Genomic DNA, 98444 nt, shown 5'->3' on the forward strand with positions numbered 1-98444 from the left:
TGGCGAATCGTGGCTCTGACACGCAAGCCAAGCTTGATATAAAGCTCAACTGCACGAATCCTGTCTGCGTATGAGTACATGAACTACCTCCTGGTAGTCCAAGTTTTTGTCCGCATCCCCGGTGCCATATTGGATGGCGTCGCCATGGCTACTCAAGGCAAGGACGGCGCGGTATCCTCACTCAGAGGGGTGTCTGAGCGCTTTGGCATCCTGTTGAAAGAACATGATTTGTCAGCACCAGCGGCTGCAGAGGCACTGTCAGATCTCGGATTTTCTCTAGCAGATTTCGCTTCGCACGAAGCCCTCCTGCTCAAGCTAACGTCACCAACGATCCGAGATGTGGCAGCCCGCTTTCACATCAGCTATGACTGGCTAGCAGGCAAAACCGATGAGGTCTTTAGATCCGAACCAGGCACTTGGTACAAAGCCATGACTGAGGCTGCCAACCAGCTTGTATCGGCCAAACAGAGCTCAATGCGTACCGAACTCTCGATCTGTATCCCTGAAAATGCGGATCTCAGTGTCACAGATGACAACCAGGCTGAGGACAAGCTTCCGTATTTCATCCCTGTGCTTATCCGGACACAGCAGTTGCCTGGTCAGGAAGTCCTGGAGACTTATGAGGTCTGGGAAGAAGGCCGATGGTCTTATTCACGCTGCAGAGAGCACATCAAACTCGTGATCTATTTTGCGCAGCGTCTTGGCACCTATGTCGCAGGCAGAACGCTCACTCAGAACGAGTACAGCCTGCTATCCAGAGGGCAAGTACTACCTGCCACGATCTTGCGACGCAATAGCCGTGTGACTTGGCATCCTGATGACTACGTGACACCCAACTCTCCGGTTTCTAAAGAAGTTGGAGAGTGGTCTGACATTACGTCCAATGAGAACTACAAAGCGGCTTTTTCCCACTTCAATCAACTACTCACCCAAGGTGCTTCAACATGAAAATTTTTCTAGAAGCGGACTTCGCGAAAGGATGCGGTGCTGTCCGTTGGGAGGGAGTCACGGTCAAGCGTGTGAAGCGATTGATCGGTGTTGCGGTGCTAGTTGTGGGCAGCATCATGCTTACAATGCATCGCTTTTAATACCAAAGAAATTTCATCTTCTTTGGCACAAGCGCTGATTTTTTCAACATCTTTGTCACAAGCAACCGTGAGAGCTGCCACCGATGATGAAAAAACCTTTACGAAACAAGAATGTGCGTTCTCAACTTCTCTGACAACTCACAGATGAGCACATCAGCGGAGAAAAAGCAGCCATCAGCTGAGAAAATCAGGGCTGCCAGTTTCAACCGCTTCACAAAAAGGCCAGCAATTGCTGGCCTTTTTTACGTGACTCAGAGAGGAAAATATCTGTCTGGTCGGGGGCTCGGCGCGAGATGGCTAGGCGGCTTACGCATTTTTCGCGGCGTGAAGTCCCGCATTGCGCCTGAGCACGATGGGCTTGCCGCCCATGGTTTTCTTGGTCATCCAGGCGGCGAGTGCCGAGTCCAGATAGTCCGCATGACCTGGGAACCAGGAGAACAATTGCCTTCCCAGATCTTGAACCAGCTGGGCGCCGGCGCGGCCCTGGGCCAGCATCTCGCTGACCTCGTGCACCGACTTCAGCACGGCCGCATGCTCGTCAATATGGCAATCGCGCGGCGGAAAGCCGGTGGAGAGCATCCATTCGTCTTCCTGATCAAAATGGCTTTGCGCATGCTCGGCAAAGGCTTGCAGAGCTGCCGCCGCTGTGTCATCGCTGCAGCCTATGAGGCCCAGGGCCACGTCGTAAAACTCCTCGTGAACCCGGTCCATGGGTTGGTAGCCCAGCAGCCTGGCATCAGACCAGAGAACGCTGGTGTCTGCTTTGGGCGTGGGGGCAGCGGGATCTCTTTGAATCGCTTGCTTGGAGTCGCTCATGACCTTGTCTCGATTGAATGGATTTGCAGCCATTTTCGATGCAGATGGTGCTTTTGGACTCGGCTGTTTGGAGGGTGTGAGAGGCCAATTTCTGGTGTTTTCGCACCTTGGTGCCGGTTTGCTCACCAGGTGGAGTTCGAAAAACAGTCAAAATGACCGCTGTGCCTTGCGAATAAAGCACAAGGCGCTATGAAAATTGCATGGTTGCTAAACGACTTATCGAATGCCTTGGCCCAGCAGCTTGCCGTTGACCATGGTGCCGTACAAGGAGTTCTCGGTGTCGTGGAACTGCTTGCGCGTGCTGGCCACATCGCCGGTAAAGCGCGGGTCCTGCGGGCGTTCTTGGCTGTCGATGAACTGGGCCACGTCCCAGGCTTGCTGATCGCTGAGCGTGTTGCCACGACTCAGCGGCATATTGGCTTTCACAAAGCCTGCGGCGTTGTGCAGATCAGCCATGCCTGCGCCCCAGTTGTATGACTGGGCTCCCCACAGCGGCGGAAAGACCTGGACATCGCCGCTGCGCTGGCCTTCGCCATTGGCGCCGTGGCATAGCGCGCACTGGGCCTCATAGACGGCCTTGCCACGGGCGTAATCTGCTGCTTTTTCGGGCTTGGGTAATTTGGCGTAGCCCGAACCCGGCAGCTTCTCGCCCACGGTCGTGCCCTGGGCCATCCAGTAGGAATAGGTTTCCAGGGCGACCAGTACCTCATGCCCGTCGGGTGGTGCCTTGCCGTTCATGCTGTACATAAAGCAGCCGCGCAGGCGCTCGGAAAAGGTGGATACGCTCTTGGTTTTGCTGCGGTAGGCGGGGTAGCTGAGATAGGCCCCCCAAAGCGGCGCAGAGTTGGCCAGGCGACCGGCATCCAGATGGCAATTCACGCAGTTGAGCGTGTTACCCACAAAGCCTTTGGCATTGGCCCCGGTGTGCAGAAAGATCTGCTCGCCCTGGCGGATGACGTCGCCCATGGGGCCTTCGGGAATCTGGTCTGCCGCCGGTGGTGCGAAGGCGGTTTTTTTGACCGGGCCTGGGCTGGATGCCGCTTGAGCGCCCGGCTGTGGCGCTGCACCGCTGCTGCCTGCCGAGGCACTGGCGGTTGTGGCGGCTCCGGCAGCGGGTGCGGCTGCATCTGCTGCATTGGTGGCCATGCGTGCCGGGTGCAGAGGCGGGGCGTCGTTTTGCACGTCTTCGCCGATTTGACGCCCTATTACGAGAGCGGATATCACCACGATCAGGGTGACGACCACGGCAAACCATTGGAGAGCGGCGAACTCCCTGCGTTCTTCACGCTCGGTTTGTTCGGCGCTGCTGGGGTGCTGGTTCATGGCGGCCTCCCTTATTTGCTGGTAGCGGGCGCTGCAGTCGCTTGCTTGGCGTAGTACTGCGCGATGGCTTCCACATCCTGGTTGCTGAGCTTTTTGGCAATGTGCAGCATCAGCTCCAGCGGGCCGGGCCCACGGCTGCCTTGCTTCCAGGCATCGATCTGCGACTGCATATAGGCCGCGTTGAGCTTGCCAATGGCGGGAAAGTTGCTGCCCACGCCTTCGCCATGGGGGCCGTGGCAGCTGGCACAGGCGGGTACGCCGTCATTCATGCGCCCACGCAATGCCAACCAGGCGCCAACATCCTTGGGGTCGGGCACCGGCACGCTTTTGGGGGAGGCTATGCCGGAAGGCAGGCTGGCAAAGTAAGCTGCCACATTGGCCTGGTCCTGTGCTTTCAGTCCTTTGGCCACCGGTTCCATGACCGCATTTTTCCGCGTGCCTGAGGCAAAAGCCGCCAGCTGTGCCTGTAGATAGGCTGCTCCCTGGCCGGCCAGGGGAGGAAAGGCCGCCAGACCTTCGCCCTTGGCTCCATGGCAGCTGGAGCATGCGGCAACCGCTGGCGGCACACCTTTGCTGGCAATGGATTCGCCCGCCTTTGCATCGCCAGAAGCCTGTGCATGTACGCTGCCCGCTACAAAAAACAAGAGCGTAGTGAGCTTGTACAGCGGGCGATACGGGCCAAAACACAAAAAATCAGAGGCAGCTTTCATCATGGACGGCCTTGTTTCGGTTTTGCTTAAATCTTAGGCAGTCCAAGTGTGGTTGGGTGTCGGCCACCACCTCATGCGCTGCGGATTAGTTACGGTCCAGGCAAGGCCTGCTTCCGTCGCAGCAAGATTAGTACAGAAAACAAAAAACGGCCACCAGGGCCGTTTTGTTGCAAGTGCAGGTGGTTTACAGACCCAGCATGATTTGCAGGTTTTGCACGGCCGCGCCGCTGGCGCCCTTGCCCAGATTGTCCAGACGGGCGATCAGCACGGCTTGGCGGTATTGCTCGTTGGCAAAGACGCGCAGTTCCAGCTTGTTGGTATCGGCCAGCGTATCGGCGGCCAGCTTGTTGTCGTCCGTGGGCGCCAGCACGCTGACCCAGTTGGCCGGCGTGTTGGTGGCTGCGTAGTGGCTGGCCAGTGCATCGTGCAGATCGGCGGCCTTGGGTGCGCCGGGCAGCAGATCCAGATGCAGAGGCAGCTGCACCAGCATGCCTTGGCGGAAGTTGCCCACGGCGGGAATGAAAACGGGGCGGCGTGTCATGCCGGTATAGTGCAGGATTTCGGGGACGTGCTTGTGACCCAGACCGAGGGCGTAGGCCTCGTAAGGTGCGGCAGTGCCGGCCTCGTAGGCTTCGATCATGGGGCGGCCGCCGCCGGAATAGCCGGACACGGAAGGCAGGCTCAGCGGAAAGTCGGCAGGAATCAGGCCTGCTGCCACCAGCGGGGCCAGCAAGGCGATGGCGCCCGTGGCATAGCAGCCAGGGTTGGAGACGCGGGTGGCGGCCTTGACGGCCTCGAGCTGGCCGGCGCGCAGTTCGGGGAAGCCGTAGACCCAGTCGGGTGCCGTGCGGTGAGCAGTGGAGGCATCGATGATCTTGATGGCGCGGCCGGTCTCAAGAGTGATGGAGTCCACCATGGCCGTGGTTTCGCGCGCGGCATCATCGTGCAGGCACAGAATGACCAAGTCCACGCCTGCAATCAGGGCGCGTTTGGCGGCAGGGTCTTTGCGCAGCTCGGGCGCAATGCTCACCAGCTCTACGCCAGCAAAGTTGACCAGACGTTCGCGGATCTGCAGACCTGTGGTTCCTGCTTCCCCGTCGATAAAGACTTTAGCCATCGCTTTTCTCTCCTGCACGGCGCGCGCATTTGTGGGTCTATGCCGCTGCCTGCGGCACCATTGCCGCTTTTAGGCCGTTATTGTCGTTTAAACCCTGGGCTGGCGTGCAAGGGCGTGATTCTTTGCCATCGCGCGTGAATTTGTATGCAGGAGCCGACACTGTTTTTGCCACGGCCCGCCAAGTGCCACTCATTTGACAGTTCTTGTAGCGTGCTCGCCTGATTCGGCGCTGCTGGCCGGCCATCTCAGGGCCTTATATATAAGACATAAGATAGTTGCGGAGCCCGGAAATATCGTGTAACGGGATTTATCCAACGATATCAATGCATTGCAGCCAGGTTGCTCAGACGGCAAAGATGTGGAAAATTGTGGATTCTGCGCATATTCAGGTGTCGTTTTGCGCAGTGCAGCATGGTACATTGCTGCTCGCCATGTCATACGAACCCGTCTCGCCTGACCAATCGAGTCCGTGGCAAGCGGGTATTTCCCCTCAGTTCAGAGAGACAAACTCATGAAGATTCATGAATACCAAGGCAAGGAAATCTTGCGTCAATTTGGTGTGCCCGTCCCCCGTGGCATTCCTGCGTTCACAGTTCAAGAGGCTGTAGAAGCTGCGCAAAAGCTGGGTGGACCTGTGTGGGTGGTGAAGGCCCAGATCCACGCTGGCGGCCGCGGCAAGGGCGGCGGCGTCAAGGTTGCCAAGAGCATCGACGATGTGAAGGCCCTGGCCGAGCAAATCCTCGGCATGCAGCTGGTCACGCACCAGACCGGCCCCGAAGGCCAGAAGGTTCGTCGCCTGTACATCGAAGACGGCGCCGACATCAAGAACGAACTGTATGTGTCGCTGGTGACCGACCGCGCCACACAGAAGGTTGCCCTGATCGCTTCCAGCGAAGGCGGCATGGACATCGAGGAAGTGGCGCATTCCACTCCCGAGAAGATCATCACCGAGATGATCGACCCACTGGCTGGCATCACCGAAGCGCAATCGCGCAAGGTCGCCGCTGCCATTGGCCTGACCGGCGCTTCCATTGATCAAGCCGTAGACATCTTCGCCAAGATCTACAAGTGCTACATGGACACCGATGCATCGCTGGTGGAAATCAACCCGCTGAACTGCGACTCCAAGGGCAATCTGATGGCCCTGGATGCAAAGTTCAACTTTGATCCCAATGCCCTGTTCCGTCACCCAGAAATCGTGGCATTCCGCGATCTGGACGAAGAAGATCCAGCCGAAGTGGAAGCTTCCAAGTTCGATCTGGCCTACATCTCCCTGGACGGCAACATCGGCTGTCTGGTGAACGGCGCCGGTCTGGCCATGGCCACCATGGACACCATCAAGCTGTACGGCGGCGAGCCAGCCAACTTCCTGGACGTGGGCGGCGGCGCAACGGCCGAGAAGGTGACCGAAGCCTTCAAGATCATGCTCAAGAACCCTGAAGTCAAGGGCATCATGGTCAACATCTTCGGCGGCATCATGAAGTGCGACACCATCGCCAATGGCGTGGTTACCGCTTGCAAGGCCGTGAACCTGCAAGTGCCTCTGGTTGTGCGCATGAAGGGCACCAACGAACAGCTGGGCAAGCAAATTCTGGCTGACTCCGGTCTGCCCATCATTGCTGCCGACAGCATGGCTGAAGCGGCTGAAAAAATCGTCGCTGCCGTTAAGTAAAAGCCCTCGGAGATACACATATGTCGATCTTTATCAACAAAGACACCAAGGTCATCACCCAGGGCATTACTGGCAAGACCGGTCAATTCCACACTGAAAAGTGCCAGGAATACGCGAACGGCAAGAACTGCTTCGTCGCTGGCGTGAACCCCAAGAAGGCTGGCGAAAAGATTTTCGACATCCCAATCTACGGTTCGGTCAAGGATGCTGCCAAGGAAACCGGCGCTACCGTGTCCGTGATCTACGTGCCTCCCGCAGGTGCTGCTGCCGCCATCTGGGAAGCTGTGGAAGCCGATCTGGACCTGGCCATCTGCATTACCGAAGGCATTCCCGTCCGTGACATGCTGGAAGTGCGCAACAAAATGCGTGCCAAGGAAGCTGCCGGCGGCAAGAAGACCCTGCTGCTGGGCCCTAACTGCCCCGGCCTGATCACGCCTGACGAGATCAAGATCGGCATCATGCCCGGTCACATCCACAAGAAGGGCCGTATCGGCGTGGTGTCCCGTTCGGGCACGCTGACATACGAAGCCGTGGCTCAGCTGTCCGAACTGGGCATCGGCCAGTCGTCCGCTGTCGGCATTGGTGGCGACCCCATCAACGGCCTGAAGCACATCGACGTAATGCGCGCCTTCAATGAAGATCCTGACACCGACGCCGTCATCATGATTGGCGAAATCGGCGGTCCGGACGAAGCTGAAGCCGCCATGTGGTGCAAGGCCAATATGAAGAAGCCTATCGTGGGCTTCATCGCTGGCGTGACTGCTCCTCCCGGCAAGCGCATGGGCCACGCAGGTGCCCTGATCTCCGGTGGCGCCGACACGGCCGATGCCAAGCTGGCCATCATGGAAGAGTGTGGTTTCACCATCACACGCAACCCATCCGAGATGGGCCGCCTGCTGCAAGGCTTGCTGAAGTAAGCTCTGAGAGTTTGTAATACAGCGGGTATTACGCAGTATTACGAACTGGCAAAGAGGTTTGAGACCTCTACACTGCCTCCACTCATAAAAGAAAGCGCCGCGCAATGCGGCGCTTTCATATTCAAAACAGTGGAGTAACAATGGAATTTCTCAACACTGCCGATTTCTGGATCGGCTTGGTGAAGATCATCTGGATCAACATCATTCTCTCTGGCGACAATGCGGTGGTTATCGCGCTCGCTGCCCGTTCCCTGCCTCCTGAACAGCAAAAGAAAGCCATCATGTTTGGCTCCGGCGCCGCCGTGGTGCTGCGTATCGTGCTGACGGTGGTGGCAGCCAAGCTGCTGGAGCTGTCCTTCCTGCAGGTGATTGGCGGCTGTCTGCTGCTGTGGATCGGCTACCAGTTGCTGACCGGTGGCGAAGAGGGCGAGGGCGAGTCCAAGGGCCATGGTTCCATGGTGACTGCCATTCGCACCATTTTGATTGCCGACCTGGTGATGAGCCTGGACAACGTGATTGCCGTGGCTGCAACAGCCCAGGGCAATATGGTTTTGCTGATTCTGGGTCTGGCCATTTCCATTCCCCTGGTGATTTTCGGCTCCACGCTGATGATCAAGCTGATGGATCGCTTCCCCGTCATCATCACCCTGGGTGCCGCTCTGATCGGCTGGGTGGGTGGCGAAACCATCGTCAATGACAATCTGCTGCATGGCTACACCATGGCTCACCCCTGGTTGCACTATGCCGCAGCCGCAGCCGGCGCCGTGCTGGTGGTCGGCCTAGGCAAGCTCATGCAAGCCCGTTCGGGCGGCAAGCAAGTCGCGGCCTGATCCGCTGAGCGAGACTCTCCAGAAACGCACTGCCCGCGCAGTGCGTTTTTCATTGCGGCTGCCATACGCTGTTGTTTGGAGGTTTGCAGGGCACGCACGGATTCTCATGGCCGCAGCAGCAATAGACCCGTAACGGCTTTTGGCGTTGCAGGTCTACACTTTCCCCAAGAATCCACGGAACGCCCGATGTTTTGGTCGGGCGTTGCTGCGTCTGCTCAGGTCAGATGAGTCCCGTGGAAACCACGAGAAAGTGATTTGCCATGGACGCCATGCTTGGAGCCGATTTCTGGATCGGTCTGCTCAAAATCGTCTGGATCAACATCATCTTGTCCGGTGACAACGCCGTAGTCATCGCCTTGGCCGCGCGCGGCCTGCCTGCCCATCAGCAAAGAAAAGCCATTCTGTTGGGCTCTGGCGCGGCCGTGGTGCTGCGCATTGCCTTGACTCTGGTGGCTGCCAAGTTGATGCAGCTTCCGATGGTAGAAATCATGGGAGGCGTGTTGCTGCTGTGGATCGGTGTCGGTCTGCTCAAGGGCGAGGATGAAAGCGAGCAAAGCGGAGATGCCGTCAAGGTCGGCATGATGGCCGCAGTTCGCACCATCTTGCTGGCGGATCTGGTGATGAGCCTGGACAATGTGATTGCCGTGGCCGCCGCAGCCCAGGGCAATCTGGTCTTGCTGGCGCTGGGCTTGGTCATCAGCATTCCGCTGGTGATTTTTGGCTCCACGCTGATGATCAAACTCATGGCGCGCTTTCCCACCATAGTTACCCTGGGGGCTGCGCTGATCGGCTGGGTGGCCGGAGAGACGCTTGCCAGCGATCATGTGCTGGAGGGCCTGATTCAGGCTCATCCCTGGCTTAGCCATGCGGCAAGTGGTTGCAGTGGGAAAAATGTGGCAGGCACGCAATGCAACCCCATCTTCTGGGGCATAAGCCCGCCGCCACAAATCGGGTGTGCCTGTGCCAGCCTCGAAATTGAACGATTAAAAAGTGAGCTAATAGCGCCTATTCAATGGGGTTTTAAAATATAAAGAACCCTGTAAATTAATCAATCAAAGCGCAATCTGCTCCTGATATTGAAGTAATCACCCATGCCCCTGCCGGGGAGCGACGGCTTCATCTGTCTTTTGCACTAGGGCTGGCTGGACTTTGGCAATTACGTTACGCTGAAGACCTGCTCTGACCACGCCCATGTTCCGCACTCTGTTTGCCATGCCTGCTGCACAGCCCCCCAGACCGCCTGCCGCATGGCCTGCTGTGCGCATGATCGCGCGCGTGCACACGGGGTTGGTGCGTACCAATAACGAGGATGCCGTTAGCATCCACCCTGAGGCCAGCCCCTGGCCTGTGGCCGTGCTGGCCGATGGCATGGGCGGTTACAACGCCGGGGAAGTCGCCAGCGCGATGGCCGTCAGCGTGATACCCGCAGCCCTGCAGCACACGCACGAGGAACTGGTCGGTGTCGATGTGGAGCTGGAGGCCGCATCCAAGGACTTGCAAGAGGCCTTGTGCCTGGCCAATGCCGCAATCCGTGAAGCCGCCAGGGAAACACCTGGCTGCCAGGGCATGGGCACTACGGTGGTCGCTGCTGCCATCGTTGCAGGGCATGCGGTGATTGCTCACCTCGGTGACTCGCGGGCTTATGCATGGCGCACCGGCCAACTGACCCGCCTTACCCGGGACCACTCCCTGGTCCAGCAAGAGATGGATGCCGGTCATCTCAGCGCGCAAGATGCCCAGGCTTCGGGCCTGGGTCACCTCGTCACGCGGGCTTTGGGGGTGCAGATGTCTGTCGATCCCGAACTGAACCGCTGGCCGCTGCAGGCGCAAGATCGCCTCATGCTGTGCTCGGACGGCGTCACCGACATGCTCGATGACTCCCAGCTAGAAGCCTTGTTCGCTGCGGAGTCCTCACTGCCGGAACTGCTCACGGCTTTGCTGAGTGCCGCCAATGCTGCGGGCGGCAGAGACAACATCAGCGTGGTGCTGATGGAGGACGCTCAACGGGTCGCGCAAGGCCCGGGATCTCAAAGCACAAGCTTGTTTTGACCTTTACCCGATGTTCCGTTGAGAATGACTGTGTCAAAGAGCATACACAGTCAGTCGACTGTGCAGGCTTTTGCTGGTTTTGAAGCGGGGTCCGGTTCGCAACAGGGGCTGTTTTCATAGAATCACCCATAAGGTGGTCATTGTTTCAAACAGTAACCGCCAAACTATCCTCGGGTCTGTCCCGCTGCATTCAGGAGCTTTCGAGCATGCCGATCTTGGTCATTTCTATCGATGGCGCTGTGGTCAAAGAAGTACCGCTCACCAAAGAGCGCACTACGCTGGGCCGACGTCCGTATAACGACATCGTGATCGACAATCTTGCCGTCAGCGGTGAACATGCCGTGATCACCATAGCCGACGGCGCTGTGGCGATCGAAGACCTGCGCAGTACCAACGGCACCTATGTCAACGGAAAATCCGTGAAGCGTCATAGCCTGGTGCATGGCGATCTGCTGGATATCGGACGTTACAAAATCCGCTTTGTGAATGCCGGCGAAGAGCCCGCTCGCACCTCTGCTGCACTGGAAGCCATTGCCGCCGTCTCCTCCGCCATGGCGGAGAGCGCCGATGACGTGCACAGCAGACTCAGTACGCCTTCCGGTTTTGGCGAGCTCACCGGCTTTGCGCCTACACAGCATGGCATGTCGTCCATGCTGCCAGAGCGGCATGCCGTGGTGCGAATGCTCAGCGGCAGCATGACAGGCAAAGAAGTCTCACTCTATAAAGTGGTCACCACCCTGGGCCGCCCGGGCGTGACCATTGCCTCCATTACCCAAAAGCCCCATGGCTTTGTGCTGACGCATATGGAAGGCGAGAGCGCATCGCTCAAACTCAACGGCCAGGAAGTCGGCCCGCTGCCCGTACCCTTGCTCAATGGCGACACCATGGAGCTGGCCGGTACGCGTATGCAGTTTGTGGTGGGGTGATGGCGCCACTTGGAATGCGTAGGCTGATACTTACAAAATTGTCACCATCGTTGCCTGGATAAGTCAAAAGAGACACTTTTTGGCAACTGTCGCGCGGCGAAAAATGTCAACACCGAAGTGCCTCCGCCTGTGGTCGGTAGTTGGCACGACGATTGCTTAGAAGGAACGTACTTCTTCAACCAAGGAATTTTTCATGAAGCGTTCCATTCAAAAGGGTTTCACCCTGATCGAACTGATGATCGTTGTGGCGATTATCGGTATTTTGGCTGCAGTGGCTTTGCCGGCTTATCAGGATTACACCGTGCGTGCACGCGTCTCTGAAGGTCTTGTGATGGCTTCTGCCGCAAAGCTGAACGTTCAAGACGTTCTGGCTTCGGGTAACCCTCAAGCCGATACAAATGGTTACGCAACTGGTTATACCAACCCACAAGCTACACGTAACGTCGCCTCGATGGGCATCACTCCTGCCACAGGCGTTATCACAATTACCACGACGGCCGCTGCAGGGGCTGGTACGGTGACCTTGACCCCCAACGCACCTGCCGGTTCGGCCTTGCCCACCGGTACTGCAGCATTCACGCCTCCTGCACAAGCCGTCGCTTGGCGCTGCATGGCAGCTAATGCTTCTGCAGGTAGCTTTACCGGCACAACCGCTGGCACATTGGCCGCGCGTTTTGCACCTTCCGAGTGCAAGTAATATTTAGCTAATCTATTTAGCTAAAAAGAGCGCTTCGGCGCTCTTTTTTCATCATTAAAAACATTATGCAATGGAATCAAAGATTTAAGTTTTCCTCCAAATCTGCCCTCATTCATTTGATTTTCAGTATATTTATATTGTCAGCAATATGGATTATTATTTTTTTTATTTGGTACCCAGAACCCTATGACAAGTTGTCTGGAATATCAAACATATTTATTTATTTGCTGTTAATAGATGTTGTATGTGGTCCGCTACTAACACTTATTTTGTTCGACCAAAGAAAAACCAAAAAAGCTTGGTCTTTTGATATCGCAATTATTCTACTCATACAAGCATCAGCTCTTTCTTACGGAGTATTAATTACACACAATGCACGACCTGCCTTTCTTGCATATGAAGGTGATAGATTCAGACTGGTCAGCTCCTTAGATATTGATACAAACAATACATTGTTCAAAAATTCAGACTATGTAAATAAATTTTTAAGTGGCCCTGTGTTGATTGGTGTAAAACTAAGCAATCCAGGCGACGACGATTACTTGCGTAGCGTGCAGCTTTCACTGAAAGGAGTTTACCCTGCATTCAGGCCGGAGCGCTGGATATCTTATGAGTCGGTAAAAAAAGAGGTGTTAATTTCGTCAAAATCTCTTGCTCCATTTATGAGGCCCAGCAATCCCGCCAATCATTTAATCTTAAATTTTTTAAATAACAAAAATCTAAGATTAAGCGATGTTAGTTATCTACCGATAACATCTGATAAATCACAAATGGAAAACTGGATTGCAATCATCAGAAAAGACACTGGCTATCCCTTGGATTTTCTACCTATAAATGGATGGGAAGAATGATAGAAAATATAAAAAAAATAGCATTTATATTTATACTTCCTCTTCCTTGGTTGTGGCCTATTTCATTTGGTCCATGGGCAGAAGCCATTCCATGGCTTTTCTCCCTGGCTGTTGCCGCCATTATTATGGTGGTGTGGCCTGTTTCTGAAGATAATGTTACGACTGATATAGCAACAGCATTTGCAATAGGCGCTGTTATTAGCGTATTTCCAGAAATAATTCAATATTTTGGTTTGTCCAGCCTTGAAATATTTTGGCCGTGGATAAGAGATACAGCACCTGGGGTTTCTATCGGTAATATAGGGCAGCCCAATCAACAGGCTACGCTCTTAGCAATCGGTCTTATTTCCACTTATTGGATATATTGTCATCGAAGAATATCTCTTCCTGCCTTTTTAGCCGCAAGCACATTAATTTCAATTGGAATTGCGCTAAGCGCATCAAGAACTGGGGCTTTATATTTATTATGTGTCCCATTTATTTCGTGGTGGATATTTAAGAGCGATAAAAAAATATTTTTCTGCTATATATTCGCCTGTTTTTTTTTCTACGTACTCACAAGCCTAGCGGCCCCATATATTGCAAATAGCATAGGCATTGAAAATGCAAAAAGTGTTTTTATAAGAATAATTGGCATTGGAAGTTCTTGCGAAAGCAGAAGTATTCTCTGGGGAAATGTAATTGAGCTTATTTCACAAAAACCTTGGCAAGGCTGGGGCTGGAATAATCTTAGATACGCTCAATACATTACAGATTTTGAAAGTCCAAGACTATGCTCAGTACTGGGGAATGCACATAATATACCATTGCATTTCGCAGTCACACTTGGCATCCCAATTACTATATTTATTTGCTCGATAGCAATTTATTTTTTCATAAAATTAACACCATGGAAAGAAACGAATCCCAAAAAAAGATATTTATGGGCCGTGCTCATTCCAATCGGAATTCATAGCATGCTCGAATTTCCTCTATGGTATGGTCCATTTCAAATAATATCTGCAATTTGCATTTATTTAATAATAAAGCAAAAAACAAATCCTATTGGTTTTAAAAAAAATACAGCCATCAGGTACTGCGTCTCAGTCTCGGTGATGGCATTAAGTTTATGGGTATTTATTGATTACCAGAGAGTCACGCAAGTATATCTTCCGCCAGATTTAAGAGTGGAAGAGTTAAAAACTGACAGCTCTCTAGAAAAATCCATAATTTATTCTTCGAAAACTATATTTTTTTCTGATCAATCAAACTTTGCTACAGTTATTTTTATAAATCCAGATAAAAATAATTCATTAATAATTAATAAATTGGCGAATAATCTTCTTCACTTTTCACCAGAACCTCGTGTTATCAAAAGACTTCTTGAAAGTGCTTTAATTATCGGAGACACAGATCAGTACAATCTGCACAAGAAAAGATTTGAAATAACATACCCCAAAGAATATTTGAAATGGTTAGAAAGTGAGTCAGCTAATAACTGAATAATTATCAGACTTCCCCCCACGCTTTTCCATCACCTTGATTCCCCCCATCACCATTCCCTTATCCACCGCCTTGCACATATCGTAAATAGTCAGCAAGCCGACTTGCACGGCGGTCAGGGCTTCCATTTCCACGCCGGTCTGGCCCATGGTCTCCACAGTGGCGGTGCAGAGAATGGCTTGGGATTCGGGTTGCAGTTCAAACTCCACGGCCACGCGGGTCAGGGCCAGGGGGTGGCATAGGGGGATGAGGTCGCTGGTTTTCTTGGCGGCCATGATGGCGGCGATGCGGGCGATGCCCAGCACGTCGCCTTTTTTGGCCGTGCCGTTTTGCACAATCGCCAGCGTCTCGGGCTTCATGGTGATCTGGCCCTGGGCCACGGCCACGCGGTGGGTACGGGGTTTGGCGCCAACGTCCACCATATGGGCCTGGCCTTGGGCGTCGAAGTGGGTAAGAGAGGACATGAGGGTGTTTCTTTCGTGTCGGGGCTGGGCGCATGCGCGAGTCCAGCGGTGTTGCTGGCCCGGCTTTACTCTGGGATAAGCCGCCAGGCCGGGCAGCGCAAATCAATCAGGGCATCATAGTGGGGTGTTGAACTGCTGGCAGCTCAGACGGCTGAATGCTGGCAATGCTGTGGTCGCCATGCCAATTGTGATGAAAAAACTGCTTCAACCCCATACCTTCAAATCGCTAACAGCTTCTATATTGATAGCAATTCAGTGTGCAACCCTGGTCCTGACACCTGCGCAGGCCGCTGGTTTGCCCACGTTGGGCGACGGTGCCTCGTCCATCACCACGGGCGATGAGCGCCGGTTGGGCGACTCCATCGTCAAGGAGTTGTACCGCGATCCTGACTATCTGGATGATCCGGTACTGCAGGAGTATGTGGAAGGCATATGGCTGCATCTGCAGGATGCGGCGCGCAAGCGCGGTGAGCTGTCGCCTGAGCTGGAAGAGCGCTTTGCCTGGACTTTGCTGCTGGGCAAGGACAGGCAGGTCAACGCTTTTGCGCTGCCCGGTGGCTATATGGGCGTGTACCTGGGGCTGATCAGCGTGGTGGGCAGCGGGGATGAGCTGGCCTCGGTCATTGCGCACGAAACCAGTCACATCACCCAGCGCCATATTGCGCGCATGCTGGCCCAGCAAGGCAAGCAGGCGCCGCTGATGCTGGCTTCCATGTTGCTGGGGGCGCTGGCGGCCACGCGTAGCCCCGATGCGGCCATGGCCATCATGATGGGCGGGCCGGCGGCGATGATGCAAAACCAGCTCAATTTCTCGCGGGCTATGGAAAGCGAGGCCGACCGCGTGGGCTACAGCCTGATGGCGCCGGCGGGCTTTGCACCACAAGGTTTTGTGAGCATGTTCGGCAAGCTGGAGCAGGCCAGCCGCCTCAATGACAACGGTAGCTGGCCTTATTTGCGCAGCCACCCGCTGACCACGCAGCGGATTGCCGATATGGACTCGCGCATTCCGGCCGGCAAGCGCGCCAGTGCACCAGCGCCGACCTTGGCCCACGCCATGATGGCTGCGCGGGCGCGCATCCTCTCCAACCCTGGGGTGGATGTGCGCCGCCAGTGGATGGACTTGCCCCGTTCCGGCAGTTTTGGCAATGCCAGCCAGGTGGAGCAGGTGGGCCAGCTCTATGCTGCCAGCCTGAGCGCGATGGAGCTCAGGGAGTGGAAATCCGCCCGCGAGATGACGCAGCGCTTGCTGGCGGCGGTGGCCGGCAACCCCGAAGCTTTGGTACAGGCCCAGTGGCTGCAGGCGGAGTTGGAGTACAAGGCGGGCAATGCGCAGGCGGCACTCGATGCGCTACCCCAGCGGCAGGCGACCGCGGCCGTGCAGGCGCCCAAGCCCACGGCCAGTGGCAACCTGGCCGGGCCCAGCCTGGCCACAGTGAATGTGGTCGAGCATGTCGCGCCGCGCAGGCCCGAGATGCTGTTGCGTACCGATATCCTGCTCAAGCTCAATCAGTCCAGCGGCATGGCTGGTCCGCTGCAGACCTGGGTGGCGGATCATCCGCGCGATGCCGGAGCCTGGCAGACGCTGGCGCGCGTATGGCGCGCCCAGGGACAGGAGCTGCGGGCTTTGCGGGCCGAGGCCGAGGCGCAGGTGGCGCATTACGATTACGCGGCGGCGGTGGACCGCTTCAAGGCGGCGCAGGACATGGCCCGCAAGGCGGGCGGCCAGGCCGATTACTTTGAGGCGTCCATCATCGACACGCGCTTGCGTGCCGTGCAGGAATTACTCCGGGAACAGGCGAGCGACAAGAGCATCAACAAATAAGCCCAGCGCCGAATAGATCAGTGCACCCAGCATGGCGGCCCAAAAGCCGCTGACATGAAAGCCGCCGAGGATGCCCGAGGCCATCCAGAACATCAGCCCGTTGACAACAAACAGGAACAGACCCACGGTGATGATGGTCACTGGCAGGGTCAGCACCACCAGAATGGGGCGAATCACGGTATTGAGCAGGCCGATGACCAGGGCCGCGATCATGGCCGAGCTGAAGCCCTGTACTTGAACGCCGCTGTACACATAGGTGACCAGCAGCAAAGAGGCTGCACAAAGCAGCCATTTGACGATGATTTTCATAGATTCAGCATAGCAGTGGCGGCTGCTTGAGGCAGGAAAAAGCCTTGTGCAGCTTTCACCGCACAAGGCTTGAAGATTTGTCCGCTATCAGTCTGCCAAAGGGCTTCAGATCGAGAGCGATTCCTCGACCACAAAGCCCAGCATGGCGCCGAGAGCGGCCATGGTGCCAGGCAGATTCCAGCGGCGACCTGAGGCGTTGGGTGCATCGGCGGTCTTGGCGGGCGCTGCCTGCATGGCTTCCTGCTTGGGGCGGCGGGCGTCGATGATCTGGGCTGCGCCGTGTTCCTGTTGCAGCTCGGCAATCAGCTCGGTCAGCGGGCCCTTGGCCAGCACGGGGGTGACCTTGGCGCCGGGCACGGACATGACGGGCAGCACGGCAGCAAACAGCTTGTCTGCCCATTTGCCACGCCAGTTTTCGCGGGCGCGGTGGCTGACCCATTTGCTCACACGGTGGGTCATGCGCGGGGCACAGGCAACCAGCAGCCAGTGGGAAGAAGCCGCCTGGCTAGATCCCGCGAGAGCCTGAAGCATGGGCAGGGCGTATGCGGCGTCATCCACGTAAACAATGATGGGGGTCAAGATGCGTCCTTGTTGGAGCGGTGTTGAGGGAAAGCAGCCTCCTGTAGGAGGCTTCCGACACTATTGTGAAGCGTGAAGGGCCGGCTTGTATAGCAGCCCTTCACCAGCCTCAGGTTTTAGCCAGGCTGGGCCTGTGCTTAGTGGCTGTGCGCGACAGCTGCGGGGCGGCGGCTGGCCACCCACTTGCCCAGGGCCAACACCAGCAGAGCGCCGCCAACGTGGGCAACCCAGTACAAGGTGGTGGAAATCTGGGCCAGACCTTGTTCGTTCAGCGTGCCCAGCTTGGGCATCCAGGTCCACTTGTCAGCGTTCACGAACAGCGGATCGGTCACCAGCATGCCGCCAGCAATCCAGCCCAGCAGCATGCCGCCGGCCACGATGATGATGGGGAAGCGCTCCATCAGCTTGATTACCAGCTGCGAGCCCCAAACGATGATGGGGATCGAGATCAGCAGGCCCAGGGTCACCAGCAGCATCTGGTGTTCGCCCGAGCTTTGGGCTGCACCGGCAATGGCGATCACGTTGTCCACGGACATCACCAGGTCGGCCACGATGATGGTCTTGATGGCGGCAAACAGCTTGTCGCTGCCCTGGATGTTGTCATGGCCGTCTTCATCGGGAGCAATCAGCTTGATACCGATCCACACCAGCAGCAAGGCGCCGATGAGCTTGAGTGCAGGCAGGGCCAACAGCGTCATGGCGAAGGCGATCAGAATCACGCGCAACACGATGGCACCGGCGGTGCCATAGATGATGCCCTTGCGGCGCTGCTCGGGCGGCAGCTTGCGGCAGGCCAGCGCGATCACGACCGCGTTGTCGCCACCCAGCAGGATGTCAATGATGATGATTTGCCCCAGCGCAATCCAGAACGGCGTGTGGGTGAGAAAGTCCAGATCCATGTGTTGTTTCCTCGTTGTCGAATGCCGCTGACAGCCAGTGATCGCAGAATAACCGCGCTTGCCATCAACATCAAATTACCGATGTGACGTAAGGCCAAGTGCTTGATCCGGGCGAGGAAAACCATGCTCGGGGGAGTGCGCCTTGATCGACCGTCATCAGGTCCATCAAAGGTCTTGCTCGATTGCAGCGTGACTGCAACCCGGAGGGCCGGAAGCCTGAGGCTTCGTATTGACGACCATCCGATACCGGCAAAAAGCCAGTGAGGAGCTACTCCCCTTCGAAGCTGCGGATTTCATCACAGCCCACTCTATATGGCAAGGCTTAAAACCCATGTTGTTGACAGGTTTTATATCGTAGAAAACGCTGAGGGTGAAGATATTGCCTGCGTTGATTGCTATAAATTAATGAGCAACCTTGCTGCAGCGAGCAAAGAGAGGGCGGCTTATGATTTCGGCCCGGAGTCTTTCTGAGCCCATGAACGCTGCCATTCACATCACCGATATCGAAGCCGCCATCAACTACTGGCGCGCGCGCGCTCCATCGCCGGATGGTGTCTTGCTCAGCCCCGAAGTGCGGGCGCTGGCCGAGGTGTATGGGCTGATGATTGTGAGCCGCGAGGTGGACGTGAATACGGTGGGCTTTCCGTCTCACGCCATGGCGGCCTGGCTGGTCTGGTACGACACCATGCCCGACACGCCCTGTATTGCGATCTGCTCGACCAGCCAGGGCGACGCAAAGTGCAAGGGCTGCGGCCGCAGCTTTGACGAGGTGCAGTTCTGGACGGCCATGGAGCCTGCCGAAAAGCGTGTGGTTTGGCGCCGGATCACGGCAGAAGGTGATTCCTGGCGCTTTAACCGCTATGCGGAGCGCGCGACCGAGAATCGCCTGCCGCGCGGATAACAGGGCTTAGAACGTGTTGACGATCTCCTCGGCGCCGCGCCAGTACCGTTGCGGGATGGGATGCTAGGCGCGGGTGCGCAGCAAGGCTGTTGCCTTGCAAGCGACCGCAACGCCGCAGACCGCCCGCAAAGGCACTGGCCCGCAGGGTTGAGGCGAAATCGGGCGATTTCTGCGCGCTGCGGCTGGCTTGCACCCCCGGTGCAAGCTGCTCCACATCGCTTCGAACTCATCCCGATTGCGTCTCAACGCGGCTGCGTAGAGATCGTCAACACGTTCTTACTTCCAGCGAACTGGCTCAACAAACACCGTACCCAGATTGCTGGACAGGGTCAGCTGGCCTTCCTGAATCGTGGCTTGCAGCTGCATGCTGCGCTCGGCCAGGCTGCCCAGTTGCTGGGCGACTTCGGCGTCGATGTAATGCACTTCCAGCTTGCTCTGGCGGGCCAGCTTGCCTTCCAGGCCTTTCCACCAGATGTGGGACGAATGGTGGAAGGGGTAGACCAGCATGTGGTCCGACTTGTTGCAGGCCTTGGTGATGGGCTTTTCGTCGGGCTGGCCGACTTCGATCCACAGACGTTTCTGGCCGGTGTAATCGGTGATGTGCACATCGGGATCGTCCGGGTCGGACAGGCCGATACCAAAGCCCAGCGTGCCGTCGCCGTTGCACAAGTCTTGCAGCTTCCAGGCATTCAGCGCCAGGGCCACCAGGCGCACCATCATGCGGTCGTCGGTCTCGCTGGGGTGGCGGGCCAGAGTCAGGTTGTGGTCGGCGTAGTAATTGTGGTCGATGTCGGCAATCGACAGATTGGCTTTGAAGATGGTGGACTTGATGGCCATGGCGGTAGGCAGTGCTGCCCGCAGGCAGTCCAAAAACAATGATGTAAAAACAAGAGCTGCCTGCGCCTGATTGTTCAGGGTTTGGCAGCTCTTTCTATCTGCAACTGCCTGTTTTCAGGCGGTTGAAGCTATGGATTACGTAGCGAAGCTTAGACGCGCTTGGCCAGCTCGGCAGCCTTGCCGATATAGGAAGCAGGCGTCATGGCCAGCAGGCGATCCTTGTCCGCCTGGGGGATTTCCAGGCTGTGGATCAGCTTGTGCAGGTCTTCGGCCAGCACGGTCTTGCCACGCGTCACTTCCTTGAGCTTTTCGTAAGCGCCTTGCACGCCATAGCGGCGCATCACGGTCTGGATGGGCTCGGCCAGCACTTCCCAGGCGTGGTTCAGATCGTCCTGCAGGCGCTCTTCGTTGAGTTCCAGCTTGTTCAGGCCGGTCATCAGCGAGGCATAGGCCAGCGTGGTGTAACCGAAGGCCACGCCGATGTTGCGCAACACGGTGGAGTCGGTCAGGTCACGCTGCCAGCGGCTGATAGGCAGCTTTTCGGCCAGGTGCTTGAGCATGGCGTTGGCCATGCCCAGATTGCCTTCGCAGTTCTCGAAGTCGATGGGGTTGACCTTGTGCGGCATGGTCGAAGAACCGATTTCGCCGGCCTTCAGGCGCTGCTTGAAGAAGCCCAGGGACACATAGCCCCAGATGTCGCGCGACAGATCAATCAGAATGGTGTTGGTGCGGGCCATGGCGTCAAACAGCTCGGCCATGTAGTCATGGGGCTCGATCTGGATGGAATAGGGCTGGAAGCTGATGCCCAGGCCCTTGGGTTCGGGCGATTCCACCACGCTCTGGCTGAAAGCTTCCCAGTCGAAGTCGGGCCAGGCCGACAGGTGGGCGTTGTAGTTGCCCACGGCGCCGTTCATCTTGCCCAGAATCTTCACGCCGGCAATATTGGCCGCGGCTTTTTGCAGGCGCACCACCACGTTGGCGAGTTCCTTGCCCACGGTGGTAGGAGAGGCAGTCTGGCCGTGGGTGCGGCTGAGCATGGGCACTTCAGCGTAGAGGTGGGCCATCTCGCGCAGCTTGGCGATTATGCCTTCGACGGCGGGCAGCAGCACGGTGTCGCGGCCGACGCGAATTTGCAGGGCGTGGCTGGTGTTGTTGATGTCTTCGCTGGTGCAGGCAAAGTGCACGAATTCCGAGGCCTTGTGCAGTTCGGCACGGGCATCGAACTTGGACTTGATCCAATATTCCACGGCCTTTACGTCGTGGTTGGTGGTCTTTTCGATGGCCTTGATGGCATCGGCATCGGCTTCGGAGAAATTGGTTACGAGGCTGTGCAGATAGTCGCGCGACTCGGCCGACAGCGGCTCGAATTCGGCAAAGCCGGCATCCGACAAGGCGATGAACCAGGTCACCTCCACCTGAACACGGCGGTGCATATAGCCGTATTCGCTCATGATGGGACGCAGTGCAGACAGCTTGGCGGCGTAGCGGCCGTCCAGCGGAGAAATGGCGGTGAGGGAGGACAGGTTCATGGTGGCGCAATTGTAGGTGCGCAGCATCAAGCGCACGCTGCGCTGGGTTGCTCATGTGCTTGGCAATCCGTCGCCATCCACGGGTGCTCCCTATACGCAGGACAGCGCTCATGGCCGCAGAAGTAGCGCATAGAATCCATCTACCGGTCTGTCGCCGGTGACCTGTGTCATGGGGTAGCTGCTATGAAACTGATAGGCTCAACCTCCAGTGCCTACGTGCGAAAAGTCCGCATCGTGCTCGCTGAAAAAAAGCTGGACTACCAATTCGTCGAGGAAAACCCCTGGGAGGCGGAGCGCACGCCCGGTACCGGCAATCCTCTGGGCAAAGTGCCGCGTCTGATCATGGAGGGCAGCGAAGCCATCTTTGACTCGCGGGTCATCGTTGAGTACCTGGACACCCTGTCACCCGTGGGCAAGCTCATTCCCGGCACCGGCCGTGAGCGGGCCGAGGTCAAGACCTGGGAAGCGCTGGCGGATGGCCTGCTGGATGCGGGTGCACTGGCGCGCCTGGAAGCCACCTGGCCCGGCCGCACCGAAGAGCAGCGCTCTCAGGCCTGGATGGATCGCCAGCTGGGCAAGATCAAGGCGGCGCTGAAAGTCATGTCACACGGACTGGGCGAGAAGCCGTTTTGCTGCGGCGGCACGCATCTGACGCTGGCCGATATCAGCGTGTGCTGCGCTTTGGCCTGGCTGGATTTTCGCTTTCCCGAGCTGGACTGGCGTGCCGATCACCCCAATCTGGACACGCTGCTAACCAAGATCGGCGCTCGCCCCAGCTTTGCCGCGACCGTGCCCCACTGAGCACAAGGCACGACACAAGAAAAGGCCGCTGTGCAGCGGCCTTTTCTTTGCTTGTTAAAAAAGTTGCGAAGCATCCCGAAACGAATTAAGAGAGGGAGGGAGGAGAAGCGCTCCGGGCCTTCATTGGGCTATACCCAAAGTCTTCGCAACATGAAACTAGGTTGTGCTTGTCCTGTCAATCCAACACATGCTTGATAGATGCGTCACTCTTGCAGAAGTTCAAGCCTCTGTGGCGCTCAAGTTGTAACAGTTTAGAGCTTGATGGCGGCCGCGCTGTAGGCCGCTTTTGACGAATCGTGAGAGTGCTCACTCTTTGATCTTCAGGGCCGCGGTTGGGGTTGTGATCCGTCCATCCGCAGCGTGGCCATGCCCCCAGCGGCGGATGGATCGGGAAAACGCTCAATCGCCTGCTTTGGCAAACACCGCGTTCCAGAGCGCCAGCACGGCATTGCGTGGCTGGCGGGCCTGTTCAGGCTCAAGCTGGCCCGGCTGCTCGTCCAGCCGTGCCACGTGCTGCAGGCGGCGCAGCTCGCGGTAGGCCTTGGCGGCCTCATAGCCAACGCCCTTGGGTAGCAAGCCGGCATCTTCGGCGCGTTGCAACAGGGCGATATTGCCCACGTTGGCAATCAGCTCGCGGTGGGCGGCAGATTGCGACAGCACCAGGTACTGCACGGCAAATTCCACATCCACCATGCCGCCGGCGCTGTGCTTGACGTCGAACAGCTGGCCGCGCACCGGATGTGCGCTGCGCACACGTTCGCGCATGGTCTCGATTTCGCTGCGCAGGGAATCCGGGTCGCGCGGGGCGGTAATGACGGCTTCACGCACGGCGTCAAAGCGCTCGTGCAGATGCATATCGGTCATGGGCTGGCCGGGCGGCGGCGGAAAGTCGCGGCTTCCCAGCACAAAGCGGGCGCGGGTCATGGCTTGGTGCTCCCAGGTCCAGGCGGTGTTGCTGCCGCGCTGCTGCTGGTAGTTGGCGTAGGACTCGAAGCTGGTCACCAGCAGACCGGAGTTGCCGTTGGGGCGCAGGGCGGTGTCGATCTCGAACAGATCGCCTTCACCGGTCTTGACGGTGAGCCAGTTGATGAGCTTGCGCACAAAGGCCGCATAGACCTCGGGGGCGCGGTCATCGTCGTCGTCGAACACAAAGACGATGTCCAGGTCGCTGCCGTAGCCCAGCTCCTTACCGCCCAGCTTGCCGTAGCCAATGATGCCGAAGCGGGGCGAATCGCGGTGGCGGTTCTTCAGGCGTGCCCAGCACCACTGGGCGGTGACGCGCAGTATGCAGTCGGCCAGGGCGCTCAGGTCATCGGCCACCTGCTCCACGGTAATGCGGCCCTCGATGTCGCGGGCCAGAGTGCGAAAAACCTCGGCATGGTGAGCGCGGCGCAGCAGATTGAGCAGGGTTTCGTCGTCGTCTTCGCCCGTCGATTGCAGGGCGGCCAGGCGCAGGGCCAGCTCGCGCTCGAAATCGGCGGCAATGAAGCGCTCCTTGAGGATGGCATCGCTGGCCAGCTCGTCAATCACGCCGGGGTGTTGTTGCAGATAGCGTGCAGGCCAACGTGCTGCACCCAAAAGGTGTAGCAGCCTTTCGTGAACTGCCGGGCGTTCCAGCAGCAAAGCCAGGTAGCTTTCGCGACGCAGCAGCGGCTCCAGCCACTGTAGAAAGCGTCGGGCCGCCTCTTCGGGCACCTGGGCGCTTTCCACCCATTGCGAGGTGCGCTCAACCAGGCGGAACAAGCGGGCGCGCGCTTCATCGCGCAGGCCGGTGATGCGGGCGTTGTTGCGCCAGTCTGCCACCTGCCCGGCCAGGACGGGCGGCAGCAGCTCGATCAGGTTCTCAATCTCCTGCGGCGTGGGCGTGTTGCTGGCTGCACTCTTGGCGCCGCCGCAGCGGCCGCTGTTGCACTGCTGGGCATCGCCGCCCAGCAAGGTATCGAACTCTTCGGCCACGCGCTCGCGGTGTTCGTCAAGCTGGTGCAGAAAGCCGCGGGTGTCGGCGAAGCCCATGGTGCGGGCAATCCACAGCAGATCGTCATCGCGGGTGGGCAGCACATGGGTTTGCTGGTCGTCCAGATACTGAATGCGGTGCTCGACCTGGCGCAGAAAGACATAGGCCTGGGTCAGCGCCTGGGCAATGTCCTGGCTCATCAGATCGGCCCGGGCCAGACGGTGCAGCGCTTCCAGCGTGGGGCGGCAGCGCAGCTCGGGGAACTGGCCGCCGCGAACCACCTGCAGTAGCTGCACGATGAATTCGATTTCGCGTATGCCTCCGCGCGAGAGCTTGACGTCGTTGGCGCGTTCGGGATGGCCTGCGCTGCGCTTGGCCGCATGCTCGCGGATCTGGCGATGCAGCACGCGCAGCGAATCGAACACTGAGTAATCGAGATAGCGGCGAAAAACAAAAGGCAGCACCACGTTGCGCAAGGCCTGGACATGGGGCGACTGCACGGCGGCATAGGGGGCGACCACGCGGCTCTTGAGCCAGGCAAAGCGCTCCCATTCGCGGCCGTGGATCTGCAGGTACTCCTCCAGCGAGGCCAGCGAGACGGCGGGCGCACCCGAGTTGCCATTGGGGCGCAATGCCAGATCCACGCGAAACACAAAGCCATGCTCGGTGGTGTCGCCGATCAGCCCATAAATACCTTTGACGGCGCGACCAAAGTATTCATGGTTGGAGATCACGCCTCGGCCGTCGCTCTGGCCAGCGGTATCGCCATCTGTTTCATAGACGTAGATCAGATCGATATCGCTGGAGACATTGAGCTCGCGCGCTCCGAACTTGCCCATGCCTATGACCCACAGCTGCACGGGCTGGCCGTCCGGGCCCTGCGGCGCACCGTGGCGGGCGTCCAGATCGGCTCTGACCTGGGTGCAGGCTCGGTCCAGTGCCAGCTCGGCCAGCTCGGTGACGGCCTTGGTCACTACGGAAAGCGTAGCGCTTTGCTCGCAATCCTGGGTGATGAGTCTGTCCATCACCAGCTGGCGCAGCACGCGCAGGCTGGCCGAAAGATCCAGACCGCGCTGGGCAAGCGTGGCCAGCGCCTGCTCCATCAAGGCCTTGTCGGGTGCCCCCGGCGGCAGAGCATCAAACCAGTTTTCGTAACGGCGGTGCAGCCGCTGCTGAAAGCGTGAATACTGGGCCAGGGAAGAAATATTCAAGGCGTTGTCTGCCATTGCGTACTCTGGGAACTGCATACGGACCGCGAAAAATTGGCCATGCAGGCGGATGACCCCCAGGGCAACGCTTGGTTACCGAATTGCCGATGAGGGGGCCGGTCATAATTCCCGCCATTGCTCAAGCCACAGATGATCGAACCGAAACCGCACCCAACTCGCCGAACCCATAGGCTGGCCAGCTTGGCACGGTGGTCACTTGGTGTGATTTTGAGCTTATGGCTTCTGGTGGCCGCCGTGTGGGGGGTGCTCCATGGCTGGATTGTGCCGCGAATCAGCGAGTGGCGCCCCGAGCTGCAATCCCTGGCCTCACGTACCCTGGGTGTACCGGTCACCATCGGTTCGCTGTCGGCCCGGCGCGATGGAATCATTCCCCGTTTCGAACTCGGCGATGTGGTGCTGCACGACCCCGCCAGCGGCAGCGAAGCCCTGCATTTGTCGCGCGTGGTGATAGGCGTTTCCGCTCATTCGCTGCTGACGCTGGGGGTGGAGCAGATCTATGTGGAAGCTCCGGACCTGACGATTCGCCGTGCAGCAGATGGTCATATTTTCATAGCTGGTATCGCAATGGATACCAGGGTCAGCGGCAATAACTCTGCTGCAGACTGGATTTTTTCCCAACCGGAAATTGCCTTGCGCCACGGTCGGCTGCAATGGGTGGACGAGCTGCGCCAGACCCCGCCGCTGTTGCTGACCGATGTGGATCTGGTGTTGCGCAACAAGGCCTGGAGCCACTCGCTGCGCCTCGATGCCACGCCGCCCGAGGCCTGGGGTCAGCGCTTTACCGTCATGGGCAACTACAAGGAGCCGCTGCTTTCCGTCCATGAAGGGCAGCTGGATCGCTGGAGCGGCCAGACCTATCTGGACTTTGCGCAGATAGACCTGTACCAGGCCGGCCCCTATATCGATACGGCCGACTGGCAGCTGCAGCAAGGCCGTGGTGCCCTGCGCGCCTGGGTGGAGGTCGGCCGCGGAAAGCCGGTAGGCCTGGTGGCCGATGTGTCCATCGAATCCCTGGCCTTGCAGTGGAAGGACAGGCCGCAGCCCCTGCAGCTGCAGGCGCTGCAAGGCCGCTTGCGGGTGCGCGAGCACAACGGCTATCAGGCTTCGGTAGAGAATTTCAGCTTTACCGCTGACGACGGTCTGCAATGGCCGCGCGGCAACCTTTCCCTGAACTATCTGCCCATGGGTACGGCCGAACAGGGCCCGCTGGGCGAACGTGGCGAAATCCAGGCCGATGAAATCAATCTGGCCATTGCGGCCCAGTTGCTGCAGCGTCTGCCCGTTCCCCAGGCGCTACAGGAGCAGTTGGCGGCCATCACCCCCAGCGGCCTGCTGCGCCAGTGGCAGCTGAGCTGGCGCGGGCCCCCGCAGGCTCCGCTGCAGTTCAAGTCGTCGGGTCGGGTGGAAAAGCTCACCCTGCATTCCCAGCCGTCGCCAGACCCTGCCAGCTATGGCGTGCCCGGCATGAGCGGGATCAGCGGCCGTTTTTCCTTCGATCAGGACAGCGGCGAGGCGCAGCTGAGCAAGGACGCGGGCGTGGCCAGGGCCAGCCTGAGCTTTCCCGGCGTGTTCGAGCTGCCGGAGATTCCTTTTCAGCAACTGGATGCCACGGTGCGTTGGCAGACCCCGACCCAAGGCCAGAGCCGGGCGATCAAGGTGCAAGTGCCTCAGCTGAGCTTTGCCAACGAGGACACGGCGGGCCAGGCCCAGGCCCAGTGGCAGACCGGGGCGGGCACGGCCGCACAGCCGCAGTTTCCCGGCGTGCTGGACTTGCAGGGGCAGCTGAGCCGCGCCGACGGCGCGCGCATTTACCGCTATCTACCGCTGGATCTGGGCGGCGATGCGCTGCGCTATGTGCGTGAGGCCGTGGCCTCCGGGCAGGCCGGCAATGTGAAGTTCAAGGTCAAGGGAGAGCTGGATCTGGTGCCGTTCGAAAAGCCCGGCCAGGGGGAGTTTCACATCAGCGCCCAGGTGCGCGATGTGAACTACCGTTATGTGCCGGCCCATTTGCTGGGCGCGGGCGAGAAGCCCTGGCCCGCGCTGACGCGCCTGTCTGGCGAGCTGGTGTTCGACAGAAACTCCATGTCCGTGCGCAATGCCAAAGGCTTTCTGGGCGATAGCGCCGTGGTGGTGGACGAGGCACAGGCCAGCATCGCAGACTGGAATACCACCGAAGTGAAGGTTGCCGCCAAGGCCCATGGCGCGCTGAGCGAGATGCTGGGCGTGGTGCAGGGTTCGGCCCTGGCAGCGCTGACCGGCCATGTGCTGGACGAAAGCCGCGCCACGGGTAGCGCCAGGCTCAATCTGGATTTGTTCCTGCCCACGCTGCACATGGAGCGCAGCAAGGTCAAGGGTGAGCTGCAGTTCGCCGGAAATACCGTCAATCTCATGCCCGGCGTGCCGCCGTTGACCCAGGTGCGGGGTGCGGTGCAGTTTTCCGATACCGGCTTTGCGCTGGCTGGCGTGCAGGCCACAGCGCTGGGCGGCGATGTCAGGCTGGAGGGCGGCATGAAGCCAGAGCCGGTCAAAGCGGGTGCGGGCAAGATGGGAGCTGTGAGCAGCCCGGTGCAGATCCGCATCGAGGGCACGGCCACGGCCCAAGGTCTGCAGGAGGCCAAGGAGCTGGGCCTGCTGCCACAACTGGCCCGCCATATGCGAGGCCAGGCTCGCTACGGATTGCAGCTCAGAATTGCGCACAGCGAGCCCGACATCAGCTTTCAAAGCGATTTGCAGGGCATGGCCGTCAATCTGCCTGCGCCCTTTGCCAAGGCTGGCGAAGCGGCTTTGCCGCTGCGTGTGAACCGCCTGACGGCTCCCACGCCCGAGCCTGGCACTGATCAGATCAGCGTGCGCTGGGGCGATGCGGCGGCAGCGGTACTGGAGCGCGACATCAGCGGTGCACAAGCCAAACTGCTGCGCGGCAGCGTGGAGCTGCTGGGCAGCGGCAAGGCCTTGGCCGCGCCAACCGTCAATCTGCCGGCCAGCGGCTTGCAGGCGCGGGTGGAACTGCCGGTGGTGGATGTGGATGCCTGGGAAAAACTGCTTTCCGCACCTGTGGCTGCAGAGCCTGCGGCTTCCGCCGCCTCGCCCACGGCTGCTGCCGACTGGCTCTCCTATCTGCCCCGCCAGCTCACGCTCAAGACCGGGGAACTCAAGATCCATGGACGCCAACTGCACGATGTCTCGGCGCAGCTCACGCATGCAGGCAGCGTGTGGCAAAGCCAGGTGGATGCGCGCGAACTGGCGGGCCAGATCGAATACCGTCAAGCCACGCTGGCGGAACCCGCGGGCCAGCTGATTGCACGTCTGTCGCGTCTGGTGATTCCGGATGCCGAAGCCGATACCCAGCTGGAAGTCTCCCGCGAGCAATCCTCGCCCAGAGAGCTGCCGGCGCTGCAGGTCTCGGTGGATAACTTTTTGCTGGGCAAGCGCTCGCTGGGGCGTCTGGACGTGCAGGCGCGCAACCAGCTGGTGGCGGGCAGCCCCGGCCTGAGGGAATGGCAGCTTTCGCGCTTTGACATCACCACGCCGGAGGCTGGCCTGACTGCCAAGGGGCGCTGGGCGCTGCGTGCCGGAGACAGCAAGCATCCGGGTCACACCCAGCTGCAGTTTCAGCTCAATCTGCGGGATGTGGGCAAGCTGCTGAATCGATTTGAAATGCCGGGTGTGGTGGCCAACGGTCAGGGCAAGATGCAGGGTGAGATCAGCTGGACCGGCTCGCCCATGACGCCTGATTTCAAGACCATGTCGGGCGGCGTGCATCTCGATGTGCAAAAAGGCCAGTTTCTCAAGGCCGAGCCGGGGCTGGCCAAGCTGCTGGGTGTGCTGAGCCTGCAGGCCTTGCCGCGGCGGCTGACGCTGGACTTCCGGGACGTGTTTCGCAACGGCTTCTCGTTTGATTTCATGCGCGGCGATGTCAATATCCAGAACGGTATTGCGCGCACCAACAATATGCAGATGAAGGGCGTGAATGCCGCCGTGCTGCTGGAAGGCAGCGCCGATATCGACAAGGAAACCCAGGATCTGCATGTAGTGGTCGTGCCCGAAATCAATGCGCTGACGGCATCGCTGGTGGCCACGGCCATCAATCCGGTGATCGGTCTGGGCAGTTTTCTGGCACAAATGGTTTTGCGTGGCCCGCTGATTGCGGCGGCCACCAAGGAATTCCAGATTCGCGGCAGCTGGGATGATCCGCAGGTGATCGAGTTGCCACGACGTGCAGCCAAGGGCGGTGGTGCTGCCGATGCCGCTACGCCCAAAACAGAGGAAGCCCCATGAAAGTTGCCGCTTTGCAAATGGTGTCCGGCATGGCCGTACCCGCCAATCTGGACACTGCCAGGCTGCTGATGCAGCAGGCCGCCAGCCTGGGCGCCGAGCTGGTGGTGCTGCCCGAGTATTTTTGCGGCATGGGCGCGCGCGACACTGACAAGCTGGCATACAAAGAGGGGTTCGGGCAGGGGCCCATACAGGATTTTCTGGCCCGCAGCGCCAGGGAGCTGGGCCTGTGGGTGGTGGGCGGCACGCTGCCGCTGCAGGCCGCCGATGAGCAGCATGTGCTCAATACCAGCCTGGTGTTTTCGCCCCGGGGCGAATGCGTGGCCCGCTACGACAAGATTCATCTGTTCCACTTCGACAACGGGCGCGAACGCTATATCGAGGCTGCCGTCGTGGAGGCGGGGACCAAGCCCGTGGTCTGCGATATTCAGGCCAGAAACGGCGAAAGCTGGCGTCTGGGCTTGAGTGTCTGCTACGACCTTCGTTTTCCCGAGCTGTATCGGGCCCTGAGCGCCCAGGGCACAGATCTGCTGCTGGTGCCCAGCGCCTTCACCTACACCACGGGCCAGGCACATTGGGAGTTGCTGCTGCGCGCACGCGCCGTGGAGAATCTGGCCTATGTGCTGGCGCCGGGCCAGGGCGGAGTCCATGAAAACGGGCGCCGTACCTGGGGCCACAGCCTGCTGATTGATCCCTGGGGAGAGGTCCAGGCTCTGCGGGCTGAAGGCGCTGCGGTGGTGATTGGCGAGCTGTCTCGGCAACGCCTGAGCCAAGTGCGGCAACAATTGCCCGCTTTATCCCATCGCGTGCTGTGAGTTCCGATTCCATTCTTTCTACCGATCTTTCCTCCGAACATCCGGCAGGCTGGCCCTGGCGTCGCTGGCGCATGGCGTGGCGGCGCTGGTCGCTGTGGACGCTGCTGGTGGCCCTGGTGGTCAGCATGCTGGTCACCATGGTCTGGTTGGCCGGGCGCTATGAAGCCAGCCAAGTGCAGGAAAAGCTGGAACGCGATACCGCCAATGCAGTGGGCGATATACGGGCGGCACTGAACCGCAATCTGCAGGATTTGCTGGCGCTCAACGCGCCCGACAACGAGATCGCCGGCTGGAAGGTGCGCGCCGCCGAGCTGCTGCAGGTGCGCCGCGAGCTGATGCGTATTCAGTGGCGCAATGCCGACTTTCATGTGCGCGCTCATGCCGAGACCCCGTACCGCGCCGTGCAGTGGGAAGACGAGGAGCATTCGCGCAACAGCCTGCTTGGCGACTCTCTGACCTGCACGCATGCGCGGCGGGTGAACGGCCCCACTTATTCGCCCAGCCGTTTTCAGCTGCAGGGCGAGGGGCTGGGCACCGAGACCATGGATGTCTGCCTGCCGCTGACGCAAAGCGGCCAGATCGTGGGCTATGTGGTGGGAACCTACAGCCTGCAAGGCATTCTGATGTCTCAGGTGGGCAAGTCCTTGCCACGCACCCAGGAAGTGTCGTTCACCGAGCCGGATGGCACGCGGCTGGCCCTGGTCGGTGCGGCCTGGCGCGGCTCGCGCATGTTCACGGCCCAGCAGCTGCTGGACTTGCCGGGCAACACCCTGGTGCTGCGCATGGACAGCTGGCATCACGCGCCCAGCGTCTTCCCGAATGTGATGACGGCGCTGGTCACGCTGATGTCGATTGCGCTGATCTCGGTGGTGGTGGTGCTGGTGCGCGACAACCGCCGCCGTCTGCGCGCCGAGCGTGACCTGGGCGATGCGCTGGCGTTTCGCAAGGCCATGGAGGACTCTCTGGTCACCGGCATGCGGGCGCGTAACCTTACCGGCCACATCACCTATGTGAACCCCGCGTTCTGCAATATGGTGGGCTTTACGGCGAACGAGTTGCTAGGGCTGAACGTGGCCCCCTATTGGCCGCCCGAGCTGGCCCAGGAATATATGCTGCGTCGCGACCACCGTCTCTCGGGCATCTCGCCGCCGCCGCGAGAAGGGGCCGAGAGCGTGTTCATGCGCAAGGATGGTTCGCGCTTTCCGGTCCTGATTTTTGAGGCGCCGCTGATCAATGCCCAGGGGTTGCACACGGGCTGGATGAGCGCCTTCATCGACATCAGCGAGCAGCGGCGCATGGAAGAGCTCTCACGCTCCTCGCACGAGCGCCTGCAAGCGACGGCCCGTCTGGCCACGGTGGGCGAGATGGCTTCGCTGCTCAGCCATGAGCTGACCCAGCCGCTGGCCGCCATCTCCAGCTATGCCACGGGCGCGCTCAATATGCTGGGGGTTGCGGGCAGCGATGCCGAGCCCGACCCGCGCGAGCTGCGCCAACAGCAGCAGGACATGCGCATGGCCATGGAGCGCATCAGCTACCAGGCCGACCGTGCCGGCCGCGTCATCAAAAGCGTGCGGGATTTTGTGCGCCGCCGCGATCGCTCGCGCGAAGTGGTGACGGCGGAGGAGCTGTTTGAGGCCGTTTTGCCTCTGGTGAATCTGCAGGCGCACAAGCTGCGGGTCAAGGTGCAGTTGCAGGTGCAGCCCGGCCTGCCGTCGGTGCTTTGCGACTCGACCATGGTGGAGCAGGTGCTGCTCAATCTGGCGCGCAACGGCATGCAGGCCATGGACGGCATCGAGCTGGCTATGCGCGTACTCACCCTGCGCGCAAGCAGCCAAGAGCAAGCGGATATGTCACGTTGGGTAGAATTTTCGGTAGTGGATTGCGGAACCGGTATTTCTGACGAGATCGCCGAGCAGCTTTTCACCCCCTTCTACACCACCCGTGTCGAGGGCATGGGGCTTGGTCTGAGCCTGTGCCGCACCGTGGTGGAGCAACACGGCGGACGGTTGAGCCACCGCCGGCATCTTCCCCAGGGCACGGAGTTTGTTTTCACGCTGCCGGTCCACAGGGAACTCTGAGAGAGCCAGGATTTCATGGAACCAGTAACTGACGCCACTGTCTACATTGTGGATGACGATGCCGATGTGCGCGAAGCCTTGGCATGGCTGCTGCGTTCGCGCCGTCTGCTCAGCGAATGCTATCCCAGTGCCGAAGCCTTCGAGCTCATGCTGCAGACCCAGTCCGCGGTGCGCCGCCCCTGCTGCCTGCTGCTGGACATGCGCATGACGGGCATGAGCGGCCTGTCGCTGTTCAACCTCATGCTCGAGCGCGGCCAGACCGATGCCATGCCGGTGATCTTCCTCACCGGCCATGCCGATGTGCCCACGGCCGTGGATACGGTCAAGCGCGGCGCGTTTGATTTCTGTGAAAAGCCGTTTTCCGACAACGCTTTGGTCGACCGGATCGAGCAGGCGTTGGCCAAATCCGGCGAATTCCTGCAGGCCAAGCAGGCCAGGGAGGCGGTGCGCTGCCGGCTCAAGGAGCTGACCGAGCGTGAACAGGACGTGATGCGTCTGGTGGTGGAAGGCGTGCCCAACAAGCTGATTGCCGATCAGCTCGATATCAGCGTGCGCACGGTGGAAGTGCACCGGGCCCGCGTGTTCGACAAGATGCAGGTCAAATCGGCGGTGGAACTGGCGAATCTTTTAAGAACCCCCTGAGCGGATGCCTCTGGCCTGGGGAGAGCCGGTTTTCGGTGCTGCCCATTGGTCCTGCGCATGAAAAAGCCCCGCTTTGGCGGGGCTTTCCTTTGGGCCTGGGCACTATGCTTAACGGGCGCGTTCACCCACAAAGATTTCCACGCGGCGGTTGCGTGCGCGGCCGTCAGCCGAGTCGTTGGAGGCCACGGGCTGGCGCGAGCCCATGCCTTGCACCTGAATGCGGGTGCCGCCCACGCCACGCATGGTCAGGTAGTTGCGGGTGGATTCGGCGCGACGCAGCGACAGCGGATCGTTGATGGCGTCGGAGCCCGTGCTGTCGGTGTGGCCGATGATGCGCACTTCCGCGTTGGGGTTGTTGCGCAGGCCGTCGGCAAAGCGATCCAGGATGGGCGCGAAGTTGCCCTTGATGTCGGAGCGGCCGGTGTCAAACGAGATATCGCTGGGAATGTCCAGCTTGAGCTGGTTGTCGGCCGTCTGGGTCACGCCCACGCCGGTGCCCTGGGTGGCGGCTTCCATCTCGGCTTTCTGCTTTTCCAGATTCTTGGACCAGATATAGGAGCCCAGGGCGCCCACACCGGCGCCGATCAGGGCTCCCTGGCCCGCATGGCCGCCAGCGATGGCGCCAATGGCTGCGCCGCCGAGTGCGCCCACGCCCGCACCGGTGGCCGTGCGGCGCGTGGTGTCAGACATGCCGCCGGTATTGGCACAGCCGGCGATCAACAGTGCAGAGGCCAGAGCAGCCGTAACGGCCAGATTTTTGCGCATAGAAAACTCCTTGTGTTGGCGGCCCTTGAAAGGGTCAGACAAACGGGCTTCAAGTCTGAAGCCATCAAAGCTCAAGCGTAGCAGTGCCACAGGACGAAAATTCGTAAGACTATGTCTCTCATCGGCCAGCAGATGGCCGGTGTGGTCGCTACAGGTCTGTTATACCCTTGCTGTCGGAAAAGAGCTTGTTTTAACGCTTGGGTGGCACATCTGATTGCTCTTTGCCGGCATCCGTCAGCGGTGAAGGTGCCGCAGTTTGGGAGGGCAACTCACCCTTGTTGCGGCCCGAGAACATGGTCCACCACACAATAGCGACCAATATCGCCAACGCCAGCAGTGCTTCAAGCAAAATCAGACCCATGAATTTCCATCTCCTGCGCCATGCCTTGATGGCGCTGATTGTAGGCACCCTGGTGGCCTGCACCACCACCCCGCAGCAGAACGATCCCTCGCCGGTTCCGGATTTGCAGCCCCATGGCGGCGCCGGCACGCCGCGCCCGCCGATTGCCACCAACACGCCGACCAAGAGCCGCTGGGTGCCGGTGGACTGGTCCGAACTGCCCGGCGTGCAACAGGATTCGTTCACCGAAGCCTGGAATGGCTGGATCAAGAATTGCGAGCGCCCCAATACCGTGTTTGCCGGCCTGTGCACCGAGGTGCGCCGCCTGAGCATCGCGGGCGAGGACGAACAGCGCAACTGGATGATGACCCAACTGCAGCCTTATCGCATCGAGGCCAGCACGGGCGGCCCGGACGGCTTGCTGACCTCGTACTACGAGCCTTTGTTCGAGGCACGCCGGGTGCAGGGCGATGGCTTCAACGTGCCGCTCTATCAGACGCCGGCCAGCCTGGGCAAGCGCAAGCCCTGGTACACGCGTCAGCAGATCGAGTCGCTGCCCGAAGCGCAGGCCGCGCTTTCGGGGCGTGCGATTGCCTGGCTGCGCGATCCTGTCGATGCCATGGTGTTGCACATACAGGGCTCGGGCCGCCTGAAGCTGACCGAACCCGATGGCCGTCAGCGCATGGTACGCATGGCTTATGCGGGCACCAACGACCAGCCTTATAAGAGCGTGGGCCGCTGGCTGCTGGACCGCAATCTGGTGCGCGATGCCACCTGGCCGGGTATCAGCGCCTGGATTGCCGCCAATCCTGCGCGCGTGAACGAGATGCTGTGGAGCAACCCGCGTTATGTGTTCTTCCGTGAGGAAGAACTCAACCCCCTGGATGCGCAGTTCGGCCCCAAGGGCGCGCAAGGCGTGGCGCTGACGCCCGGCCGCTCGATTGCCGTGGATCGCAACAGCATTCCCTATGGCACGCCGGTCTGGCTGTCCACGCCCGGCCCTACCGTGGCGCTGAACCGGCTGGTGTTTGCCCAGGATACGGGCAGCGCCATTCTGGGCGCTGTGCGTGCCGACTTCTTCATGGGCTGGGGCCCGGAAGCCGGAGATCTGGCCGGACGTGTGAAGCAGAACCTGCGCCTGTGGGCCTTCTGGCCCAAGAGTCAGGCGGGCAGCGCACCGCATCTGCGCTGAGTTCTGTGCATTAGCCAGTTGCTCATATAAAAAGAGCTTCTTGCGCTTGGATATCAAGGATTTGAGATGCTTTTCTATCTGAAATCTAAGAATTCAATGCGCTGGCAGCTCTTTTTTATGGAGCGTGACTATTCCGAGTCGGCAAAGTAGCGCTGCACCAGCGGCGGCTCTTTGCCCCGGTGGTAGGCCAGTTTGCGATCGCGCAGCGCCACGTCATCGGCCGTGACGCGGTCAAAGCGACGCAGGTGCTCGGTCCAGGACTCGTCCACGATCTGCTCCAGATAGCGCTCCGGGCGGCTCATGCTGTGCAGCAAATGCCAGGACAGCGCGCCCTGGCGCATGCGGCTGCGGCGGCTTTCCTGCATCAGGGCGCGGAAATCCTTGGCCCGGTCCGGGTCGATCAGGTACTCGATGATCACCACCACGCGGCCGGCCTCGGGCGGCACATCGAATTCGGGGCGCTTGATGGCCTTGGACGGGCTCAGATCCTCTTCGATCTGCCGGTCTTTGATCAGTCTTTGCACCAGCAGCATGGAGGCCACGCCAAACACGGCGGCCACCGTCAGGCTGGTGCGCACATCGCTCATGGTGGCGACCTGACCCCAGAGAGCCGCGCCCGCCGCCGTGCCGCCCATGATGGACATCTGATAGATGGACATGCCGCGTGCCCGTACCCAGTTGGGCAGCGCCATCTGGGCCGCAACGCCCAGCGTATTGGCGGAAATGATCAGTGCCACACCGCTCAAAAACATGGCGGGTGCGCCCACATAGACATTGGGTGAGTAGGCCACCAGCAGCGTGGACAGGGCTTGGACCACGGAGCCCAGCAGCACCAGCCGCTCTTTGGAAAACGCCTGACGCAGGCGCGGCAGAAAGAAGGCGCCGACGATGGCGCCCGCGCCCATGCAGGCCAGCAGCAGGGTAAAGGTGTTGGCACCGCCGTCGGCGTCCGGCCCGTGCAGGCGCTGGGCGGTCAGCGGCAGCAGGGCCATCACGGCCGTGGCCTGCAGAAAGTAGGAGATGGTGCGCGCCAGCACGGCATGCATGCGCGGCGACTCTTTGATGAACTGCAGGCCTACGCGCATGGCCGAGGGCAGGCGCTCGCGGCCCAGCGGGTTTTCCTTGTGGGCGCGCTTCCAGCGAATCAGCACAAAGGCGGAAACAATGGACAGCGCCGCATTGAGCACAAACACCCAGGCGCTGCCCAGGCTGGCAATGATGGCGCCGGCCAGCAGCGGGCCGATGATGCGCGAGGCATTCATGGCCACGCCGTTGAGCGCCATGGCCGAAGGCAGGTGGTGCTTGGGCACCAGTTCGGGAATCAGGGCCGAGAACACCGGCCAGCGCATGGCCAGACCGATGCCGTTGGCAAAAGTCAGCACCAGCAGCAGATAGGCCGTCATCTGGCCCGAGAGCACGGCCAGACACAGCAGCAAGGCCACGATGGCGACCCAGAACTGGGTGACGATGAAGTAGCGGCGCCGGTCCAGAATGTCGGCCAGCGCGCCGCTGGGCAGGCCCAGCAGAAATACCGGCAAGGTGGAGGCCGACTGCACCAGGGCCACCAGCACGGGCGAGGTGGTCAGCGAAGTCATCAGCCAGGCGGCGGCGACGTCGTTCATCCACATGCAGGTGTTGGCCGCCATCCAGATCAGCCACAGCATGCGGAAGGTGGGGCCGGACAGCGGCGCCCAGACGGCATCGGCCGACTTCTTGGCCTGCTCCTCCTGGGCGGCCTGGGCGGCGCCCGCCCTGTCGGCGGCCGTCATGCCCGAGGGATCTTCCAGCAAGATGCCCGAGGCGCCGGGGCCCGGATCCGGCGCTGCCTGGCTGGCAGAGCGTTGCGGCTCTGGAGAAAATGGTGTCGCGAGTGGGGAATGAGGATCGTCAGCCATTGCTCCGCATTTTGCGGTCAAAAGTTCTGATGTGAACTAATGAAGGTGTAATTTGCAGATGATTGGCTTGTAGCCATTGCATATCAATCACTTGTTGCTATTGATTTTGCAGTCAATGCTTTAACTGCGTTTTTTGGCTGGCGCCTTGGTGACTCCCGGCGCCTGGCCGGCCATGGCGCCCAGATGCGCCAGCGGCAGGGCCGGGCTGGATTTGATCTCGCCCAGGGAAAAGCTGGTCTGCATGTCTTTCACATTGGGCAGGCTCAGCAGCGTGTTGCGCGCAAACTGGGCAAAGCTGTCCAGATCCTTGGTGACGACTTGCAGCTCGAAGGTGCCGGTGCCGCTGATGTAGTGGCAGGAAACCACCTCGGGCAGCTTGCGAATGGCGTCTTCCATTTCCTGGGTCAGGGATTTGGCCGTCTGCACCGCATCCAGCCGCACAAAAGCCAGCACGCCCAGGCCGATTTTGTGGCGGTCGATATCGGCGTGGTAGCCGCGGATATAGCCGGCTTCCTCCAGCGCTCGCACGCGCCGCCAGCAGGGCGCGGCAGACAAGCCCACGCGCTGGGCCAGTTCGGCATTGGTCAGCCGTGCATCGGCTTGCAGATGGGCCAGTATGGCAATGTCGAATTTGTCCAGATCGTTCACAAAAGCTTTTCTGAAAGAAAGAATCTTGCTCAGGATAGCTGAAATTGAGCAAAGAAAGCAAAGACTTATCCGGCTCCCACCTCTACACTTGAAAGCGGCAATTCACTATCAATGACAACGAGTTGGACGCGGTCCAGCCCCTATACAGGGCTGGCGCACGACGTCCGGCCACCTACATGGAGACAAGCCATGAATGCCCCACTACCGAACGAGGTGCGCAAAGCACTCGAATCCGTCACGCTCGACGACAAATACACATTGGAGCGTGGCCGTGCCTTTATGAGCGGCGTACAAGCCCTGGTGCGTCTGCCCATGCTGCAACGCCAGCGCGATGCCATGGCAGGGCTCAATACCGCGGGCTTCATCAGTGGCTATCGCGGCTCCCCGCTGGGCACGTACGACCAGTCCCTGTGGGCGGCCAAAAAGCATATGGAGGCGAACCACATCGTCTTCCAGCCCGGTGTCAACGAGGAGCTGGGCGCCACGGCCGTCTGGGGCACGCAGCAGCTCGATCTCTATCCCGATTCCAAGAAGTTCGATGGCGTGTTCGGCATCTGGTACGGCAAAGGCCCGGGTGTGGACCGCTGCTCCGACGTGTTCAAGCACGCCAATATGGCGGGCACGGCCAAGCATGGCGGTGTGATTGCGATTGCGGGCGATGACCATATCAGCAAGTCCTCCACGGCCGCCCACCAGAGCGATCACATCTTCAAGGCCTGCGGCACGCCGGTGTTCTTTCCCAGCAATGTGCAGGACATTCTGGACATGGGCCTGCATGCCTTTGCCATGAGCCGTTTCTCCGGCCTGTGGTCGGGTCTCAAGACGATTCAGGAAGTGGTGGAGTCCTCTGCCTCCATCGAGGTGGACCCCGATCGCGTCAACATCATCCTGCCCGAAGACTTTCAGATGCCACCCGGCGGCCTGCACATCCGCTGGCCCGATCCGCCACTGGAGCAGGAACAGCGTCTGATGAACTACAAGTGGTATGCGGCCCTGGCCTATGTGCGCGCCAACAAGCTCAACCACAACGTGATCGAAAGCGCGAACGACCGTTTCGGCATCATCTCCAGCGGCAAGGCCTATAACGACACGCGCCAGGCCCTGGCCGATCTGGGCCTGGACGAGGACACCTGCCACCAACTGGGCATTCGCCTGCACAAGGTCAACGTGGTCTGGCCGCTGGAGGCCACCATTACCCGCGACTTTGCCCGGGGCCTGCAGGAAATTCTGGTGGTGGAGGAAAAGCGCCAGGTCATCGAATACCAGATCAAGGAAGAGCTGTACAACTGGAACTCCGACGTACGCCCGAATGTGGTGGGCAAGTTCAGCGACGAGCATGGCGGCGAATGGTCGCTGCCCAACCCCAGCACCGACTGGCTGTTGCGCCCCAATGCCGATCTGACGCCGGCCATCATTGCGCGCGCCATTGCCCAGCGCCTGAAAAAGCTGGGCGTGCCCGGCTATATCGAGGTGCGCATGCAGCAGCGCCTGGCCGTGCTCGATGCCCGCGAAGCCGCCATGAATGCGGCCAAGGCCGACCCCACGGGCGACCGCACGCCCTGGTTTTGCAGCGGCTGCCCGCACAACACCTCCACCCGAGTGCCCGAAGGCTCGCGCGCCGTGGCCGGTATCGGTTGCCACTACATGACGACCTGGATGCCCGACCGCAATACCAGCACCTTCACGCAAATGGGCGGCGAGGGCGTGACCTGGGTGGGACAGGCTCCGTTCACCACGGAGGCGCATGTCTTCGCCAACCTGGGCGACGGCACCTACTTCCACAGCGGCCTGCTGGCGATTCGCCAGAGCATTGCGGCTGGCACCAACATCACCTACAAGGTTCTTTATAACGACGCCGTGGCCATGACGGGCGGCCAGCGCGTGGGCGAGCGGCCCGAGGGCCATTCGGTGCTGCAGATCATGAACAGCCTGTTGTCCGAAGGCGTGCGCAAGCTGGTCATCGTCACCGACGAGCCGCAGAAATACGCTGGCGCGAAGCTGGGCGAGGGCGTGACCGTGCACCACCGCGACGAGCTGGACCACATCCAGCGACAGTTCCGCGAGCTCAAGGGTTGCACGGCCATCATCTACGACCAGACCTGCGCCACCGAAAAACGCCGCCGTCGCAAACGCGGCACCATGAGCACGCCCGACAAGACGGTAATCATCAACGAGCTGGTCTGCGAAGGCTGCGGCGATTGTTCCGTGCAGTCCAACTGCCTGTCGGTGGAGCCGGTGGAGACCGAATTCGGTCGCAAGCGCCGCATCAACCAGAACAGCTGCAACAAGGATTACTCCTGCGTGAAGGGCTTTTGCCCCAGCTTTGTGACGGTGGAGGGCGGCACGCTCAAAAAGCCCAAGAAGGAGAAAAAAGGCAATCTGGACTCCTTGCCCGCGATTCCCGATCCCGTGCTGCCCGTGGCCGAGCAGGCCTGGGGCATTGTGGTGGCCGGCGTGGGCGGCACGGGCGTGATCACCATTGGCTCGTTGCTGGGCATGGCGGCGCACCTGGAAGGCAAGGGCGTCATCACCCAGGATGCGGCAGGTCTGGCGCAAAAAGGCGGCTCTACCTGGAGTCATATCCAGATCGCCAACCGGGCCGATGCCATCTACACCACCAAGGTGGACATGGCCAAAGCCGATCTGGTGATCGGTTGCGACCCCATCGTGGCGGCCACGCCCACCACCATGGCCGTGATGCAGCCGGGCCGCACCTTTATTGCGCTCAACACCCATGCCTCTCCCACGGCGGCTTTTGTGGGCAACCCGGACTGGCAATCGCCCGATACCCGCTGCGTCGCGGTGCTGGCGCAAACCGTGGGCCAGGACAGCGTGGGCAGCTTCGATGCCGAGAAAGCCGCCTCGGCCTTGCTGGGCGACAGCATTTATGCCAACCCCATGATGCTGGGCTACGCCTGGCAAAAAGGCCGCGTGCCGCTGACCCATGCCTCGCTGATGCGGGCCATGGAGCTCAATGGCGTGCAGGTGGCCAACAACCAGGCCGCTTTCGAATGGGGACGCCGCTGCGCCCATGATCTGAATGCGGTGCGCGCCCTGTATCAGGCTTCGCAGGTGATCCAGTTCGTCAAAAAGCCTTCGCTAGAGGAAATGCTGGCCAAGCGGGTGGAATTTCTCACCGGCTACCAGAACGCCGCCTACGCCCAGACCTACCAGGACTTTGTGGCCCAGGTGCGTGCAGCGGAGGCGCCGCTGAACCAGGGCACGCGCCTGTCGCAAGCGGTGGCGCGCTATCTCTTCAAGCTCATGGCCTACAAGGATGAGTACGAAGTGGCACGTCTGCACACCGATGCCGCCTTCACCCAGAAGATTGGCGATATGTTTGAAGGCGACTTCAAGATCGTGCACCACCTGGCACCGCCTGCCATGGCTAAAAAGGACGACAAGGGCCATCTGCTCAAGAAGTCCTACGGCCCGTGGATGCGCAAGGCCATGGGCGTGCTCGCCGGCATGAAAGGTCTGCGCGGCACGGCGCTGGATCCGTTCGGCAAGACCGAGGAGCGCAAGACGGAGCGGGCCCTGATTGCCGAATACCGCCAGTGCATCGAAACGCTGCTGGCAGGCTTGACGACCGACAAGCTGGCGCTGGCCGTGGAGATTGCCTCCATTCCCGAAGACATCCGTGGCTACGGCCATGTCAAGGAGCACCATCTGGCCGCCGCCCGTATCAAGTGGCAGACCTTGATGACCCGCTGGAATGCCCCGGCTTCGCTGGCAAAGCCGCAGCCTGTGCCTGCCACGGTGTAAGCTGCAGTGAACTAATCGCGCCTGTGCGCATCAGACAAAGGCCGGGACACCCCGGCCTTTGTATTGGGGCTGGCAGGGCTATTGTTTTGATAGCTGATTGCGCCGACAATGATTGAATTCAAAAGCATAACAACGAATCATTCGAGAACCAACAAGCGCTAGCTGCTATGGTTTTTGCGTCTCCCGTCTGTATTACCGGCTGATGCCCTGCCCATCAGGGATTGTCTGTGCCTGCAGCCCTGTCCCTGCGAGAGGTGGGTGCAACGGGGCCGAATACAATGTTTCGCTAAGCTGCATGGGCCGGAGCACTCTGGCGCATGCAGACATTCTTTTGACAATTCCACTCTTTACGGAGTTCCGTTCGTGTTTATCTCTTCCGCTTTCGCCCAGACCGCCCCCGCTGCCGCCGCCGAGGGTGGCTTCATGGGTTCGCTGACCGGCATGCTGCCCTTGGTGTTGATGTTCGTGGTGCTGTACTTTGTGATGATTCGTCCTCAGATGAAGCGTCAAAAGGAACACCGCTCCATGATCGACGCGCTGGCCAAGGGTGACGAAGTCGCCACCGCCGGCGGCATCATCGGCACGGTGACTCGCATGGGCGAGCAATTCCTGCACATCGAAGTGGCTTCCGGCGTGGAAGTGCAGATTCAGCGCTCTGCCGTGGTGCAAGTGTTGCCCAAGGGCACATCCAAGTAAGCCCTGCGGCTTTGGATTTCGATAGGGGGTACGGCGCTGCAGGTCGGCGCGCGTACCCGTTGTGCGTTGCTGTAATACAAAGAGCGCGATCATGAACCGATACCCGGTCTGGAAGTACGCGATCCTCGTGATCGCGCTGCTGGTGGGGGTGCTCTACACCCTGCCCAATTTCTTCGGTGAAGCGCCTGCCGTGCAGGTTTCTTCCGGCAAAGCCACCGTCAAGGTGGATCACGCCGTGCTGCAAAAGGTGGAAGCCGCCTTGGCAGCGGCCAACCTCAAGCCCGATGCCCTGTCGCTGGAAGGCACTTCGGTGCGTGCCCGCTTTGAGACGCCCGATGAGCAGCTCAAGGCCAAGGACGTGATCCAGAAGGCCCTGATCCCCGATCCCAGCGATCCCGCCTTTATCGTGGCGCTGAATCTGGTCTCGCGTTCGCCCGAATGGATGGCAGCTATCGGCGCCAAGCCCATGTATCTGGGTCTGGACTTGCGCGGCGGCGTGCACTTCATGCTGCAGGTGGACATGGCTGCGGCCCTGACCAAGAAGGCCGAAAGCTACGCCAGCGACCTGCGCACCACCATGCGCGACAAGAATATTCGCCATGGCGGCATCAGCCGCGATGGCAACAACATCGACATCCGCGTGCGCGACGAAGCCACGCAGAAGGCCGCCAGCAATCTGATCACGGACCAGTTCCCCGATCTGATCGCGGTGTCCCAGCCCGATGGCACAGGCTTCAAGCTGCGCGCCAGCATCAAGCCCGAAGCGCTGCGCAAGGTGCAGGAACAGGCGCTCAAGCAGAACATCGTCACCCTGCACAACCGTATCAACGAGCTGGGCGTGGCCGAGCCGGTGATTCAGCAGCAGGGTCTGGACCGCATCGTGGTGCAGCTGCCTGGCGTGCAGGACACGGCCAAGGCCAAGGACATTCTGGGCCGTACCGCCACGCTGGAAGTGCGTATGGTCGACGAGTCCACAGAAGCGCGCGGCGCTGAAATGGGCACCGGTCCCGTGCCTTTCGGCTCCGAGAAGTATCTGGACCGCAACGGCCAGGCGGTGATCGTGCAAAAGCAGGTGACGCTGACCGGCGAGAACCTGACCGATGCCCAGCCCGGCTTTGACAGCCAGACCCAGGAGCCCACCGTAAATCTGACGCTGGATGCCAAGGGTGCACGCATCTTCAAGGATGTGACCCGCGAGAACGTGGGCAAGCGCATGGCCATCATCCTGTTCGAAAAGGGCAAGGGCGAGGTGGTGACGGCGCCGGTGATTCGTGGCGAAATCGGTGGCGGCCGGGTACAGATCTCGGGCCGCATGACGACCCAGGAAGCCAACGACACCTCGCTGCTGCTGCGCGCCGGTTCGCTGGCCGCGCCCATGGAGATCATCGAGGAATACACCATCGGCCCCAGCCTGGGTGCCGACAACATCAACCGCGGTATTCACTCCGTGGTCTGGGGTATGGTGGCAATTGCGGCCTTCATGTGCATTTACTACATGCTGTTCGGCGTGATCTCCACGATCTCGCTGGGCGTGAACGTGCTGCTGCTGCTGGCGATTCTGTCCATGCTGCAGGCCACGCTGACGCTGCCCGGCATTGCCGCCATGGCCCTGGCGCTGGGCGTGGCCATCGACTCCAACGTGCTGATCAATGAACGTATCCGCGAGGAATTGCGTGCCGGCGCTTCGCCGCAGGCCGCGATTCATGCCGGTTACGAACATGCCTGGCACACGATTCTGGACTCCAACGTCACCACGCTGATCGCCGGTCTGGCGCTGCTGGCCTTTGGTTCGGGCGTGGTGCGCGGCTTCGCCGTGGTGCACTGCATCGGCATTCTGACCAGCATGTTCTCGGCCGTGTTCTTCTCGCGCGGTCTGGTCAACCTCTGGTACGGCGGCCGTAAAAAGCTCAAGAGCCTGTCGATTGGTCAGGTCTGGAAGCCTCAGGGCGACGAACACCGCTCTGTGGCCAGCCGCGGCGGCAACAACTAAGGAGGAAGATCATGGAATTCTTCCGCATCAAAAAAGACATCCCGTTCATGAAGTACGCGTTGTTCCTCAACGCGGTTTCCTTCATCACTTTTGCTCTGGCCGTCTTCTTCCTGTTCTCGCGCGGGCTGCACCTGTCGGTGGAGTTCACGGGCGGTACGGTCATGGAAGTGGCCTATACCCAGCCTGCCGATATCGGCAAGGTGCGCGAAACCATCTCCAAGCTCGGCTTTCAGGATGTGATCGTGCAGAACTTCGGCACGTCCAAGGATGTGATGATCCGCCTGCCGGTGCAAAAAGGCGTGACCTCTGCTCAGCAAAGTGAGCGCGTGCTCTCGGAATTGAAGTCGCAAGACGCCGAAGTGACGCTGCGCCGTACCGAGTTTGTGGGGCCGCAGGTGGGCGACGAGCTCATGCACAACGGCCTCATGGCCCTGGGCATGGTGGTGCTGGGCATCGTGATCTATCTGGCCTTCCGCTTCGAGTGGAAGTTCGGAGTGGCGGCCATCATCGCCAACTTGCACGATGTGATCATCATCTTGGGCTTCTTCGCCTTCTTCCAGTGGGAGTTCTCGCTCTCGGTGCTGGCTGGCGTGCTGGCGGTGCTGGGTTACTCGGTCAATGAGTCGGTGGTGATCTTTGACCGGATTCGCGAAGCCTTCCGCAAGTTCCGCAAGCTCGATACCGACGAGGTGATCAACCACGCCATCACCTCCACCATGAGCCGCACCATCATCACCCACGCTTCCACGGAAGCCATGGTGCTGTCCATGTTCTTCTTTGGCGGTCCCAGCCTGCATTACTTTGCGCTGGCACTGACCATCGGCATCTTGTTCGGTATCTATTCCTCGGTGTTCGTGGCGGCGGCCATTGCCATGTGGCTGGGCGTCAAGCGCGAAGATCTGGTCAAGGCGCCCTCCAAGGCATCTCAGGATCCCAACGACCCCAATGCGGGAGCGACCGTATAGAAGTAGGGCTTACACTTGAGCCAATGCCGCTCTCGCCGCCCTCATCCAACGCGCCTGCAGCCCAGATTCAACTGGGTTGGCAGGCGCGCTTGCGTTGGGCGCATGGCATCTGCCAGGGCCTGCCGGCGGTGGTCCGGCAGATCGACGATGCCCTGGGCAGGCCTGCCGAAATGGGCTGCACGCAAAAGCAGATGCAGGACCAGCGCGAGGCCTGGGAGTCGTTTCAGCAGCACAAGGTTGTCTGGCAGCAGGAGAGCCTGAAAGCACTGCAGCAGACGGCGCGCCAGCAGGCCACGACGGCAGCGATAGCGGCCCCGGTCAAAGCCGCTGCTCCGCTGACCTTCGAGCTGCTCAGCGACGATGTGGTGGAAAACAAGATTCAGGCTTCGCGCATGGCATTGACCATGGGCGAGGCCACGCAACCCGGCTTCGATGCCATGCGCCTGCGCATCCAGGCGCTGGAAGGCCGGGAAATGTCGGCACAGGACATTTTTCGGGTGGATGCCGTCTGTCTGCTGCTGGTGGAGCAGTGGCTGTTGTGCGGCATGGAGCGCAAGCATTTGCAGCGCGTATCGGAGGTGCTGCAAGCCGCGCTGGGCGAGTTGATGGCGTCCGAGTACGCCGTCCTGCACAAGATGCTGGATGCCAAAGGTGTGGCCAGCGCGCAGGATGCTCCATTGAAAGTGCGCCGCACGGAAGGCGAGACGACGACCGGCTCCATGCCCCTGGATACCCGCAGCGGCATGTCCACAACCGGCGCCGGCTATGGGCCGCTGGCCTCCACGCAGGATCAGGCCGGTATGGCCACGAATGCGGTGGGTGCGAATGTGCTCAGCCGTGCCCGTCACAGGGCGCAAGAGGCGGTAGGCCAGCTGCGCCGTTTGCTCAGCCAGCCGGCCATTGGCATACAGGGCTTGCTGCCCGGCATGCCGGCCGGGCCTGTGGCCCCGGCCTCTGCGGCCTTGGAGCAGGCTTTGCGCGAGCAGCAGCTGGCGGCTGTCACCCAGTACCAGTATGTCGCCACGCAGGGACTGGCCAATGACGGCCAGGACTATGGCCCGGCGGCCATTGGCCAACTGGTGGATCTGGTGCGCGAACGCTCGGCGCAGTGGAAGCAAAAAGCCAGCACTTCCGGTGAAAAAGCCACTATTGAAGTGGTGGCGCTGATGTTTCAGAGCATTTTGTCGGAAGACAGAATTCCGCCCTCGATTCGCGTGTGGTTTGCGCGCCTGCAGGTGCCGGTGCTGCGCGTGGCCTTGGCCGAACCTGCGTTCTTCAGCAATTTGAATCACCCGGCGCGCAAGCTGATCGACCGCATGGGCTCCTGCGTCATGGGCTTTGATGTGAGCAGCATCAGCGGCAGTGCGCTGGAGGTGGAAATCCGCCGTGTGGTGCAGGTGATAGAGCAGTACCCGGAAACCGGGCAGAAGGTGTTTGTGCTGGTGCTCAAGGAGTTCGAGGAATTCCTGGCCAGGCATCTGCCGCAGCAAAACCAGTCCACCGCGAAAATCGCCAGCGTGGCCCAGCAGGTGGAGCAAAAAGAGACGCTTGCCGTGCAGTACACGATCGAGCTGCGCAATATGCTCACCGATATTCCCGTGCGTGAAGAGGTCAGGGAGTTTCTCTTCAAACGCTGGGCGGACGTGCTGGCCATGGCCACGGTGCGCTATGGCGCCAAAGACCCGCGGGCCATGCGCTTCAAGCAGGCGGCCAGCGAGCTGGTCTGGTCGGCCAGCGCCAAGCCTTCGCGCCAGGAGCGTGCCCGTGTCATCCAAGGCCTGCCCCTGCTGCTGCAGACCTTGCGCGAAGGCCTGCTGCTGGTGAATGTGGCGGGCGAGGAGCAATCAGCCCAGATCAAGAAGCTCACCGATACGCTGGCCGAGGCCTTTGTTTCCAAGACGGCGGCCATACCGGCCGAGCGTATCGACGCCATGGCCAAGCGCCTGGCCGAGCTGGAGCATTTCATCAGCGACGATGGGCGCATGGACGATATGTCGCTCTCGCCCGAGAACATCGAGATGATTCTGGGGGTGGATATTGCCGACCTGCATGTGGTTGCCAATACCGATGCGCCCGTGGATCCGGCCATGCTGGAGTGGGCGCAGTCGCTGGAGGCCGGGCGCTGGTTCACGCTGGACCACAACGGCAGCCGCACCCAGGTGCAATACGCCTGGCGCAGCCGCCGCAAACAGCTGCATCTGTTTGCCGCGCTCGACGGTCAGTGCTATTTGCTGCAGCTGCAGCGCATGAGTGCCTATCTGCAGGCCGGTTTGCTGGCCGTGCACGACGAAGAAGCGCTGACGGTACGCGCCACGCGCGATGCCATCCAGAAAATCCAGGCCAATCCCGAGCGTCTGCGCAGCTAGGTCGCCGTCAACCGCTGGTACATGCCGCCCGGCAGACGGGCGACCCGATTGTCCAGCTCCAGTTCCATCAGCTGGGCCTGCAGGTGCGCGGCGTCCCAGCCGGTACGTGCCACCAGGGCATCCAGCGACATGGGGTCGTGGCCCAGTGCCGCCAGCAACGGGTGTTCTGCAGCTGCTTCTTGTTTGATAGCTGTATGCGCTTTGCTGTCATTGGCTGGGCGTGTATTCAACCCCTGAAACTCTTCCAGCACATGCTGCGCGGTCTCCACCAGCTTGGCGCCTTGGCGCAGCAGGGCATGGCAGCCTTTGGACTGGGGGGCGTGAATTGAGCCGGGAATCGCAAAGACCTCGCGGCCCTGCTCGCTGGCCAGCCGCGCCGTAATCAGCGAGCCCGATTGCAAAGCGGCTTCCACCACCAGCGTGCCTTGCGACAGGCCAGCGATGATGCGGTTGCGCTGCGGAAAATGCCGTGCCAGCGGGCCGCTGCCCAGCAGATACTCGCTGACCACCAGGCCATGTTCTGCAATCTGGCGGGCCAGGGCGCTGTGGCTTGAGGGGTAGACCTGATCCAGGCCGGTGCCCACGACGGCAATGGTGCGAGGCCGGCTCGCTTTCTGGCCGGCCAGCAGCGCGCCTTCATGGGCGGCGGCATCAATGCCGCGCGCCAGGCCCGAGACAATGCACAGCCCGCTTTCAGCCAGGGCTTGCGCCATTTGCCTGGCATTCACCAGCCCCTGGGCCGAGGGATTGCGGCTGCCCACCATGGCCAGGGTGGCCGGATAGGGGAACCAGGGGTCATCGGACTGCAGCAGCGCGGCAGAACCCTGGACAAACAGCAGCAGCGGCGGGTCTTCGGATTGCAGCAGGCAGTCCGGATACTGAGGATGGCCCAGCGTGATGAGGATGTGGCCCAGGCCCGGCGCAGCGCTGTTCAGCCATTGTGCGGTGGCCGTGCATTGCTGCGCCCAGTCTGCCGGCGGCACGGCCAGGGCCTGCACCTGTGCGCTGCTGGCGCATTCGCCCCAACTGGCGCGGGGTAGCTGCCAGATGGCCTCGGCACTGCCGGCCTTGGCCAGCAGGCGCCTGGTGGTGCTGCGGCCTACGCCGGGCGTGAGCAGCAGCCGCAACCAGGCGGCAGTTTCCGCATCCAGTGCATCGCCTTGGTGAGAGGGTTCAGAGACCGGATTCACCATGGCAGCTCTCTGGGTCTCAATGGTCTGTGGGCGTGAGCAGCTTGTCGCCTACGGTCACGCCGCGCTGGGCGGTGGTGATGAGGGCGTAGGAGACGCGGTCAAACACCTTGAAGACCATGGCGTAACCGTTGCGCTCGTCGGGCAGTTGCACCACATCGCGGCTGCGGGTGGTCTTGTCCACGATGCGTGCGCCCGTGCTGATGACTTCCAGCACCGTGCCTATGTCCATGCCGTCTTGCTGACCCCGGTTGATGGCGATCACCTGGTTTTGCGAGGCATAGAGCGCGGCCGAATCGCCGTAGATGGAGACCACCGTGGCATGCACATCCGTCTTTGGCGCATGGGGCACGTAGTTGATGAACTCCTGCGGTGGCGCGGGCAGCAGGCGGTCGCCGGTATAGATTTCGTTTTTGGCCTTGATCAGATCCACGGTGGCCGGGCTGGCCTGGGTGGCGGTGTCGCCATTGCCCTGGGGCAGTTGCACCACGCTCTCGCCATCCACCAGCTTGGCCAGGCCCAGGTATTTGGCTTCATAGCCCAGCACTTCGGCAGTGATCGGGTCCTTGAGCGGCTTGGCATCGCGGAAGACGCGGAAGCTGTCGGGAGAGCCAGCTTGCTTGAGCACGGGGCTGCCGTCGGAGCTGCGCACATAGGCGCGGTCTCCGCTGGCCATGAGCACGCGCTTGTCGGTGGTGGCGATGATGCGGGGTGCCCGCTGCAGCGTGCCAGCGTCCACGATCAGCGGCTCGGCCAGGAAAGGCTCGATCAGATGCGGTGGCAGCGTGGGCAGGGCCAGTTCGGACAGCGAGGATTCACGTGTGTGAGGCGACAGACGCACCACGCCGGGCTCGCCGCCGGGGGCCGTGGTGGACAGGCGGGCATAGCCGTTGCTGCGCACCAGATACAGCACCTGGCCGGGGTAGATCAGATGGGGGTTGGCGATGGCGCCCAGGTTCATGCCCCACAGATCGGGCCAGCGCCAGGGCTTGCGCAGATACAGGCCGGAGATGCCCCACAGCGTATCGCCGCGCTTGACGGTGTAGCGCTCGGGGGCGCCGGCTGCCAGCTCGCTCTCGGGAATGCCTTGCTGGGCCACTTGCTGGGCGGTGGAGCGCTGGGTGGCCGTCACCGGATAGCTCTGGGCATATGCCGAGGTCAAGGTGGCGGCAAGCAGCGTGGCCCCGATGCTCAAGGTGCGAGCGGTGGCAAATACAGTCATGAAAGTCCTTCTGACGGGCGTCATTTTCGACAGCGTCCCTCACGTCGCTGTGGTGTGGCTGATCTTGGCACAACTGACCACACAAGTCTTACAAATCAGCGCAAATTCTCGATGCAAGGCCTTGATCGATCAACGCTTATTGGTATTGCGCAAAGCATTTCGCCGCAAAAGTGGGGACAATAACGACACATTTACCGACTTGCCATGGCCATTCTTCCCATTCTCTGCTTTCCCGATCCCCGTCTGCACAAGGTTGCCAAGCCTGTGGCGCAAGTGGATGAGCGCATCCAGACCCTGGTGAAAAACATGCTCGAGACCATGTATGACGCCCAGGGCATTGGCCTGGCCGCCACGCAGATCGATGTGCATGAGCGAGTGGTGGTGATTGACGTTTCCGAAGAGCGCAATGAGCCGCTGGTGCTGATCAACCCGGAAATCGTCTGGGCCAGCGAGGAAACGCAGCTGGGCGAAGAAGGCTGCCTTTCCGTGCCCGGTATCTATGACGGCGTGGAGCGTTCCGTGGCCGTCAAGGTCAAGGCCCTCGATGAAAACGGCAACAGCCGCGAGATCGAAGCCGAAGGCATGCTGGCCATCTGCATGCAGCACGAGATGGACCACCTCATGGGCAAGGTGTTTGTGGAATACCTCTCGCCCCTGAAGCGCAACCGCATCAAGACCAAGCTCGTCAAGGCCCAGAAGCTGGCAGACAGAGGCTGATAGCCCGGGAGTTCACCATGTCCACCACCCGCACACGCACCTTGATGTTCGCCAGCCTGCTGGCGCTGGTGGTGGGGCTGGCGGGGTGCATGGTGCCCGAGTGGCAAAAGCCCGGCATGCCCCGGGCCGAGGTGGAAAAAGGCATGGGCAAGCCCACCGAGGTCCTGCCCTTGCCCGATGGCGGCACCCGTCTGGTCTACAGCCGCCAGCCTGCCGGTCAGCAGGTCTATCACATGGATTTCGACGCCCGCCAGCAACTGGTGCGCGTGGAACAGGTACTGGATACGGCCCACTTCTTTGCGCTCAGAAATGGCGTGGACACCCGAGACAGCGTGCGCAAGACGTTTGGCCCTCCCGCGCAAGTCGAGAGGGTTTACAGCTTCCAAGGCGACATCTGGACCTACCGTTTTCTGGACAATGGTTTTCCTCGGCGTGCCCATGTGCATATTGACCCGGCGGGCGTGGTGCGCAAAACCATGTTTACCGACGAGGCCATGTACATCCGCGAGCCGCATCGCTGATTTGCCGCGCTGCGCGGCAGCCCCTATTTATCTGTGAGTCCCATGAAAGTCATTTTTGCGGGCACGCCCGAATTTGCGCGTGTCGCCCTGGAGCGCCTGCTGGTCGCAGGTTTTGAAGTCCCTCTGGTGCTGACCCAGCCCGACCGCCCTGCGGGTCGCGGCATGAAGCTGCAGGCTTCGCCCGTCAAGCAATGCGCGCTCGAGCATGGCATTGCCGTGTCTCAGCCCATGAGCCTGCGGCTGGACGGCAAATACCCTGAAGAAGCCGCAGCGGCCAAGGCCGCGATCGACGCAGCCCAGGCCGATGTGATGGTGGTGGCCGCCTATGGTCTGATCCTGCCGCAATGGGTGCTGGATACGCCGCGTCTGGGCTGTCTGAATATTCACGCCAGCCTGCTGCCCCGCTGGCGCGGCGCAGCCCCTATTCACCGGGCGATCGAAGCCGGCGATACCGAGACCGGTGTGACCATCATGCAGATGGACGCGGGCCTGGATACCGGCGATATGTGCCTGATCGAGCGCCTGCCGATTGCGGCCGACGACACCACGGCTAGCCTGCACGACAAGCTGGCCGAACTCGGTGGCAGCCTGATTGTGGAAGCACTGGAGCTGGCCGCCTGCGGTGGCCTGAACCGTACGCCCCAGCCCGCCGAAGGCGTGACCTACGCTCACAAAATTGAGAAGGCCGAGAGCCTGATCGACTGGAGTGAGAGCGCGGAGCTGATCGCCCGCCGCCTGCGCGCCTTCAACCCCTTTCCCGGCGGAGCCACCAGCCTGGGTAGCGAAGCCATCAAGGTCTGGGAAGCCCGGGCCGAAGATGGCAGCGGCGCAGCCGGCACCGTGCTTTCGGCCGACGCCCAGGGTGTGCGTGTGGCCTGCGGCAGCGGCGTGCTCAATATGACGCTGCTGCAGCGTGCCGGCGGCAAGCGCCTGGCGGCTGGCGACTTCTTGCGCGGCTTTGAATTGCCTGCAGGTGCGGTGCTGGGCTCGGCCTTAGCATGAACTCTGCAGTCCTCACTCTAGGCCAGCGGGCCAGATCCATAGTCAAAGATCCGTTTTTCTGGGTCGGCTCGCGCGAGATGGCGGGCACGGCCCTGGGCATTGCCGCCTGGGGTCTGGTCACCGGCGTGGCCATGGTCAAAAGCGGGCTGTCCGTGCCCTTGGCACTGTTCATGGGCTTGACCGTCTATGCGGGCAGCGCCCAGCTGGCGGTGTTGCCGCTGATGGCCGTGGGCGCTCCGCTGTGGGTGGTGTGGTTCACCGCCATTTGCGTGAATCTGCGCTTTGTGATCCTGTCGAGCATGTGGCGCAGCTATTTCGAGCATCTGAGCCTGCGCCACCGTCTGGGCGTGGCCTATTTCAGCGGCGATGTGATCTTTGTGAACTTCATGCGCCGCTACCCCGAGGCCAAGCCCCAGGCGGAGCAAGTGCCATATTTCTGGGGCGCCTCACTGACCAACTGGCTGGCCTGGCAGATTCCGTCCACGCTGGGTATTTTCCTGGCCGATCAGATTCCGCTGTCCTGGGGTCTGGGCTTTGCCGGGGTGCTGGCACTGCTGGGCGTGTTGCTGTCCATGCTCAACGACCGCGCTACCTGGGTGGCATCGATTGTGGCCTGCACGGCGGCAGTGGCCGCGTTTGCGTTGCCGCTCAAGCTCAATATCCTGGTGGCGATTGCCGCTGCCGTGGCCGCAGGCCTGATGGCCGAACAGCTGCAAAAGCAGGCCAGACAATTGCCTCCCGTCGAGCGCAAGGGAGAGCAGCCATGATGAGCAGCTTCTGGATCGTGATCGCCTGCATAGGGCTGGCGCTGATCACCCTCATTACCCGCGCCTTCTTTCTGATTCCCAAGAATGAGATTCCACTGCCCCACTGGCTCAAGCGCGGGCTCAAATACGCGCCGCTGGCGGCCCTGGCGGCGGTGATCGCGCCCGAGATCGTGATGAGCAACGGCGAGCTGATCCGCACCCTGGCCGATGCGCGCCTGCCGGCATTGGCCGTTGCGGTGCTGTACTTTTTTTACAAGCGCAGCATTCTGGGCACCATTGCTTTGGGCATGGCGATCTATTTGCCGCTGCACATAGGCCTGGGTTGGTAGCCCCAGCGCTAGCGACAGCAGGAGTGTTGCGCTCCTGTTTTTGCTGATTTTGAAGGTGTGTGGGCTTGAAACCCAGTTACCACCTGCGGATGATGCTCCTGATTTTGAGTCGAGTAAGCGGCAGGCCGTGCACCTGGATGGAGGCGAGGGCCCTAAAATAGGCCCAATTCTTCGCTTTTCCAACCTTTGTACGGGCGACTCTGTGGGTCGCTTTTTTGCTGCATGAACATCATCCGCTTCTCCGATCTGTGCGCCCAAGGCAAAGCCCAGGGCCAACGCGTTTTCATCCGTGCCGATCTGAACGTTCCTCTGAACGACGCCGGTGAAATCACCGAAGACACCCGCGTGCGCGCCTCGGTGCCTGCCATCGAGATGGCACTGAAGGCCGGCGCTGCCGTGATGGTCACCAGCCATCTGGGCCGCCCCACCGAAGGCGAATTCAAGCCTGCCGACTCGCTGGCTCCCGTGGCCAAGCGCCTGGGCGAGCTGCTGGGTCGCGAAGTGCCCCTGGTCGCCAACTGGGTGGACGGTGTGGAAGTGGCCCCCGGTCAGGTCGTGCTGTTGGAAAACTGCCGTGTCAATGTGGGCGAGAAGAAGAACAAGCCCGAGCTGGCCCAAAAGCTGGCCAAGCTCTGCGACATCTATGTGAACGACGCTTTTGGCACGGCCCACCGCGCCGAAGGCACAACCTACGGCATCGCCGAATACGCGCCCATCGCCTGCGCCGGCCCGCTGCTGTCGGCCGAAATCGACGCGCTGAACAAGGCCCTGGCCGCTCCGGCCCGTCCGCTGGCCGCCATCGTGGCCGGCTCCAAGGTCTCGACCAAGCTGACCATTTTGACCAGCCTGGCCGACAAGGTGGACCAGCTCATCGTGGGCGGCGGCATTGCCAACACCTTCATGCTGGCTGCCGGCCTGAAGATCGGCAAGTCCCTGGCCGAACCCGATCTGCTGGACCAGGCCAAGGCCGTGATTGCCGCCATGGCTGCGCGCGGTGCTGAAGTGCCGATTCCTACGGACGTGGTGACCGCCAAGACCTTTGCCGCCGATGCCGTGGCCACCGTCAAGAAGGCTACCGAAGTGGCCGACGACGACATGATTCTGGACATTGGCCCGGAAACTGCCGCCAAGCTGGCCGCCCAGCTCAAGAAGGCTGGCACCATCGTCTGGAACGGCCCCGTGGGTGTGTTCGAGTTCGATCAGTTTGCCAACGGCACCAAGGTGATTGCCGAAGCGATTGCCGAATCGCCGGCCTTCAGCATTGCCGGCGGTGGCGACACCCTGGCTGCGATTGCCAAGTACGGTATCGAAGACAAGGTCGGCTACATCTCCACCGGTGGCGGCGCTTTCCTGGAAGTGCTGGAAGGCAAGACCTTGCCCGCCTTCGAAATTCTGGAAAAGCGCACCAACGCTTGAGGCGTTTCGAGCTGAAGCGTTTGTTGAGTAAACGCTGATTGCTATGAAATCTGATGGCCTGCCCGGTTCACCCTGGCAGGCCTTTGCTTTTGATAGCTGCTTTGATTGGCAGAGGTGCACCACCAAGGCAAACTACGCAACACCATGCCAAGCCAGTACTACACCGCCGCCAGCCTCGATGGCTTTCTCGCGACAGAAGACGATTGCATCGATTGGCTTTTCCCCCTGGGCAGTCTGGCCCAGTCCAGCTATCCGGATTTCATCGCCGAAGTGGGCGCCCTGGCCATGGGCTCCTCCACCTATGAGTGGATGGTCCGCAACGCCGAGGCGGTGTTGAAGGAAACCGGAGCAGCCTGGCCTTATTCGCAGCCTACCTGGGTTTTCTCCAGCCGCCCGCTGCCCTTGATCGAAGGCGCGGATGTGCGCTTTGTCAGCGGCGATGTGCGTCCGGTATTTGCGCAGATGCAGGCGGCGGCCGGTGGCCGGAATCTCTGGATTGTGGGCGGCGGCGATCTGGCGGGGCAGTTCCATGATGCCGGTCTGCTTGACGAAATCATCGTCCAGATAGGCTCGGCCACTCTGGGCGCGGGCAAGCCGCTGTTTCCCCGCAGAGTGCTGAGCCCGGTGCTGCAATTGCAGTCGGTCCGGCAAATGGGCGCCGGCATGGCCGAGCTGCGTTATGCGGTGCGCAAGGCGGCGCCGGACGTGCTGTGAACTAGGACTTGCTAGGCCACAGCACCGATGCAATCGCCACCACCATCAGACAGACTGCCGTCCAGTCCTGCCAGTGCAGCACTTCGCCCAACCACCAGGCGCCGACGAAGACGCCCAGCACGGGGATCATCATCACGCTCAGAGTGGAGGCCACGGGCGGCAGACTGCGGGCCAGGTAAAACCACACGGCCTGGGCAAAGCCCAACACCAGGACGCCATTGAAAGCGATAGCAGCCAGCGCGCTCTGGTCGGGGGCATGCCATTGTTTTCGTTCAAAGACAAAGGCCAGCACGGTGAGCACCACGGTGGTGATGGCCACCATCCACAGCGACAGCGTCATCAGTGGCACAGGCGCTTCGGCGCGGCGCAGCAGCTGGGTGCCCCAGGCCCAGCCGGCGGCGGCGATCAGCATGAGGATGACGCCCAGGGGCTTGCTGCCCAGCGCTCCCACCTCGTGCCACAGCAGCAGCAAGACGCCCAGGAAGGCCGCGCCCACGCCGGCCCAGGCCCGCAGGCTCAGCTTGTCCTTGAAGAACAGGCTGCCAAAAACGGCTGAAAAAATGGGCATGGTATAGCCCAGAATCGCTGCCCGGCCGCTGGAGAGCGTGGGAATGGCGATGATGATCAGGCAGTGCCAGAGCACCATGTTGAACAGCGTGAGCTTGGCCAGCTGTCCCCAGTAGCTGCGCGGAATCGTCAGCGGCAGGCCTTTGGTGGTGACAAACACAGCCAGTATGGGCAGGCCGATCCACATGCTGACCATGCGAAAGGACAGGGGCGGAAAGTGCTGCACGCCCAGCTTCATCACCGGCCAGTTCAGGCCCCAGACGATGGTGAGTGCGACAAGAAGTACAAGTTGTTTGGGGGTGAACGAAGGCATAAGAGATGAATTATCTCCCCCTGAGCGGCTTCGCCGCTTCCCCCTCTCTCGCTTTGCGGGAGGGGGACGACACCATCGGTGCGGGACGGCCCTTCCTCGGTGTCTCTTTGCCGGGGCATGCCTGCGTTACGGCCTGTCGCAAGACCTGCAGCAGGGCTTGGAAGAGGGGAGCAATTAAAATCGCCCCTCATGACTTTCCTCGACATGCTGCGCGACGCGTCCACGCGCAACGAATCCATGCTTTGCGTGGGTCTGGACCCCGAACCCAGCCGCTTTCCTGGTGCCATGCAGGGCGACGCCTCCAAGATTTACGATTTCTGCGCGGCCATTGTCGATGCCACCCATGATCTGGTGAACAGCTTCAAGCCCCAGATCGCCTACTTTGCCGCCCACCGTGCCGAAGACCAGCTGGAAAAGCTGATGGCGCATATGCGCCGCGTGGCACCTCATGTGCCGGTGATTCTGGACGCCAAGCGCGGCGACATCGGCTCCACCGCCGAGCAATACGCCAAGGAAGCTTTCGAGCGCTATGGAGCCGATGCCGTGACCCTGTCGCCCTTTATGGGCTTTGACTCGATCACGCCTTATCTGAAGTACGAAGGCAAGGGCGCCTTCCTGCTGTGCCGCACCTCCAACCCCGGCGGTGACGATCTGCAGGCGCAAACCCTGGCCGATGTGCCCGGCAACCCCCAGATGTTCGAACATGTGGCCAAGCTGGCTCAGGGCCCGTGGAATACCAACGGCCAGCTGGGTCTGGTGGTGGGCGCCACCCGCCCGCATGAGATCGAGCGCGTGCGCGCCGTCGCTCCTAATTTGCCCCTGCTGATTCCCGGCGTGGGCGCCCAGGGCGGCGATGCCGTGGCGACGGTGAAGGCAGCCCGCATCGGCGGTGGCCCCATCATCATCAATTCCTCGCGCGCCATTCTGTACGCCTCGCAGGGCGATGATTTTGCTGCGGCGGCCCGTCAGGCCGCCATGGCCACCCGCGCCATGCTGCAAGCGGCCGCCAAGGCCTGACGGACCGGGTCGCTGGCCATGCAAGGCAAATGGCTGGAAGACTTTTTGCTCCTGGCCCAGGAGCGCAGCTTCACCCGTGCGGCGGAGATGCGCCATGTCACCCATCCGGCTTTTGGCCGCCGCATCCGTGCGCTCGAGGCCTGGGCGGGCACGGCGCTGATTGAACCCGGCAGCGGCGCCGTGCGCCTGACGCCCGCCGGCGAGGCCTTTCGCGATACCGCCGAGCAGATGGTGCGCATGCTGGCCCAGTCGCACGACGAACTGCAGGCCGTGGCCGGGCGCCAGGCCCATGTGATCACCCTGGTCACGGGCCGCACGCTGGCGCGCACCATCGTGGCGGACTGGCTGGCCCGCTACAGCGCGGTGCTGCAGACGGCGCAGATGCGCGTCATTACCCGCACGCTGGATGAAGCCGTGGCCATGTTGCAGCGCGGGGAGGTGAGCTTCTCCCTGCTCTACCACCATGCGGCCATTGCCGTGCGGCTGGACGGCCGCCAGTTCAGCTATCTCACCGTGGCGCACGACAAGCTGGTGCCGGTGGCGCGGGCCGATGCCGACGGCCGGGCGCTGTTTCATCTGGCCGGCAGCCAGCAGCCGGGGGCCAGCGCGGTGCCGTATCTGGCGTTCTCGCGCAGCATGGCCCTGGGGCGGCTGGTGGAGGATTACCTCAGCAACAATCCGCTCACGCCGCGTCTGCGCCGCTGCATTGAATGTGATTCGGCCGATGCCAATTACGAGTACGTGCTCAAAGGCCTGGGCGTGGCCTGGATGCCCTGGTCCATGGTGCAGCGCGATTGCCAAGCCGGCCGTCTGGCCCTGGCGGGCGACAGCAGCCTGGACGTGCACTTCGACGTGCGCCTGTACCGGCCCAAGCGCCACCTGGGCGCGGCGGCCGAGCAGTTCTGGAGCGATATTACCCAGCCCGGCTAGCGCATGCGGGTTCTGGACCTGCCGGGCAGCGCCCCATCGCCTTTATAGTGCCTAATCAGCACCTGTTCGTGCTGTATCGGCACCAAATGTCTTTCTCGGTGTTCGCACAATCGGCGTCATACAGATTCGGAATAGCTCCATGCAAAACACAAAAATCTCCCGTCGCACCGCCGTGGCCGCAGGCCTGATGCTGGCGGCCTCTGCCGCCGTGCCCGCGCTGGCGGCCGACAACTACCCCAGCCGCGCCATCACCATGGTCGTGGGCTACCCCGCAGGCGGCAGCACCGATCTGGTGGGCCGTCTGGTGGCCGATGGCCTGTCCACCCGCCTGGGCCAGCCCGTGGTGGTGGAGAACGTGGGCGGCGCCGGTGGCGCCATCGGTGCGCAAAAAGTGGCCAAGGCTGCCGCTGACGGCTACACCATCATGGTGGGTGCCAACAATGAGCTGGCCATTGCCAAGCTGATCAACAAGGCCGTGAAGTACAACATCGGCGACTTCACGCCCATCGGTCTGGTCGGCTCCCAGCCCATGGTGCTGGTGGCCTCGCACAAGGCCGGCGTGAAGAACGCTGCCGAGTTTGTGAGCCTGGTCAGCAAGAACCCCGAGAAATTCAGCTACGGCAGCTCCGGTGTGGGCACGGCCCTGCACCTGGCCGGCGAGCTGATCAAGGAACAGGGCAAGCTGGCCATGACCCATGTCCCCTACAAGGGCGTGGCACCGCTGACCACCGATCTGGTGGGCAACAACATCGAGTTCGGCATGTTTGTGCTGTCCAGCGGCCTGCCCCAGATCAAGGCCGGCAAGGTGGTGGCTCTGGGTACGACCGAAGCCAAGCGCTCGGCCATCACCCCCGATATTCCTGCCCTGTCCGAATTGCCCCAGTTCAAAAATGTGGACATCAACAGCTGGTTTGCGATGATGGCGCCCAAGGGCCTGCCCGCACCGATCGCCGCCAAGCTCAAGAAGGCGCTGGACGAGACCATGGCCTCGCCCGAGTTCCGCAAGAAGATGGAAGAAACCGGCAATGTGGTGGCCGATCCCAAGGTGGATGCCGGCAAGTACATCAATGCCGAAATCGCCAAATACAGCAAGATTGTTCAGTTCGCCAAGATCGAGAACTGATGCAGAGCAGCGCCTGGCGTTGCTATCAAAACAAAAGCTGCCAGCGCTTGATTGATAAGCGCTGGCAGCTTTTTTGATGAGGCATGCTTTAGCTCAGAGGCATCGAGCAAGAGCCGCCTCGCAGCGAAGATGCCGTCCCCCTCGGGGGGAAGCGGCAAAGCCGCTCAGGGGGCTTATTCAACCCGGCAGATCTTGAGCATATTGGTACCGCCGGGCTGGCCCATGGGCTCGCCGCAGGTGATGGCATAGACATCGCCCGATTGCACGATGCCGCGTCCCAGCAGGTGGTCCTTGGCCTGTTCCAGCGCGGTATCGCGGTCGGCGCTGGTGTCCATCAGCAGAGGGCTGACGTTGCGGTACAGCGCCATCTTGCGCTGAGTCGACAGACGTGGCGTCAGTGCGTAGATGGGGATGTGGATGCGGTGACGGCTCATCCACAAAGCGGTGGAGCCGGAATCCGTCATTGCCACAATCGCCTTGGCACCCAGGTGGTGGGCGGTGAACAGGGCGCCAATGGCAATCGCCTGGTCGGTGCGCTTGAAGTGGGCATTGCTGAAGTCGGCATCCTTGACGCGGTCTTCGGCAGCTTCGGCTGCGGCGCAGATGGCGGCCATTTCCTGCACGGTTTCCAGCGGGTACTTGCCGGCAGCGGTTTCGGCGCTGAGCATCACGGCATCGGTGCCGTCCAGCACGGCGTTGGCCACGTCGCTCACTTCGGCGCGGGTAGGCACGGGGTTGGTGATCATGGACTCCATCATCTGGGTCGCGGTAATCACCACCTTGTCCATGTCGCGCGCCATGCGGATCATCTTCTTTTGCAGAGCGGGCACGGCAGCGTGGCCGACTTCCACGGCCAGGTCGCCACGGGCCACCATGATGCCGTCGGAGACTTTCAGGATCTCTTCCAGGCGGGGAATGGCTTCGGCGCGCTCGATCTTGGCGATCAGGCCGGGCTTGTGGCCGTACTGGGCAGCAGCCACGTTGCACAGCTGACGGGCCATTTCCATGTCGGTGGCGTTCTTGGGGAAGCTCACGGCCACGTAGTCGGCCTGGAAAGACATCGCGGTCTTGATGTCTTCCATGTCCTTGGCGGTCAGTGCGGGAGCCGTCAGGCCGCCACCTTGCTTGTTGATGCCCTTGTTGTTGGACAGCTCGCCGCCCAGCTTGACGATGGCGTGCACGGCATCGCCACGGACGGCTTCCACGGTCATCACGATCAGGCCGTCGTTGAGCAACAGCACGTCGCCGGGCTTCACGTCACGCGGCAATTCCTTGTAATCCAGGCCCACGCCGTTGATGTCGCCGGGTTCGGTGCGCGATGCGTCCAGCACAAAGCGGGCGCCGGGCTCCAGCATGACCTTGCCTTCGGCAAACTTGCCGACGCGGATCTTGGGGCCTTGCAGGTCGGCCATGATGGCGACTTCACGGCCGGCACGCTTGGCCGCTTCACGCACCAAGGTGGCGCGATCAACGTGATCCTGAGCCTTGCCGTGGCTGAAGTTCAGGCGCACGACGTTCACGCCTTCGCGCACCATTTGCTCGAGCAGCTGTGGGTCACTTGATGCCGGACCCAGGGTGGCGACGATCTTGGTAGCACGACGAACTTGCATGGAATGTCTCTCTAGCGAAGGGATGTAATTAGGTTTCAATTCTTGCACGGATGCGGTTACATGGCTGCATCATTGTGCGAGTCAAGGCGCTTTGCAAGTGCCCAGAAATCATCCGAAACAATAGCGTTTGGCGCATATTTTTCAATGATTTAAATATGAAAATATATTGAAGTCATTGATTCATAAGCGATAGATGCTTCAAAAAATGAAGCGCCAGAGGAGAAATTCCAGGCCGGCACCAGACTTGCTGCGTTGCGACAAACGCCGCGTTGAAACAGTTTTGCCCCGCAAGCTGGCAATGGCGCTGCGCTTGCGCTGCCGCTCAGACCAGCCCGTGCGAGAGCAGATAGGAAATCACATGGGCCAGGATGGCCGCTTCTATGCCATAGCGCCAGAAGATGAAGCCCGCCATGACGCCGTAGACGATGTCGCACAGCAGCAGCTGCATCAGCACGCCGGTGGTCATGGCGCCCAGCAGCGACCAGGACATGAGCAGGGGCAGCGAGCCCACGATCAGGGCCGTGACAATGACCGCGAACCAGCCCAGCCGCCAGCCGGGGCGGCGTTGGGGGTCGCCGGTCAGGCACCACAGCAGCCACATCACCAGCGACAGGCCGCCGTAGCGCAGCAGCAGCTCTTCCGTGATGCCGCCATACAGCAGCTTGGGCAGCAGCGGCATGGCATAGACGGGATCGACCACGGACAGACTCTCGGGCCAGAGCACGGCCAGCGTGACCAGCCAGGCCGCTCCTGCCACTCCGCCGGCAATGCCGGGCAGGCTCAGAAAGCGAATGGCCCGCCAGGGAGAGCGCCCGCTGAGCCCGATATGGAGCAGGGGCGCGCTCAGGCCCACATGCGAGCCCAGGCGCTGGCCCACGCTCACGGATACAGCCAGCAGCAGGGCCAGTGCGCCCATGGTCAGCCAATGCGCCAGAGGCAGTTGTGCGCTGTCGTGGCTGTGGGGCAGCCACTGCGGCAGTACCGACTTGGGCAGCGACAGCAAACCCGGCAGGCCCAGCAGCCACAGCACCATGCTCACGCGCCGATTCTGCTGCGGCGTGGGAGCGTACTCGGCGAGTGGGTCCGTGGCTTGGGTCATAGGGGCGGTGCTGTTTTCAGTCGCGCATCAGCGCTTCGATTTCATCGGCATCGACAGGCACGCCGCGGGTGATCAGCTCGCAGCCGGTTTCGGTCACCACGGCATCGTCTTCAATCCGGATGCCGATGTTGTGAAACTGCTCGGGCACGCCGGGGGCCGGGCGCACATAGATGCCGGGCTCGACGGTGGTCACCATGCCGGCTCGCAAAATGCGGCTGGGGCGGTTGGCGATGATCTCGCCCGAGATCGGGTCCTTGCGCTCGCTGAGCACGCCCAGCTCCGTGGGCTCGACATAGCTGCCGCAGTCGTGCACATCCATGCCCAGCCAGTGGCCGGTACGGTGCATATAGAACTGGAAATAGGCGCGCGAATCGATCACGTCCTGCGCCGTGCCGTGCTTGCGCTTGTCCAGCAGGCCTAAATCGAGCATGCCCTGGGCCAGCACGGCCACGGTGGCATCGTGCGGGTCGTTGAAGCGATTGCCGGCCTTGGTGACGGCGACCGCCGCTTCCTGGCTGGCCAGTACCAGATCGTAGAGGGCGCGCTGCGGGCCCGTAAATTTGCCATTGGCCGGGAAGGTACGGGTGATGTCGCTGGCATAGCTGTCGAGCTCGCAGCCGGCATCGATCAGCACCAGCTCGCCGGGGCGGACCAGGGCCTTGTCGGCCTGATAGTGCAGCACGCAGGCGTTGGCTCCGGCGGCCACGATGGAACCGTAGGCCACGTACTGCGAGCCGTGCTGGCGGAACTCGTGCAACAGCTCGGCATCCAGATGGTATTCACGCACCTCCTGGCCGCTGCGAATCATTTGTGCAGAGCGTTGCATGGCGCGGATATGGGCGCGGGCGCTGATGGCGCTGGCGCGGCGCATGATGTCCAGCTCATGTGCGTCCTTGAACAAGCGCATCTCGTCGAGCAGGGCGCACAGATCGCCTTGCTGTGTGGGGCAGATCACGCCAAAGCGCGTACGGCCGCGCACTTGGGAGAGCCAGCCTTCGACCTGCTCGGCCAGACCTTGGTGGGTGGCAAACGGGAACCAGACGCGGTCGCGGTTTTCCAGCAGGCGTGGCAGGCGGGTGTTGATCTCGTCGCTGGAATAGGCTTGTTCCACCTCCAGCTGCTCGACAGCGGCTTGCGGGCCCAGGCGGATGCCGGTCCAGACTTCCCGCTCCAGATCCTTGGGCTGGCAAAACAGCACGCTCTGGCCGTCGCTGGTCAGCACCAGGCAGGCATTGGGCTCACTAAAGCCCGTGAGGTAGTAGAAGTAGCTGTCGTGGCGGTACAGATACTCGGTATCGCGGTTGCGGTGCAACTCGGGAGCGGTGGGGATGATGGCGACACCGCCGTCGCCCAACTGGGCGGCCAAGCGTGCGCGGCGTTGAGCATAAACAGAAGTCATCCGGCTATCGTAATGCCGGAAGCGCTCTGTACATCAACTTACATATACAAGTTATGTCGATAGCGCCCGGGGACTACGGCGTGGAGACCGGTGCCGTCAGCCTGGCGGCGGCCAGATGGGATGGCACAGGCCGGCTGGCGGTCTCGTTGTCGGGCACCACCGGCTCGGGCTGGCCTGCCTGCCAACCGGAAACCAGCAGACTCACCCCCGAGAGAATCAGCAGGCTGCAGACCATCCACTCCACTATCCGTCTAGGGATGGCTGGCGGATATTTGGCGCAGATCCAGGTCACCAGCGTGACCACGGGAAAAGCCATGCTCGACCACAGCAGCACCGGCATGGTGATCTGCCCGTCGGCGGCCACCATGACCAGGCGCAGCAGGGCGCAGGTGATGAACATGGAAAACAGGCAGTGGCGCACCAGCAGTCGGTCGAATGGCTGGCGATACAGGTGATAGACCATGGGCGGGCCCGGGGTGGCGAACAGGCCGCCCAGCACGCCGGAGGACAGGCCGGCCAGCCACAGCGAGGTGCTACCCGATAACTGGGTCTGTGCCTGTTTTTGCAGCAACAGCAGCAGGGCGCACAACACAATGGCCAGGCCCAGCAACATGCGCAAGCCGTTCAAAGCATTGCCGCTGAGCCAGTGCAGCAACACCACGCCGCCCACCACGCCGATCACACTGCTGAGCAGCATGGGTTTGAGCAGATCCCATTGGGGCGTGAAGCGGTGCACGCGCAGATAGCTCACGCCATTGACCAGGGACAGCAGACAGGCCACGTTGGCCGCATCGCTGATGCTCAACAAGTGCGTGGCGCCGGCGATGCCGACAAAAATCAGCCCGAAGGCAAAGCCGGTCAGGTTCTGGCAGAACGTGGCCAGAGCGACCAGGGCCAGGAAAAAAACAATGTGCATCACGCGTGCCAGGTCCTCGCAAGCGATGCTGCGTCTGGCGGCCCTTCAAAATGACGGCCAAGAATAGCAGATGCATTGTCATGCCAATCATCGGCGGTCCTTGTCCCGTTGATGGCAGATTGCTATTGTTTATATAGCATCGCACGCAATGTTAAATGGAGCTATAGCGGTTTTTTAACCGGGACGGTTGAGCAGTTCCAGCCGCTCGGGCGTGCCCACGTCGGTCCAGCGTCCGCTGTACAGCGATGCGCCCACGCGGCCTTCGCGCATTGCCAGGCGCAGCAGCGGGGCCAGGGGGGCGCGCAGGCCTTGGGGGTTGCCTGGAGGCAGCTCAAACCAGGGCTGGGCAAACAGCTCGGCTTTGAGCAGCGCAATCGTGCTGTAGGTGTAGCGCGTCCGGCTATCACCCTCGGGCAAATCCAGAGCCAGGCCAGTCTCGCTCAGGCCGAAGTCGCCGCGCGGATTGTGGGCCGGGTTGGGCACCAGCCACAGATGGGCCAGCTGGCTGCTTTGCGCAAAGGCTTGGGCGGCCGCTGCGGGAAAGTCAAAGTCCGGTGCATAGACATCGCCTGCGGCCAGCCAGAACACATCGGCCAGCTGGGGCAGCGCGCGGCTGATGCCGCCGGCGGTCTCAAACGCCTGTGCGGGCTCGGCGGAGTATGAAAGTGAGAGCTGCTTACGCTCTTGCGCTTTGGGGCTGAAGGCAAAAGCATTGGAGAAATAGGCGGGAATCTGCTCGCCCAGCCAGCCGGTGTTGATGACGGCGCGCGGCACGTCGGCTTGCGCCAGCGCCTGCATATGGTGTTGCAGCAAGGGCAGGCCTTGCACGGTCAGCAAGGGCTTGGGCGTGACGTCGGTCAGCGGCCGCATGCGCTCGCCACGGCCTGCGGCCAGCAGCATGGCAGGAGGCTGAACAAAGGGCGAAGCGTGGGGCAGGGAGGGAGCGGTAGTCATGCGCAGACAGCAGTTTTTTCGGTGCGCACCGAGTGCCGAAAAGCCGGCAAAACAGTGCAGTTCTTGGGCGGAACTGTAGTGCATTGACCCGCAGACTGCCTAAGAAAATCCGGCCTCCTTTAAAATGGCGGGCTTACCCGAATTACACCCTCCTTGATGGAGCGCCCTGATGGCCAACACTCAACAAATGGCGAATGCAATCCGTGCACTCGCAATGGATGCCGTTCAACAAGCCAATTCCGGCCACCCCGGCGCCCCCATGGGCATGGCCGACATGGCTGTTGCGCTGTGGAGCCGCCACCTCCAGCACAACCCCATGAACCCGCACTGGGCTAACCGTGACCGATTCATTCTGTCGAACGGCCACGGCTCCATGCTGATTTATGGTCTGCTGCACCTCTCGGGCTACAACCTGCCCATCGAAGAGCTGAAGAACTTCCGCCAGCTGCACAGCAAGACCGCCGGTCACCCCGAAGTGGGCGTGACCCCCGGCGTGGAAACCACCACCGGCCCCCTGGGCCAAGGCATCACCAATGCCGTGGGCTTTGCCCTGGCTGAAAAGCTGCTGGCTGCCGAGTTCAACAAGACCGAAGGCAAGGTTCAGCACGACATCGTGGATCACCACACCTTCGTGTTCCTGGGCGACGGTTGCCTGATGGAAGGCATCAGCCACGAAGCCGCCGCTCTGGCTGGCGCCTGGAAGCTCAACAAGCTGATCGCCCTGTGGGACGACAATGGCATCTCCATCGACGGCAAGGTCGCTCCCTGGTTTGGCGACAACACGCCTGCCCGTTTTGAAGCCTACGGCTGGAACGTGATCAAGGGCGTGGACGGCCACAACGTGGACGCCGTAGACGCTGCCATCGCCGCCGCCAAGCAAAGCGCCGACAAGCCCACGCTGATCTGCTGCAAGACCAGCATCGGCAAGGGCTCGCCCAACCGTGCCGACACGGCCAAGGCCCACGGCGAACCTCTGGGTGCCGAAGAAATCGCTTTGACCCGCGCTGCGCTGGGCTGGACCGCCGCTCCCTTTGAAATCCCTGCCGACGTGTACGCCGACTGGGATGCCAAGGACCAGGGTGCCAAGACGGAAGCTGCCTGGAACGAGAAGTTCGCCGCTTACGCCAAGGCCTTCCCCGAACTGGCTGCCAACTTCACCCGCCGCATGGCCGGTGATCTGCCTGCCAACTTCCTGGAAACTGCCGCCAAGATCGCTTCCGATGCCCATGACGCCGGCGCCACCGTGGCCAGCCGCAAGGCCAGCCAGCTGGCCCTGGAAGGCCTGACGGCCGCTTTGCCCGAACTACTGGGCGGCTCTGCCGACCTGACCGGCTCCAACCTGACCAACACCAAGTCCACTCCCGCTTTCCGCGTGGATGACAAGGGTGCCGTGGTCAAGACCGAAGAAGGCCAGATCGGCCGCCACATCAACTACGGTGTGCGCGAGTTCGGCATGGCCGCCATCATGAACGGTGTGGCGCTGCACGGCGGCTACATCCCTTACGGCGGCACCTTCCTGACCTTCTCCGACTACAGCCGCAACGCCATTCGCATGGCCGCGCTGATGAAGCAACGCGTGATCCATGTGTTCACGCACGACTCCATCGGTCTGGGTGAAGACGGTCCTACCCACCAGTCCATCGAGCACGCGGCTTCGCTGCGCCTGATCCCCGGTCTGGACGTGTGGCGCCCCGCCGACACCACGGAAACCGCCGTGGCCTGGACCGTGGCTCTGAGCCAGAAGAACAAGCCCACCGCCATGCTGCTGAGCCGCCAGAACCTGGCCTACGCAGCCAAGAGCGAAGACGCGCTGGACAACATCGCCTGCGGCGCCTACGTGCTGAGCGAGCCCAAGGACATCGGCTTCAAGAAGAAGGCCCAGGCCGTCATCATCGCCACCGGCTCTGAAGTGCAACTGGCCATCGCTGCCCAGAAGCTGCTGGCCGAGCGCAAGATCGCCGTGCGCGTGGTCTCCATGCCCAGCACCACGACCTTCGACAAGCAGGACGTGAAGTACAAGAAGGCCGTGCTGCCCGCAGGTCTGCCCCGCGTGGCCGTGGAAATGGGCGTGACCGACTTCTGGTGGAAGTACGGCTGCGCTGCCGTGGTCGGTATCGACTCCTACGGCGAATCGGCTCCTGCTCCCGTGCTGTTCAAGCACTTCGGCTTCACCGCCGAGAATGTTGCCGACACCGTGCAGGTCGCTCTGCAGAACGCTGGCAAGTAAGCAAAAGGGGCCTCGTGCCCCTTTTTTACGGCAAAAGTGCGGCTCCATGCGCGCTTTGAGCCATCCGGACGAGGCGGCCAGCCAGCCAGTCCGGGCACAATCGCCCCGGTTTTTGTTTTTTTCACTATCCAACCATCTACGAGGCAACTATGACGATCAAGGTAGGCATCAACGGTTTTGGCCGCATCGGCCGCAACGTGCTGCGCTCTGCAGTGCAAAACTTCTCGGACATCGAAATCGTCGGTATCAACGACTTGCTCGAGCCCGACTACCTGGCTTACATGCTGAAGTACGACAGCGTGCACGGCCGTTTTGACGGCGAAGTTTCGGTTGAAGGCAACACCCTGGTCGTCAACGGCAAGAAGATCCGCCTGACCCAAGAGCGCGACCCTGCTGCTCTGAAGTGGAATGAAGTCGGCGCCGACATCGTGATCGAATCCACCGGCCTGTTCCTGACCAAGGAAACCGCCCAGAAGCACATCGATGCTGGCGCCAAGAAGGTGATTCTGTCGGCTCCTTCCAAGGACGACACCCCCATGTTCGTGTTCGGCGTGAACCACGAAACTTACAAGGGCGAAGCCATCATCTCCAACGCTTCGTGCACGACCAACTGCCTGGCTCCCGTGGCCAAGGTGCTGAACGACAAGTGGGGCATCAAGCGCGGCCTGATGACCACTGTGCACGCTGCGACTGCCACGCAAAAGACCGTGGACGGTCCTTCCAACAAGGACTGGCGCGGCGGCCGCGGCATTCTGGAAAACATCATTCCTTCCAGCACTGGCGCAGCCAAGGCCGTGGGCGTGGTGATTCCCGAGCTGAACAAGAAGCTGACCGGCATGTCCTTCCGCGTGCCTACGTCTGACGTGTCCGTGGTCGACCTGACCGTGGAACTGAACAGCGAAGCCACTTACGAAGAAATCTGTGCCGAAATGAAGGCCCAGTCCCAAGGCGCTCTGAAGGGCGTGCTGGGCTACACCGAAGACAAGGTGGTTGCCACCGACTTCCGTGGCGAAACCTGCACTTCCGTGTTCGATGCCGAAGCCGGTATCGCCCTGGACAAGACTTTCGTGAAGGTCGTCTCCTGGTACGACAACGAATGGGGCTACTCCAACAAGTGCCTGGAAATGGTGCGCGTGGCCGCTGCCAAGTAATCTCGATTACTCGCAAACACGGCTTTGGCGCTTGCTTGACAAGCGCCTGTAGCTATAAAAAAAAGCCAGCAGGGGACGCCTTGCTGGCTTTTTTCTTGTGCTGCGCATGGTTGCAGAAATCTACCCTATGAATAGGCACTCAGTGTTTATTGAGTAAGCAGTCTGTGCTACAAAAATAGTAGTTAAATCAAAGCTTACAGATGTGGCAAAAGTCAAGGCGCCAGTTCAGCGCTTGCAGCCATGCGCCTAAGCAATGAAACTGGGGTCTTCCTCCGCACTTGCCGAGCCACGTATGGCTGTTCATCCCTCCTCCGCCGCAACTTTGATCGTGCTGCTACCCCTGCTGGCTTGGCGGCTGCACTCGCGTTACAAGAGGCTGGTGGGGCGCCAACGCACCAGCCGCTACCGGCCGTGGGTGAGCATGGGCATTTACACCCTGCTGCTGAGCCTCATTGTCTGGGCCGTCTGGGGCCAGTGGCATGCCTTGGTGGCACTGGCCGGCGGCTTGGTTGCGGGCAGTCTGCTGTCGCGCTGGGCATGGCTGCAAACCCGGCTCGAACCCACGCCGCAAGGGCTGTACTACACGCCGCACACGCATCTGGGCATTGCGTTGTCTTTGCTGTTTCTGGCGCGCATTGCCTACCGGGTGGTGGAGGTCGTCTGGTTGCTGCCAGAGGCGGAATCCGGCCTGCATGCCTTTGTGGCCAGCCCGCTGACCATGTAGGTGTTTGGCCTGATGGCCGGCCATACCCTGGGCTATGCCATGGCCTTGTTTCTCTGGCGCCGGCGCGTGCTGGCCGCCAAGCATGCGCGCGAGGCGGCGGCATCTGCCAAGCTTTCAGAGTAATCGCTGCTATCGCTTGATTTTTGTGGTTTCAAGCTAAAAGCACCGTGAAATCTACTCTGGTAAAGCGTTGAAAGCTATCAAATTGAATACAAGGCACTGCAGCCGACATCCACTCCCTGGCCGTGGGCCTAAAGTAGGCAGGCTTTTTGTCTTTGGAGAATTGCATTCATGGTTCATAGCGCACACGCACAAAGCACCGACACCTCTTACCGAGTCACTCTCACCGATCCGCAGGGCCATGCCTGGTACGTGGATGAACCGCAAGAGCATGGCGGCGCAGATTCGGCCCCCAATCCCATACAGCTGCTGCTGTCCGCTCTGGCGGCATGCACCACCGTCACGTTGCAGATGTATGCGGACCCCGCTGACCGGCGTGGAGGTGGATGTGCAGCTCAACCCCGCTGGCAAGCCTGCCGCGGGTAATCTGCTCCAGCGCCGCGTGACGCTACGAGGTGAGCTGGATGAAGAGCAGCGTCAGATACTGCTGCAGGTGGCCAATGCCTGCCCGGTGCACAAGCTGCTGGAAGGCGAAATTCATATCCCGACCGAGCTGGCATAAGGCGGGCGCTACAAAAGCCAAAGCCCTGCAGAGCAGGGCTTTGGCAGGGGTTGCTGGTGTTTTAGATCGTCACTTCCAGTGCGCCGACTTCTACATATAGCTCAAACTCGCGTTTGGCCAGATAAGCGGTTTCGGGCTGTTGATCCTCCGGGTCGATCCAAGAAAGAACATAGCTGGCAATGGCAGTGTCCACCTTCATTTCAGTGCCCAGAGGAATGGTTTCCGTAGGACCGTCGCCGTTGCGATGTTCCACCTTGCCAATGATCTTGGCTTGAAAGTGTTCTGGATACTGCTGGACTTCGACGGCCGAGATTTGATTGCCTTGGGTGTTTTCTTCACTCATTTTTGAATCCTCCTGCAGATTGGGGGATGCGCTGAGGCGCATGTCTTGGCAATGGTCGTTGCCACACCCTTTGACCATATTCAGCCTCAAGACTTGAGGCTGTCAGCCAAATGGCTGAATCAACAGGCACGTTGTAACGGCCTGAAAGGGCAGAAATTGCATTCTGCCGTCTGTTTGCTGGAAATATTGATTGCGCAGACACTCCCCATACCTAGCCGTCAGGAAATGCCATGAATACACCCGCCACATCCTTACAACGTCTGCCAACTCGCATTGCCGATGTGGGCGGCATTCCCATTCATCGGGCGATTCCCCAGCGTGCCTTGCGCAAGGTCGGGGCCTGGTGTTTTCTCGATCATGCCGGGCCTGCCCAGCCTCCGCCGCCCGGTATGCAGGTGGGGCCGCATCCTCACATTGGTTTGCAAACTTTTACCTGGATGATCGAAGGCGAGGTGCTGCATCGCGACAGCCTGGGCAGCGAGCAAATCATCCGCCCCGGTCAAGTCAATCTGATGACGGCAGGTCACGGCATCGCACATTCCGAAGAAAGCCAGACCGTGGCTGTGCATGCTGCCCAGCTCTGGATTGCCCTGCCCGATAGCCACCGCAACTGCGCACCGCGCTTTCAGCATTACCCCGATCTGCCCAAGACCCGGGTGGGCGACTTCGATGCCACGGTGCTGGCCGGCGAAGCGCTGGGCCTGACGGCTCCGGCCGAGGTTCATACCCCGCTGATGGGCGTGGATCTGGTCGCTGCGGCTGGGGCGCAGAATGCCCGCGCCGACTTGCCACTGCGCCCGGATTTTGAGCATGCCGTCATGAGCCTCTCGGGCCAAGTCATGGTGGAAGGCCAGCGTCTGCCCGAGGAAGAGCTGATCTATCTGCCCAAGGGCCGCAACTCGGTAGCGCTGGAGTGCACGCCCGGCAGCCGTTTGATCGTCATTGGCGGCGAGCCCATGGACGAAGCCATCTTGCTGTGGTGGAACTTTGTCGGTCGTACGACCGAAGAAATGCAGCAAGCCCGCGAACAATGGGAGGCCGAAGTTGCGACCAAGGCGGAGATAGTCGATGGCAAGCCACGCCGTTTTGGCCAGCCAGTGACCTCCGCATTGAAGTGTTTGCACGCTCCTTCGCTGGAAGGCATGAGCTTGCGAGCGTCGAAATAAGCCCGATATTCGCTTTCATTTCGCACCAAATTGGTGCGAAATGAAAAAATCATTGCTCGAATTAAAAGCTGTTGCGGAGTGTTTGATTGGTTTTAATGAATTTTGAAAGCGATCGAAGCCAATCTCGAGTCGTTATTGAACGTTATGCATGAAACGTTTGAGTTGATGCATATCTTGCTTTCATAATCCAGCCAACGCCCCGGGCACGAGAACGCCAACACCGCTTTCGTCCGGGGCGTCGCCACGTCTGCTGCCGGCGTGCGTGGCCATCGTCAACTCTGGAACCAAGAAAGCAGATCCATGCGTCAAGAACACGACTTCATCGGCATCAAAACCATCCCTCCCGACGCTTACTGGGGCGTTCATTCCGCACGCGCAGTGGAGAACTTCCCCATCACCGGTCACTCGGTTGCCCAAATGCCCGAGTTGATTCGCGCTTTTGCCTTTGTCAAAAAGGCTGCGGCACTGGCCAATCTGCAGTTTGCCGCCATCAATCTCAAACAAGCCACCGCCATCTCCCAAGCCTGTGATGATCTGATTGCCGGCAAGCTGCACGAGCAGTTTGTGGTCGATGTGATCCAGGGCGGCGCAGGCACCTCCACGAACATGAACGCCAATGAGGTGATCGCCAATCGTGCCCTTGAGCACCTGGGATTGCCCAAAGGCAGCTATGACGTGATTCATCCCAATGATCACGTCAACGCCTCGCAAAGCACCAACGACGCATATCCCACGGCCGTCAAGCTCGCCACCTATGCTGGCATTCAGAAGCTGTTGATCGCCCTGGCCTCCTTGCGTGCTGCTTTTGAAGCCAAAGCCAGCGAATTCGCCCATATTCTCAAGATCGGCCGCACACAATTACAAGACGCCGTGCCTATGACTTTGGGTCAGGAATTCGCCGCCTTTGCCGCCATGATCGCCGACGATGAAAAGCGTCTGCGCGAATCCGCCTATCTGATGACCGAAGTGAACATGGGCGGCACCGCCATTGGTACCGGCATCAATGCGCCTGTGGGATATACGGATGCCGTGGTGAAAGCGCTGGCCGAAATCTCCGGCGTGCCTGTCACCAAGGCAGGCAATCTGATCGCAGCCACTGGCGATACCGGTGCTTTTGCCGATATTTCCGGCATCTTGAAGCGTGTGGCGGTCAAACTCTCCAAGATCAGCAATGACTTGCGTTTGCTGTCCTCCGGTCCGCAGGCTGGCGTTGGCGACATCAAGCTGCCGGCTCGCCAAGCCGGCTCGTCCATCATGCCGGGTAAGGTCAACCCCGTGATTCCCGAGGTGATGAATCAGGTCTGCTTTGAGGTGATAGGCAACGACGCAGCCATCACCATGGCCGTCGAAGCAGGGCAGTTGCAGCTCAACGCTTTTGAACCGCTGATGGCCTGGGCGCTGCACAAAAGCCTGACCCATCTGTGCAGCGCCTGCAAGACACTGCAGGTGAACTGTGTAGAAGGCATTGTGGCGAACCAGGGCCTGCTGGATGAGCGCATCGCCGAATCGGTGACGCTGGTGACGGCGCTGAACCCGTTGATCGGTTACGAGAAAGCGGCCCAGATCGCCAAGACCGCGATTGCCAACGGCAAGCGTATCGCTCTGGTGGCTGAGGAGCTGGGCATCATGAGCGAGGCCGAGATGAAAAAGTTGCTGGTCGCAGACAAGCTGACACAGGCGGGTGCGTTGACTGCGGCCTGACGGCCTGAGTACCCATGCAAAAGGGCATGTTCGCAATGAACATGCCCTTTTATTTGATATGATTTTTATAGCTGCAAGCGCTTGAATTCAAAGGGCTTGCAGCCAAAAAATACCCAAGGTCACGCTACTGCTGCATTCTCGGCACTGGGGTCATCCACACCACGCACGCTTTCACGCAGATTTTTGTCCTTGACCTTTCCCAGATCGGTTTCTACGGCACGGCGCAGCTTTTCAATGGCGGCGCTAAAAGCATCTTTGACCTTTTCCGCTTCTGCGTTCACGGCAATGGGAGGGCGGCCTGTAGCCCGGGTTTCAAGCACGCAGCGCTTGCCTGGGCCGCCCGTGGTCTTGAGGGCGTCAACGCCGGTGAGGAAAACCTCTACGCGCACTACATACTCTTTCAGGCGGGCCATCTTGGCGTTGATCTCCTCCTGAGCCCATTGAGCCAAAGAATCTCCACCCTGGATGGAATCGTCGGCATGAACCTGTACTTGCATGCAAATCCTCCTAGTCACCAAATGCCGCAGCTTCTGCGGCGAAAAGCTGTTGGGGCCGCTTGGGCGGCGCCATCAGGCCGGGTCGTGGCTTGGTGGCGCTTCTCAAAAGCTGGCGAAAACATCGTAACGCCAGAGTCTGCTTCTGCCCATCGGGTTTTGTTACACCACTGTGAAACAAGGTACTTTATGCATTGTGCTCCGGTCGATATCGTTGGTCAGGGGTTAATGAAAAAGATAGCGGCAATCATGGATGGCTATTGAGTTTTCATTGGTCTGGAGCAAAAACTACGCGGATTGCCGTGGTCGCGAAATGCGGGGCGGGACCGGTTTCAGCTGCTCGCCACTCTTACGGGTCGTCAGGGATGTGAAACCTGGGGCTGCGCTAAGCCGGTGCCCGCCTCGGTCACAAAGCCTATGTGCGTCAGACCCGCAGCATGGGCCCAGCCCATGATCTGAACCACCCGTCCATAAGGCACGCTGGTGTCGGCGCGCAGCTGGATTTCAGTCTGCGGGTTGCGCTGGCCCAGGGACTTGAGTCGCTGCTGGACTGCCGCATCGGCCGCGACTGCACCCTGTATCCATATCTCGCCTTGCGGGTTGACTTCCAGCATCAGTGCATCGCTGCGGGCCACATTGGATTGCGGTGTGGCCGCATTGGCCTTGGGTAGTTGCACGCGCAAGCTTGCGGCCAGCATAGGGGCTGCAAGAATGAAGATCACCACCAGCACCAGCATCACATCCACCAGTGGCGTGACATTGATGGCGTTGATGGGTGGCTCGCTGCCCTGGCGGCTGCTCATGCGTCCAAATGCCATGCCTGCTCCTGTTTATGAAGCGCCTGCCCCGAATTGCGCCTGGAGGTCGTGGGCAAAACCCTCCAGCAAAGCCTCCAGCGTGCTGGCCGAGCGGCCCATGAGGTTGTAGGCCAGTACGGCGGGCAGGGCCACGGCCAGGCCTGCGGCAGTCATCACCAGCGCCTCGCCCACGGGGCCTGCCAGCTGCTCGATCCCGACCTGGCCGGTGCCTGCCAGCACGGCCAGCGCATGGTGAATGCCCCAGACCGTACCCAGCAGGCCTACAAACGGAGCCGTCGCGCCTATGGTCGCCAGCAAGGTCTGTCCCCACTGCAACTGGCGCGAGGCCGAGCCCAGGGCCGCGCGCAAGCCGCGCATTAACCGCAGGCCGGCATCGGCGCGCTCGGCCAGCGGGCGCGATGCGGATGCCGTCTGGGGTTGGGCAGTCTCAGCCGACAAAGCGTTGACCATGGGCAGCACCAGAGCTTGCCTGTCCAGCGCTTTGACTCCGGCCTGGGCCTGGACGATATCTGGCATCTGCCAGAAAGCATCCATGGCCTGGGGGATGCAGCGGCGGGCAACTGTCATGAACCAGAGCTTGTAGAGGATGACGACCCAGCTGAGCACCGACATGATCAGCATTACCGCCGCCGTGCCACGGGTGACGGAGTCGCCCTGGGCCAGCCATTGCCAAAGTCCTGCAGACATAGCGCTATCTCTCCGCAAACAAAAAAGGGGCCCTCGCGGCCCCTTCGATTCACTGCATCAACGCAGGTTCAGCACGTCGTACATATCGTACTGACCGGCCTTCTTGTCGGCCAGATAGCCAACGGCACGCAGGCTGCCTGCGGCATAGCCAGCGCGGCTGCTGGACTTGTGTGCGATCTCGATGCGATCGCCGGTGCCGGCAAACAGCACGGTGTGGTCGCCAACAATGTCGCCGCCCCGCACGGTGGCAAAGCCGATGCTGTTTTCCACACGCTCGCCGGTATGGCCGTAGCGCTCGTACACGGCGCGGTCGGCCAGATTCGTGCCCTGGGCTTCGGCGATCACTTCACCCATCTTCAGCGCTGTGCCCGAAGGTGCATCCACCTTGTGCTTGTGATGGGCTTCCACGATTTCGATGTCGTAGCCGCTGTTTTGCAGCGCCTTGGCAGCCATTTCCAGCAGCTTGAAGGTCACGTTCACGCCCACGCTCATATTGGGCGAGAACACGATGGCGGTCTTTTGGGCAAAGGCGGCGAGCTGGGCTTTTTGCTCATCACTGAAGCCCGTGGTGCCGATGACGACTTTGACGCCCAGTTCGGCGGCCACAGCCAGGTGTTCCAGCGTGCCTTCGGGGCGGGTGAAGTCGATCAGGCAGTCGGCCTTGGAGAGGGCCGAGCGCAGATCGCTTTCGATCTGCAGTCCGCTGGGACGGCCCAGAAAAGCGCAAGGATCGGTGCCGATGGCGGGGCTTTCTGCCATATCCAGCGCAGCGGCCAGTTCGCAGTCCTGGCTGTTCAGAATGGCTTCGATCAGCATGCGGCCCATGCGGCCCGAGGCGCCTGCCACGGCAACGCGCTGGCGGGCGGAGTAAGAATTGGCGGTGGATGCGGTCATGGCGCTTACGGTCTGTCGTCGGTCTCCGGCCGGGGCCGGATGAATGAAAAATCTGGATGTGCCGAACGGCGTTGCTGTCCGGACGAGGTGGCGTGCCGGGTGCTGCTCAGCCGTGCTTAGTAGCGCGACTCCAGTGGCGGATAGCTGCTGGCGGCTGGCGGCAGGTTGGCGTCTGCATCGGCGGCATCCGCTGGCGACTTGCGGGTCGGGAACTTGGCCAGCTGGGCTTCGGTGGCTTCAAGTTGCGGCACCTTGGGCGTGCCCTTCATGCCTTTGAGGCTGGCCACGAACTCGGCTTCCGATGGCATTTCATCGCCTTCGGCGCGCACAAAGCGGTCGCCATCAAAGAACACGGTAAGCTTGCGCACCTGCGGGTCCACATCGGGGCGCTTGATGGTGAAAACATATTCCCAGCGATCCGCGTGGAAGATGCTGGTCATCAGCGGCGTACCCAGGATGTCGCGGATCTGCTGCCGGCTCATGCCGGGCTGCAGCGCCTGGACCTGCTCCTTGGAGACGAAATTGCCTTGCACCACATCTATTTTGTAGGGCGTTATGGCATTGGCGACACGGTGCGCGGCGCCGTCGAGGCTGTTGCAGCCGGCCAGTGCCGCTGTGATTGCCAACGTCAGGAGCAGACCTGCGCGGCTACGGGCTTGAACATGCATGGGTAATGGCATAGGGATATGATCCGAATCATTGTAGCGGCTGGTCCCGAGAGCACCTGATGATTCCAACGACCCCGGTGCCAGGGCCATTTTTTGTTGTCCCTTGTCTGCCCCTTCTGGCGCGTTGACAGACCACCGAGAGATCCTGACATGAAGAACATCGAAGAACTCAAAAATACCGGCCTCAAGGCCACCTTGCCACGCCTGAAGATTCTGGAGATCTTCCAGACCGGTGCCCAGCGCCACATGACCGCAGAAGATGTCTTCCGCGTGCTGCTCGACGAGCGCTCGGACATTGGCCTGGCCACGGTCTACCGCGTGCTCACCCAGTTCGAGCAGGCCGGCATTCTGAATCGCAGCACGTTTGAAAGCGGTAAAGCGATCTATGAACTCAACGAAGGTCAGCACCACGACCACTTTGTCTGCACCAGCTGCGGAAAGGTGGAAGAGTTCTACGACGCAGAAATCGAGAAGCGCCAGAACCTGATCGCCAAGGGCAAGGGCTGGGTGATCCAGGATCACGCCATGGCTTTGTATGGCCAATGCGCAGAGTGCGCGGTTCGCGCCACCAAGTAAAGCGGTTCTCTTTTGCAAGGGGCAAGGCATGTAAATGTCTTGCCCCTTTTACGTTGAGAAAACATTTCCCTACACCGGCTGCCCGGATATCAAGCCAACATGCTGCATGACTGCCTACGCAGCGGTCATTCATGGGGCTTGAGGAGGCCGGTCAATGCCGCAGCTGCACATTTTTTTCGCCAGAAGTCTTGCCTGTCTCGCTGTGGCCGCACTGGCGGCTTGCGCGCCGCTGTGGTCGCCGTCACACGGCCGGCTCAGTCCTCAAACTCTCGAAGTGATGAGCAGCAGCCGTTTACCGGACAAGACGAGTACCATGCAACGCCAGCAATGGCTGGATAGAGTCACCTGGGGAGCTACGGATCACGAATCGTCCCAGTTGCAGCAGCAGGGTTTGAAGCGATGGCTGATGGGGCAGCTGACGCCGTCTGCCAGTCCCATGTCCGCTGAAGTGCAGCAGCGCATCGATGCCCTGAGCATCAGTCAGAAGTCCATGGAGCAGATCCAGCGGGAGATTGCCGAGCAGCGCCGTTTCATCCGCAGCACCCAGGACAGCGATGAGGCCGCCAGACTCAGGCAAGACTTGCAGCGCCAGCTCAATCTGCTTGGCTCGGAAGCACAAAAGCGCCAGATATGGCGCGCGCTCTATTCACCACACCAGTTGCAGGAGCAGATGACCTGGTTCTGGATGAATCATTTCAACGTCAGCACGCGCAAAGGAGATGTGCGCCTGTGGGTAGGCGACTACGAGGAGCAGGCCATTCGCCCACATGCGCTTGGCAGTTTCCGCGATCTGCTGGCAGCCAGCATGCGCCACCCGGCCATGCTGCAGTATCTGGACAATGCCAGCAATGCCGCCGGTCATATCAATGAGAACTATGCGCGTGAACTGCTGGAGTTGCACACCATGGGCGTGGGCAGCGGTTATACCCAGGCCGATGTGCAAGCCATGGCCCATGTGCTGACCGGTGTAGGCTTCACTACGCGTGAAGCGGATGCGCCGCCACCCAAGCTGCGCCCCGAGCGACAGGCCGACTATGTGCGGCAGGGTTTCTTCGAGTTCAACCCCAATCGTCACGACTACACCCCTCAGGTTTTGCTGGGCAAGCCTCTGGAGCAGCGCGGCATGGCGCAAGTCAATGAGGCCTTGGACCGCATTGTGGCTGCGCCAGCGACTGCACATTTCATAGCGCGAAAGCTCTCGGTGTACTTTCTCGGTGACAAGCCGGACCCGGCTGTGGTGGAGCGCGTGGCACAGACCTTCGAGCGCAGTCGCGGCGATATTGCGGCCACCCTGGCCAGTTTGCTGACAGCTCCCGAGGCGCAGCATTTCGGCCAGCGTTTCAAGGATCCGGCGCACTATGTGCTGGGCGCCACACGTCTGGCCTACGACCCGCGCGTGGCCAGCGATGTGAGCCCTGTGCAGAACTGGCTGAACCAGCTCGGTCAGCCGCTTTATGGTCATGAAATGCCGGACGGCTATCCGCAAGCCCTGTCGGACTGGTCTAGCTCCGGCCAGATGAGCAGCCGTTTTGATGTGGCGCGGCAGATCGGGACGCGCGGCGCCTTGCTGTTTCGCCGTGGCGCGCAGGATCCGCTGGAAAAGCCGCCATACCCCGACCTTGCGCAGAAAGCCAGCGTGCAAGCCCGTCTGCAGTCCCTGGGTGCAGCTACGCGGACGGCACTGGCACAGGCCAAAAATCCAGCGGACTGGAACACCTATTTCCTGTCGGCCCCCGAAATGATGTTCCGCTGAGGCGGTGCCAAGGAGTCTTTTGATGCAAAGACGTCAATTTTTATGCCTGAGCGCAACGCTGCCACTGGCTTGCCAGTTGGGCAGAGGTCTGGCCGCCCCTTTGCAGAACAGCTCGCCCCGCTTTTTGCTGGTGTTTTTACGTGGTGCCTATGACTGCAACAGCCTGCTGGTGCCCACGCACAGCGACTTTTACTATCAAGCCAGACCCAACATTGCCATTGCCCGGCCCGGTGAAGCCAATGGAGCTCTGCCCCTGGGGGCGAATTGGGCTCTGCACCCAGCTCTGCAGACCAGCATGCTCCCTTTGTATGAGCAAGGACAGCTGTGCTTTGTACCGTTTGCGGGGAGCAACGACCTCTCGCGCAGCCACTTTGAGACCCAGGACTCCATCGAGCTGGGCCAGCCGTTGGAAGGCAGCAAGAGCTTTCAGAGCGGCTTCATGAATCGGCTGGCCCAGGTGTTGCAGCAAGACAGCCGGAGTCTGAGCCGCGTTGCACCCATGGCTTTCACTGCGCAGCTGCCGCTGTGCATGCGCGGCAATGCCCAGGTGGCGAATATGGCGCTGGCCTCGGTACGCAAGGCTGCGGTGGATGGCGACCGCGGCCGGATCATCGCCTCCATGTACCAGGGCACGGCGCTGGATGCAGCCGTGCGGGAGGGCTTCAGCGTTCAGACCGCCGTGCAGCGCAGCGTGCAGGAGGAAATGGACAAGGCCGGACGTGAGGCCATCAGTGCCAAAGGCTTTGGACTGGTCGCGCAGCGCATGGCGCATCTGATGCGCGAGCAGTTTGATCTGGGCTTTGTCGATGTGGGTGGTTGGGATACCCACGTCAATCAGGGCGGAGTCAGCGGCAATTTGGCCAACCGGCTGAGCGACTTGAGCAATGGCCTGGCCACTTTCGCCGAGGCCATAGGTGAGGAGACTTGGCGCCACACGGTGGTGGCCGTCATCAGCGAGTTCGGCCGTACTTTTCGCGAAAATGGCAACAAGGGCACCGACCACGGCCATGGCACGGCGTACTGGTTTCTCGGTGGCGGGTTATCTGCCCAGGCAGGGGGCAAGATCGTAGGCGAGCAGATCGAGGTCAATGAAAAAGCGCTGTTTCAGAACCGCGACTACCCCGTGCTCAATGAATACCGTTCCGTGCTGGGCGGTTTGTTTTACCGCATGTATGGACTGAGTTCTCAGCAGGTACAGCAGATCTTTCCGGCATCGTCGACCGGGAAGCTGCATCTGGTCTAGAACGACTCGCCGCTTTCCATGGCACGGCGGTGGCGATTCACGAACTCCTGATAGGTATCAATACCGCGCAGCTGCAAGATGGTATTGCGCACGGCGGCTTCCACCAGCACGGCGATATTTCGGCCTGCTACCACCTGAATCACCACCTTGCGCACGGGCACGCCCAGCACGTCCTGGGTCAGCGGCTCGGCCGGCAGGCGTTCGTATTCGCGCTCCATGGTCTCTCTGCGCACCAGATGTACGATGAGCTTGAGGCGCATCTTGCGGCGCACAGCAGTCTCGCCAAAAATGGCCCGTACATCCAGCAAGCCGATTCCGCGCACTTCCAGCAGGTTTTGCAGCAGATCGGGGCATTTGCCCTCAATCGTCGTCTGATTGATGCGGTACAGGTCCACGGCATCGTCGGCCACCAAGCCGTTGCCGCGGGTGACCAGCTCCAGCCCCAGTTCGCTTTTGCCCAGGCCCGATTCGCCGGTGATCAGCACGCCCATGCCCAGAATGTCCATGAACACGCCGTGCATGGTGATGCGATCGGCAAAGTGCTTGGAGAGATAGGCGCGCAGCACGTCGATCACAAAGGCCGACTGCTCCTTGGTGGAGAACAGCGGAATGTGAGAGCGCTCGCACATGGAGATCAGCTCGTCCGGCGCCTCCTGGCCATCGGCCAGCACTAGCACCGGGGGTTCCAGCGTCACGATACGGGCGATACGGCGCAGGCAGTCCTGCGAGGTGGCATTGGTTAGATACGCGATCTCGCGCTCGCCTAGCACCTGCAGACGGTAGGGGTGGATGTAGTTGAGGTAGCCGACTAGATCGGCCCCCGAGCGGGCCGAGCGCACCGCCATTTCGTCAAAGCGGCGCTCGGAAGCACCTAACCCTGCGATCCACTGCCAACGCAGGCTGGAGTTGCGAAATGCCTCGAACAACACGTCGGCATTGATGGCGCTGGGTCTCATCGCAAGGCCCTGAAAGTAAGAAAAAGGGGACGGCTGGGGTCAGACCGGCTGTGCCGCCGAAGGCTGCCAGCCTGCAATCATGCCGTGCAGCTGCTGAGCATCCACACATGACTTGAGGCGTTCGCGCAGCTGGCTGTCGCTCAGCAGCTCGGCAATCTCCGAGAGGATTTCCAGGTGTTTCTGAGTAGCGGCTTCGGGCACGAGGAGAAAGATCAGCAGGCTGACCGGCTGCTCATCGGGTGCGTCAAAGCCAATCGGACTGGCCAGCTGAAACAAGGCTGCCATGGGGGCCGTGAGGCCCTTGATGCGGCCGTGGGGAATGGCAACGCCGTGCCCAAGACCGGTGGAGCCCAGGCGCTCGCGCGCAAACAGGCTGTCGGTAATCAGGGCGCGAGACAGAGCATGCAAGCTCTCAAAGAGCAAACCCGCTTCCTCGAAAGCGCGTTTCTTGCTGGTGACATCAACGCTCACGAGCACTTGAGCGGCGGGAAGAATAGAGGCTAGGCGGTTCATGGTTTGATCAACAATTATGCACCTCAGCGCTGAAAACCGTGGGGAAACCCTGACCGCCATCAAAAACCGCCCCTTGGGGCGGCACTTTGAACGTTGCGCAGAGGCCACAGCCTCTGCTCGAAAGGGCGCAAACACGGGGTTTGCGCCACGCTGTCATCAAACTGACACTCCAGCGAGTTGCAAATCAACGTCCGACAGACGCTTGGCGCCGCCGTAACGGCTATCGTGCTGGCGCGTTTTATAACGCACAACGAGGCGATCCAGTTTGTCGGCCAGGGCATCCACTGCCGCGTAGAGATCAAAGTGATGGGTCTCCACAAACAGATCCTGGCCCTTGACGCGAATGGTGCAGCCCGCGCGCTGGCGCTTTTCCTTTTCCTTTTGCTTCTGTACGGTCAGCAGTACTTTGACATCGACGACCTGATCAAAGTGGCGAAGAATGCGTTCCAGCTTGGACATGACATAGGTGCGAAGCGAGGGAGTGACCTCCAGGTGATGCCCGCTAATTGTCAGATTCATAACAAAACACTCCTTTGCTCTCGTTGAAAACAGCTCTCAGCTCCGGTCATGTGCCGGACTCTCCAAGTGTGCAGTTCGGAATGCGCATTCGTCTTTGCTTGCAGGTCCACTATGCCCCCAGGTGCCAAGGCAAGGCAACGAAAAGCCGGGATAGCGCAGGCTCACGCGGGGGCTTGGCTGCCTATTTGGCGGGGGGCTGGAATGGGCGCACAATGGCTGGCTTTGGGCAGTTTTTAGTCGCCGGGCCGACACAACGACGGGCAATGGGCGCGCAATGAAATCCGTGTCCGTCACGGTACTGCTCAGGGCCAGTAAAATCGCGTTTTTACGCAGCCGCCTCTCGGGCCTGCGACGCTGGCAGCCCTTGGGGCCTCAGGCGCCTGCCGACCGACTTGCTGAATACATGCTGGGCAATGGACTGCCAATTGATTTGGTCAATCCATCGCCTCCACACGCCAGATAGCCTCACATCCTGACCATGACCACCCAGCCTTCTGCCCTGCACACTTCCAACATTGCCTCGCTGCCCCTGCTTGCACGTGGCAAGGTCCGCGATAACTACGCCGTGGGCGATGACCGCATTCTGATGGTGGCATCCGACCGCCTGTCGGCCTTTGACGTGATCATGGGCGAGCCCATCCCCGGCAAGGGCGTGCTGCTGACGCAGATGGCGCTGTTCTGGTTCGACAAGCTCGGTCATATCTGCCCCAACCATCTGACCGGCGAATCGCCAGAGTCCGTGGTCAAGCCCGAAGAAGTCAAGCAGGTGCAAGGCCGCTCCATGCTGGTCAAGCGCTTGAAGCCCGTGCTGATTGAAGCAGTGGTGCGCGGCTATCTGGCCGGCAGCGGCTGGCAGGAATACAAGGCTGGGCAAGCCGTCTGCGGCGTGCCTCTGCCCGCCGGCCTGACCAATGCGGCCAAGCTGCCTGCGCCTATCTACACCCCCGCCGCCAAGGCCGAAATGGGTGACCACGACGAAAACATCACTTACGAGCGCACCGTGGAAATGGTGGGCGAGAAGCTGGCGGCCCAGATCCGCGACACGGCCATCCGCATCTATCAGGAAGCTGCAGAGATCGCCTTGCAAAAGGGCATGATCATTGCCGACACCAAGTTCGAATTCGGCCTGACCGAAGACGGCGAACTGGTGCTGATGGACGAAGTGCTGACCCCCGACAGCTCGCGCTACTGGCCCGTGGAAGGCTATGCCGACGCGCTGGCCAAGGGCGAAAATCCCCCCAGCTACGACAAGCAGTTTGTGCGTGACTGGCTGGAGCAGGCACAGGTCAACGGCAAGGCCTGGGACAAGAAAGCTCCCGCTCCCCGTCTGCCCAAGGAAGTGATCGAAAAGACCGCCGCCAAGTACCGCGAAGCGCTGGAACGCCTGATGGGCTAAGCTGCCAAGCCTTGAATGAAAACGGCACTCGGATTTGCGTCCGGGTGCCGTTTTATTTTGATAGCTGCTTGCGCATATAGGGCATGGCCTAGAGGCTAAAACACTCAAAGCATTGCCTTCTTGGGCCGCGCCCTGGCTGGCGCAGAGATCAATGGTGGTGGCCGTGGCCGCCGTGCACGTGGCGGTGTTCGATTTCCTCGGGCGTGGCCTCGCGCACTTCGTTGACCACGCAGTTAAAGCGCAGTGCCATGCCAGACAGGGGGTGGTTGCCGTCCAGCAGCACTTCCTGGCCCTTGATCTTCACCACGTTGTAGATCTGGGGCAGGCCCTGGTCGTTGGTGCCGCGCAACTGGCCGCCCACCTTCACGCCGGCGGGAAATTCGGCCTTGGGAATGCTGCGCTTCAGGCTCTCGTCGCGCTCGCCAAAAGCGTCTTCCACCGCCAGATCCACGGTGACGGTATCGCCTTTTTGTTTGCCGTCCAGAGCGGCTTCGACCTTGGCGAAGAGGTTGTCGTAGCCACCGTGCAGGTAGGCCACATCGCCCTTGTCCAGCAGCTTGATGGCGATGTCGCCCTTGAGTAGCTCGTGAATCTTGTAGTTGATGGTGACGGCGGTGTCTTTGGTGATGTTCATGGCGAGTCTTGGATCAAAACAAAACCGCCACGACCGGTTTGCAAAGCGCAAGTCGTGGCGTTGAAGCGGATATTGTCTCAGCGATCAGGCCGAGACGGGTGCGGGCGGCAAATCCTCCTGCTCGGCGCCGGGGTAGCGGGCAAAGCGGCGATTCTCCGTACCGTGCACGGGATCATGGTCCCTCCAGGGCCAGCCGCCAAACTGGGTGCGGCGGTAGTCCTGCATGGCTTGCATGATCTCCTGCTGGGTGTTCATCACGAAGGGCCCGTATTGCGCCACGGGCTCGCCAATCGGCCTGCCCTGCAGCAGCAGCAGCTCCACGGTATCGCTGCCCGTGTTCACCAGCTCCAGATCGCGGTGGGCGTCAATGTGCATGGCCAGATGCTGGGTCACGGCCTCGCCGCCCAGGCTCAGGCTCTGGCCCACAAAGAAATAGAGCATGCGATGGGTCTCGGCGCCTTGGGCCTTGGGCAGGGTCCAGCTGGCACCGGACGCCAGTTCCAGCGTCCAGATGGCCAGATCGCTGTCTGCCTGCGAGGCCCATGATTCTGGCGGTGCGGCCAGCGGTTTGTCGGCACCCGGCAGCTCTCCGGCAATCACGGTGAGCGTGGTTTGTTTTCCGTTGGCGTCGGCATGCACGAGACGTGGAATGCTCTCGTTCCAGAACATGGTGAAGTGCGGCTCCACCATCTTGCTTTTGGCCGGCAGATTCAGCCAGATCTGGAACAGCTCCAGCGGGTTGGGTTGCTCGCTGTGGAGCAGTGGAAACATTTCCGAGTGCTGAATGCCTTTGCCTGCGGTCAGCCACTGCACATCGCCGCCGCCAAAGCGGGCGGCAGCTCCCAGCGAATCGGCATGATCGATACGGCCCTTGCGCACCAGGGTCACGGTCTCGAAGCCACGGTGGGGGTGACCGGGAAAGCCGGGCACGGGTTCGCCGTGGTACATGGAAAAGCCGTTCTTGGCGCTGAAGTCGCTGCCCATTTCGCGGCCTTCGAACTCCGCCACCTTCACGCCCATCTGGCCGTTGCTGGCGGGGTAGCTGTCATCGTGGTGGGCGCAGAACAGGAAAGGGTCCAGGCAGGGCCAGCGTGGGCCCAGCGGGGCGCTTTCCAGAATGGGGCTGTGGGTGGTGGTCATGGTGAATCTCCTGATGGGCTTGGCCATGCGCAAAGCCGGGTCTGCAGAAGATAAGGCCTGCAGCCCGCTTTGAAAGACACCATGACTGGGACAGTAGTTGCCGCTTTTGCAACAACCACGGTCCCCGGCGACGCTCAGCCGCGCGGCGGCACCTTCAGGCCTTTTTGCACGCTGGGCCTGGCTTCGAAGGCCTGGAGCACACGCTGCAGCTGGGGAAACTCATGCCAGCCCAGCAGCTCGGAGGCGTTGTAGCCGGTTTCCACCACCATGTTGCGTACCCAGGGCCAGATGGCGATATCGGCAATGGTGAAAGCATCACCCATCACCCATTGGCGACCGGTGAGGCGGGTTTCCAGCACGCCCAGAAGACGCCGCGATTCGTTCACATAGCGGTCGCGCGGGCGTTTGTCTTCGAAGGCCTTGCCGGCGAATTTGTGGAAAAAGCCGACCTGGCCAAACATGGGGCCCACGCCGCCCATCTGGAACATCAGCCACTGCAGGGTTTCATAACGGGCTGCGGGATCTGCGGGCAGCAGTGGGGATCCGGTTTTTTCGGCCAGATAGACCAGAATGGCGCCGGATTCAAACAAGGCCAGCGGCTGCGCACCGGGGCCGTTGGGGTCGATGATGGCGGGAATCTTGTTGTTGGGAAAAGTGCCCACAAACTCGGTGCTCAGCTGGTCATTGGTCTCAAAGCTGACCAGATGTGCCTCATAGGGCAGCTGCATTTCTTCCAGCGCAATCGACACCTTCACGCCATTGGGCGTGGGCAGGGAATACAGCTGTATGCGTTCCGGGTGCTGGGCAGGCCATTTGCGGGTAACGGAAAAGTCATTGAGTTGCTGTGTCATGAGAGTCCTTGAAAACCGGGCAGACGCTCATCCTAGCGTTTGTGCGGCTTCTCGGCTGGTCACGCTTTGCCAGAACAGCGGCACGCAGGCGGATGCACTGGTCTGGCTGGACTGCATGCTCACCAGCGCAATGCGCGAATGGCGCGAGGCATCTGCCAGCGGCTTGAACACCACGCCGGGCGGGCAGATGCAGGCATAGATGCTGGGCACGACGGACAAGCCCAGGCCGGCGGCCACCAGGGCCAGCATGGTGGAGGTCTCGCGAGCCGGCTGGGCGATGCGGGGCACAAAGCCTGCCTCGCTGCACAGGGCCAGAATGTGCTCGTGCAGGCCGCCGCCCAGCACGGCCGGGTGCAGCACAAAGGTCTGATCGGCGAACTGGCTCAGCGGCAGCGGCGCTGGCGCACCGGCCTGCGGGTGAGACCGGGGTAGGGCCAGCATGAGTTCGTCGCGCCACAGCGTGTGCTCGCGTATGGGCACGGGGATGCGAAACGCGGGCGAGGGCCGCATAAAGCCGATGTCGATCTGGCCGCTGGTGAGGGCGGCAATCTGCTCGCCCGTGGTCATATGCTGCAAATCCAGTTCCACCTGGGGGTAGCGCTGGCGAAAGTCTCCCAGCATGCGCGAGAAGGCTTCAAACAGCGGCACCGAGGCCGTGAAGGCAATGCGCAGACGCCCGGCCAGACCGGAGGCCGCCATGCGGCACAGCTCGCCGGCCTGCTGGTGCAATTCCACGATCTGCCGGGCCTTGTCCTGCAGCAGCAGACCGGCAGGCGTCAGCGATACGGTGCGGCGCGAGCGCTCGAACAGCTGGGCGCCCATTTCCTGCTCCAGCAGGCGAATCTGCTGGCTCAGCGGCGGCTGGCTCATGTGCAGGCGCTGGGCGGCCCGGCTGAAGTTCAGCTCTTCGGCCACGGCCAGAAAGCAGGTGAGTCGGCGCAAATCCATAGGACGAATTTCGTATCAAGTCGAGAGGCAAACAGTATTGGACGCAGGAGCTGCGGCTTCTGACAATCAGCATTCGCCGCTTGCTATTACAAGCATAGTGACATGCGCAGATTCAACAAGGGCTTCAAGGCATTCTGACCAAAAGCCCGTATTCGAGAGACAAAGATGACTTCCTTCCCGCTTCTTACCGTACGCCGCAGCCTGTTGATTACCGCCGTGGCTCTGGCCGCCGGTTGCGCACAGCAGCCGCCCAGTACTCCGGCCAGCACCTCCGCCAACAAGGAGCCGGTGCGGTTGATGACTTCGGGTGGCTTTACCGCCGCCCACAAGCTGCTGGCGCCGCAGTTCACGGCAAAGACGGGGGTGGTGGTGGAGTCGGCTTACGGTTCTTCCATGGGCTCCTCGCCCACTTCCATTCCCAATCGCCTGAGCCAGGGGGAAAAAGCCGATGTGGTGATTCTGGCGCGTGCTGCACTCGACGATCTGGCGGCCAAGGGCCTGGTCAAGCCGGGCACGCAAATCGATCTGGTGCGCTCGGCCATAGGCGTGGCCGTGAAAAAAGGTGCGCCCTTGCCCGATATCAGCACCGAGGACAAGCTGCGCCAGGTCTTGCTGAACGCCAAGAGCATTGCCTATTCAGCCAGCGCCAGCGGCACGTATTACGAGACGCAGATGCTCAAGAAGCTGGGCATTCACGACCAGGTCATGCCCAAGAGCAAAAAGATTGTCACCGAGCGCGTCGGCACCATCGTGGCGCGGGGCGAGGCGGAGATCGGTTTGCAGCAGGTCAGCGAGCTGCTGCCTATCGAAGGCATCAGCTACGCGGGCACGCTGCCGCATTCGGTGCAGCATTACACGCTGTTCTCGGCCGGAACGGCCAGCACCTCCACCAATCCCCAGGGACTGGAGCAGTTGCTGAAGTTCTACACCTCGCCGGCGGCGTACAAGGCGATCCGCGACACGGGGCTGGAGCCTGTTGCCAAGCCCCTCTGAAGCGTTACATCAGCGCTTGCCCGACGAGGCCTTCTGCACCAGGGCGATGGTCAGCCCTTGCGGGGTGACGGTGATGGCGCCGGGCTCCATGGCCAGGGCATCGACCAGGGCCAGATCCTTGTCCTGGAGCTGATAGAGCACCACCTGGCCCAGCGCCTGCTCGGCTAGGGCATTGGTATAGGTGGCCAGCATATCGCTCATGGCAGGTGCCAGTCCGTTCATCTCTAGGCTGTTGACCTTGATCTGATGGGCGCGCAGCGTGCGGTCCGTGGGCTCATAGCGCAGTGCGAAATCCACATTGAGCGCACCGCTGTAAACCTCTTTGAGCACCTTGCCGCCCAGCTCTACCGGGATCAGCGCGTTGAGCGCATTGCGCTCGGGCAGCATGGCCAGGGTGGGCGAGGTCAGCGACAGCTGCAGCAGGCCGGCGACGGGAAACTGCTTGGGAAAGCGCTTGGCCACCATTTCCTGCAGCTTGGCACTGCTCACACTCACGCTGCTGGGAACGGATTTTCCCGAACATCCTGTTGCAATCAACGCCACACTGGCTGTGGCCACCATCAACCATGAGCGGCGATTCATCACCACAAGCGAACTCCCGAACTATTCAAAGCAATCTCGATATCAAACGGACTCAAGCCCATGAAAACAATGCGTAATGCGCGATTTTTGCTATTGTTTTTGAGGGGTGTATTGTCCTCTGGGACGCTATTCCCCAAGGTAACAATGGGTGAAGGCAGGCCTGTCTAACGGCAATGCCTTGCTTGTCGTTGACCGGCAGTTGCGGGTGCTTGCGAAAAAAGCAAGTGCGGCATCCATCACGAGGGTTTCCATGCCGCCGAACGGGCCTGAACGGCACAATGGGCCCATGAACTCCAGCCCTGAATTCTTTGGTGCATCGCACGCTGCACTGACCGCAGCCGTCCAGGATGCGCAACTACCGGATGCCGTGCTCAGTCACTGGTTTGGCAGCGCCAGGCCCAGCAATGCCGTGGCCTTGGAGCACAAGGCGCAATGGTTTACCAAGTCGCCCGCGTTTGACGAGGACTTGCGTCAGCGCTTTGGCGTGGCCGTGCAGGCGGCCGTGGGCGGCGCGCTGCAGCACTGGGCGCAGCAGGGGCCGTGGCAGCGGCTGGCGCTGATCGTGCTGCTCGACCAGTTCACCCGCAACATTTACCGCGCCACGCCGCAAAGCTTTGCGGGCGATGCACAGGCCTTGGCACTGGCGCTGCAGGCGCAGCAGCAGGGCGAGGATCTGCTGCTGCCTGAAGTGCCGCGCATCTTCATGTATCTGCCGTTCGAGCACGCCGAAGACCCTGCCATGCAAGAGCGCAGCGTGCAGGCTTTTGCCGCACTGGCCGATGCCAATGCGGACCCGGCTTTGAGCGATTTTTTTGCCGGTACGCTGGATTACGCGCACAAGCACCAGGAGGTGATTGCGCAGTTCGGCCGTTTTCCCCACCGCAACCCCATCCTGGGACGTGAAAGCACGGCGGCGGAGAAAGACTATCTGGCCCAGCCCGGCGCAGGCTTCTGACAGCGGCGGGCACAAAAAAAGGGATGTGGCGACATCCCTTTGGCTTGCAATTTGTTGTACTTCAGGAGTGCTGAGTGGCTTCTCTCATCTGCGGTTCCTTGCGCTTGGCAGGCAGATGGGATGCGCGCTTTTCGCTCCGGTCTCGATAGCGCAGCGCCCAGCGCTCCAGCGTGTAGAACGACAGTGCCGATAGCGCCGCCGAGATCAGCAGACCGCCTATGACGGTGACCGGCCAGGAGTAATCGGCGCGCAGATAGCGCACCACGGGGTAGTGCCAGAGATAGATGCCGTAAGACAGCTGGCCCAGCTTGAGCAAGATGGGGCCGGTCAGCATTTCGTAGATCACGCCCTCGGGCTTTTGCACCGCCAGCAACAGCACCATGGCCGCGCATTCGACCACGGTGATGCCCCAGAGCATGGCGTGGTGGTCGTCCCATTTGAGCTCCATGATCAGCGGCACGGCCAGCACAAACCACATGGTGTAGCCGCGCAGCGATTTGAGACGCTCAATCCACAGCGGCCTCTCCAGCATCAAGGCGGCCAGCAGCGCGCCCGCCAGAAGGCCGGAGGCTCGGGTGTCGAAACGGAAAAAAATCTCGTAGAATTGCTGGCCCTGCTGCACCCAGAAGATGCGCCACAGCGTGCTCAGCACCCACAGTGCCAACAGGGGTGCCCAGACCCGGCCCGGCGCGGCTTTGCGCAGCAGCCAGACCAGCAGCGGCGGCCAGATCAGGTAGAAATGCTCTTCCACCGAGAGCGACCACATGTGCAGCAGCGTGTCGGGGCTGTCGAAGAAGGCAATGCCGTAGTCGGCCAGATAAAGGATGGAGACCAGGGCGTCCGAGTAGATATCGGTCAGATCGGGCCAGAGATAGGGGGCGGCCAGGCAGTACACGCCCAGAAACAGAGCCAGCGCAGGCATCAGGCGCAGGAATCGGCGACGGTAAAAGCGCCAGAAATCTATGCGCTCGTGGGCCTTGTATTCCATGAGCAGCAGCGAAGTGATCAGAAAGCCACTGAGCACAAAAAACAGGTCTACCCCGAAGAACGCCCCATCGAACAGGGGGGCATGGGCATGCGAAAGAATGACCAACACAATGGCCACGCCACGCAAGCCATCGAGGGCAGGGTTGTAACGTAGCTTGAACGCCGTTTCCACCAAAACCGGGCACCTTTCCTTTCGCCCGGGCACGGGCCGGGCTTGCCAATCGTCACGTCAGCCTTGCAGGGCGAGCCCTGGCGGCTGGAGTATGTAGAAATCCCCGCGCTTGCGAGGTAACAGGACTGAAGAGTCTGTAAGCAGGCGCATGGGCAGAGGGTCCAGAAACTGGCCTCTTGGAGATGGCGCGCCAGGCGCCATCCATGCCCGGCGCGCATCTTGAGGGCATGCGGCGGGCAAGTGGGGAGCAGGCCGCTGCGGAGGGCGGCGTTGCATGGCCCCTGTGTGAGCGGAGGGACGATTTTGACACCGTCTCCACGCAGACAACGGCTTTGTGAGTGGTGCGGCCGCGATTGGTTCCCCAAAAAACTGCGCCAGCCCCGGCCCTGATTGGCCGAACGGCGTTGGCAAGCGCCAGGACTGTGCGGTTGGCGGTGTGCACAATTGCCCCATGTCTGCCTCCAGTCTCATCCGTCTGATCGCCCTGGCCGCCCTGTGGGGCGGCAGCTTTCTCTTCATGCGCGTGGCCGTGCCCTCCCTGGAGGCTGTGCCCACGGCGGTGATGCGGGGCCTGTTTTCGGCCCTGGGCTTGGGTATGGCGCTATGGGCCATGGGCTACCGGCCACGGTTGGGCCGCTATCTGTGGCCCTTGCTGTTGCTGGGCGTGATCAATTCGGGGATCCCGTTTCTCATGTACGCGCTGGCAGCTCAGGTCCTACCCTCGGGCTATAGCGCCATCTTCAATGCCACCACGCCGCTGATGGCCGTCGTGGTGGGAGCCCTGTTTTTTGCCGAAGGCATTACGGCTGCACGGGTGCTGGGAGTGGTGCTGGGTATTGGTGGTGTGGCCGTGCTGGCCCAGGCCGGCCCCCTGGAGCTGACCCCGGCGGCGCTGGGCGGCATTGCGGCCTGCTTTGCTGCCACCGTTTGCTATGCGTTTTCCAGCTTTTTGACGCTGAAGCTGGCCGGGACCCATGCGGCCGTGGATATGCGCGCGGCTGTCTTCATCAGCCAGCTGGGGGCCTTGGTGGTGTTGCTGCCCGCCTTCTGCGTGGCATGGTGGCTTGAGCCCGGCATGCTGAGCCAGCTGGTGCAGGCGCCGCTGCTGGCCTGGGGCAATGTGCTGCTGCTGGGCTTGCTGAGCACGGCGCTGGCCTATGTGATTTATTTCCGCCTGATTGCCGATGAGGGGCCGAACAAAGCGCTGACCGTGACCTTCATCGTGCCGGTGTTTGCCGTGCTCTGGGGCTGGCTGCTGCTCGATGAGCCTCTGAGCGCCGCCCACGCCGCAGGCGGCGGGCTGATTGCACTGTCGCTGTGGGTGGTGCTGCGCTCCAAGACCCAATGAGCTGACGAGGCTGCTGGGCCTAGCCTGCTCACCATGCGGCGGGCAGACGCAGCTGCAGCAACTCCAGAAACGACTGCGCCGCATGCGGCAGCGTGCGGCCGGCCAGGGTCTGCACCTCGATATCGCGCAGATCCATGCCGCGGTCGCTGAGTGGCACGGCCACCAGCGCGCCCGTCGCCACCATGTGGCGGGCGGCGATTTCGCTGGCCACGGCGACCGCCACGCCCTGGGCCGCAAAGTTCAGCAGCGTCTTGCCATGGTTGCTTTCCAGGGCCGGCGAGAGCATCAGTCCCTGGCGGCTGCAGGCCGCATCCAGCAACTGGCGCACGGCTGTGCTGGGCGGCGTCAATGCCAGCGGGTAGCGCACCAGCCTGGCCAGAGCCACGCTGCGTTCCTGCGCGAGCTCATGGCCGGGCGCCACCAGCGCCAACACGGGCGCGGCCAGGCGGCAGGCAACGGCAATGCCGGGCTCGGGCACCCGGCTGAAGCACAGGCCTATGTCGGCCATGCCGGCGCGCACGGCATCGGAGACTTCGGGCGTGGGCAGTACGGTCACCTCGAAGACGATGCCGCTGTGCTCGCGCTGGAAGGCCGCGCACAGGCGCGGCAGAAATTCGCTGGCGAAGGCGTCGGAGCTGGCGATGCGCACCTTGCCGCTGCGCAAGCCCTGCAGGGCCTTGATTTCGTCCAGCGCGCGTTCGGCGTCCAGACCCGCCCGGCGGGCATGGTCGGCCAGGATCTCGCCTGCGGCATTGAGCACCATGCCGCGCGGGTGGCGCTCGAACAGCGGCGTGCCCAGCCGCGCCTCCAATGCCGCAATCTGGCGGCTGATGGCCGAGGCCGCCACATGCAATTTCGCCGAGGCTTCGGTCAGCGAGCCGCATTGCGCGACTTCGTGGAAGTAGCGCAGCGCAGTGTCTTGCAGCAGCAAATGGCGGGACTCGGGCATGGCAATCGTTGGAAATAAATTGCCATTGTGATCGGTTTGCTGTTTTGGCAACGACGGCTTGCAAATTTGCCGATAGCGGCAAATGTCTGGGCTTTCTAAGATGGCCTGTTTGATGGTCGCCAGGCAGCGGCCACCCCTTTCGAACAAGCTGCCATCTCACCGGGAGTTGCCATGCCGGCACGGTCTACTGTTTCAACGATGCGCCGCCAGTGGTTTCAGGCGGCTGCGGTTCTGGCCTGCGGCCTGCTGGCTTTGCCGGTCCTGGCCCAGGGTGACGCCGCCTGGCCCAACCGTCCGGTGCGTGTGATCGTGCCTTTCCCGGCCAGCGGAGCGACCGATCTGGTGGCTCGCGTGATCGCGCAACGCGTATCGCAGGAGCTGGGCCAGCAACTGGTCATAGACAACCGGCCGGGCGCCGGCGGCACCATAGGCGCGGCCGAAGCCGCCAAGGCTGTGGCCGATGGCTACACGCTGCTGTTCACCACCAGCAGCACGCATGCCATCTCGCCGCATTTGATGCCCAAGCTGGCCTACAAGGCGGACAAGGACTTCAGCCCCATCGTCCACACGGCGGACGCGGCCAGCGTGCTGCTGATCACGCCCTCGCTGCCGGTCAAGAGCGTGCAGGAGCTGATCGCCCATGCCAAGGCCCACCCCGGCAAGCTCAACTACGCCACCAGCGGCAACGGCACCATCGTGCACCTGAACACCGCCGCCTTTGCCGCGCAGGCCGGCATCCAGCTCACCCATGTGCCATACAAGGGCACGGGGCAATCGATCACCGATCTGGCTGCGGGCCAGGTGCATCTGCTGTTTGATGCCATCCCGACGGGCATGCCCCATGTGGCCAGCGGCCGCCTGCGTGCCCTGGCTGTCACCGGCGACAAGCGCAGCACGCTTGCACCCAATCTGCCCACGGTGGCCGAATCGGGCCTGCCCGGCTATTCCTCGGTCACCTGGTTCGGCGTCTACGGTCCGGCCGGCATGAAGCCCGAGCTGGTCGGCAAGATCAACCAGGCTTTCAACCAGGCGCTGCAGAATCCGGAGGTGATCGCCAGCCTGGCCAAGCAGGGCGTGGAGCCCGCCAAGGCGCAGACGCCCGCCCAGTTCGCCGCCATGGTGCAGGCCGACAGCGCTCGCTGGGCCAAGGTCATCAAGGACAACCGGATCACTTTGGAATAAAGCACCCCCTGAGTCGCTTCGCGCCTTCCCCCTCTCTTGCTACGCGGGAGGGGGACCACGCCCTCGCTGCGGGGCGGCCCTTGCTCGGCGTGTGCCGATGGGCGCGCCAGTTTTGTGTGCAGCGCACTTGAATCACTGATCGGACTTAGATATGACAAACCTCATCAAAGATTGGGCGCTTCCCTATGCCTCGCAGCGCTCGCCGGTGCTGGGTCGCAACGTGGTCAGCACTTCGCAACCGCTGGCCGCGCAGGCCGGCCTTTCCATGCTGCTGGCCGGCGGCAACGCCGTGGACGCGGCGCTGGCGGCGGCGATGACGCTCACCGTGGTCGAGCCCACGGGCTGCGGCATAGGCAGTGACGGCTTTGCCATCGTCTGGGACGGCAAGGAGTTGCATGGCCTCAACGCCTCGGGCCGCTCGCCTGCGGGCTGGACGCCCGAATACTTTGCCCAGCTCGGCGGTATTCCTGAGAAGGGCTGGAATGCCGTGACCGTGCCCGGCGCCGTGTCGGCCTGGGTCGCGCTGTCCCAGCGCTTCGGCAAGCTGCCTTTCGCACAGGTGGCCCAGCCGGCGATTGACTATGCGCGCCACGGCTTTGCGGTCTCGCCCACGATTGCCACGCTATGGGAGCTGGGCGGCAAAAAGCTGGGCGACCAGCCCGGTTTTGCCGACTGCTTTCTGCCCGGCGGCCGCGCACCCAGAGCTGGCGAAGTGTTCAAGAGCGAAGCCCATGCGCGCACGCTGGAGGAGATTGCTGCGACCATGGGCGAGTCCTTCTACCGTGGCGCGCTGGCGCAAAAAATGGCCGCGCATTCGCGTGCCTGCGGCGGCGTGATGACCGAGCAAGACCTGGCCGCGCACCAGGCCGACTGGGTGGGCACGGTGTCGCAGAAGTTCGGCGATTCGGTGATCCACGAGATTCCGCCCAACGGGCAGGGCATTGCCGCGCTGATGGCGCTGGGCATGCTCGACGAGCTGTGTGCGGGCGGTGATCCGCTGGGATCGCAGCCGCTGGACGGTGTGGACAGCGTGCACCTGCAGATCGAGGCCATGAAGCTGGCCCTGGCCGACCTGCACCAGTACAACGCCGACGGCGACCACATGCGCGTGCAGCCGGCCCATCTGCTGGACCGCGACTACCTGCGTGAGCGCGCGGCGCTCATTGACCGCGAGCGCGCCAGCCTGCCTACCTATGGCGCACCGCGTCCCGGCGGCACGGTCTATCTGGCGGCGGGCGATGCCAGCGGCATGATGGTCTCTTTCATCCAGTCCAACTACATGGGCTTCGGCTCGGGCGCGGTCGTGCCGGGCACGGGCATCAGCCTGCAGAACCGTGGCCACGGCTTCACCACCGAGGCCGGCCATGCCAACCAGGTCGGCCCGCGCAAGCGCCCCTCGCACACCATCATTCCGGCCTTTGCCATGAAGGCCGACGGCACACCGCAGATGGCTTTCGGCGTCATGGGCGGCCCCATGCAGAGCCAGGGCCATCTGCAGATGGCCTTGCGCGTGCTGCGCTACGGCCAGAACCCGCAGGCTGCGGCCGACGCGCCGCGCTGGCGCGTGACCGGCGGCAAGGGTGTGGCCGTGGAGCCTGCCTTCGATGCCGCCGTGGTTGAACAGCTGCGTGCACGCGGCCACGAGGTCAGCGTCGAGGCCGGCCACGGCGTGTTCGCCTTTGGCGGCGCCCAACTGGTGCTGCGCGACGGCGAGCATTACATCGCGGGTTCCGATCCGCGCAAGGATGGGTGCGCGGTGGGGTATTGAGGTCCCCCCTGAGCCGCTGCGCGGCTTCCCCCCGAGGGGACGACACCTTCGGTGCGGGGCGGCCCTTCCTCGGTGTCTCTGGCTGAGGGCGCGCCGGTTTTAAGCCGGCACCCTGTCACAAAGTGCGCTGGTTCTGCGTCTAAGGCCTGAGGCCTGTCACACTGGGTGGCCGGCCCTCAGCCTATTTGCAGGAGACCTCAGGTGAGCCCCACTTCCCATGCTGCGCCGTCCGCCGATGCGGGACTGCAGGAATTCGAGCGCCATCGTCGGCGTTTGTTCGGGCTGGCCTATCGCATGCTGGGCCAGCGGGCCGAGGCCGAGGATCTGGTGCAGGATGTCTGGCTGCGCTGGCAGGACAGCGAGCGCGCCGCCATTGCCCAGCCCGAGGCCTGGCTGGTGACCACGGCCACGCGGCTGGCCATAGACCGGCTGCGGCGCCTGCGCGTGGAGCGCGAGCACTATGCGGGCTTCTGGCTGCCCGAGCCGCTGGTCCAGCCCTGGACCGAGGCGGCTCCCTCTGCCGAGGACTTGCTGGAGCGGGCCCACGATGTTTCCACGGCGCTGCTGTTTGTGCTGGAGCAGCTCACCCCCGAGGAGCGCGCGGCCTTTTTGCTGCGCGAGGTCTTCGATGCCGACTATGCCGAGGTGGCCCAGACGCTGGATCGCAGCGAGGCCGCCTGTCGTCAACTAGTGCACCGCGCACGGGCCCATGTGAAGGCCGGGCGGCCGCGCTTCGATGCGCCGGCCGAAGCCCATGCCGAGCTGCTGCGCCGCTTTGCCCAGGCCGCGCAGGGCGGGGATCTGGCGCAGATCCAGGCGCTCTTTGCCCCCGATGCCGCGCTGATCAGCGACGGCGGCGGCAGGGTGGCTTCCTTTGGCCGCGTGCTGGAAACCGGGCGCCGCCTGGCGCTGCTGTACTTCGCCACGGCCCGGCGCCTGCGCCGCGACGGGCAGGTGCAGACCCTGCAGCTGGTACGGGTCAACGGCTTGCCGGGTCTGCTGCGCTGTGTGGACGGCAAGGTGGAGTCGGTTCAGACCCTGCTGGTCGAGGACGGGCTGATCCAGCGCATCTACACGTTGCGCAACCCGGACAAATTGACGGGCGTGATCCTGCCTTCGGCTTGATTGATGGCATCAGCCGCAGAGCAGAGAAAACAATAGCTGCTACTGCCTTGTAGTCAATAGATTCAGAGTGCTTTATCTATGAAAACGTTTTTATAGAGCGGTAGTAGCTATCTTTATTGATAGGCCGGCACTGGATTGCAGCCTCTGTCACAAACCGCGCTGCTGCCGCGTCTAAGAGCTATGGGCCAGCCAAAGGGGCGGGCCTGCAATGCCTCAAGGAGTCTTCCCATGGCCGACATCGCCAACCCCACCGCCAACC

87 protein-coding genes and 1 pseudogene are annotated in these 98444 nt (G+C 61.3%); 49 read left to right on the top strand and 39 right to left on the bottom strand.

Going from position 1 to position 98444, the window contains the following annotated elements:
* Positions 1-78: 78 nt before the first annotated feature.
* Positions 79-948 carry a hypothetical protein gene (locus ACNAZA_RS16905; RefSeq protein WP_415797706.1) on the top strand — a complete coding sequence of 290 codons (870 nt, stop codon included), beginning with the start codon at positions 79-81 and terminating at the stop codon, positions 946-948.
* 446 nt (positions 949-1394) lie between these two features.
* Here ACNAZA_RS16905 and ACNAZA_RS16910 read toward each other — a convergent pair whose 3' ends face one another.
* The 4 genes from ACNAZA_RS16910 to argC form a co-directional block, all read right to left on the bottom strand.
* Positions 1395-1904 carry a bacteriohemerythrin gene (locus ACNAZA_RS16910; RefSeq protein WP_415797707.1) on the bottom strand — a complete coding sequence of 170 codons (510 nt, stop codon included), beginning with the start codon at positions 1902-1904 and terminating at the stop codon, positions 1395-1397.
* Between the two features lie 216 nt (positions 1905-2120).
* On the bottom strand, positions 2121-3227 hold the full coding sequence (locus ACNAZA_RS16915; protein ID WP_415797708.1) for a c-type cytochrome: 1107 nt from the start codon (positions 3225-3227) through the stop codon (positions 2121-2123).
* Between the two features lie 11 nt (positions 3228-3238).
* Positions 3239-3940 (bottom strand): c-type cytochrome, encoded by a 702-nt coding sequence (locus ACNAZA_RS16920; protein WP_415797709.1) that lies wholly within the window; start codon positions 3938-3940, stop codon positions 3239-3241.
* Between the two features lie 181 nt (positions 3941-4121).
* Positions 4122-5054 carry an N-acetyl-gamma-glutamyl-phosphate reductase gene (gene argC, locus ACNAZA_RS16925; protein ID WP_415797710.1) on the bottom strand — a complete coding sequence of 311 codons (933 nt, stop codon included), beginning with the start codon at positions 5052-5054 and terminating at the stop codon, positions 4122-4124.
* Between the two features lie 511 nt (positions 5055-5565).
* On the opposite strand from argC, the gene sucC reads away from it, so the two are divergent.
* The 9 genes from sucC to ACNAZA_RS16970 all read left to right on the top strand — a co-directional run bounded on the left by sucC (position 5566) and on the right by ACNAZA_RS16970 (position 14477).
* Positions 5566-6726, top strand: a complete 1161-nt coding sequence (gene sucC / locus ACNAZA_RS16930; RefSeq protein ID WP_415797711.1) for an ADP-forming succinate--CoA ligase subunit beta — start codon at positions 5566-5568, stop codon at positions 6724-6726.
* A gap of 20 nt (positions 6727-6746) precedes the next feature.
* Positions 6747-7643, top strand: a complete 897-nt coding sequence (gene sucD, locus ACNAZA_RS16935) for a succinate--CoA ligase subunit alpha (protein WP_120965281.1) — start codon at positions 6747-6749, stop codon at positions 7641-7643.
* Between the two features lie 140 nt (positions 7644-7783).
* Positions 7784-8473, top strand: a complete 690-nt coding sequence (locus tag ACNAZA_RS16940) for a TerC family protein (protein ID WP_415797712.1) — start codon at positions 7784-7786, stop codon at positions 8471-8473.
* A 260-nt stretch (positions 8474-8733) separates the two neighbouring features.
* Positions 8734-9504 carry a TerC family protein gene (locus ACNAZA_RS16945; RefSeq protein ID WP_415797713.1) on the top strand — a complete coding sequence of 257 codons (771 nt, stop codon included), beginning with the start codon at positions 8734-8736 and terminating at the stop codon, positions 9502-9504.
* Positions 9505-9736: 232 nt separating this feature from the next.
* A complete protein-coding gene (locus ACNAZA_RS16950) occupies positions 9737-10522 on the top strand; it encodes a Stp1/IreP family PP2C-type Ser/Thr phosphatase (RefSeq protein ID WP_415797780.1) in 786 nt (261 codons plus the stop codon).
* Between the two features lie 206 nt (positions 10523-10728).
* On the top strand, positions 10729-11448 hold the full coding sequence (locus tag ACNAZA_RS16955; protein WP_415797714.1) for an FHA domain-containing protein: 720 nt from the start codon (positions 10729-10731) through the stop codon (positions 11446-11448).
* A 193-nt stretch (positions 11449-11641) separates the two neighbouring features.
* Positions 11642-12145, top strand: coding sequence for a pilin (locus ACNAZA_RS16960; RefSeq protein ID WP_415797716.1), 504 nt, complete (start codon positions 11642-11644; stop codon positions 12143-12145).
* 65 nt (positions 12146-12210) lie between these two features.
* On the top strand, positions 12211-12996 hold the full coding sequence (locus ACNAZA_RS16965; RefSeq protein ID WP_415797717.1) for a hypothetical protein: 786 nt from the start codon (positions 12211-12213) through the stop codon (positions 12994-12996).
* Entirely contained in the window at positions 12993-14477 is a 1485-nt protein-coding gene (locus ACNAZA_RS16970; RefSeq protein WP_415797718.1) for a PglL family O-oligosaccharyltransferase, read from the top strand. The genes ACNAZA_RS16965 and ACNAZA_RS16970 overlap by 4 nt, the downstream gene beginning before the upstream one ends.
* On the opposite strand, the gene moaC is transcribed toward ACNAZA_RS16970, so the two are convergent.
* On the bottom strand, positions 14463-14942 hold the full coding sequence (moaC, locus tag ACNAZA_RS16975; protein WP_415797719.1) for a cyclic pyranopterin monophosphate synthase MoaC: 480 nt from the start codon (positions 14940-14942) through the stop codon (positions 14463-14465). The genes ACNAZA_RS16970 and moaC overlap by 15 nt on opposite strands.
* 190 nt (positions 14943-15132) lie before the next feature.
* Here moaC and ACNAZA_RS16980 point away from each other — a divergent pair, with 190 nt between their 5' ends.
* The gene (locus tag ACNAZA_RS16980) at positions 15133-16764 is read left to right on the top strand and encodes a M48 family metalloprotease (protein ID WP_415797720.1); all 1632 of its coding nucleotides are present in this window, start codon (positions 15133-15135) and stop codon (positions 16762-16764) included.
* On the opposite strand, the gene ACNAZA_RS16985 is transcribed toward ACNAZA_RS16980, so the two are convergent.
* From ACNAZA_RS16985 to ACNAZA_RS16995, 3 genes are all read right to left on the bottom strand, one after another.
* Entirely contained in the window at positions 16723-17073 is a 351-nt protein-coding gene (locus tag ACNAZA_RS16985; protein ID WP_120965268.1) for a phage holin family protein, read from the bottom strand. The two genes, ACNAZA_RS16980 and ACNAZA_RS16985, sit on opposite strands and share 42 nt — an antisense overlap.
* Positions 17074-17178: 105 nt before the next feature.
* Positions 17179-17652 (bottom strand): hypothetical protein, encoded by a 474-nt coding sequence (locus tag ACNAZA_RS16990; protein WP_415797721.1) that lies wholly within the window; start codon positions 17650-17652, stop codon positions 17179-17181.
* 137 nt (positions 17653-17789) lie between these two features.
* Positions 17790-18551 (bottom strand): TerC family protein, encoded by a 762-nt coding sequence (locus ACNAZA_RS16995; RefSeq protein WP_415797722.1) that lies wholly within the window; start codon positions 18549-18551, stop codon positions 17790-17792.
* Positions 18552-19026: 475 nt separating this feature from the next.
* On the opposite strand from ACNAZA_RS16995, the gene ACNAZA_RS17000 reads away from it, so the two are divergent.
* On the top strand, positions 19027-19452 hold the full coding sequence (locus ACNAZA_RS17000; RefSeq protein WP_415797723.1) for a DUF3717 domain-containing protein: 426 nt from the start codon (positions 19027-19029) through the stop codon (positions 19450-19452).
* A gap of 276 nt (positions 19453-19728) precedes the next feature.
* Here the strand turns inward: ACNAZA_RS17000 and ACNAZA_RS17005 are convergent, their stop codons facing one another.
* Positions 19729-20289 carry a YaeQ family protein gene (locus tag ACNAZA_RS17005; protein ID WP_415797724.1) on the bottom strand — a complete coding sequence of 187 codons (561 nt, stop codon included), beginning with the start codon at positions 20287-20289 and terminating at the stop codon, positions 19729-19731.
* Between the two features lie 149 nt (positions 20290-20438).
* Positions 20439-21818 (bottom strand): adenylosuccinate lyase, encoded by a 1380-nt coding sequence (purB, locus tag ACNAZA_RS17010; protein WP_415797725.1) that lies wholly within the window; start codon positions 21816-21818, stop codon positions 20439-20441.
* Positions 21819-22001: 183 nt separating this feature from the next.
* Here purB and ACNAZA_RS17015 point away from each other — a divergent pair, with 183 nt between their 5' ends.
* Positions 22002-22619 (top strand): glutathione S-transferase family protein, encoded by a 618-nt coding sequence (locus tag ACNAZA_RS17015; RefSeq protein WP_415797726.1) that lies wholly within the window; start codon positions 22002-22004, stop codon positions 22617-22619.
* A gap of 399 nt (positions 22620-23018) precedes the next feature.
* Here the strand turns inward: ACNAZA_RS17015 and glnE are convergent, their stop codons facing one another.
* The gene (gene glnE, locus ACNAZA_RS17020; RefSeq protein ID WP_415797727.1) at positions 23019-25799 is read right to left on the bottom strand and encodes a bifunctional [glutamate--ammonia ligase]-adenylyl-L-tyrosine phosphorylase/[glutamate--ammonia-ligase] adenylyltransferase; all 2781 of its coding nucleotides are present in this window, start codon (positions 25797-25799) and stop codon (positions 23019-23021) included.
* Positions 25800-25931: 132 nt separating this feature from the next.
* Here glnE and ACNAZA_RS17025 point away from each other — a divergent pair, with 132 nt between their 5' ends.
* The 4 genes from ACNAZA_RS17025 (at position 25932) to ACNAZA_RS17040 (ending at position 33612) form a co-directional block, all read left to right on the top strand.
* Positions 25932-30080 carry a YhdP family protein gene (locus ACNAZA_RS17025; RefSeq protein ID WP_415797728.1) on the top strand — a complete coding sequence of 1383 codons (4149 nt, stop codon included), beginning with the start codon at positions 25932-25934 and terminating at the stop codon, positions 30078-30080.
* Complete coding sequence (locus tag ACNAZA_RS17030) at positions 30077-30892, top strand: carbon-nitrogen hydrolase family protein (RefSeq protein ID WP_415797729.1); 816 nt, start codon at positions 30077-30079, stop codon at positions 30890-30892. Before ACNAZA_RS17025 ends, ACNAZA_RS17030 begins: the two co-directional genes overlap by 4 nt.
* 71 nt (positions 30893-30963) lie before the next feature.
* Complete coding sequence (locus ACNAZA_RS17035; protein WP_415797781.1) at positions 30964-32970, top strand: two-component system sensor histidine kinase NtrB; 2007 nt, start codon at positions 30964-30966, stop codon at positions 32968-32970.
* A 15-nt stretch (positions 32971-32985) separates the two neighbouring features.
* Positions 32986-33612: a response regulator transcription factor gene (locus ACNAZA_RS17040; RefSeq protein WP_120965247.1), complete on the top strand. Its 627-nt coding sequence runs from the start codon at positions 32986-32988 to the stop codon at positions 33610-33612.
* A 108-nt stretch (positions 33613-33720) separates the two neighbouring features.
* On the opposite strand, the gene ACNAZA_RS17045 is transcribed toward ACNAZA_RS17040, so the two are convergent.
* Complete coding sequence (locus ACNAZA_RS17045) at positions 33721-34377, bottom strand: OmpA family protein (protein WP_120970521.1); 657 nt, start codon at positions 34375-34377, stop codon at positions 33721-33723.
* A 190-nt stretch (positions 34378-34567) separates the two neighbouring features.
* On the bottom strand, positions 34568-34738 hold the full coding sequence (locus ACNAZA_RS17050; protein ID WP_415797730.1) for a hypothetical protein: 171 nt from the start codon (positions 34736-34738) through the stop codon (positions 34568-34570).
* On the opposite strand from ACNAZA_RS17050, the gene mltA reads away from it, so the two are divergent.
* On the top strand, positions 34737-35909 hold the full coding sequence (gene mltA, locus ACNAZA_RS17055) for a murein transglycosylase A (RefSeq protein WP_415797731.1): 1173 nt from the start codon (positions 34737-34739) through the stop codon (positions 35907-35909). The two genes, ACNAZA_RS17050 and mltA, sit on opposite strands and share 2 nt — an antisense overlap.
* Positions 35910-36037: 128 nt before the next feature.
* Here mltA and ACNAZA_RS17060 read toward each other — a convergent pair whose 3' ends face one another.
* The gene (locus ACNAZA_RS17060; protein ID WP_415797782.1) at positions 36038-37678 is read right to left on the bottom strand and encodes an MFS transporter; all 1641 of its coding nucleotides are present in this window, start codon (positions 37676-37678) and stop codon (positions 36038-36040) included.
* A 246-nt stretch (positions 37679-37924) separates the two neighbouring features.
* A complete protein-coding gene (locus tag ACNAZA_RS17065) occupies positions 37925-38452 on the bottom strand; it encodes an Lrp/AsnC family transcriptional regulator (protein ID WP_415797732.1) in 528 nt (175 codons plus the stop codon).
* Between the two features lie 189 nt (positions 38453-38641).
* Here ACNAZA_RS17065 and ACNAZA_RS17070 point away from each other — a divergent pair, with 189 nt between their 5' ends.
* From ACNAZA_RS17070 to ACNAZA_RS17090, 5 genes are all read left to right on the top strand, one after another.
* Positions 38642-42217, top strand: a complete 3576-nt coding sequence (locus ACNAZA_RS17070; RefSeq protein WP_415797733.1) for an indolepyruvate ferredoxin oxidoreductase family protein — start codon at positions 38642-38644, stop codon at positions 42215-42217.
* 363 nt (positions 42218-42580) lie between these two features.
* The gene (gene yajC / locus ACNAZA_RS17075; RefSeq protein ID WP_120965232.1) at positions 42581-42913 is read left to right on the top strand and encodes a preprotein translocase subunit YajC; all 333 of its coding nucleotides are present in this window, start codon (positions 42581-42583) and stop codon (positions 42911-42913) included.
* Positions 42914-43004: 91 nt separating this feature from the next.
* A complete protein-coding gene (gene secD, locus ACNAZA_RS17080) occupies positions 43005-44903 on the top strand; it encodes a protein translocase subunit SecD (protein WP_415797734.1) in 1899 nt (632 codons plus the stop codon).
* 11 nt (positions 44904-44914) lie between these two features.
* Entirely contained in the window at positions 44915-45868 is a 954-nt protein-coding gene (gene secF, locus ACNAZA_RS17085) for a protein translocase subunit SecF (RefSeq protein WP_415797735.1), read from the top strand.
* A gap of 23 nt (positions 45869-45891) precedes the next feature.
* Positions 45892-48234, top strand: coding sequence for a DUF1631 domain-containing protein (locus ACNAZA_RS17090; protein ID WP_415797736.1), 2343 nt, complete (start codon positions 45892-45894; stop codon positions 48232-48234).
* On the opposite strand, the gene dprA is transcribed toward ACNAZA_RS17090, so the two are convergent.
* Both dprA and ACNAZA_RS17100 read right to left on the bottom strand, forming a co-directional pair.
* The gene (gene dprA / locus ACNAZA_RS17095; RefSeq protein WP_415797737.1) at positions 48231-49427 is read right to left on the bottom strand and encodes a DNA-processing protein DprA; all 1197 of its coding nucleotides are present in this window, start codon (positions 49425-49427) and stop codon (positions 48231-48233) included. The two genes, ACNAZA_RS17090 and dprA, sit on opposite strands and share 4 nt — an antisense overlap.
* 16 nt (positions 49428-49443) lie before the next feature.
* Positions 49444-50646: a LysM peptidoglycan-binding domain-containing protein gene (locus ACNAZA_RS17100; protein ID WP_415797738.1), complete on the bottom strand. Its 1203-nt coding sequence runs from the start codon at positions 50644-50646 to the stop codon at positions 49444-49446.
* A 204-nt stretch (positions 50647-50850) separates the two neighbouring features.
* Between ACNAZA_RS17100 and def the strand changes: the two genes are divergently transcribed.
* The 7 genes from def (at position 50851) to ACNAZA_RS17135 (ending at position 56112) form a co-directional block, all read left to right on the top strand.
* Complete coding sequence (def, locus tag ACNAZA_RS17105; RefSeq protein ID WP_415797739.1) at positions 50851-51363, top strand: peptide deformylase; 513 nt, start codon at positions 50851-50853, stop codon at positions 51361-51363.
* A gap of 17 nt (positions 51364-51380) precedes the next feature.
* Positions 51381-51884 carry a hypothetical protein gene (locus ACNAZA_RS17110; RefSeq protein ID WP_415797740.1) on the top strand — a complete coding sequence of 168 codons (504 nt, stop codon included), beginning with the start codon at positions 51381-51383 and terminating at the stop codon, positions 51882-51884.
* Positions 51885-51926: 42 nt separating this feature from the next.
* Complete coding sequence (fmt, locus tag ACNAZA_RS17115) at positions 51927-52886, top strand: methionyl-tRNA formyltransferase (protein ID WP_415797741.1); 960 nt, start codon at positions 51927-51929, stop codon at positions 52884-52886.
* On the top strand, positions 52883-53653 hold the full coding sequence (locus ACNAZA_RS17120) for an AzlC family ABC transporter permease (RefSeq protein ID WP_415797742.1): 771 nt from the start codon (positions 52883-52885) through the stop codon (positions 53651-53653). The genes fmt and ACNAZA_RS17120 overlap by 4 nt, the downstream gene beginning before the upstream one ends.
* Entirely contained in the window at positions 53650-53982 is a 333-nt protein-coding gene (locus ACNAZA_RS17125) for an AzlD domain-containing protein (protein WP_415797743.1), read from the top strand. Before ACNAZA_RS17120 ends, ACNAZA_RS17125 begins: the two co-directional genes overlap by 4 nt.
* 222 nt (positions 53983-54204) lie before the next feature.
* Positions 54205-55398, top strand: a complete 1194-nt coding sequence (locus ACNAZA_RS17130; RefSeq protein ID WP_415797744.1) for a phosphoglycerate kinase — start codon at positions 54205-54207, stop codon at positions 55396-55398.
* 144 nt (positions 55399-55542) lie between these two features.
* Positions 55543-56112: a dihydrofolate reductase family protein gene (locus ACNAZA_RS17135; protein WP_415797745.1), complete on the top strand. Its 570-nt coding sequence runs from the start codon at positions 55543-55545 to the stop codon at positions 56110-56112.
* 1 nt (position 56113) lies between these two features.
* Here ACNAZA_RS17135 and ACNAZA_RS17140 read toward each other — a convergent pair whose 3' ends face one another.
* A complete protein-coding gene (locus tag ACNAZA_RS17140; RefSeq protein WP_415797746.1) occupies positions 56114-56992 on the bottom strand; it encodes a DMT family transporter in 879 nt (292 codons plus the stop codon).
* A 189-nt stretch (positions 56993-57181) separates the two neighbouring features.
* Here ACNAZA_RS17140 and pyrF point away from each other — a divergent pair, with 189 nt between their 5' ends.
* From pyrF to ACNAZA_RS17155, 3 genes are all read left to right on the top strand, one after another.
* Positions 57182-58009 (top strand): orotidine-5'-phosphate decarboxylase, encoded by an 828-nt coding sequence (gene pyrF, locus ACNAZA_RS17145; RefSeq protein ID WP_415797747.1) that lies wholly within the window; start codon positions 57182-57184, stop codon positions 58007-58009.
* A gap of 18 nt (positions 58010-58027) precedes the next feature.
* Positions 58028-58939 (top strand): LysR family transcriptional regulator, encoded by a 912-nt coding sequence (locus ACNAZA_RS17150; protein ID WP_415797748.1) that lies wholly within the window; start codon positions 58028-58030, stop codon positions 58937-58939.
* Between the two features lie 139 nt (positions 58940-59078).
* The gene (locus ACNAZA_RS17155; protein WP_415797749.1) at positions 59079-60062 is read left to right on the top strand and encodes a Bug family tripartite tricarboxylate transporter substrate binding protein; all 984 of its coding nucleotides are present in this window, start codon (positions 59079-59081) and stop codon (positions 60060-60062) included.
* 173 nt (positions 60063-60235) lie between these two features.
* Here the strand turns inward: ACNAZA_RS17155 and pyk are convergent, their stop codons facing one another.
* The 5 genes from pyk to ACNAZA_RS17180 all read right to left on the bottom strand — a co-directional run bounded on the left by pyk (position 60236) and on the right by ACNAZA_RS17180 (position 66040).
* Positions 60236-61672, bottom strand: coding sequence for a pyruvate kinase (gene pyk / locus ACNAZA_RS17160; RefSeq protein WP_415797750.1), 1437 nt, complete (start codon positions 61670-61672; stop codon positions 60236-60238).
* 322 nt (positions 61673-61994) lie between these two features.
* On the bottom strand, positions 61995-62771 hold the full coding sequence (locus ACNAZA_RS17165) for an abortive infection protein (RefSeq protein WP_415797751.1): 777 nt from the start codon (positions 62769-62771) through the stop codon (positions 61995-61997).
* 16 nt (positions 62772-62787) lie between these two features.
* On the bottom strand, positions 62788-64170 hold the full coding sequence (locus ACNAZA_RS17170; RefSeq protein ID WP_415797752.1) for an aminopeptidase P N-terminal domain-containing protein: 1383 nt from the start codon (positions 64168-64170) through the stop codon (positions 62788-62790).
* A 73-nt stretch (positions 64171-64243) separates the two neighbouring features.
* Positions 64244-65086: a TSUP family transporter gene (locus tag ACNAZA_RS17175; RefSeq protein WP_415797753.1), complete on the bottom strand. Its 843-nt coding sequence runs from the start codon at positions 65084-65086 to the stop codon at positions 64244-64246.
* Between the two features lie 174 nt (positions 65087-65260).
* Complete coding sequence (locus tag ACNAZA_RS17180) at positions 65261-66040, bottom strand: nucleotidyltransferase family protein (protein ID WP_415797754.1); 780 nt, start codon at positions 66038-66040, stop codon at positions 65261-65263.
* Between the two features lie 169 nt (positions 66041-66209).
* Here ACNAZA_RS17180 and tkt point away from each other — a divergent pair, with 169 nt between their 5' ends.
* From tkt to ACNAZA_RS17200, 4 genes and pseudogenes are all read left to right on the top strand, one after another.
* Positions 66210-68267: a transketolase gene (gene tkt, locus ACNAZA_RS17185; RefSeq protein WP_415797755.1), complete on the top strand. Its 2058-nt coding sequence runs from the start codon at positions 66210-66212 to the stop codon at positions 68265-68267.
* 149 nt (positions 68268-68416) lie between these two features.
* Positions 68417-69418 (top strand): type I glyceraldehyde-3-phosphate dehydrogenase, encoded by a 1002-nt coding sequence (gap, locus tag ACNAZA_RS17190; RefSeq protein WP_120965167.1) that lies wholly within the window; start codon positions 68417-68419, stop codon positions 69416-69418.
* Positions 69419-69710: 292 nt separating this feature from the next.
* Positions 69711-70142 (top strand): hypothetical protein, encoded by a 432-nt coding sequence (locus ACNAZA_RS17195; protein WP_415797756.1) that lies wholly within the window; start codon positions 69711-69713, stop codon positions 70140-70142.
* A 291-nt stretch (positions 70143-70433) separates the two neighbouring features.
* Positions 70434-70824: pseudogene (locus ACNAZA_RS17200) on the top strand (OsmC family protein).
* A 61-nt stretch (positions 70825-70885) separates the two neighbouring features.
* On the opposite strand, the gene ACNAZA_RS17205 reads toward ACNAZA_RS17200, so the two are convergent.
* Positions 70886-71167 (bottom strand): hypothetical protein, encoded by a 282-nt coding sequence (locus ACNAZA_RS17205; RefSeq protein WP_415797757.1) that lies wholly within the window; start codon positions 71165-71167, stop codon positions 70886-70888.
* Positions 71168-71397: 230 nt separating this feature from the next.
* Between ACNAZA_RS17205 and ACNAZA_RS17210 the strand changes: the two genes are divergently transcribed.
* Together ACNAZA_RS17210 and ACNAZA_RS17215 are read left to right on the top strand one after the other, a co-directional pair.
* Positions 71398-72333: a pirin family protein gene (locus tag ACNAZA_RS17210; protein WP_415797758.1), complete on the top strand. Its 936-nt coding sequence runs from the start codon at positions 71398-71400 to the stop codon at positions 72331-72333.
* 300 nt (positions 72334-72633) lie between these two features.
* Entirely contained in the window at positions 72634-74034 is a 1401-nt protein-coding gene (locus ACNAZA_RS17215) for an aspartate ammonia-lyase (RefSeq protein ID WP_415797759.1), read from the top strand.
* 119 nt (positions 74035-74153) lie between these two features.
* Here the strand turns inward: ACNAZA_RS17215 and ACNAZA_RS17220 are convergent, their stop codons facing one another.
* From ACNAZA_RS17220 to ACNAZA_RS17240, 5 genes are all read right to left on the bottom strand, one after another.
* Positions 74154-74531 carry an HPF/RaiA family ribosome-associated protein gene (locus ACNAZA_RS17220; protein WP_415797760.1) on the bottom strand — a complete coding sequence of 126 codons (378 nt, stop codon included), beginning with the start codon at positions 74529-74531 and terminating at the stop codon, positions 74154-74156.
* Positions 74532-74887: 356 nt separating this feature from the next.
* Entirely contained in the window at positions 74888-75346 is a 459-nt protein-coding gene (locus ACNAZA_RS17225; protein WP_415797761.1) for an ExbD/TolR family protein, read from the bottom strand.
* Positions 75347-75358: 12 nt separating this feature from the next.
* Positions 75359-76033, bottom strand: coding sequence for a MotA/TolQ/ExbB proton channel family protein (locus ACNAZA_RS17230; RefSeq protein ID WP_415797762.1), 675 nt, complete (start codon positions 76031-76033; stop codon positions 75359-75361).
* 57 nt (positions 76034-76090) lie between these two features.
* Positions 76091-76927, bottom strand: coding sequence for a 4-hydroxy-tetrahydrodipicolinate reductase (dapB, locus tag ACNAZA_RS17235; RefSeq protein ID WP_415797763.1), 837 nt, complete (start codon positions 76925-76927; stop codon positions 76091-76093).
* A gap of 116 nt (positions 76928-77043) precedes the next feature.
* Entirely contained in the window at positions 77044-77595 is a 552-nt protein-coding gene (locus tag ACNAZA_RS17240) for an outer membrane protein assembly factor BamE (RefSeq protein ID WP_415797764.1), read from the bottom strand.
* Between the two features lie 150 nt (positions 77596-77745).
* On the opposite strand from ACNAZA_RS17240, the gene fur reads away from it, so the two are divergent.
* From fur to ACNAZA_RS17255, 3 genes are all read left to right on the top strand, one after another.
* Positions 77746-78171, top strand: a complete 426-nt coding sequence (gene fur, locus ACNAZA_RS17245; protein WP_415797765.1) for a ferric iron uptake transcriptional regulator — start codon at positions 77746-77748, stop codon at positions 78169-78171.
* 154 nt (positions 78172-78325) lie between these two features.
* Positions 78326-79924 (top strand): DUF1800 domain-containing protein, encoded by a 1599-nt coding sequence (locus ACNAZA_RS17250; protein ID WP_415797766.1) that lies wholly within the window; start codon positions 78326-78328, stop codon positions 79922-79924.
* A 22-nt stretch (positions 79925-79946) separates the two neighbouring features.
* A complete protein-coding gene (locus tag ACNAZA_RS17255; protein ID WP_415797767.1) occupies positions 79947-81167 on the top strand; it encodes a DUF1501 domain-containing protein in 1221 nt (406 codons plus the stop codon).
* On the opposite strand, the gene hprK is transcribed toward ACNAZA_RS17255, so the two are convergent.
* The 3 genes from hprK to hpf form a co-directional block, all read right to left on the bottom strand.
* Positions 81164-82123 carry an HPr(Ser) kinase/phosphatase gene (gene hprK / locus ACNAZA_RS17260; protein ID WP_120965130.1) on the bottom strand — a complete coding sequence of 320 codons (960 nt, stop codon included), beginning with the start codon at positions 82121-82123 and terminating at the stop codon, positions 81164-81166. The two genes, ACNAZA_RS17255 and hprK, sit on opposite strands and share 4 nt — an antisense overlap.
* Positions 82124-82162: 39 nt before the next feature.
* Entirely contained in the window at positions 82163-82636 is a 474-nt protein-coding gene (locus tag ACNAZA_RS17265) for a PTS sugar transporter subunit IIA (protein WP_120965127.1), read from the bottom strand.
* A 156-nt stretch (positions 82637-82792) separates the two neighbouring features.
* Positions 82793-83155 carry a ribosome hibernation-promoting factor, HPF/YfiA family gene (gene hpf / locus ACNAZA_RS17270; RefSeq protein ID WP_120965124.1) on the bottom strand — a complete coding sequence of 121 codons (363 nt, stop codon included), beginning with the start codon at positions 83153-83155 and terminating at the stop codon, positions 82793-82795.
* Positions 83156-83633: 478 nt separating this feature from the next.
* Here hpf and ACNAZA_RS17275 point away from each other — a divergent pair, with 478 nt between their 5' ends.
* Positions 83634-84551 carry a phosphoribosylaminoimidazolesuccinocarboxamide synthase gene (locus ACNAZA_RS17275; RefSeq protein ID WP_415797768.1) on the top strand — a complete coding sequence of 306 codons (918 nt, stop codon included), beginning with the start codon at positions 83634-83636 and terminating at the stop codon, positions 84549-84551.
* A 148-nt stretch (positions 84552-84699) separates the two neighbouring features.
* Here ACNAZA_RS17275 and ACNAZA_RS17280 read toward each other — a convergent pair whose 3' ends face one another.
* From ACNAZA_RS17280 to ACNAZA_RS17295, 4 genes are all read right to left on the bottom strand, one after another.
* Positions 84700-85185: an FKBP-type peptidyl-prolyl cis-trans isomerase gene (locus ACNAZA_RS17280; protein ID WP_415797769.1), complete on the bottom strand. Its 486-nt coding sequence runs from the start codon at positions 85183-85185 to the stop codon at positions 84700-84702.
* An 84-nt stretch (positions 85186-85269) separates the two neighbouring features.
* Positions 85270-86325, bottom strand: a complete 1056-nt coding sequence (locus tag ACNAZA_RS17285) for a pirin family protein (RefSeq protein ID WP_415797770.1) — start codon at positions 86323-86325, stop codon at positions 85270-85272.
* Between the two features lie 134 nt (positions 86326-86459).
* Positions 86460-87176, bottom strand: a complete 717-nt coding sequence (locus ACNAZA_RS17290; RefSeq protein WP_415797771.1) for a glutathione binding-like protein — start codon at positions 87174-87176, stop codon at positions 86460-86462.
* Between the two features lie 27 nt (positions 87177-87203).
* Positions 87204-88124: a LysR family transcriptional regulator gene (locus ACNAZA_RS17295; protein WP_415797772.1), complete on the bottom strand. Its 921-nt coding sequence runs from the start codon at positions 88122-88124 to the stop codon at positions 87204-87206.
* 165 nt (positions 88125-88289) lie between these two features.
* On the opposite strand from ACNAZA_RS17295, the gene ACNAZA_RS17300 reads away from it, so the two are divergent.
* The gene (locus tag ACNAZA_RS17300; protein WP_415797773.1) at positions 88290-89117 is read left to right on the top strand and encodes a substrate-binding domain-containing protein; all 828 of its coding nucleotides are present in this window, start codon (positions 88290-88292) and stop codon (positions 89115-89117) included.
* Positions 89118-89126: 9 nt separating this feature from the next.
* Here the strand turns inward: ACNAZA_RS17300 and ACNAZA_RS17305 are convergent, their stop codons facing one another.
* Positions 89127-89699, bottom strand: coding sequence for a DUF1439 domain-containing protein (locus tag ACNAZA_RS17305; RefSeq protein WP_462936560.1), 573 nt, complete (start codon positions 89697-89699; stop codon positions 89127-89129).
* A 286-nt stretch (positions 89700-89985) separates the two neighbouring features.
* Between ACNAZA_RS17305 and ACNAZA_RS17310 the strand changes: the two genes are divergently transcribed.
* Positions 89986-90654: a DUF924 family protein gene (locus ACNAZA_RS17310; RefSeq protein WP_415797774.1), complete on the top strand. Its 669-nt coding sequence runs from the start codon at positions 89986-89988 to the stop codon at positions 90652-90654.
* A 61-nt stretch (positions 90655-90715) separates the two neighbouring features.
* Here ACNAZA_RS17310 and ACNAZA_RS17315 read toward each other — a convergent pair whose 3' ends face one another.
* Positions 90716-91816, bottom strand: a complete 1101-nt coding sequence (locus ACNAZA_RS17315) for an acyltransferase family protein (protein WP_120965103.1) — start codon at positions 91814-91816, stop codon at positions 90716-90718.
* Positions 91817-92264: 448 nt separating this feature from the next.
* Here ACNAZA_RS17315 and ACNAZA_RS17320 point away from each other — a divergent pair, with 448 nt between their 5' ends.
* Positions 92265-93161: a DMT family transporter gene (locus tag ACNAZA_RS17320; RefSeq protein WP_415797775.1), complete on the top strand. Its 897-nt coding sequence runs from the start codon at positions 92265-92267 to the stop codon at positions 93159-93161.
* Between the two features lie 28 nt (positions 93162-93189).
* Here the strand turns inward: ACNAZA_RS17320 and ACNAZA_RS17325 are convergent, their stop codons facing one another.
* Positions 93190-94110: a LysR family transcriptional regulator gene (locus ACNAZA_RS17325; RefSeq protein WP_415797776.1), complete on the bottom strand. Its 921-nt coding sequence runs from the start codon at positions 94108-94110 to the stop codon at positions 93190-93192.
* Positions 94111-94281: 171 nt separating this feature from the next.
* Between ACNAZA_RS17325 and ACNAZA_RS17330 the strand changes: the two genes are divergently transcribed.
* The 3 genes from ACNAZA_RS17330 (at position 94282) to sigJ (ending at position 98185) form a co-directional block, all read left to right on the top strand.
* Complete coding sequence (locus tag ACNAZA_RS17330) at positions 94282-95292, top strand: Bug family tripartite tricarboxylate transporter substrate binding protein (RefSeq protein ID WP_415797777.1); 1011 nt, start codon at positions 94282-94284, stop codon at positions 95290-95292.
* A 151-nt stretch (positions 95293-95443) separates the two neighbouring features.
* Positions 95444-97060 (top strand): gamma-glutamyltransferase family protein, encoded by a 1617-nt coding sequence (locus tag ACNAZA_RS17335; protein ID WP_415797778.1) that lies wholly within the window; start codon positions 95444-95446, stop codon positions 97058-97060.
* A gap of 201 nt (positions 97061-97261) precedes the next feature.
* Positions 97262-98185, top strand: a complete 924-nt coding sequence (gene sigJ, locus ACNAZA_RS17340) for an RNA polymerase sigma factor SigJ (protein ID WP_415797779.1) — start codon at positions 97262-97264, stop codon at positions 98183-98185.
* The last annotated feature ends 259 nt before the right edge of the window (positions 98186-98444 follow it).

It is taken from the genome of Comamonas aquatilis (assembly GCF_965139575.1).
In the GTDB taxonomy this organism is placed as follows: domain Bacteria; phylum Pseudomonadota; class Gammaproteobacteria; order Burkholderiales; family Burkholderiaceae_C; genus Comamonas; species Comamonas aquatilis.

What these genes read in the sequence shown, in the direction of transcription:
- ACNAZA_RS16905 (WP_415797706.1), top strand. Translation starts at nt 79, where the DNA reads ATGAACTACCTCCTGGTAGTCCAAGTTTTTGTCCGCATCCCCGGTGCC.
- ACNAZA_RS16910 (WP_415797707.1), bottom strand. Translation starts at nt 1,904, where the DNA reads ATGAGCGACTCCAAGCAAGCGATTCAAAGAGATCCCGCTGCCCCCACG.
- ACNAZA_RS16915 (WP_415797708.1), bottom strand. Translation starts at nt 3,227, where the DNA reads ATGAACCAGCACCCCAGCAGCGCCGAACAAACCGAGCGTGAAGAACGC.
- ACNAZA_RS16920 (WP_415797709.1), bottom strand. Translation starts at nt 3,940, where the DNA reads ATGATGAAAGCTGCCTCTGATTTTTTGTGTTTTGGCCCGTATCGCCCG.
- argC (WP_415797710.1), bottom strand. Translation starts at nt 5,054, where the DNA reads ATGGCTAAAGTCTTTATCGACGGGGAAGCAGGAACCACAGGTCTGCAG.
- sucC (WP_415797711.1), top strand. Translation starts at nt 5,566, where the DNA reads ATGAAGATTCATGAATACCAAGGCAAGGAAATCTTGCGTCAATTTGGT.
- sucD (WP_120965281.1), top strand. Translation starts at nt 6,747, where the DNA reads ATGTCGATCTTTATCAACAAAGACACCAAGGTCATCACCCAGGGCATT.
- ACNAZA_RS16940 (WP_415797712.1), top strand. Translation starts at nt 7,784, where the DNA reads ATGGAATTTCTCAACACTGCCGATTTCTGGATCGGCTTGGTGAAGATC.
- ACNAZA_RS16945 (WP_415797713.1), top strand. Translation starts at nt 8,734, where the DNA reads ATGGACGCCATGCTTGGAGCCGATTTCTGGATCGGTCTGCTCAAAATC.
- ACNAZA_RS16950 (WP_415797780.1), top strand. Translation starts at nt 9,737, where the DNA reads ATGATCGCGCGCGTGCACACGGGGTTGGTGCGTACCAATAACGAGGAT.
- ACNAZA_RS16955 (WP_415797714.1), top strand. Translation starts at nt 10,729, where the DNA reads ATGCCGATCTTGGTCATTTCTATCGATGGCGCTGTGGTCAAAGAAGTA.
- ACNAZA_RS16960 (WP_415797716.1), top strand. Translation starts at nt 11,642, where the DNA reads ATGAAGCGTTCCATTCAAAAGGGTTTCACCCTGATCGAACTGATGATC.
- ACNAZA_RS16965 (WP_415797717.1), top strand. Translation starts at nt 12,211, where the DNA reads ATGCAATGGAATCAAAGATTTAAGTTTTCCTCCAAATCTGCCCTCATT.
- ACNAZA_RS16970 (WP_415797718.1), top strand. Translation starts at nt 12,993, where the DNA reads ATGATAGAAAATATAAAAAAAATAGCATTTATATTTATACTTCCTCTT.
- moaC (WP_415797719.1), bottom strand. Translation starts at nt 14,942, where the DNA reads ATGTCCTCTCTTACCCACTTCGACGCCCAAGGCCAGGCCCATATGGTG.
- ACNAZA_RS16980 (WP_415797720.1), top strand. Translation starts at nt 15,133, where the DNA reads ATGAAAAAACTGCTTCAACCCCATACCTTCAAATCGCTAACAGCTTCT.
- ACNAZA_RS16985 (WP_120965268.1), bottom strand. Translation starts at nt 17,073, where the DNA reads ATGAAAATCATCGTCAAATGGCTGCTTTGTGCAGCCTCTTTGCTGCTG.
- ACNAZA_RS16995 (WP_415797722.1), bottom strand. Translation starts at nt 18,551, where the DNA reads ATGGATCTGGACTTTCTCACCCACACGCCGTTCTGGATTGCGCTGGGG.
- ACNAZA_RS17000 (WP_415797723.1), top strand. Translation starts at nt 19,027, where the DNA reads ATGAACGCTGCCATTCACATCACCGATATCGAAGCCGCCATCAACTAC.
- ACNAZA_RS17005 (WP_415797724.1), bottom strand. Translation starts at nt 20,289, where the DNA reads ATGGCCATCAAGTCCACCATCTTCAAAGCCAATCTGTCGATTGCCGAC.
- purB (WP_415797725.1), bottom strand. Translation starts at nt 21,818, where the DNA reads ATGAACCTGTCCTCCCTCACCGCCATTTCTCCGCTGGACGGCCGCTAC.
- ACNAZA_RS17015 (WP_415797726.1), top strand. Translation starts at nt 22,002, where the DNA reads ATGAAACTGATAGGCTCAACCTCCAGTGCCTACGTGCGAAAAGTCCGC.
- glnE (WP_415797727.1), bottom strand. Translation starts at nt 25,799, where the DNA reads ATGGCAGACAACGCCTTGAATATTTCTTCCCTGGCCCAGTATTCACGC.
- ACNAZA_RS17025 (WP_415797728.1), top strand. Translation starts at nt 25,932, where the DNA reads ATGATCGAACCGAAACCGCACCCAACTCGCCGAACCCATAGGCTGGCC.
- ACNAZA_RS17030 (WP_415797729.1), top strand. Translation starts at nt 30,077, where the DNA reads ATGAAAGTTGCCGCTTTGCAAATGGTGTCCGGCATGGCCGTACCCGCC.
- ACNAZA_RS17035 (WP_415797781.1), top strand. Translation starts at nt 30,964, where the DNA reads ATGGCGTGGCGGCGCTGGTCGCTGTGGACGCTGCTGGTGGCCCTGGTG.
- ACNAZA_RS17040 (WP_120965247.1), top strand. Translation starts at nt 32,986, where the DNA reads ATGGAACCAGTAACTGACGCCACTGTCTACATTGTGGATGACGATGCC.
- ACNAZA_RS17045 (WP_120970521.1), bottom strand. Translation starts at nt 34,377, where the DNA reads ATGCGCAAAAATCTGGCCGTTACGGCTGCTCTGGCCTCTGCACTGTTG.
- mltA (WP_415797731.1), top strand. Translation starts at nt 34,737, where the DNA reads ATGAATTTCCATCTCCTGCGCCATGCCTTGATGGCGCTGATTGTAGGC.
- ACNAZA_RS17050 (WP_415797730.1), bottom strand. Translation starts at nt 34,738, where the DNA reads ATGGGTCTGATTTTGCTTGAAGCACTGCTGGCGTTGGCGATATTGGTC.
- ACNAZA_RS17060 (WP_415797782.1), bottom strand. Translation starts at nt 37,678, where the DNA reads ATGACGGCCGCCGACAGGGCGGGCGCCGCCCAGGCCGCCCAGGAGGAG.
- ACNAZA_RS17070 (WP_415797733.1), top strand. Translation starts at nt 38,642, where the DNA reads ATGAATGCCCCACTACCGAACGAGGTGCGCAAAGCACTCGAATCCGTC.
- secD (WP_415797734.1), top strand. Translation starts at nt 43,005, where the DNA reads ATGAACCGATACCCGGTCTGGAAGTACGCGATCCTCGTGATCGCGCTG.
- secF (WP_415797735.1), top strand. Translation starts at nt 44,915, where the DNA reads ATGGAATTCTTCCGCATCAAAAAAGACATCCCGTTCATGAAGTACGCG.
- ACNAZA_RS17090 (WP_415797736.1), top strand. Translation starts at nt 45,892, where the DNA reads ATGCCGCTCTCGCCGCCCTCATCCAACGCGCCTGCAGCCCAGATTCAA.
- dprA (WP_415797737.1), bottom strand. Translation starts at nt 49,427, where the DNA reads ATGGTGAATCCGGTCTCTGAACCCTCTCACCAAGGCGATGCACTGGAT.
- ACNAZA_RS17100 (WP_415797738.1), bottom strand. Translation starts at nt 50,646, where the DNA reads ATGACTGTATTTGCCACCGCTCGCACCTTGAGCATCGGGGCCACGCTG.
- def (WP_415797739.1), top strand. Translation starts at nt 50,851, where the DNA reads ATGGCCATTCTTCCCATTCTCTGCTTTCCCGATCCCCGTCTGCACAAG.
- ACNAZA_RS17110 (WP_415797740.1), top strand. Translation starts at nt 51,381, where the DNA reads ATGTCCACCACCCGCACACGCACCTTGATGTTCGCCAGCCTGCTGGCG.
- fmt (WP_415797741.1), top strand. Translation starts at nt 51,927, where the DNA reads ATGAAAGTCATTTTTGCGGGCACGCCCGAATTTGCGCGTGTCGCCCTG.
- ACNAZA_RS17120 (WP_415797742.1), top strand. Translation starts at nt 52,883, where the DNA reads ATGAACTCTGCAGTCCTCACTCTAGGCCAGCGGGCCAGATCCATAGTC.
- ACNAZA_RS17125 (WP_415797743.1), top strand. Translation starts at nt 53,650, where the DNA reads ATGATGAGCAGCTTCTGGATCGTGATCGCCTGCATAGGGCTGGCGCTG.
- ACNAZA_RS17130 (WP_415797744.1), top strand. Translation starts at nt 54,205, where the DNA reads ATGAACATCATCCGCTTCTCCGATCTGTGCGCCCAAGGCAAAGCCCAG.
- ACNAZA_RS17135 (WP_415797745.1), top strand. Translation starts at nt 55,543, where the DNA reads ATGCCAAGCCAGTACTACACCGCCGCCAGCCTCGATGGCTTTCTCGCG.
- ACNAZA_RS17140 (WP_415797746.1), bottom strand. Translation starts at nt 56,992, where the DNA reads ATGCCTTCGTTCACCCCCAAACAACTTGTACTTCTTGTCGCACTCACC.
- pyrF (WP_415797747.1), top strand. Translation starts at nt 57,182, where the DNA reads ATGACTTTCCTCGACATGCTGCGCGACGCGTCCACGCGCAACGAATCC.
- ACNAZA_RS17150 (WP_415797748.1), top strand. Translation starts at nt 58,028, where the DNA reads ATGCAAGGCAAATGGCTGGAAGACTTTTTGCTCCTGGCCCAGGAGCGC.
- ACNAZA_RS17155 (WP_415797749.1), top strand. Translation starts at nt 59,079, where the DNA reads ATGCAAAACACAAAAATCTCCCGTCGCACCGCCGTGGCCGCAGGCCTG.
- pyk (WP_415797750.1), bottom strand. Translation starts at nt 61,672, where the DNA reads ATGCAAGTTCGTCGTGCTACCAAGATCGTCGCCACCCTGGGTCCGGCA.
- ACNAZA_RS17165 (WP_415797751.1), bottom strand. Translation starts at nt 62,771, where the DNA reads ATGACCCAAGCCACGGACCCACTCGCCGAGTACGCTCCCACGCCGCAG.
- ACNAZA_RS17170 (WP_415797752.1), bottom strand. Translation starts at nt 64,170, where the DNA reads ATGACTTCTGTTTATGCTCAACGCCGCGCACGCTTGGCCGCCCAGTTG.
- ACNAZA_RS17175 (WP_415797753.1), bottom strand. Translation starts at nt 65,086, where the DNA reads ATGCACATTGTTTTTTTCCTGGCCCTGGTCGCTCTGGCCACGTTCTGC.
- ACNAZA_RS17180 (WP_415797754.1), bottom strand. Translation starts at nt 66,040, where the DNA reads ATGACTACCGCTCCCTCCCTGCCCCACGCTTCGCCCTTTGTTCAGCCT.
- tkt (WP_415797755.1), top strand. Translation starts at nt 66,210, where the DNA reads ATGGCCAACACTCAACAAATGGCGAATGCAATCCGTGCACTCGCAATG.
- gap (WP_120965167.1), top strand. Translation starts at nt 68,417, where the DNA reads ATGACGATCAAGGTAGGCATCAACGGTTTTGGCCGCATCGGCCGCAAC.
- ACNAZA_RS17195 (WP_415797756.1), top strand. Translation starts at nt 69,711, where the DNA reads ATGGCTGTTCATCCCTCCTCCGCCGCAACTTTGATCGTGCTGCTACCC.
- ACNAZA_RS17205 (WP_415797757.1), bottom strand. Translation starts at nt 71,167, where the DNA reads ATGAGTGAAGAAAACACCCAAGGCAATCAAATCTCGGCCGTCGAAGTC.
- ACNAZA_RS17210 (WP_415797758.1), top strand. Translation starts at nt 71,398, where the DNA reads ATGAATACACCCGCCACATCCTTACAACGTCTGCCAACTCGCATTGCC.
- ACNAZA_RS17215 (WP_415797759.1), top strand. Translation starts at nt 72,634, where the DNA reads ATGCGTCAAGAACACGACTTCATCGGCATCAAAACCATCCCTCCCGAC.
- ACNAZA_RS17220 (WP_415797760.1), bottom strand. Translation starts at nt 74,531, where the DNA reads ATGCAAGTACAGGTTCATGCCGACGATTCCATCCAGGGTGGAGATTCT.
- ACNAZA_RS17225 (WP_415797761.1), bottom strand. Translation starts at nt 75,346, where the DNA reads ATGGCATTTGGACGCATGAGCAGCCGCCAGGGCAGCGAGCCACCCATC.
- ACNAZA_RS17230 (WP_415797762.1), bottom strand. Translation starts at nt 76,033, where the DNA reads ATGTCTGCAGGACTTTGGCAATGGCTGGCCCAGGGCGACTCCGTCACC.
- dapB (WP_415797763.1), bottom strand. Translation starts at nt 76,927, where the DNA reads ATGACCGCATCCACCGCCAATTCTTACTCCGCCCGCCAGCGCGTTGCC.
- ACNAZA_RS17240 (WP_415797764.1), bottom strand. Translation starts at nt 77,595, where the DNA reads ATGCATGTTCAAGCCCGTAGCCGCGCAGGTCTGCTCCTGACGTTGGCA.
- fur (WP_415797765.1), top strand. Translation starts at nt 77,746, where the DNA reads ATGAAGAACATCGAAGAACTCAAAAATACCGGCCTCAAGGCCACCTTG.
- ACNAZA_RS17250 (WP_415797766.1), top strand. Translation starts at nt 78,326, where the DNA reads ATGCCGCAGCTGCACATTTTTTTCGCCAGAAGTCTTGCCTGTCTCGCT.
- ACNAZA_RS17255 (WP_415797767.1), top strand. Translation starts at nt 79,947, where the DNA reads ATGCAAAGACGTCAATTTTTATGCCTGAGCGCAACGCTGCCACTGGCT.
- hprK (WP_120965130.1), bottom strand. Translation starts at nt 82,123, where the DNA reads ATGAGACCCAGCGCCATCAATGCCGACGTGTTGTTCGAGGCATTTCGC.
- ACNAZA_RS17265 (WP_120965127.1), bottom strand. Translation starts at nt 82,636, where the DNA reads ATGAACCGCCTAGCCTCTATTCTTCCCGCCGCTCAAGTGCTCGTGAGC.
- hpf (WP_120965124.1), bottom strand. Translation starts at nt 83,155, where the DNA reads ATGAATCTGACAATTAGCGGGCATCACCTGGAGGTCACTCCCTCGCTT.
- ACNAZA_RS17275 (WP_415797768.1), top strand. Translation starts at nt 83,634, where the DNA reads ATGACCACCCAGCCTTCTGCCCTGCACACTTCCAACATTGCCTCGCTG.
- ACNAZA_RS17280 (WP_415797769.1), bottom strand. Translation starts at nt 85,185, where the DNA reads ATGAACATCACCAAAGACACCGCCGTCACCATCAACTACAAGATTCAC.
- ACNAZA_RS17285 (WP_415797770.1), bottom strand. Translation starts at nt 86,325, where the DNA reads ATGACCACCACCCACAGCCCCATTCTGGAAAGCGCCCCGCTGGGCCCA.
- ACNAZA_RS17290 (WP_415797771.1), bottom strand. Translation starts at nt 87,176, where the DNA reads ATGACACAGCAACTCAATGACTTTTCCGTTACCCGCAAATGGCCTGCC.
- ACNAZA_RS17295 (WP_415797772.1), bottom strand. Translation starts at nt 88,124, where the DNA reads ATGGATTTGCGCCGACTCACCTGCTTTCTGGCCGTGGCCGAAGAGCTG.
- ACNAZA_RS17300 (WP_415797773.1), top strand. Translation starts at nt 88,290, where the DNA reads ATGACTTCCTTCCCGCTTCTTACCGTACGCCGCAGCCTGTTGATTACC.
- ACNAZA_RS17305 (WP_462936560.1), bottom strand. Translation starts at nt 89,699, where the DNA reads ATGAATCGCCGCTCATGGTTGATGGTGGCCACAGCCAGTGTGGCGTTG.
- ACNAZA_RS17310 (WP_415797774.1), top strand. Translation starts at nt 89,986, where the DNA reads ATGAACTCCAGCCCTGAATTCTTTGGTGCATCGCACGCTGCACTGACC.
- ACNAZA_RS17320 (WP_415797775.1), top strand. Translation starts at nt 92,265, where the DNA reads ATGTCTGCCTCCAGTCTCATCCGTCTGATCGCCCTGGCCGCCCTGTGG.
- ACNAZA_RS17325 (WP_415797776.1), bottom strand. Translation starts at nt 94,110, where the DNA reads ATGCCCGAGTCCCGCCATTTGCTGCTGCAAGACACTGCGCTGCGCTAC.
- ACNAZA_RS17330 (WP_415797777.1), top strand. Translation starts at nt 94,282, where the DNA reads ATGCCGGCACGGTCTACTGTTTCAACGATGCGCCGCCAGTGGTTTCAG.
- ACNAZA_RS17335 (WP_415797778.1), top strand. Translation starts at nt 95,444, where the DNA reads ATGACAAACCTCATCAAAGATTGGGCGCTTCCCTATGCCTCGCAGCGC.